This window comes from Sphaerimonospora cavernae, assembly GCF_042435035.1.
GTDB lineage: Bacteria > Actinomycetota > Actinomycetes > Streptosporangiales > Streptosporangiaceae > Sphaerimonospora > Sphaerimonospora cavernae.
In genome coordinates this window covers 1-91,368 of sequence record NZ_JBHMQT010000038.1, presented here as the reverse complement: position 1 = coordinate 91,368, position 91,368 = coordinate 1, and the positions used below count along the sequence as shown (strand labels likewise).

Here is a 91,368-nt window from a genome sequence, read left to right as displayed (position 1 = left end):
CCTACCGGTGGCTACCAGTCCCGAGTCTGCCGGATGGCGACTCTCTAACACTCATTAGGAGATATCGGGTGGCAAGGGAGAAAGAACCCCTTCCGGGCCGCTATCCGGTGACCTTCGGGGAGGTCGAGCTCCTGCGTGACCTCGATCGGCCGGATGGATGGATGCTCACCATGGACGGCGTCCCGCAGTCGTACGTGGATCTGAGCGATCCGACCTACATCGATTTTTCCTATGTCCAACTGATGGCCCACGTGATCGACTGCCTGCCCGAGGGCCCCCTCGACGCCGTCCACGTCGGCGGGGGCGCCTGCACGATCCCCCGCTACATCTCGGCGCGCCGACCGGGGTCGCGGCACCTCGTGGTGGAGCCGGACGCCGGTCTGGTGCAGCTCGTCCGCGACCAGCTCCGGCTCAAGTCGGTGCCCAGGCTGAAGGTACGCATCCTGGACGGCCGCGCCGCCGCCGCCGGGCTTCCGGACCGGTTCGCCGACCTCTTCGTGCTGGACGCCTTCTCCGGCGCGACGATGCCCGTTGAGCTCGCCACCACGCAGTACATGGCGGAGGTCGCCCGGATCCTGCGACCGGACGGCACGCTGCTGATCAACGTGGCTGACGGGAAGGGCCTGGCCTTCGCCAAGCGGGTCGTGGCCACCGTCACCGAGGCCTTCCCGCACGTCGCGCTGCTGGCCGAGCCGGGCGTCTTCCGGGGCCGGCGCTTCGGCAACCTGATCGTGGCGGCCTCGCCCGTCGAACTGCCCGTCGGGCCGCTCACGAGGAAGGCCGCCGGCGGCGCCGTACAGGCCAGGTGCGTGTCCGGCGAGGACCTGACCCGGCTGGTCGCGGGCGCGCGCCCCATCCGTGACGGTGATGCCGTGCTCACCCCCGTGCCGCCTCCCGGCCTGTTCGATTAGACCCGATCAGGTCTGGTGGTCGGCGACGATGGCGTCGATGCGTGCGGCGAGCGTGAAGTCGAGATCGGTGAGGCCCCCCGCGTCGTGAGTGGTCAGCGCCAGGTGCAGCGTGCGCCAGCGGATGTCGATGTCGGGATGGTGGTTCATCGCCTCGGCCTGCTCGGCGATGTCGTTCACGATCGCGATCGCCGTACGGAAGTCGGGGGCGACCACGGTCCTGCGGATGGTGTCGCCGTCCCGCCGCCAGTCGGAAACATCGTTCATGACTCCCACGACACCATGGACCAGGAAAACCTGCCAACCCATCAATCCCCCAACAGAAAACGGAGCGGTCGATGCCCTTGCAGATGATCGGCGCACCCGGCGATCCCGATCTGATCCGTCTCCCGTGGGATCTCCCGCTGGAGCAGTGGCCCGAGCATCACCTGGTGGCGCTGCCCCGCGGCATCTCCCGGCACGTCGTGCGCTTCGCCAGGCTGGGCGGGCGCGTCTACGCGATCAAGGAGATCAGCGAACGGTACGCCAGGCGGGAGTACCGCCTGCTGTGGGACCTGGTCCGCCACGACGCGCCGTCGGTCGAACCGGTCGCGGTGGTGACCGGGCGGACCGCGGCCGACGGCTCCGAGCTGGACTCCGCTTTGATCACCAGACACCTGCAGTTCTCCCTCCCCTACCGGGCCGTGCTGTCGGGGACGGTCCGGCCCGACACGTTGACCCGCCTGCTGGACGCGCTGGCGGTCCTGCTCGTACGGCTCCACCTGACCGGCTTCTACTGGGGCGACTGCTCGCTGTCCAACACCCTCTTCCGGCGGGACGCCGGGGCCTTCGCCGCATACCTGGTGGACGCCGAGACCGGCGAACTCCACCCGGCCATCAGCGAGGGCCTGCGGGCGCACGACATCGAAGTGGCGCACGTCAACATCTACGGCGAGATGCTGGACCTGGAGGCGGGCGGGCTGCTCCACCCGACCGTCGACCCGCTCACGTTCGCCGATCAGCTCGTCGAGCGGTACGAACGGCTGTGGACCGAGCTGACCCAGGACGAGATCATCGACGAGGTCGACTGGCACCGGGTGGACCAGCGCATCCGCCGGCTGAACTCGCTCGGCTTCGACGTCGCCGAGATGATGGTGCGCCGCAAGGCGGGCACCTCGCGCCTGATCGTGCGCCCGAAGGTGGTGGACGCGGGGCACCACCAGCGACGCCTGCTGCGGCTGACCGGGCTCGACGTGGAGGAGAACCAGGCAAGGCGGCTGCTCAACGACCTCGACGCGTTCCGGGTGTCGAACGGCCTGCGCCACGAGGACGAGGCGATCGTGGCCCACCGGTGGCTCGCCGAGGTGTTCCAGCCGGTGATGCACGCGACCCCCGCCGAGTTGCGACGCAAGCTGGAGCCGGCCCAGCTCTTCCATGAGGTCCTCGACCACCGCTGGTTCATGTCCGAGGCGGCGGGCCACGACGTCGGCCTGGCCGCGGCCGTACGGTCCTACGTGGACAACGTCCTGGTGTTCAAACCCGACGAGAAGGCCGTCATCACCACCTCCGACCCCCTCTCGCCGTGAGGAGGTGGGCCAGGTAGGCGGCGGCGTCCGGGATGCGGTCCTCCCCGAAGACCCGGATGCCGCCGCGCTCCAGGAGCGCGGCGGTCACCCCCTGGCCGGGCGTCGTCCGGCCGCCGAAGGTGCCGTCGTAGATCCTCAGGGACCCGCACGACGGGCTGCCCTCCTTGAGGATCGCCAGCCTGGCCCCGGCCGACGTCGCGGCGGCCAGGGCCCGCCGCGCGCCCAGCAGGAAGGCGTCGGTCACGTCGTCACCGGCGGGCGTACGGATGCGAGCGGCGCCCTCCAGCACAGCCGCGCCGCCGGCGCCGCCCTCGATCTCGGCGGGAGGCCGGGGAACCGGCAGCCCGCCCTGGACCTCGGGGCAGAACGGGACGAGCCGCCCCTCCTCCCGCCACCTGGCGAGCAGTTCGTCGTCGCTGGTCTTGGCCCCTCCGTCGTACCGCACCCGGCTGCCGAGCAGGCACGCGCTGACCAGAATCCGCTCCATGTCTCCCATTCTGTACGGCTGCCGCTTCTGTACGGCTGCCGCCCACGTCCGGCCCTGGTGCCGGCCCGCGCGATCCCGGTGTCAGCAAAATATGAAGATAATTCAGGAAATATGAATTTCCATTCCCGGGATAACAATCCTCATCCTTCGTGAATAAAGGGTCTATCTCATCGCATTCTCGATCATCGGGTCACCTCCGGATACTCCTCTAATGTGGGCTGGGCTGAATCGGCGCATTTGCGAGGAGTTGCCGGTGATCCGGATCGAGGACTGCCTGTCGGAGGCCATGTCCATCCCGGGCGCCCTGCACGCGGTTCTCGTGAACCATGCCAGCGGCACGGCCGTGGCGATGGAGGGGGCGGCGGAGGGGGCTGCGGAAGGGACTCCGGACCCGGCACGGGCGGCGGCCGGGATGACGAAGGCGTTCCAGGCGATGCTCGACGGCATCGCGCTGGCGTCCGCGGGCGGGCGTGACCGGATCGAGGACGCCATCATCACGACCGAGACGAGCTACCACCTCATCCGGCCCCTGGATATGGCGGTGGACGGGCCGCTGCTGCTCTGTCTGCGCCTCGACATGGAGCGGGCCAACCTCGCCCTGGCCCGGCGGCAGCTGAGAACGCTCGCCCACGAGATGGACACCGGCCGCCAGGCGGAGACCGCCCCGGCACTCCCGCGGCGCATCCCGCGGCCGCCGCCACGCGCGGTCCCGGCTCAGATCCCTTCTGGGATCCCTGCCGGGGTCCGGGGAGAGATCCCGGGAGACCCCACCGACGTGGAACTGCTCCTCAGGCTGCGCGCCGCGCTGGAGGCGCTGCCGTGATCGTGCGCACCTGGTTGAAGCGACCCGGAAAGGCTGTCCCGATGGATCTGCGCCGCGACGTACACGAAGAGCTCGTCCTGCTCAGGAACCGTACGCCCGAGATCACCGGCGTGCTCGCCTGCACGGTGGACGGCATGCTCGTGACGACGGATCTGGCCGCCGAGACCGAACAGACGGCGGCACTCACCTCCGCGCTGCTCTCACTGAGCCGCCGGATGACCGAACTCGCCGGGGTCGGCGAGTTCGAGGAGACCCTGATCTCCGGCAGCCGAGGTCACACGGCCTGCTACGCCGCGGGCCGCAAGCTCGTCCTCACCGTCCTCGCGGGTCCGGGGGCCAACCTCGGCCTGCTCCGGATCGAGGGCCGGAAGACGGCGGCCAAACTCGCCGCCATCATCGAACCCGAATAGGAGAAGAAGAACATGGCGAACATCGACATCTCACTCAAGGACATGCTCGGCATCGACGGTGCGATCGGCGCCGCCGTGGTCGACTACGGCAGTGGCATGGCACTGGGCACGCTCGGCGGCGGCAAACACCTCGACCTCCAGATCGCGGCCGCGGCCAACACCGAGGTGGTGAAGGCAAAGCTGCGCGCGATGGAGGCGCTGAAACTCAACGAGGCGATCGAGGACATCCTCATCACGCTGAGCGGTCAGTACCACCTCATCCGCCCGATCACCGGACGGGGCGGCAAGGGGCTCTTCCTCTACCTGGCCCTCGACCGCGGCCGCTCCAACCTGGCGATGGCCCGCCACCAGCTCCGCGCGATCGAGGAGCAGCTGGAAGTCTGACCCTGGCTCACTCCGGGATCGGCGTCAAGCCGGGTAGGCGTGGGTCTCCGTCGCCTTGACGGCGACCCAGATCCGCTGACCGGGCAGCAGGTCGAGATCGGCGACGGCGGCCGCGGTCACGTCGGCCGAGACGCTGACCGGGCCGTCGAGCCCGACCCGGAACTGGTCGCCGTGCCGTTCGACTCCCGAGATGGTGGCCGACCACAGGTTCCGGGGCGTGCCGTCCGGCCTGCTGCGGAAGAGCGCCACCGCCGAGGGCGGGAACGCCACGAACACCGGTCCGGACAGCATCTCGGCCACGCTCAGCACCAGCGGCCCCGGACCGGGTTCCGGGGCGAGGCCGGGAGCGCCGATCGTGACCCGGTGCCCGTCCGCGTTTCCGCGGTAGAGGTTGAGCCCCACCAGCCGGGCGACGTAGTCCGTACGGGGATGTCGCGCGACCTCGGCGGGCGACCCCTGCTGTACGACTGAGCCGTTCTCCACGACCACGAGCCGGTCGGCCAGCACCATGGCGTCGAGCGGGTCGTGGGTGACGAGCACGGCCGCACCGTCGAACTCCGCCAGGTGGCGGCGCAACTCCGCGCGGATCTCCAGCCGGGTGTGCGCGTCCAGCGCCGCCAGCGGCTCGTCCAGGAGCAGCAGCCTGGGCCGTACGGCCAGGGCCCGCGCGAGCGCGACCCGCTGCGCCTGTCCGCCGGACAGCGCCCGGGGGCGGGCGTCGACATGATCGCCGAGCCCGACCCGTCCGAGCCACTCGCGGGCCAGGGCCCGGGCCGCGGCCTTGGCGATCCCCTGGCAGCGGGGGCCGAATGCCACGTTGTCGAGGGCCGACATGTGTGGAAAGAGCAGGTAGTCCTGGAACACCATCCCAATTGATCGCCGGTCCGGCGGCAGTTCGTGCACCGGCTGCCCGGCCAGAACGATCTCGCCGCGCGTGAGCCGTACGAGACCGGCGAGCGCGCGCAGCGCGGTGGTCTTGCCGGCGCCGTTGGGGCCGAGCAGCGCGATGACCTCACCCGCCGCGGCCGTCAGGTGGGTGTCGAGGCGAAACCGCTCCCGCTCCACCATCAGCCGGGCGCTCAGCATCTCCCCCTGCCTTGCTCCCCTCATGCCTTGATCCAGCGGTCGCGCAGGGTCGCGAGTACGGCCACGCAGACGGCCAGCAGGACCAGGCTCAACACGATCGCCGCCTCGGGATCGGTCTCCAGCGCCAGATAGACGGCGAGCGGCATGGTCTGGGTGGTGCCGGGGAAGTTCCCGGCGAACGTGATCGTCGCCCCGAACTCGCCGAGTGCCCGCGCCCAGCACAGTACGGCTCCCGCGACGATCCCCGGCCCGACGAGCGGGAGCGTGATCCGCCGGAACACCGTCCACCTGGAAGCCCCGAGCGTGGCGGCCGCCTCCTCGTAGCGCAGATCCGCGGCTCTGAGCGTGCCCTCCACGCTGATCACGAGGAACGGCATGGCCACGAACGCCTCGGCCACGACGACTCCCGCCGTGGTGAACGGCAGCGACAGCACGTCGCCGAACCATCGTCCGATCAGGCCGCCCCGGCCGAACACCAGCAGCAGCGCGACGCCGCCGACCACGGGAGGCAGGACCAGCGGCACCGTCACCAGGGCCCGGACCAGCCCGCGGCCGGGGAACTCCGCCCGCGCGAGCAGCCAGGCCAGCGGCACGCCGAGCACGAGGCACAGGGCCGTCGCCGCCGTCGCCGTCACCAGCGACAGCCGCAGCGCCTCCAGCACCCGCGGCTCGGCCAGCCGGGCGGGCAGCGTCGGCCAGGGTGCCCGGGCGAGCAGCCCGGCGAGCGGGAGGACGAGGAACAGCATCCCGGCCGCCGCGGGCACGGCCAGCCCCCACGGCAGGCCCTGCCCGAGACGCCGATCCGATTTGATCATTTCGTCAGACGAGTGTGAAGCCGGCGTCCGACAGCACCCGGCGGCCCTGGTCGGACAGGACGATGTCGATGAATTCCTTCGCAGCCACCTGCCGGCGGGTCCCCGGCACGACCGCGATCGGATAATCGTTGATCGCCTTGTCCGCCTCGGCGAACTCGATGCCCTCGACCTCGCCGCCGGCCGATCTGACGTCCGTACGGTAGACCAGCCCGGCGTCCACCTCGCCGAGCCGTACCTTGGTCAGCGCCGCCTTGACGTCCTGCTCCTGCGTGACGGGCTTGACGGTCACACCGGCGGCGGCCAGCGCGGTCGCGGCCGCGGCGCCGCAGGGCACCCGCGGAGCGCACAGCGCGACCTTCACTCCGGGCCTGGCCAGGTCACTCAGCCCGGCCACGTGGGCGGGGTTGCCCTTCGGCACCGCGATCTCCAGCCGGTTGCGGGCGAAGATCCGGAAGGTGGGAGCCTCCGACTGGCGCATCGTCTCCATGTTGGCCGCGGCGAACACGTCGGCCGGCGCGCCCTGCTTGATCTGGCGGGCCAGGGTCGCGCTGCCGCCGAAGCTGAACCTGATCTTCATGTCGGGGTGGCCCTGCTCGAAGAGCTTGCCGATGGCGGAGAACGACTCCGACAGGGACGCGGCGGCGAAGACCGTCAGCGTGTCGTCCTTCTGACCTCCACCGCAGCCCGTCACGCACAGCATCGACAAGATCGTCAGGATCGCCGACGCCGACAGCGACCGCCTGCCGATCCTCGGCCTCACCATCGTCGCTCGCTCGGGTCCTGCCGCATGCAGCAAATCTAACCGCAGTACGGGCCGCCTCCGCGTAGGGCCTATGCCAGGGTGGCCGCTGACCTCCCCGACTTGACCGGAGATCAATCCTTGATTGCGTGATAAACGCCAATAACAGGGCACTTAGCAGGGGTCCTGCATACATGTGGGGCGAAACACTCGTTAGTGCATCGCCCACCCCCAAAGTGAGGAGAGACGCCTTGGCCGCCAAGCCTTCCGCCCATACCCAGCAGCGCGGCGACAGCCAGCCGTGGCTGCACCAGCAGGGGGTCGAGATCCAGGGATTCGGGACGGTACGCGACTTTCCGGTCGGCCTGAGCCGGGAGACGAGAGACTACTCCTGCCAGCGGCTCAACCAGATCCTCGCCGACAGTCAGATCCTCTACAGCCTCTACAAGAAGCACCACTGGCTCATGCGCGGCCCGACCTTCTACCAGCTCCACCTGCTGCTCGACAAGCACGCGGGCGAACAACTCAAGATCATCGACGAGATCGCGGAACGGATCCAGACCCTCGGCGGCGTCGCCGTCGGCGATCCGCGGCAGGTGGCGGAGATGACCGTGATCCCCCGGCCGCCGGACGGCGTGGAGGAGGTGCCCGCCATGATCTCCCGGCTTCTCGAGGCCCACGAGACGATCCTGGTCGCCGCGCACGACGCCGCCGCCAGAACCGCGGAGAAGGGCGACGACGGGACCAACGACCTGCTCGTCTCCGACGTCATCCGCACCGGAGAGCTCCAGGCGTGGTTCCTCGCCGAGCACCTCGTCGAGACCCCGCTCGTGCACGCCTGAGTGGCGCGGAGCGGATCAGCGCAGTTGACATCACGGGGCCGGTCTTCACGGGCTGTAGCGCATCCTTGATGACCAGATCGCCGCTCGCGTCTGCCGCAACGGTGCCGAGGCAGACGCCGGCAGTGGGGACCGGCCTCCCCCCATCACCGCTCATGCTCATGGACTGCCAAGCCGTCGCATCCCGATCGCTAGTCCACGAGCCCGATGTAGCCGAGCAGATTCTCCTCGATCAATCCCATAACCTGGGGCGGGAGCTGCCCCAGGTAGTCACCCAGTTCCTCTTTGAGAAAAGGCTGGGCGCAGATCGTACGCGCCCAGCACTTACTGGGCAGGTTGCCAAAACCTTGAGCGATCTTGACGCAGTACTCTGTCCTCAGCGTGGTCGCCGTGGAAGTCGGCACAACGTATACAAACGGCCAGTCGGCCTGCTCGTTATTGGCATCGTTGCTTAATACGATCACAGGCCGCTTCGGATGGTAGTTGCGTTTGTCGTTGGGAGGCATGGTGAGCGACCGGTCAGAGACGTAGTACACGCCGCCCTTGCGGATGGATCCCCTCACTGCTCACCGAGTGCTCTCGAGTTGGCCCGCTGCAGGGCCTCCCGACCTTCCAAGAACTCCGATTTCAGAACTTCTCCCGCCCCCGGGTCGCCGGCTTCCGTTGGCCGTCGTGCCCGTCTGGATCTGACCCGCTCGATCAGCGCCGCGGTTTGTTTCCGGCGTCGCGCCCGATTGAGGTCGAGGAGAACCCCGCGTTCCCCCCCCACCTGCGCTTCGATCACGGGGGCCGTCGCGTACGACGATTCCTTGAGCGCCGTCGCGCTCTTCGCACCGTGCATGCGTACGACATCGCGGATGAGCATCATGCCGATCACGTCCAGCGGATCGTCGATGTCGACGTTCATTCGCAGCACGCGGGAGCCGAACTCGACGGCCGTGCTGTCATCGCGCTCCACGAGTTCGCTCTCCACCACGAACTCCTCGGCGCGCCTGATCGCGTGATCATAGGGACCATGGTGATCCCACCGCCAAGTCGCTCCGCTGAGCTGGGAAAGGCCTTCCTCGACCGCCTTCAGATCTGCGAGGTAGAGAAGTTCGGTGAGCTTCACCTTCGTAATCTCGAAGCCCATCTCCTGCGCCGTCTTGAGCACGGCCAGGACCGCACTGACCAGGAGGGTGGGTGATTCGACCATGGCGACCACCGTTCCTCCCCTGATCTCCTCTATCGTCACGGTACCCCCGATGGTCGCCCGACATTCCCACACCGCTCCCCTCTTCAGAGAGCGGACACAGAGAGCTACATCATGACATCAATGAGTCACCATGTGGTCGGCTTCCGGTTTCCCCGGATCGCGGAACTCTGAGGAGACTCGACGCTGAGGGGATTCCATCCTGCGGCGGGCCTGGGCATGGTGGGGCGGGCACCGGGTAGGGGCGGCGACATGGGTGAGGAGAAGAAGAGCCCGAAGGAACTCGCCGAGGAACTGGCGACGAACGCGCAGGACGATCCCCGGTTCAAGAACCGCACGCCCGGCATCCGGGCGACCCGCAAGGGCTCGAAGGAGAAGGCGGACGCCGACATCGCCGGCCGGGTCGGCGGGATCGGCACCACCGGCGGCGGTGGTCCCGGCGGAACGGTCGGCGAGCCGCCGACAGGCCAGGTGCCCGACGAGGTGCTCGCCGACACGACCCTTGGCAGCGAGGACGCACCATCCGACGAAACCAGTGGACTCGTCGGACGCCACGAACCGGGTGGGCCCGGCGAACCCCGGCGAGGCCAATGAGGTCCTGCCTTTCGCGTTGCCGTTTCGCTGCCGTACGCCGGGTACATCGGATGCGTGTCGACCGGAAGGAGCGATTGAGGATGTGCCTGAGCTGCGGCTGCGGTGAGCCCGACAACGACCACGGCAACCCGGCCAACATCACCCGGCAGGATCTGCGACTCGCGGCCGAGGCCGCGGAAATCAGCTCGGAGCAGGCTGTCGAGAACATCCAGACGGCGGCGGCGGAAACCGCCGTATGAGCAGGACCAGCCAGACGAACCGCGGCTGAACATAGTTGAGCAACGCCTGACGCCTTCGGCATCGTCCGTCCGAGGAGAGGTCCAGGGAGAGATCGCCATGACCGAGCATGCGCCGTACCCGGAGAACGACCCGCGCCGCCACACGGCCCGGCTGCACGACATGCTGACCGAGGTGGCCGAGCACGCCCGGGATGACGTCCTGAAGATCGACGAGCCGAAGGCGCAGGCGCTGTTCGAAACCGCGGCCGAGGTGTGCCAGGGGCTCGCCACGGCCTTCGAGCACTACGACCGGCAATCGGAGCCGGCCTGGCAGCGGTGACCCGAAAGGCGGCCCCGAAGGAACGTCTCCTGAGGGGCCGCCCCCGCGGTGACGCGGTCTATTCCCGGGGCCCTTACGGCCGGACCAGCCGGAAGGTCCGCCGCCCTTCGGCGTCGGGCTTGGCGTCGAGGACCTTGTCCCCGACGATCGCCACCGCCTCCGGTTCCACGAAAACCCGGACATCCGCCTTCTCGACGACCTCGTCTCCTGACGAGGCCGTGCTCACCAGGGAGAATTCGAGCGCGTTCGTTTCGTCCCGCTTCGCCGCGATACGCAGCCCGGCCCACTCGGGCAGGGACTCCCCCACCATCAGATCGCGAATCGCCTCCACGGCGTTCTCCGTCACCGTCAGCACGGCCAGCTCCTCGACTACTCGGACCACCCCGCAGAACCACCCCCTACCCGCACGTCGGCAAAAAGCACGCCCGGGCTGTGATGGCAGCGTCAGGCGAGCAGAAACACGCTGGGAGCACCATGCCGGGAGATCGTGAGCTCTTCGCGGGCACGGGTGGCGGCGACGAACAGCAGGCAGCGCTCCCGCTGCAGGTCCTGGTGGTGCGCGATCAGATCCACGGGCGCCGGTGTGATCGCTGAGGCCGGAGGCACCGCGTGCTCGCCGACCCCGATGACCGCGACGCAACGGAACTCCATGCCCTTCATCCGGTGCATGGTGCCTACTCCCACCGCCGTGTCGGTGTGCTTCTTCGCCAGTGCCGTGACCGGGATGCCGCCCCGCCAGAAGTCCGTGATCCGGATGCTGTGCATCCGCTTGTCCTGGGCGTTCTTCACCGGTTCCAGGTGCAGCCCGGCGTAGGTCGCCTCCTCGAACTTCGGGAACACCTCGATGACCTGGTCCTGGACCGGCTTCTCGAGCTTGAGGAAGTCGCGGAAGAAGTCCCGGTAGACGCCGAGGCGCGCCATGCCACCCTCCCGAAATTCACGGCGTTGTCGCCTCCTGACCCGCCCGACCGAGCGCAGAGACCTGATCGGCGCGGCGCAGGGCCTGCGCTTCCTGGTCCTGGACGAGCTGCACACCTATCGCGGACGCCAGGGCGCCGACGTCGCCCTGCTCGTACGGCGCCTGCGCGACGCCTGCGCCGCCCCGAACCTGCAGTGTGTGGGCACCTCGGCCACCATGGCCACCACGGAGACCTTCGCCGAGGCCCGAGATGTCATCGCGAAGGTCGCGTCCCGGCTGTTCGGCGCCGATGTCAGCCCCGACCACGTCATCGGCGAGACCCTGGTCCGGGCCACCGGCGACCGCCGGCCGACCGGGCCCGAACTGCTGGCCGCGATGGACCTGGCGGGCAGCGGCCGCGGCTACGCCGAGCTGTCGGCCGACCCCCTCGCGAGCTGGATCGAATCGGAGTTCGGCCTGAGCCGGGAATCGGGGACCGGGCACCTGATCCGGCGCAAGCCGACCAGGGTCGCCGAGGCCTCCGACCGCCTCGCCGGGTTGACCGGACGTCCGCCAGAGGACTGCGCGCAGATCATCGAGAAGATCCTTCAAGAGGGCGCGAAGGCGCAGCACCCGGAGACGGGCCGCCCGCTGTTCGCCTTCCGGCTGCACCAGTTCCTGTCCAAGGGTGACACGGTCTACGTCAGCCTCGAACCGGAGACCACCCGGCACATCACCAGCCAGTACCAGGTCAGCGTCCCTGGACAACGCGAGAAGATGCTGTTCCCGCTGGCCTTCTGCCGCGAATGCGGGCAGGAGTACCTGGTCGTCGCCCGGCGGAAGGACGGAGGTCTCGAGGCCCGGCAGGAGGCCAACGTCGCCGGCGGCGAGGTCGCCAACGGCTACCTCTACATCAGCTCCGATCACCCCTGGCCCGATGACCCTGTCGCCGAGGGCAGGCTGCCCGACTCCTGGCTGGAGCCGTCGCTCTCCGACTCCCTCTTTGAATCGGCGGCCGACGGCGGCACCCAGATCCGGGCGGCCCAGCGGGTCTACCTGCCCAGGGAGATCTGGCTCGGCCCGGGAGGCGCCGAGGTCCCGGCCGGGGCGGGCCAGCGCGCCTGGTACTTCCGCGAGCCGTTCAAGTTCTGCCTGCGTTGCCGAGTGTCGTACGAGCAGCCGCGCGCCAAGGACTTCGCCAAGCTGGCGACCTTCGCGTCGGAGGGTCGCAGCTCGGCGATGTCGCTGATCAGCACCAGCATCGTGCGGAACCTGCGGCAGCAGACCGAGCTCGACGAAAAGGCACGCAAGCTGCTGACCTTCGTCGACAACCGGCAGGACGCGAGCCTGCAGGCCGGCCACCTCAACGACTTCGTCCAGGTCACCCAGGTGCGGGGCGCGCTGTTCCGCGCCGCGGAGGCCGCCGACGAGGAGGGCCTGCGGCACGACGACATCGCCCAGCGGGTCGTCAAGTCCCTCGATCTGCCCCTGGCCGCGTTCGCGCAGAACCCGGACGTCAAGTTCGGCCAGCGGGAGCACGTGCTGAAGGCGTTGCGCGGCGCGCTCTCCTACCTGATCTATGCGGATCTGGCGCGCGGGTGGCGGATCACGATGCCGAACCTGGAGCAGACCGGCCTGCTGCGCTTCGACTACGTCGCCCTCGACGAGATCGCGGCCGACGACGAATACTGGTCCGCCGCCCATCCCGTGCTGCGCGACGACGAGCACGGGCACCGCGCCGAGCTGGCGCGCATCGTGCTGGACGAGATGCGCCGCGCCCTGACGAACCGCCGCTCCAACTCGCTGTCGGCGGACTCGCGCAGCGCGTCGACATGCTCTTCGGCGGTCCGGTGGCCGCCCGTCGGCTCGGTGGCGGACCGGGCCAGCTCCAGCAGCAGCGGCACCACGCTCAGCCGGTCGATCCCGCCGCCCACCGCCGACGAGGTCGGCGACAACACCGCCGCCGGACTGCTCCGTACGGCACTGCGGATCGGGTTCACCTCGGGTGCCGGGCCGTTCCGCTCGCTGGCGTCGATCGCGGTGGAGCCCCGGCAGTACCAGCTCGTGCCGCTGCTGCTCGCGCTGCGCATGCCGACCGTGCGGCTGCTGATCGGCGACGACGTCGGCATCGGCAAGACCGTCGAGTCCGGCCTGATCGCCAAAGAACTGCTGGAGCGCGGCGAGGCGGGCGGCCTGACCGTGCTGTGCTCCCCCGCGCTGGCCGAGCAGTGGCAGGCCGAGCTGCGCGACAAGTTCGCCATCGAGGCGACGCTCGTGCTGCCGTCCACCGCCACCCGGCTGGAGCGCGAGCTGCGGCTGGACGAGTCGATCTTCGATCGGCACCCGGTGACCGTGGTCTCGCTCGACTTCATCAAGTCCGACCGCCGCTACCAGCAGTTCGTCCGGACCTGCCCGGATCTGGTCATCGTGGACGAGGCGCACACCTGCGTGGCGGCCGGGTCGTCATCGAGCAGGCAGAGCCAGCTGCGCTACCGGCTGCTGCAGGAGTTCGCCGCCGACGCCACGCGGCACCTGCTGCTGGTCACCGCGACCCCGCACAGCGGCAAGGAGGACGCGTTCCGCGACCTCATCGGCCTGCTCGACCCCACGCTGGCGGATCTGAACCTGGAGGAGGCCAAGGGCCGGGAGGCGCTGGCCAGGCACTTCGTGCAGCGCCGCCGCCGCGACATCCGCCGTTACCTCGACCAGGACACCCCCTTCCCCAAGGACCGCCAGACCCGCGACGTCTCCTACGCGCTGACCGGCGAGTACGGCAAGCTGGCCCGCCAGGTGCTCGTTTACGCCAGGGAGACCGTACGCAAGCCGGGCAGCGGGCTGCGCCAGCGGGTCTCGTGGTGGTCGGCGCTGGCTCTGCTCCGCTCGGTGGCCTCCTCCCCGCGCGCCGCGGCGACCACGCTGGAGACCCGCTCGGCCGCCGCCGCTGCCGAGACCGAGCCGGAGGCCGACGAGCTGGGCCGCTCCAGCGTCCTCGACCTCACCGATGAGGAGGCGCTGGAGGGCATCGACGCGGCGGCCGGTGGCCGTACCGGCGAAGACGACGACGGCGACCGGCTCAGGCGGCTGGCCCGTGCTTTCCGCAAGATCGAGGGGCCGCAGGACGACGCGAAGCTCGCCGCGCTGATCGGGGAGGTCAAGGCGCTGCTGGCCGACGGCTACGACCCCATCGTTTTCTGCCGGTTCATCCCGACGGCCGAGTACGTCGCCGAGCACCTGGCCAAGGCGCTCGGCAAGAAGGCGCACGTCCGCCACGTCACCGGCCAGCTCCCGCCGGAGGCCCGCCAGCAGGCCATCGAGGACCTCGCCGGCGAGCCTGGCCGGCACGTACTGGTGGCCACCGACTGCCTGTCGGAGGGGGTCAACCTGCAGGAGAACTTCCAGGCGGTGATCCACTACGACCTGGCCTGGAACCCCACCCGGCACGAGCAGCGCGAAGGTCGCGTCGACCGGTTCGGCCAGCGCAACCGGATCGTCCGGGCGGTCACGATCTACGGCCTGGACAACGGCATCGACGGCGTCGTCCTCGACGTGCTCATCCGCAAGCACCGCACGATCGCCAAGCAGACCGGCGTGGCCGTACCGGTGCCGACCGGCGGCGACGACGTGATCAAGGCACTGATCGAGGGCCTGCTGCTGCGCGGCGACGACAACTCCGACCAGCTCGACCTGGACTTCGGCGTGACGAAGACCCGCGACCAGATGCACCGCGCCTGGGAGAGCGCCGCCGAGCGCGAGTCGAAGGCGCTCACCAAATACGCACACTCCGGCGTCAAGGTGGAGGAGGTGCGGCAGGAGGTGGATGAGATCCGCGCCGCGCTCGGCGGCTCGGCCGACGTGTCGCGGTTCACCCGGGAGGCCCTGTCCGGGTTCGGCGCGATCATCGACGCCCGCCCCGACGGCTTCCGCGCCGACACCCGGCAGCTTCCGGTGTCCGTACGGCACGCGCTCGGGCTGAGCTTCGAGGGCAGAGCAGCCGGTGCGGCCGCCGGGACATTGGACTTCCACCCCGACATCCCGGCGCCGCCCCGCTCGCACGCCCTGGTCCGCACCGACCCGATGGTCCGCACCCTGGCCAGGACCGTGCTGGACACGGCCCTGGAGGGCAGCGGCCCGGCGCGGCGCTGCGGGGTGATCCGCACCGAGGCGGTCGCCTCCCGGACCGTGCTGCTGCTGGTCCGCTTCCGCTTCCACGTCACGCTGCCGGGCCGTACGGACTCCATCGGCAACCGGACGATCATCGCCGAGGACGCGCAGGTCATCGGATATCGGGCGGGGGCCGGCGGCCGGGAGTGGCTCACCGACGACGAGGTCGCGGCGCTGCTGACCTCCCGGCCGGAGAACACGCTGCCCGAGCTGGTGCGCCGTACGGCCGAACGGGTCATCGCCGAGCTCGTCACCGACGGCACGGGCGATCTCGGTAAGCGGGAGCTGGCCCCGGAGTTCGCGGCGGCACTGAAGGAGCGCGGCGACGCGCTGACCGCCCGGCTCGCCGAGTCGCACCAGCGGGTCCGCGGCGCGATCGGCGCCGGGATCCGCGGGCTGAAGGTGACCGCCAACCACCCCGCCGACGTGCTCGGCGTCTACGTCTACCTGCCCGCCGGCGGCGGGCGCTGATCCCCGCTTTCGCTGAACCCCCGCTTTCGCTGAACCTGCGATGAGGAATGACTGAGGAACCGATGAGGAACGTGGGGAACGCCTACCTCGCCGTCGACGTCCAGGGCAGCCTGCTGCCGCAGGACGTGCTCTCCCGGATCGCCGCCGCCGACCGGGAGCTGCCCGGCATGCGGCCGGAGGATTATCACCTGGCGGCGGCCGAACGGCTCGGCGACGCCGCCAGCCGCCGCTGGGACTACCTGCTCGGCGCCTATCGCGCGTTCCGGGACCGGCTGGCCAAGCTCCCGGAGGGGGACGCGGCCACCACGCTCACCCGTGACCGCTGGCTGCTGGTGCTGCTGAACGAGTTCGGCTTCGGGCGGGTGCCGTACCAGCGGGGCGGCCTGCAGCTGGCCGGGAAGGACTTCCCGGTCTCGCATCTGTGGCACAGCGTGCCGATGCACCTGCTCGGCTGGCACAGCGACCTGGACCGGAGCGTCCCCGGCGTCACCAAGCGGGCGCCGCAGTCGATGCTGCAGGAGTTCCTGAACCTGTCGGACGATCACCTGTGGGGCGTGCTGTCCAACGGGCGGCGGCTGCGCATCCTGCGCGACTCGACCGCCCTGGTCGGCTCGGCGTACGTCGAGTTCGACCTCGAAGCCATCTTCGACGGCGAGCTGTACTCGGAGTTCGTGCTGCTCTACACGCTGCTGCACGCCTCACGCTTCGAGCTGATCGCGCCAGATGACGGTACGGCGACCTGCGCCGACTGCTGGCTGGAGAAGTGGCGGGCGTTCGCCGCCGAGACCGGGCTGCGCGCCCGCGACCAGCTCCGCGACGGAGTGAAGGAGGCCCTGGAGGCGCTCGGCACGGGGTTTCTCTTGGCCAACCCCAAGCTGCGGGAGCAGTTGGCCGCGGGCAGACTCGGCCGCGACGACTTCCACCACGAGCTGCTGCGGCTGGTCTACCAGCTCATCTTCATCTTCGTGGCCGAGGACCGCGGCGCACTGCTCGACCCGGCCGCCCCGCAGGACGTGCGCGACCGGTACGCAACGTGGTTCTCCAGCCGGCGGCTGCGCCGCCTTGCCGTACGGCGAAGCGGGGACCGGCACGGCGACCTGTGGAAGACCATCGTCATGGTCATCAAGGCACTCGGCGCGGACGACGGCCTGCCCGAGCTGGGCCTGCCCGGCCTCGGCGGCCTGTTCTACCGTACGGCCGGCAGCCCGCAGGGGCTCACCGACGAGCCACGTCCCGACCAGCTGCTCTGGTGCGACCTGCCCAACGAGGCGCTGCTCACCGCGATCCGCAAGATGTCCACGGTGCGAGCAAAGGACGGGCGGCCGCGTGATGTGGACTTCCAGCATCTGGGGGCCGAGGAGCTGGGCAGCATCTACGAGTCGCTGCTTGAGCTCGTGCCGTACGCGGAGACCAACGGCGTCGGGCCGAAGTTCGAGCTGAAGGAGAAGGTCTCCGGCAACGACCGCAAGCTGACCGGGTCGTACTACACACCCAGCTCACTGATCGAGTCGCTGCTCGACACGGCCCTCGACCCGGTGATCGAGGCGCACGCCAAGTCTCCCGAGGAGCTGCTGACGATCACGGTCTGCGACCCGGCCTGTGGGTCCGGGCACTTCCTGGTCGCGGCAGCCCGGCGGATCGCCAAGCGGCACGCGGCGATGCTGACCGGCGAGGACGAGCCGGTGCCGTCGGCCGTACGCGAGGCCATGCGCAAGGTCGTGGCGCGGTGTATTTATGGCGTGGACATCAACCCGCTCGCCGCCGAGCTGGCCAAGGTGTCGCTGTGGATCGAGTCGCTGGAGCCCGGCAAGCCGCTGGCCTTCCTCGACGCCCACATCAAGGTCGGCAACGCCCTGCTCGGGACCACCCCGAGGCTGATCGCCGCCGGAATCCCCGATGGCGCGTTCAAGCCGATCGAGGGTGACGACAGGAGCTACGCGAGCGCCCTGAAGAAGCAGAACACCCGCGAGGTGCAGCGCGTCTCGCGGGAGACCGGCCAGACCCGGCGCGGGGAACAGGAGACGCTGTTCGACGATGCCGAGCTGCCGGGCAACCAGAAGCTCGCCGAGCAGGCTCGCACCCTGGCCGCCATACCGGTCTCCGGCGTGGCCGACGTTCGCGAGCAGGAACGGCGCTTCCACGAACTGGAGACCTCTGACGAGCTCAAGCAGAAGCGCTTGGTCGCCGACGCGTGGTGTGCCGCGTTCGTCTGGCGCAAGCACGCCGAGGCCCCCGAGGCCATCACCACCGCCACCATCCGCGGCCTGGAAACCGGTGTCACGCTGGCATCGGAGCGGGCCGAGGAACTGAGGCGACTGATCGAGCAGTACCGCTTCTTCCACTGGCACCTGGAGTTCCCCGAAGTCTTCCCCGCAGGCGACCCCGGCCCCGACCTCAACCCCGCCGCGGGTTGGTCCGGTGGCTTCACGTGTGTGCTGGGCAACCCCCCATGGGAGCGGGTGAAGATCCAGGAGAAGGAGTTCTTCGCCGGCCGAAACGAAGCTGTCGCGAACGCGAAGAACGCGGCAGCGCGGAAGAAGGCCATCGCTGCGCTGGCCACCAGCAGGGACGAGGTCGACCGACTGCTCTTCGCCGAGTTCACGAACGAACTGCGCCAGGCAGACGGCTGGGCACTGCTGCTGCGTGACTCCGGCCGTTATCCGTTGACCGGCCGTGGCGACATCAACACCTACGCCGTCTTCGCCGAGACCGGCCGAACGATCACGGCCGGACAGGGCCGGGTCGGCATGGTGCTTCCCACCGGGATCGCGACCGATGCGACGACGCAGTTCTTCTTCAAGGACATGGTGACGACGAAGACGCTCGCCTCGCTGTACGACTTCGAGAACGAAGATAAAGTCTTCGCTAGCGTCCATAATCAGTTCCGCTTCTGCCTATGGACCGGGACAGGGAGGCGATCTCCCCAAGAGCGACGCTGCCGACCGACCCGGCGACCTCCGACCGGCCTACGCCGCAGCTGTCGAAGTTGCGGGAGCTGCCGCCCGGCTCGCCGCTGGACGCCATCCGGGCGGCCGTGGAAGAGGACTACGCCCACGGGTCGTTCAACGAGAAGCTGAAGAAGACCAACGAGTTCTACGCGTTCCTCACCCGGATGCACGACGGCGACCTGGTGCTCTGCAACGACGGCGGGAAGATCTATAACGGCCGTCTCCGCGGTGAGCCTGCCTTCCGGGCCAGCGTGGAGAACCGGGCGAACCTGCAGCGGCCGGTCAGCTGGCTGAACGGCGACTCGCCGCTCGACTTCGACGACCTACCGGACGAGATGTCGGCCAAGCTGGCCACCCAGCACGACGTGCTCGACCTCACCGAGTTCATCGACGACCTGGAGCGGCTCGTCGGGCCGCAGCCGGCGCCGACCAGGGAGTTCACGCTTCCGGACGTCATGCCGGAGCTGGCCGACGAGCTGCTGGTCGACCAGGAGTGGCTGCAGGAGTGCGTTGACCTGCTCCGGGATCGGCTACGGCGACGGCATCGACGTGGCCGAGCGGTACGGACTGGAGACGCTGCGGCGAGCGCTCTCATGACATCCCCGGTCCCCGTCGTCGCGCTTGTCGAGGGCGCTCCGCCGCGTGAGTTCGCGCTCACGGCCGAACAGGCGGCCGCCCTTGCCGCGGCGAAGGCCGTACAGGTGGTGCCCGGGCCGCGCGCCGGGCTGTGGCGGATCCGCGACAACGGCTACGTAGGGGCCGCGGCGATCGGCGGCGTCCAGGTCAGCATCAGGCCGAAGACGCCGATCGACCGGCTGCTCTTCCTCCTCGGCTACAGCCGGTCCCTGCGGGGCTGGCGGCAGGAGGAGGTCCACGCCGGTGAACATCGGGACCTGCTGCCCGCGCTCGCGCATGCCTTCGCCCGGGGCGCCCGACGCGCACTGGACCGGGGCGTGCTGCAGGGGTACCGCGAGATCGAGGAGTCGGCCCAGGTGGTCCGGGGGCGGATCCGGGAGGCCGAACAGATCAGGCGCAGGTACGGCCTGCCGTTGCCGATGGAGGTCCGCTATGACGAGTTCACCGTGGACATCGCGGAGAACCGGCTGCTCCTGGCGGCCACGACCCGGCTGCTGTGCCTGCCAGGGCTCGCCGAACCCACCCGGAAGACGCTGCGGCACGTGCTGGCGCGTCTGGTGGGCGTCTCGCCCCTGGTGCGCGGAGCGCCGCTCCCGACCTGGCACGCGAACCGGCTGAACGCCCGCGACCACACGGCGCTGCGGCTCGCCGAGCTCGTGCTGCGCGGGCGCTCGTACGAACTGGACGACGGCACGGCGGTGCGGGTGGACGGCCTGCTCTTCGAGATGTGGCGGGTCTTCGAGGACTTCGTCACCGTGGCGCTGTCGGAGGCCTTCCAGCCGTACGGCGGGCGGAGCAGCCCGCAGGACCGGCTCCACCACCTCGACGAGGATCGGCGGGTGGCGCTGCGGCCCGATCTGGTCCGCTATGCGGTCGGACCCGGCGGGATCGAACAGCCCGCCGCTGTTGTCGACGCCAAGTACAAGATTTCTGCCGGCCCGGACGGACACAACGGCGATCTCTACCAGATGCTCGCCTACTGCACCGTGCTCGGCCTCTCGTGCGGCCACCTCGTGTACGCCAAGGGCGACGCCGAGCCGTACCGGCACGTGGTGCGCCGGGCCGGTATCGAGATCAGGCAGCATGCCCTCGACCTGACCCTGCCCCCGACTGAGCTGCTCGCCGCCGTAGCGGAGCTGGCGGCGGGCATCACCCGGCACGATGCCGAGCTTGCGGCCGCTCGCTCTCAGTGAGCGCAGTAGCTCAGAAGTCCCCGGCTCTCAGGGGTGCGCGTCGGATAGGTGAACCGGCGTGTATCACCTTTGAAGCGATAGGAGAAGGTGAACGCCCCGATCCTGTTCCGGGCTCGCGCCTTCGATCCGCGATTAGGTTCCCAACCAGGCGATTTGTCCTTCCGAAGAGGAGGCATCACAGACTGCCACCCCAGGAACCCTCCGCTGCTGTGTACGAAGCTCTGGCGAGGTTGATCAAGTGCGGGCACAATTGCCGGTGTGAAGGCATACGTCGGGGTGACTGACGCAGGCTGGTACCGATTTCTGGCCGCGCGCCCGGATCTCACCGAGGTGAACTTCTGGCGGCCCTCCAGCGGCCGGGAGTTCCGGGCGATCGACCACGGCGAGCCGTTCTTCTTCAAGACCCATCATCCGCACAACCGCGTGGTCGGCGGCGGCTTCTTCAGCGGCTTCGCGCCCCTCCCCCTGTCTGAGGCGTGGGAGCTCTTCGGCCAGGGCAACGGCGCCGCAAGCCTGGTCGCAATGCGGCAACAGGTGGGAAAATACCGCACGCAGCCAATGGCTCTCAGAGAGGATCCGGTCATCGGCTGCGTCATCATCCGCGATGTCTTCTTCTTTCCGGACGACCGAATCGCCGGGCCGCCGCCGGACTTCGCGCCCAACATCGTGCAGGGCAAGAGCTACGACCTGGCCAGCCACCCGGCCGCCGGCTACTTCCACGATCTGCTCGGCCGGATCGGAATCGGCGTGGAACTCGATCTGTCCGAGCCGTGGCACCGGGACGGACCTGTCTTCGGCGATCCCCGGCTGGCCCCGCGCAGGCTCGGCCAGCAGGCGTTCCAGGCCGTGGTCCTGCATGCCTACGAGCGGCGTTGCGCGATCACGGGCGACCGGATCCGGCCCGTCCTGCAGGCGGCCCACATCCGCCCGGTCGCGGATGGCGGCGAGCACCGCCTGGACAACGGTCTGCTGCTCCGCTCTGATGTGCACACGTTATTCGACCGCGGCTACCTGGCCGTCGACCCCAGGCATCGGTTGGTGGTCAGCCCACGGCTGCGCGAGGAGTTCGGCAACGGCGAGGAGTTCTACCGCCGGGCCGGACAGGAGATCAACGTTCCGGACCGACCACGCGACCGGCCCGATCGTGAGGCCCTCGCATGGCATCTCGATGAGGTGTTCCTCCGGAGTTAACCGGGGAAGCGGATGAAGCCCGCGGGGACGTGGTCCACCAGCCAGACGCCGTTGGCGCTGACCCGGAACTCGTACCCGGCCGCGTGCATCGCACCGGCGTCCACGACAAGCACGATCGGCTTTCCCCTGCGCGCTCCCACTCTGGTGGCGGTCTCCCGCTCCGGGGACAAGTGGACGTGATGGCGCGACATCGGCCGCAGCCCTTCACGGCGGATCGCCGCCACGCTGCGAGCGACCGTCCCGTGGTAGAGGCACGAAGGTGGCTCGACGACCGGTAGGTCGAGGTCGACCGGCACCGTGTGCCCCTGGCTGGCCCTGATCCGGTCTCCTTCGATCACATACCGCCGCTTGTCGTTGCCGGCGACCACCAGCTCCAGCTCCGGCCGGGAAATCGGAAACCCGTGGGAGGCCGCCGCCGCGAGCAGCACGTCGACCTTCACCCAGCCGTGCGCGTCCAATTCGATGCCGATGCGCCCGGGCTCGTGCCGCAGATGCTTGGCGAGATACTTCGAAATCTTCACCAGCCGCCGTTCGTCCATCACGCTCCCCTGCGGACCGACATCAACCAGTGCCACCGTAACGATCGGCGCCGACTATTCGCGTTGTGCGGCGTCATCGAGCTTCTTACGGTGGGGAGATGACCACACCTTCGATCGATCCGTCGCTTCCGCCGATGCTGGCCCTCACAGGTGGCGAGCGTGAGGTGCTGGAGGCGTTTCTCGACTTCCACCGTGCCATGGTCACCCGCAAGGCGCTGGGCCTGTCCGACCAGGACATACGCCGCAGGCACGTGCCGTCCCTGACCACACTGGGCGGGCTGCTCAAACACCTGACGATCGTGGAACGGAACTGGTTCCGCCGGGTGCTCGCCCAAGATCCCACCATGGGCCCGCCCACCCAGGAGGACGCCGACGGCAGTTTCATGCTCGACGCCGAGGACACGCTCGACACGCTGGTCGCGGCGTACGGCGAGGCCTGCGCGGAATCGCGCCGGATCGCCGCCGAGTTCCCCCTCGACCATGTCGTACCGCACGCGGAGCTGGGTCAGGTCTCGCTGTGCTGGATCTACGTCCACATGATCGAGGAGACGGCCCGCCACGCGGGGCATGCGGACATCCTCCGCGAGCTGACCGACGGCGTGACCGGGGCCGTCGTTTGATCCCAGGGCAGAGCCGAGGGTGCGATATGCGGTGCGGCATCCGATAACGTGCCGATCGTGAGTGCGTACCTGCTGATCCTCGGTGAGCGTGAGGCCGTCGCGTGGGTGCTGCGGGAGTCGCGGATGGCGTTCCCGCCCACCAGCCGGAGTGAGGTGAACCGGCTCAAGGTCGGGGACGAGCTGTTCGTCCTCACCACCCGGGGCTGCTGGCACAACCCCACCCGGGACCGCACCCGCGTGATCGGCCTGGCGACCGTCACCTCGCCGGTCGTCCCGTACGACGAGCCGGTCACCATCGCGGGCCGTGACTTCACCCGCGGCTGTGACATCCGGCCGCACACGCTCACGCCGTACCTCACGGGGGTCGAACTGGCCCCGCTCGTGCCGCGGCTGGTCGCCTTTCCCGACAAGAACGCCTGGTCGATCCGCCTGCGCCGCCCGCTCCTCGAACTCGGCGAGTCCGACGCCGGCCTGCTCACCGGCGAACTCGACGGCGTCGCCCTTGACCCGGCCGAGCTGATCCCGGGCTACCTGTCCGCCATCCGTCCGGTACGGCAGACCGACGCCCGCGATTGATCGAGCTTGAGTAATATCGCGTTATCGGTGATCATGTCTTGACGGGCGATTCGAACAGCCGGAGGACGGATGTCATCGATGGCGGGTCTTGTGCTGGTGCTCGCGACGGTAGCGACGGGTCTGATCGCGGGGCTGTTCTACGCGTACTCCTGCTCGGTCATGCTCGCGCTGCGCCGGGTCGACGACCGGACCTTCATCGAGGTGATGCGGCGGATCAACGCGGCGATCCAGAACGGCTGGTTCGCCCTCGGCTTCGTCGGCGGGCCGCTGCTGACCGCGATCGCCCTGGTGCTGAACCTCGACGGCGGCCCGGTCATGCCGCTGATCGTGGCCGGGCTCGTGCTCCACGTGCTGACGCTGGTCATCACCTTCGCGGTGAACATCCCGCTGAACAACCGGCTCGACGCCGCCGGCGATCCCGCCCAGCTCGCCGATCCAGCCCTGGTGCGCCGGAGTTTCGAGGCGCCCTGGGTGCGCTGGAACCTCGCCCGCACGCTCGCCTCCATCGCCGCCTTCGGCTGCCTGTGCTGGGCCCTGACCTTTTGAGTCGGAGCGGGGCGTCCGGGATCAGGAGGCCACTTAGGTGATCTTTGTTCGTACGTCCAGGACGGCCTGATCGGCGGCGGCCCGGCCGGAGAGCCAGCCCTCGCGGTTGTTGATCGAACCCGCGCCGACCATGTTCAGGTCGGGGAACATCTTCTCGACCTTCTCCTCGACCACCCGGTCCCTGGCCGCCAGCACCGGCAGCAGATCCTTGCCGGTCTCGGCCGCCGCCTGCCGCACCGCCTCTCCGGCGACCTCGCTGAGCCGTTCCCCGATCCTCTGCGCGTAGGCGGCCAGGAACGACTGCCGAAACGAGCGTGTCCTGGACCTGCCCAGGACGTCCCGGCGGGAGCCGGCCAGCCGCATCGCCGTGGTGGCCTGCACCAGCAGGGAGGTGAACAGCACCTCCACCGCGGCGAGGTCGGCCGGGAAGCCCAGCACCGTGGCGAACCCGAGGCGCCTGCTCCAGACCGACCGGCAGTGGTTGGCCTTGGCGATCACGTCCAGCAGCACCGCCTTGGGCGCCTCGTAGGGCGCGTCGATCCCCAACCTGCGTCCCTCCGGCCCGTCGGCCGCCGACCGGTCCTCCGTTTCGGCGGCGAGCAGCGCGGCGTCGATGCTGTACCTGCTCATCAACGACTGGGCGGCGGCCGTGAACGTCTCAGCCTCGGCCTCGAACTCCGTCGACTCGGCCTTCGCCAGCAGTGCCCGCACCCGGGCCAGCATCCGCTCATCGACCGCGCGGCCCGCGGGCCTGGCCGTACGGCGGGCCGTGCCGGGCAGCGGGCACAGCCGCTCCAGCCGGGGCAGGCCGGCCAGCAGGGAGATGACCTGCAGGGCGCAGGTGACCATCCCCAGGCGGTCTCCGTCCTCTCGCAGGTATTCGTCGTCTCGCTGCCACCAGACCTTCGCGTCCAACGCGGCCAACTGGTCCAGCCAGCGCTCGTCCACGGTCGCCGGAGCATAGGCGCACATCTCCGAGGCGATGGCGTCGGTCGCCAGACGCACGTGCCGAGCTCCGAGCTCCCGCCCCACAAGTCTGATCACATCGGTGGGTTGCCAGCCGTTGCGCCAGGCGAATGTCACGTTCTGGTTCAGCACGCCGAGCAGCATCCGGTCGACGGCCGGTCGCAGTTCGGCCGGGGTTTCGGCCAGTGCCGCCGCATACCGCGAGAACTGCCCGTCGTCCCCGTCGAGCCGAGCGTCCAGCGCGGCGGACAGCAATCCGGCGACGATCTCCTCGGCCGAAGGCTGGGGCCGCCACCCGGGAAATCCCCAAGCATCCCCGGTCTGATCGCTCGGACCCTGCCGCCGGCGCTTGCGCTCCTTCTCCTTGGCCCTGCGCCGCTCCCGGTTCGCCTTGCCCATCAGGTTCGCTCCTCGTAAATCACTCGTAACGGGCGACCACCGCCGGGAAGGCTCCACGGCGCCTCATGGGTGTATGGCAGCACGGACGGGGGGCCGTTGGTCATGGGAGCGATTCTTTCAGCGAGACGACCGCCGAGATGACGTTATCCACAGGCCCCGAGCCGTACTGACACAATGACCGTTCACCGGTCGGCGACATGCCAGGGGGCCTGGGCCCACGTGGCGCGGGCGTCGGCCTCCACCCGCACCGCATAGGCGGGGCGATCGCAGCCGGGAACGGGGCCGAGGTAGGCATGGCCGGTCAGGTGACACCAGGCGGGCAGGTCGATCGGCGCGGCCGGGTCGGTGGCGACCAGGTGCACCACGGTGCCCGGTGACAGGTCGTCGACCAGGCGGCGCAGCTCGATGAGCAGTTGGACACAGCGGCGGTCGCCACCGTCCAGCACCACCGGACCTCCCACCTCGCTCATCAGACCCAGCTCCCTTCTCGGCAATCCATTCAATCGATCTCGGTACGACTCAGCCGGCGGCGAGATAGCGCAGCCCGCCGTGAACCAGCGTGGAACTCCACCGGCTCGTGCCGAAGGCGAGGTCGTGCTTCTCGACGAAGACGACGGGCAGGCCTCGGGACGGGCGTCCAACGCGGCCCCCGTCCCGGTCACACCACCACCGATGACCAGGGGGTCGACCCGTGGCGCGCCGCTGAGGTGATCGAGGTCGCTCGCACGGCGTCGCGCGTTCAGGGAGGTGGACTTGGCACCGTAGGTCACGTTGGCCAGGGTAGTACCTCACTTATGTGACACCTTGTCCAGAGGGATCCTTCACCGCCCTGCTCAACCCAGCGCGCTGAAACTGATCGCACCCCGTTGAAAGAGGCTCACCCCGGCCGCCTACGAAGCCCTGAAGGCTTTCACTTCTCGTCCGCTCCGCTGGTGGGGCTCCCCTTCTCGGAGGCAGAAGCGGCATCAGCGGGCGAAGAGGTCAGCAGCCAGTCGGCCACCGCTTCGGGGGCGAAGATCTGGTGGAGATGCTCGCCGGGGATCCGGTGCGTCGGCCAGCCTCCGACCGAAGGACTGTGCAGCAACACGAAAACAGGCTCCATGCCCTCATCATCGGTTGCGGTTCAGGTATGCGGCCAGCAGGACGGCGCCCAGGATCGCTTGGACCGCCAGCGAGAGCGGGGTCATGCCGAACAGCAGGGGCGCGTTGCCGAGAGCGGCGATGTCCACCCCCGCGATCGCCCAGAACAAGGGACCGGTGGGGATCCCTCCGAGACCGAGATCGATGACCGGCATCGCGTGATTCACGGGGCCACGCCGGGCCATGCGCAGAGCTCCCGCCGTCAACCCGGGAGCCGCCGAGAGGCCATACAGAATGCACCAGATAGGGGTAAAACCGGCAAGAGACAGGATCGCGAAGGCCGTACCCACCCAGAGGGCCGCGAGAGCGGCGGGCGCAACGGCTCTGGGGGACAGCCCGCGCATGGCGAGCATGCGGGGAAGCTCGGGGTTCTGCGCGTCCCACCGCGCCCCGGCGGCCGTCGCGGTCGCCGCCGAGAGCCCGCCGGCGAGGAGTACGGCCACGGCGATGCCCAGGGTTCCCCCGGCGAGGCAGACGAAGGCGGGCAGTGCGGTCAGGGCGGCCAGAACGGTGAGCCTGCCGGGGCGGCGGCTCAGCATCCGCAGGTCCGATCGCACGATCAGCCATCGGCCCTCGCGCGGCCACCTTCGGGACCGCAGCCGCCTGTGCCGCCAGTAGCGCTCTTCGGCTACGGAGGTCAGCAGAGCAGGTTCGAGGCCGAGGGATGCCGCGGCCGCCGTGACCATACGTGCGGAGGCGTTCACCAGCACACGCGCCGGGAAGCTCGCCAGAGCCCGCCAGGCGGTGCGCATCAGGAGCCCGGCGGCGATCAGGGCCACACCCGCGATCTGCGCGATCGGCAGACTGGGGAGTTCAGGACGCAGCCAGATCAGCGCACCCGCCACCGCGACCAGGAAGATCGCGGCGAGGCGGACCCAGTCGAACTCGGCCTCGGCCTCCTGCAGGAGAACGGCGGCCGAGCCGGCGGCGACCATGACGGCGATGCCGAGCAGCACGGCGAAGAGCAGTTCCTCAGGCCGTCCGAACACAGCCGTGCCGAGGACGCCCAGGATCGCTCCCGCCGCGGTCAGCAGCATCAGCAGAATGAGGGCGCTACGGGTGAGAGTACGGCGGCGATTCAACGGGGAAAGGACCAGCCACCATGCGTCGGCGGGCGAAACCATGATCGGTCCGGCCCAGGAGACGAGCATCACGACACCAGCGAAGATGGCGAGCAGCAGGGCAAGCCCCAGGGCATGGCTTCCGATGCCGGATCCCTCGAAGAGCCAGGAGGTGAGTCGGGCGATCTGGGGACCGCCGATCGCCACGGTGAGACCCGCGGCCACCAGCCGGTAATAGGCGCGCTGCCAGCCCGACTCCCGGGTGTGGCCACGACGCCGCGTCATCTGCGCGGTCGTGGTCATGCGGGTGCACCGGCCTCGAGAGCGATCACGCGGGCCCCGGTCGCCATGGCCAGTTCCTTGTCGTGCGTGGCCATGATGAGGGTGCCGCCGTCACCCGCGTAGTTCCCCAGCATCACGGCGAGTCGTTCGCGGAAGTCCGCGTCGAGCCCCTGCTCGGGTTCGTCCAGCAGGAGGAGACGGCTGGGCCGGGCCAGCACGCTCGCGAGGGACAGGCGCTGCCGCTGGCCAGTCGAGAGGGTCGCCGGCGCGGCATCGGCCCGCTCCGTCAGCCCGAACGCCTCAAGCAACGCGTCGGGCTCCATGCGCGGGTCGTCGGCGGGCTCGTGAATCTTTCTGATCAACTCCAGATGTTCCCGAACCGTGAGCCACGGGTACCACGCCTGATCGTCGGTGACCAGGCCGACATCACGCCAGAACGTGGCATCACCGCTCGGCGGAGCGCCGAAGACCAGGATCTCGCCCTCCGTCGTCCGCTGGAGTCCGGCGAGGCAGCGGATCAAGGTGGATTTCCCGATCCCGTTCTCGCCCATCAGCGCGACGGCTTCGCCCTGGGTCACGTCGAGGTCAGCGTGATCCAGCACCGTTGTCGCGCCCAATACAACGCGGACGCCCTTGGCTACGGCTATCGACACCCCGTCACGATATCCACCGCTATCTCACTCCGGCGGCCATGGTGATCGTGCATCCACGTGAGCGCTGCCGTCACGCCGAAACGCGCAGGCCGAGGACGACCGTGCCCGCGGCGATGGCCAAGACACATCTCAGTTTCTGTAAGGGCGGGTCAGCGCCAGGTGAGGTCGGCGGCTATCACTCGGGCGGCCTCGGCGTCGGTGGCGTCACGGACCGTCAGGAGATCGTCCTCCTCATCCAGGACGGTGACCAGTCCCGAGAGCTCCCTTACCCGGCCGCTCAGTCCGGGAGCGGCTCGCCACGGCGCGTCGAACTCCTCCCTGCGGATCGTGAAGGTGGGAACTCCGCCGGGGTTGAGCTCCGCGGCGATGCGCGCCCGCACCCTGCGCTCGGCCTTCTCCCGCCATCGGTACGGGTCGTCGGCCACGGAAGACCGCCCATCCTCGTTCTCCTCCCGGCTATGCCTCTCGCTTCCAAAGTGTGATCCGGCCAGTGAACGATGCAGGACCGGCCAATCGGTCGAGGGGCGATAAGGCCCCGGTTCGGATGGGACTTCTCCGCTCCACGAATCAGGCCGAGCATGCGGGATCGGGTCGAACGCATCCCTGATCGGCCAGAAGCGCAGCAGAACATTCGCTACCCGTGGATCCTCCCAGAACTCATGGCCTTCCCCCCATGCCGGTGGGACCCGGTAAGCGCGGACGCCGTACAGGAAGAACGACGGCCCCAGCACAAGGCGGTCGGTGGGCCGGCCCCCGTCGGTGTCGTACAGTTCGACGATCCCCGAGCCGCTCAGGTAGGCACGCTTCCCGACCTCGGCCCACGGGGCGTCGGCGACGGGCGGCTCGGCGTCCCAGGACTCCATCCACACGTTGGCCGAGCCGTGATTCACGTGGCAGCGGACGCGGATCCAGCCGGGACCGATCGTCTCCAGGCATTCATCGTCCAGCTCTTCACCCTGTAGGTCCAATCCGGAGTCGGCCAGCTCGAAGCTCCCGTACTCCACGCTGATCGATTCCTTGATCTTCCGCAGCAGCTCAGCCATCCGCGGTCCTTTCCACAGGTTGGGGAGAGGACCGACGATAGACACCGCGGCCGACAAAAAGCCCAGGCCATGGTGGCCTGGGCTTTTGGGTGGTGCGCCGCCAGGGACTCGAACCCCGGACCCGCTGATTAAGAGTCAGCTGCTCTAACCAACTGAGCTAGCGGCGCAGAGCTATTAGAGATTATCGCATCGCCCAGACCACTCAAAATCGGATCAGCGAGCATCCGGACTCGATCCGGTCACGACATGCGGCGGAGGATGCGGGCCGCCGTACGCGCCAGCAGCTCGATCTGCTCCTCCGTCAGCTCGGCGTCGTGCTGCGACCGAATCCAGCGCGCGATCCGGCGCGGATGGGCGACGGTCAGGCCCTCACCCGTGATCGTGCCGCCGCGTCCCCAGATCGCACCATCCCGCGCGATCTTGCCGCTGTGCACGGCGAGCACGGGCGCGATCGTCACGTCGATGCCGGTCTCCCTGTTCAGCAGCGCCGCCATCGACGACGCGGCGTCGATGAGCCCTTTCGCGACCGAGGTGCCGAACTTCTCGTCGAAGAACAGCCGCTCGCCGTATCGCGCGATGATGGTGTCCGGCGACCAGGCCTCGTTGTCCACGATCCACAGGCCGCCCGGACCGATGACGAGGTGGTCGATCGACGCCGCGCCCGGTACGGCCCGGCCGTCCATGACGCGGTAGCCGTACCTGCGCAGACCTCTGCGCAGCAGTCGGCCGGCGCGCACCTCACCCCGGCGCTTGCCGCGCCACACGGCCGTGCGCTCGTACGACCGCCAGGCGATGAGGAAGTCGATGAGGGCCGCAGCGGCGGCGAGCACCAGGCCGGTGGCGAACGCGTCGAGCCCGAACCGGGCGGCCAGCAGGTTCCCCGCGACGAACCCGGCCACGGCGATGGCGGCACGGATGCGCAGCCTGTTCTTGCGTCCGGCATACCAGAAGGTCACATAGAGGTTCTGCGGTGAGGCACCGGTGAACTTCTCGTCTTGCGGGACATAGATCGACCCACTGGGCATGCGAACTCCCCCCACTCGTCGCCGCCGGCGGTGACGCCCGGCCCCGGCGGCGGTTTCTCCAGGGATACCCGATCGGGAATCCCAGCTCTCCTAAGGTGATGGAAGTAGCGCATTTCCGCCAGTCGACACTGTCCTGACCGAACAGTCGGTACGCGGCCGGCCCGTCTCTCCACCGGCCAGGTGGTCCCCGTGGATCACTTCGAAGTGGCCATACGGCGGTGCCGTACGCGTCAGATAACGTCGGGCGCATGACTGCCAAGATGCCGGAACCCGTTGTTCTCGAGGGCCGGGTCGTACGGCTCACGCCGCTGACCCTCGACCACGCGCCCGACCTGTTCACCGCGCTGGGAGGGGACGAGGAGGTGTGGCGGTGGCGGCCCGCCCCCGCTCCCGCCTCGGAGGAGGGCATGCGGCGTCACGTCGCCGCGCTCCTGGCCCGGCCGGCGACCACGCAGTTCGCCGTGGTCTTCAAGGAGACGGGGCGGGCCGTCGGCTCCACCGGCTACTGGGACGTTTCCGGCTTCGACGAGAGCGTGGAGATCGGCTCGACCTGGTACGGCAGGGCCTACTGGCGAAGCGCGGTGAACACCGAGTGCAAGATCCTGCTGCTCGACCACGCCTTCGGCACGCTGGGCCTCACCCGTGTTCTGTTCAAGACCGACATCCTCAACCTGAGATCGCAGGCCGCCATCGAGCGGATCGGGGGCGTCCGGGAGGGCGTGCTCAGGCGGCAGTATCGGCGGCCCGACGGCACCTGGCGCGACAGCCCCTGCTACTCCATCCTGGACGACGAGTGGCCGCCCCACCGGGCCCGCCTCCTCAACCGCCCGGTTCCCGATCTAGAGTAGGCGCGTTCCGTCCGAGAGGCAGGGAGCACGGCATGTCGCACGCTGTGGTGATCGGGGCGGGCATCGGCGGGTTGACGTCGGCGGTGGCCCTTTCGCAGGAGGGCTGGAGGGTGACCGTCCTGGAGCAGGCCGCCGCCATCGATCCCATCGGCTCGGGGCTGGCCATCGCCCCGAACGCGCTGCGGGCGCTCGACACGACGGGGATCGGCGACGAGGTCCGGAAGCTGTCCGCGATCCAGGGCGAGGGCGGCATCCGCCGCCCGGACGGCCGCTGGCTCTCCCGCTCCGACACCGACGCCATGATGGCCCGGTACGGCGACCCGATCGTGCTGCTCCTACGTGCGACGCTCGTCGACCTGCTGGCCGTACGGCTGCCCGCCGGCGCGCTGCACCTGAACCGCCGGGTCGAGTCGGTCGATCCGGAGGCGGGCCGGGTCGTCACGAACGAGGGGACCATCGAGGCCGACCTGATCGTCGCCGCGGACGGCATCCGGTCGGCGACCAGGAGAACGCTGTTCCCCGGGCATCCGGAGCCACGCTACGCGGGCGTGACGAGCTGGCGCGTCGTCGGCCCGGGATCGGACTCGCCGAGAGCCTCCGAGACGTGGGGGGCCGGCACCGTCTTCGGCGTGATGCCGCTGGCCGGAGGCCAGGTGTACTGCTACGCCACCGCGACGGTGTCGCCGGGCCTGCGCGCGTCGAGTGAGAAGGACGAGCTGATCCGGCTGTTCGGGGACTGGCACGCCCCCATCCCCGCACTGCTGGCCGCGGCCGATCCCGGCGCGGTGCTCCGCCATGACGTCTACAGCCTCGACACGCCGCTGCCCGCCTTCCATCGGGGCAGGACCGCGCTGGTCGGCGACGCCGCGCATCCGATGACGCCGAATCTCGGCCAGGGCGCCTGCCAGGCCATCGAGGACGCCGTCGTGCTGGCCCGGGAGGCGGGCGCGGCCGTCAGGGCAGGCACCGCCGTCGATCTGGCCGCCTACAGCCGGGCGAGGGTGGCGCGGACCACCCGGATCGTCCGCAGGGCGCGGACGATCTGCCGCCTCACCCGATGGCGCCGCGGGCCGGCCGTGGCCGTACGCGACGCGATGCTGCTGGGCATCGGCGCGCTCGGCACGAATGTGGCCTTCCGCCAGTTCGACGGCGTCTTCAACTGGCCGGCAGACCCCGACCACTGACCGTGAGGGATCGGAGCGGAAGGCAGGCCCCGGTCACTTCGGTCACTTCGGTCACTTCGGTCACTTGGCCAACTCGGCCGCCGCGCCAGGCGGCGGAGCACTCCGGTACAGCACCACGTATCCCTCGCGCTCGAACAGGGCCTCGTAGCCCATCGTCTTCAGTTCCTCCACCCGCTCCCGCTGCCGGTCCACCGACCCCCACGGGTAGGCTCCCCTGGCCGTGTCCGCCACGATCCACTGGGCGACCGGCGGACGGTCGTTCCACAGCAGCACGGTCGTCCGGGCGGACAGGTGCGGTCCCACGTGGTTGACCGCCTCGACGGCCACACCGCTGGGCACCATCCTGACCGCCTGCCCGACTCAGACTCGGCCCGCGCCCAGCGCGCCGCCGACAGAGCCGTCCACCTGGCCGTCCACCTGGCCGTCCACCTGGCTGCCGACAGGCACCGGCGGCTCATCGGTCGGGCTCGGGGCGGCACGGGTGTGATCGGGGGTCAGGCGGCCCAGCGTGATCGTGCCGCCGATCAGCACGCCGGCGGCCAGCAGCGCCGGGATCACATTGCCCGCGCCGGTCGGCAGCGACTCTCCCAGCAGTACGGCTCCCGCGGCGACCGACGTGATGGGATCGATCACCTGGACCCCCGCGTAGGCGATGCCGAAGTAGCCCACGGCGTACGACTTCTGCAGCAGCACGACGGCGAAGACCAGCAGCGCCGGGATCACCAGCGTGAACCAGTGCAGCAGACGGCTCAGGTCCCCGTTGAGACCGCCGCCGACGACCCGGACGAACGTGGACACGGTCGCGGTGACCGAACCCGCGCCGATCGCCATGAACAGCGCCTTGAGCGGACCGTGGAGCCATCGTGCCACCAGGAACGTGACGGCGACCACCAGGCCCACGAACCCGATCAGTCCCAGGGCGGACCCGTCCGACAGCACGGGGGTCGTGTCGTGCGCGGGGACCAGCAGCATCAGGCCGAGCAGCCCGGCGGCCACCGCCACCGACCCGATGATCTCGGGCCGCCGGGGCCGTCTGCCATGCAGCAGCGCGGCGAACGGCACCGCGAAGACGAGCGTCGTGACGCTCACCGGTTGCACGACGACGAGCGGCGCCAGGCTCAGCGCCACAGCGTGCAGGCACGCCCCGGCGAAGCCGATGCAGCCGCCTATCCACCAGCGCGGCCGCTTCATCAGCGTGAGCGTGGCGCCGTCTCTTACGGCCTCGAACTGCTGGACGGCGGCGCCCAGCGCGTACCCCAGCGCCCCGACGAGGGCGATCAGCACTCCCGCCCACATCATGGGCGCCGACCGGTTTCTGCGGAAGAAGTCACCGACCAAGACTAGGTCCCCAGCCGATCCTCACAGCCGTAGGCCGGGGACCGGCGGCGATCAGGAACCCTCGGGGCAGACGCAGAAGAGGTGTCCCTCGGGATCCGCGAGGACGATCCAGCCCTGGCCTGGCTGGAACTCCGGCTTGGTCGCCCCGAGTTCGAGGTACTCCTCCACCGCCTTCTCCACGTCGGGCACCCGGAAGTCCAGGTGGAACTGCTTGTCCGGGCCGGGCCAGGCGGCCGGCTTCCGGTCCGGCACCCGTCCGAAGTAGATGCTGACGGTGCCGTCGCCGATGCCGGCGTACTCATCCTCGGCATACTGCACCTCGAACCCGGTGATCTTCGAGTAGAACTCGGCGAGCTTCTTCGGCTCGGCGCAGTCGATGGTCACGGCGAGGAACTTCGCGATCGTTGTCATGCCCGCCATGCTGCCCGCCGTACCTGTCAGAGCGTGTCAGGTACGGCGGGCGCGGCGTGAGCAGTCACGGGCTGATGGCACCATGAACCGGGCAGATTGCACTCTGGCCAACGGAACTCGGGCAGACGGAACCAGTCCGGCGGCCCGGACGTTGAAGCGAGTGCCCTGCCCAGTCCATGTCGACCGGCTCATGTCGACCGGCTCAGGGTGACCGGCGGAAGCGACTGGCGGAAGCGACGGGCGGAAGCGACGGGCGAAGATTGGCGAGAGGGCGTGGGCATGGCGCGGGTGACCGGTTGGATCAAGCGCCTCCTCGACAAGCCGGGGAGCGTCGATCTGGCGCCGTTCCAGCGGATCGTGGCGGAGGCCGGAGAACTTGAGGCCGGTCTGCGCGACCGGGCCGAGATCATGCCGAGCGATGCGGATCGGAACGGCGCGGACCGGAACGGCGCGGATCGGATCGGCGCGGATCGGATCGGCAGCGCCGAGTTCTGCGCGGTCGTACGCGAGGCGGCCCGCCGCGCGCTCGGCGAGCGCCCCTTCGACGTGCAGCTCACCGGCATGCTCGCCATGCTTGACGGCCACGTCGTTCAGATGGCCACCGGCGAGGGCAAGACGCTGGTGGGGGCGTTGACCGCAGCCGGGTTCGCACTGCGCGGCAGGCGGGTGCACGTGGTCTCGGTGAACGACTACCTCGCCCGGCGGGACGCCGAGTGGATGGCGCCGCTGTACGGCGCACTGGGCCTGACCGTCGGCTGGATCGCCGAGAACTCGACACCCGAGGAGCGCCGGGCCGCCTACGTCAGTGACGTCACCTACGCGGCGGTGAGCGAACTCGGCTTCGACGTGTTACGCGATCGGGTATGCACCGAACCTGCCGACCTGGTCGTACCGGCCCCGCAGGTCGCGATCGTGGACGAGGCCGACTCCGTGCTGGTGGACGAGGCGCGGGTGCCGCTGGTGCTGGCGGGTTCGGCCGATCAGGGGGTGGCCCTGCCGGAGATGGCAGCGCTGGTCCGGCGGATGTCGAGGGGATACCACTACACGATCGACGAAGAGGGCCGCAGTGTCTTCCTGACGCCCAAGGGCACCGACACCGTGGAGAAGGCGCTCGGCGTCGACCTCTACGCCGACCCCGGCGTCGTCACCCAGGTCAACCTCGCCCTGCACGCCCATGCCCTGCTGGCCCGGGACGTGGACTACATCGTCAGGGACGGACGGGTGCACCTCATCAACGCCTCACGCGGCCGGGTCGCGATGCTGCAGCGATGGCCGGACGGCCTGCAGGCCGCGGTGGAGGCCAAGGAGATGCTCGCCCCTTCGGAGACCGGGGAGATCCTCGACTCGCTCACGGTCCAATCCCTGATCCGGCGTTATCCCGAAATATGCGGCATGACTGGTACGGCGCTCGCGGTCGCCGACCAGCTCCGCGAGTTCTACGACCTGCGGGTCGCCGTCATCCCACCGAACAAGCCATGCGTGCGAGTCGACGAGCCCGACCGGATCTTCGCCACGGCGGAGGACAAGGAGCAGGCGCTGCTGGAGGAGATCGCCGAGCGGCACGCCACCGGCAGGCCCGTCCTCGTCGGCACTCTCGACATCGCCGAGTCCGAGCGCCTCGCCGAGGCCCTGCGCGCCAAGGGGCTGGATCCCGTGGTGCTCAATGCCAAGAACGACGCGGAGGAAGCCGAGGTCGTCGCCCGCGCCGGGGCCCGCGGCGCGATCACCGTCTCCACCCAGATGGCCGGCCGCGGTACGGACATCCGTCTTGGCGGCGGCCGGGCGGAGGAACGCGAGCGGGAGGTGGCCGCGCTCGGTGGACTCTACGTCATCGGGACCGGCCGGCACGAGAGCAGCCGGCTCGACGACCAGCTCCGCGGGCGGGCCGGACGGCAGGGTGACCCCGGAGGTTCGGTGTTCTTCATGAGCGGGCAGGACGCGCTGCTCGCCGCCTACATCGCGGACGAGTCTCTGCCTGCGGCCGACGCGGACGGCGTGGTGCGCGACAGGCACGCCGCCTATCTCATCTCACACGCCCAGCGTGTGGCCGAGGGAGTCAACCTCGAGATCCATCGCAACACCTGGCGGTACACCCGCCTGCTCGAGCGGCAGCGCGGGGAACTCATGGAACGCCGGGACAAGGTCCTGCACGGAGACACGGCGGCCCGGGCGATGCTGGCCGCCTGCCCGGAGCGCTACCGGGAGCTCACCGAGGCGGTGGGGGAAGACGCGGTCCAACGGGCCGCCCGGCAGATCGTGCTGTTCCATCTGGACCGGTGCTGGACCGAGCATCTCGGCTTCCTGTCCGACCTCCGCGAGGGCATCCACCTGCGGGCACTCGGCCGGCTGAACCCGCTCGACGAGTTCAACAAGGAGTCGGTCCCCGCCTACCGCGCCATGCTCGACGAGATCGAACGACGGTCGATCGAGACCTTCGAGAAGGCCGACCTCACGCGTGATCTCGACGAACAGGGCCTGCGGCGGCCCAGCGCGACCTGGACCTACCTCGTCCAGGACAACCCGTTCGGCTCTGAGTGGGACCGGATCCTCAGCCGGGTCGCCGGCACCCTGAAGCGCCGCAAACGCTGAGCCCCTCCTCGCTCAACACACCCAACACCTTTCCCGTGATCTTGCAGTTTCTCGCAAGCCGCCCTCCTGACCTGCCCAAATCAACTCCGTAAAATCCCTGCTCACGGCTCGACGTGCGAGTATTCGCAAGATCACGGGGCAGGTTCTGGGTCGCGGACCTAGGCTCTGCTGTTTCTCAGGAGGTCGCTCACCATGGCGAGCGGCCGGGGACGGCGGCGGAACAGCGCCTTCACCCCGACTGCGGCGAGCGCGCCCACGAACACCGCGGCGGAGATCTCCGGGGTGGCCGTGGGAGTGGGGCACGGCGGCGGCGTGTCGTCCACCACGCGGTAGGCCCCGCTTGAGAACGGTTGCGGGGCACCCTTCTTGCCCGGGCCCGCCCCCCACTCGGTGATGACGTACTCGACGGGGATGTGACCGATGCCGCCGACACCGTCGACGGAGTACGAAGAGGTGTTCCACTCGCCGCCCGTCAGTTCGGCGAACGTCTTGCCGTCCAGATCGAGCATGATGCCGTTGCTCGACGGCACTCCCGGCCCTCGGTCTCCGACGAAGAACTCGGCCTTCTTCCCCTGGTAGGTGACGTAACCCTTGGTGCCCATCGGCCAACTCGGGCTGGCCGCGAGCCCTTTCTGCATCGGCAGGCCAGACGCGGGGGCGCCCGTGTCACCGTTGATGCCGGAGCCGTCGTCCCAGAAGTACGAGGCCGTCGTGCTGCCCTTGTACAGCACCTGCGCACCGCTCTCGACGGGGCAGGTGACGTCGTTGCTGGAAATGGGGGTCTCCTGACGTGGTCACGAATGGGTAATCGGACACTAAGTCAGGATCATGCACTTCAACTACGTTTGGCGACGAAATTTTACCTTTCGCCCACATCTCCATGATCTAGCTTAAATAGGACATCAGGCGCGAAAGGCGGACATCGACCGGTGCCGCCCGGATGGTACGGACTCCGTGGCAGCCGTCTCGTCTTCAGGCGCGCTTCGGCTCGTAGTGCAGCGCGACGACCCCACACTCGAACGGGTGAGCGGCGACAAGGCGGAGCCGCCGGTAGGCGCCGTTCGCGAACACCGGCATTCCGGCGCCGATCGCGATCGGGCTGACGAACAGGTGAAGCTCGTCGAGCAGCTCATTGGCGATCAGGCTCGACACGAGCGTGCCGCCGCCGTACGCGATCAGGTCCCCGCCCGGCTGGGCCTTGAGCTTGTTCACGATCTCGACGAGGTCACCGCCGGCGACGACGGCGTTCTTCCAGGGTGACTCGGTGAGCGTGTTGGAGACCACGACCTTGGGCGTGTTGTTCATCCAGTCGATGGTCTCCTCGGGCTCGCCCTCCGGCCTGGACTCCCATGCGGGGATGAACCCCTCGGCGAGCTTTCGGCCCAGCACGATGTGGTCGACCGGCGCCATCAGGCCCTTGATGTAGGTGCCGATGTCGTCGGTCCACGCGCCCGTAATCCAGTCCATCTCGCCGTTCGGGCCGGCCATGTAGCCGTCGACGCTGACCTGGGTCTGGAGCTTGAACTTGCGCATGAGCTGCTTCCTTTCCACGGCCTCCGACTTGGAGGAATGCGCGTTCGGAGCGCCTCCTCGGCGGAACGGTCTCCATCATGGCATCCGACGATTTTTTTTGTCAAGACATAAATATTCGTCGGCTAGAGATGCGGAGCCAGATGGGTCGGCGAAGTGTGAATGACCTGCTTGGGGCGGGTCATAGGTACTCAGAAGCACCGGAAGGACAACCGCCCGCATCGCTGCGGAGACCGTGATCGGCCCGGCTGGAACACGCCCTGGGACCGGCACGGAACGAACGGATGATCAGAGGAAAGCGATGGGTGTCGAGACCATGATCGCGGCAGACGTGATGAGCCGGACACTCGTCACGGTCGAGCCGGACGAATCACCACTGATGGCATGGGAGCTCATGCGGCGGGCGGGTGTGCACCACCTGCCGGTCGTGGACGACGAGTCCAGGATCGTCGGCGTGCTGGGGCGGGAGGACCTGTCCTCTCATTGGTCGGGAGGTCCGGCGGAACAGTCCCGGGTGCGGGTGAGGGAGCTCCTGCCCGACAGGCCTGGACCACAGGCGGCGCCGACCTCGCCGCTCGATGAGGTGGTCGCCCAGATGATCGATTCGGCGGCGGGCGCCGTTCCGGTGGTCAGCTCCCGGGGCACCCTGGAGGGATTGATCACCGCGAGGGACGTGCTGCTGGCGGTCGCCGGACGCGTTCCGCACCGCGAGGACGCCGACGTCAAGGGCGGGCTGTTCCGCCTGCAGCCGGTGCTGCCGCCACATTCGTGATCAGTACGACGGCGCCGTCCACCCGGTCGGCGGCCAGATCGGCCGGCGTGCCCAGGTCGTGTTCTAGCCGCGGGTGATCCTGCGCCCGGTGATCTCGACGGGCGCGATCCTGATGAACAGCTCCCGCTCGCCGCCCGCCCACGTCTCCAGGCCGGTGGCGGCGGCCTGCGCGCACTCCTCCTCGCCGGTGACGTGGTGGGCGCCGCCCCGTACGAGCACGCTCCACCCCTCCCGGCGCGCCTCGTCTATCCGGTCGACCTCGAAGGCGACCTTGAACTCGGCGCCCTCGACCCCGGTGCGGAGATCGGTGTCGAGGGGTCCGCCGAGCGCGGTACGGAACAGGATCGTGCCCGCGTCCATCATGTAGTTGACCGGCAGGATCACCGGTCCGGTCTGGCTGTTGAACGCCACCCGGCCCACGCCGCCCGAGGCGACGAGTTCCAGGCATTCGTCCTTGTCGAGCCATTCCAGCCGGGTCCGGCCGGAGTCGGCGCCCTCTGCCATGGGTACCTCCCGGTGATCGCCGCCGTTTCGGGACTTTCCGGCTTCTTCCTTCATCCGCATGCCCGATCCGGGCACGATCATCACACATTGTTCGTGAGGAGGCCGAACGGAATGGAAGTGCTCAGCAGCCGGATACTCCTGCGCCCGGCCGATCCGGACGCCAGCCGAAGGTTCTACCGGGATTTGCTCGGGCTGGCGGTGTACCGCGAGTTCGGACCGGCCGACGACCCCGGGGTGGTGTTCTTCCTCGGGCAGGGCTTTCTCGAGGTCTCCCCGGCCCCTGAGACCAACACGGTCTCGGAAGGCTCGCGCGGGGCCCACCTCCGGATCTGGCTCCAGGTCCGGGACGTCCGGGCGGAGCACGACCGGCTGGCGGCCGCGGGGGTGCCCGTACTGCGCCCGCCTCTCACGGAGCCCTGGGGGCTGATCGAGATGTGGATCGAGGACCCGGACGGCACGCCCATAGTGCTCGTCCAGATCCCCGAAAGCCACCCACTCCGCCGGGACCGCCGGTCCATCGACCTATGATCGTGCGAACCCGGGCCCGCCCCGCACAAAGTCAACCTGCGCGTAGGGTCATAATCCTCAGATGACCCAACACCCGAGGGAGTCGCCGAGATGAGGCGGACCAGGCGGGCGTCGGCCGTTCTCAGCGGATTCCAACATCCGGCCAAGATGATCGTGACGGCCTTCGGCCTCGCCGTACTGCTCGGCACCGCCGCGCTGGCCCTGCCGTTCGCGACCGAGTCGGGCGAGTCGGCAGGCTGGCTCACCGCCCTGTTCACCGCCACGTCGTCGGTGTGCGTGACCGGCCTGGCGGTCGTGGACCTCTCGACGCACTGGTCGATGTTCGGCGAGGTGGTGATCGCCGTACTGATCCAGATCGGGGGGTTGGGCATCATGACCCTGGCTTCCCTGTTCACCGTGCTCGTATCCGGCCGGCTGGGCCTGCGCGCCCGGCTGCTCGCCCAGGAGGAGCGGAAGGCCTTCGGCATGGCGGACGTACGGCACCTGCTGTCGCGCGTCGTGCTGTTCAGCCTGGCCTCCGAGACGGTCGTGGCGGTCATCCTCACGCTGCGGTTCGCCGGCGGGTACGGCGAACCGCTCGGCCGGGCGGCCTACCTCGGGATCTTCCACGCGGTCTCCTCGTTCAACAACGCCGGGGTCACCCTGTGGCCGGACAGCCTCACGCGGTTCGTGACCGACCCGTGGATCTGCCTGACGATCGCGGCCGCGGTGATCGTGGGCGGGCTCGGATTCCCGGTGGTGTTCGAACTGTTCCGCTGCTGGCGCCGTCCGAGCAGGTGGTCGCTGCTGACCAGGATCACGCTGACGGTCACCGCCGTCCTGCTACCGCTGGGCACGCTGCTCTTCCTCGGCACCGAGTGGAGCAATCCCCACACGTTGGGAGCGCTGGACGAGTCCGACCGGATGCTGGCCGGGTTCTTCGCCGCCGCGATGCCGCGTTCCGCCGGCTTCAACAGCCTGGACATCTCGCAGATGTATCCGTCGAGCTGGCTCACCACCGACCTGCTGATGTTCATCGGCGGCGGCAGCGCGGGCACTGCGGGTGGCATCAAGGTCACCACGTTCGGCCTGCTGGCGTTCGTCATCTGGTCCGAACTGCGCGGGGAGACCCATGTCAACATCGGCCACCGGCGGCTGCCCGAGTCGGCGCAGCGCCAGGCCGTCACGATCGCCGTGATCAGCGTGACCGTGATCATGATTGCCACCTACATCCTGCTCGTGCTGACGCCGCACAGCCTGGACCGGGTAATGTTCGAGGTCGTCTCGGCGTTCACCACGTGCGGCCTGTCCACCGGCATCACCTCCGACATCAGCCCGGCCGGGCACGCGCTGCTCGTCCTGCTCATGTTCGTGGGCAGGATCGGGCCGCTGACCTTCGGTTCCGCGCTCGCCCTGAAGGAGCGCACCAGGCGTTACGAGCTACCCGAGGAGCGGATCATCGTTGGCTGACAGGACAAGCGAGCCGGTCGTCGTGGTCGGGCTCGGCCGCTTCGGCACGTCCCTCGCGCTGGAGCTCACCCGGCGCGGCACCGAGGTGCTCGCCATCGACCGCCGGCCCAAGGTCGTGCAGAGCCTGGCCGGGCACATCACCCACGTCGTCACGGCCGACTCCACCGACATCGAGGCGCTGCGTCAACTCGGCGTGCCCGACTTCTACCGGGCCGTGGTGGCCATCGGCGGCGACCTGGAGGCGAGCATCCTGACCGCCTCGCTGATGGTGGAGCTGGAGATCGACGACATCTGGGCGAAGGCGATCAGCCGCCAGCACGGCCGGATCCTCAGCAGGATCGGCGTTCAGCACGTGGTCTTTCCCGAACACGACATGGGCGAGCGCGTCGCGCACATGGTCAGCGGCAGGATGCTCGACTACGTCGAGGTCGACGAGAACTTCGCCCTCGTCAAGACCCGCCCACCCAAGGAGTACGTGGGTGTCCCGCTGGGAGAGTCGAACCTGCGCCGCAAGCACGGGGTGACGGTCGTGGCGGTCAAAAGCCCGGGTGAGGAGTTCACGTACGCCACGGCCGACACCGAACTCGGCTACGGCGACGTCATCATCGTCTCCGGCCGGACCGAGCAGGTCGAACGCTTCGCCGAGCTGCCCTGAGCCTGAGCCTGAATCCGACGGTCCGTCGCTCTCACCGGTAGACGGCCACCGCGGCCTCGCCGAGGAGCAGGTCGACGGTCGCGACGATCTCCTGAACCGACCGGGAGTACTCGCCCGCGATGGTGCGCAGGCGCCCGATGAGCTGGCTCGACGGCTGATCGATGTAGAGCACCGACTCCAGGTGCAGCACACCGACCAGCCCGCACAGCGCGGCGCAGTGGGCGTCGGGTTCCTCCCTGCGGTCGGCGGCCGCACGCACCCCGGCGCGCGCGCGTACGGCCGCAGTGGTGTTGACCGGCTGGTAACGGGTCTGCGCGAGCATGCCCAGGCGGCGTTTGTTCACCTTGGTGAGCACGCCGGCGGCGATCAGGCTTCCGCAGGTGCGGTCGTAGATGTCCTCGGCGATCTGTTTGATCCAGATCTTGAGGTCGCGGTTGGCCCGATCGTTCAGGATCGCGGGGATGAGGCTGTCGGCGACCGTGTCGCCGATAGGGGTGCGATCGTAGACGGCGAGCTGTCCCTGGGTGACGCTGAGTCGGCCGCTCAGCGTGAGATCGAGCAGCACCGCCCCGGCGAGTCCGAGGCGCAGAGACGGCTGTTGGATCAACGCCTTGCCATCGTCGTCGTGGGCGATGAGGTACAGCTCCTGATGGAGCGGCAGCCGGTTCATGACGTCGGGGTGCTCCCTTGCTGCGCGAAGCCGGACAGGTCGGGGCGCCGGCCCATGGCGTACAGAACGACCAAGATCACTGCGCCGATGCCCAGCCAGATCAGTCCCAGCCACTGGGCCAGGATGCTGGCATTGATCACGACGTAGATGAGGATCGCCATCCCGATCAGGGGCATGACCAGGTGGGACCACAGATCGGTCGAGCGCTGCCGGCCCACGTAATGGACGATAACGGACACATGCAGGACTATGAAGGCGATCAGCGCGCCCATGCTGATGAGGCTGACGAGCAGGTTCGCGCCGTCCTCGATGTTGGCCATCCACACGCCCAGCACGACGGACAACGCCGCGACGAACAGGGTGGCGTTGGCCGGCACTGAGTGCTTGACCGAGATCTTCGCGAGGAAGGCCGGCAGCTGCCGGTCGCGTGCCATCGCATAGAGCAGACGGGACACGCCGACCTGCGCGACCAACGTGTTGGCCAGCCCCCAGGAGACCGCGGTCGCGACCGATGTGAGGTTCGAAAGCCAGTCGCCGCCCGCGATGGCGGCGATGTCGTAGAACGCCGTGCCGTTGTCTTCGCCGCTCAGCAGGGCGGCCGGATCCGGCACCAGCAGGGCGGCGACCCACACCTGGGTGATGAACAGCACACCGGCCAGCATGAGGGCCAGGCGCATCGCCTTGGCCACCTGGGCCGAGCCGCCCTTGGACTCCTCGGCGAGCATGCTGATGCCGTCGAAGCCGAGGAAGGAGAGCACCGCGAAGGAGACCGCGCCGAAAACCAGCGACAAGGAGAACGCGTCGGAGTTGAACAGCGGATCGAGGCTGAACCCGTGTCCCTTTCCCTGTGTGATCGCCCACACGCCGACCGCGATGAACAAGGCCAGGACGACCAGCTCAACGATGATCATCATCTTGGTGAGCGAGACGGTCATCCGGATGCCGCGCAGGTTGATCACCGTGTTCACGATCACGAATATGATCAGCCATATCCATACCGGGACCGCCGGCACGGTGGCGTTCATCGCGATCGACGCCATCAGGTACAGCAGTGTGGGAGCGAGGATGTAGTCCAGCAGGATGGCCCATCCGGTCATGAACCCGACCGGGGGCGCGATGCCGCGCCCCGCGTAGCTGTAGACGGAACCGGACAGCGGGAAGGCCCTGACCATCTGGGCATAGGACGCCGCGGTGAACAGCAGCGCGACCATCCCGATCAGGTACGCCAGCGCTGGCATGCCCTTCGAGACACGGTAGACCTCGCCGAAGATCGCGAATGGCGCGATCGGCACCATGAAGATCAGGCCGTAGAACACCATGTCGGCCAGGCCGATACCGCGCCGTAATTCCTGGCGGTATCCGAACCGCTCGATAGTCTCCTGTGGCTGCACCGCAGCCTCCTATATTCCGTTGTTTCGCAAGTTGCAAAGTTCGTCCTGCCCGCAAGCCGATGGCACGGGAATGCACTCCATCGACCGGGTCATAGGGGACGATCCTCCTCTAGGGAACGTCCTGCCGCAAGCCACGGGATAGGCCAACAGACACGACCTGGAACGGCCCGCCCCCGGCGCCGGTCACCGAGGAGACACGGTGAAGAGAGTAGAAAACTTCGACAGGCGGCCGATGCGACCGAAACTATTCTTCCCGGCGGAGAAACACGCCGTTGAGCGGACGAGCGACAAACGTCTCCGGAAGGACGCGAAAAACCCCGGGTGCTCTACGGCCCGGGGTCTCTCCTTCGGTGCGCCGCCAGGGACTCGAACCCCGGACCCGCTGATTAAGAGTCAGCTGCTCTGACCAACTGAGCTAGCGGCGCGTCCCCTCAAGACTAGCGGCACCTCGAGGTGCTCTGCGCCAGAGGGCCTCGGCCGTACGGCACGGGCGGACGGGAGAAGACCCGTGGAAGGCAATCAGAGCCTGTCCTGACCCTTACGTGTCCTGGATGTTGCCCCCTGTCGCCCCGGGTACGGATCCCGATGACGAAGGGAGATAGATCATGACACCGGACCTTTGGTCTTATCCCGCCAGCATCCAGGAGACCGGACAGGGCCTCGACATCGCCGGATACGCCGTAGAGGCCACGGACGGCAAGATCGGGTCCGTCGACGAGGCGAGCAACGAGGCCGGCCAGAGCTTCATCGTCGTGGACACCGGCCCCTGGATCTTCGGAAAGAAGGTCATGCTGCCGGCCAGCGTGGTGACCCAGATCGACATGCGCGAGCGCAAGGTCTTCGTCGGCCGCACCAAGCAGGAGATCAAGAGTGCGCCGGAGTTCGACTCGGCGGCGTACCGGGAGGCGGGCTACCGCGAGCGCGTGGCGGACTACTACGGGCGCTTCCAGGGCCCCGGCGGCATGCAGGGCGGCATGGGCATGTAGCGACTTACCGGGCCGCACGGTCCGGACCCGCCGCCACCGGCCGATCCCCATCCAAAATCCAAAGCAGCAGACAGACGTCCACCAAGGGCCGTGCCGTACGGCGCGGCCCTTTTACCGCTTTACCGGCCTCCCGGCTCGCTCACGGCCAGTGGACCGGCGATGTCGGCGAGGTCGGCGCGATGACGCGCAGCCGCTCGAGCAGCGTGACGAACGTCGACGCGTACGGCGACGGCGCCACGATGGCGGCGACCCGGTCCCAGTCCACCTGCTCCCGCATGGCCCGGACCATCGGCAGCAGCGATCCGTAGTCGCAGCTGTGCTCCGACAGCGGCAGGATCCAGGAGACCACCAGGTCGGTGGCCTCGAGCACGGGAAGGCTGATCGCCGCGGTGGTGATCGACTGTGCCCGTGCGATCAGCTCCTCGGTGACCGGCCGCTCGGCGATCGAGAAGATCATGTCGACGAGCACGCCCTCGTCGTACGCCTTGACCAGCCAGTCCTCCGGCGGTTTCGCGGTCCGGAAGCCCAGACTGTCCAGCGTCTTGAGCGCGAGTGGGACGTCCTCCTCCATGAGTGCGAAGTCGACGTCGTGAAGCGAGGGCGCGGCGCCTCTGGCGTACCCGGCACAGCCTCCGGCCAGGGCGAACCGGACCCCGGCCTCCTTGAGACCGGCGCCGGCACGCTTCAGCGTCTCCAGGATGGCGTCGGTGACCGCATGACCGTGACTGCCCACTCATCTCGCTTGCCCGCACATGTTCGCCGCAAACAATCCCGGGTAGAGCGCGGGCATGACCGAGACCCTCAAGGACATCCAGCATGCCTACGAAGGTGAAGCAGAGCGCCCGCTCGAGTCGTACACCCGGGTCCTCGCGGCGTACGGCGGTGCCGTCTCCGTGTTACTGGCGGCGGCCCGGCTCTGTCGGCGTCACGCTCCGGAGAAGATCAGCGTGATGGACATCGCGCTGATGGGCCTGTTCACGCACCGGCTCTCCCGGACCCTGGCCAAGGACACCGTCACCAGCCCGATCCGGGCGCCGTTCACCAAATATGAAGGCGTCTCCGGCCCTTCCGAGCTGAAGGAGGGGGTCCGCGGGTCGGGGCTGCGTCACGCCCTCGGCGAGCTGCTCACCTGCCCGTTCTGTCTGTCCCAGTGGGTGGCCACCGGATACGCGGCCGGGCTGGTGTTCGCCCCCCGGGTGACCCGTATGGCGGGCGCGACGATGGCGGCCGTGGCGGCCTCCGACTGGCTGCAGCTCGCCTACAGCCGCTTCATGAAGGCCGCGAACGAGTGACGCCACCCTCACGGTCAGAGCCGCGACTTGACGATGTTACGGGGCGGACTGTCAGGGCAGCTGACGGATATGGCTACGCTACTGTGGATCATCGCCGTCGTACTCGTCATCTCCGGAATCTACGTCATCCTGGCCCGCCGGGACATCCTGTGGGGGATCGTCCTCATCGTCCTCGGTTTCCTCATCGGCCCCGGCGGCGTCAGCATCTTCAATCCCTAGCTTCCCGACAGATGATCATGCTTATGACGAAGGTGCGGCCCGGCTGTTCGGTTCGGGGCCGCACTGTCGTCATGGCGTCGTGAGGGAGACCCGCCGGGCCTACAGGCCTTCACCGTCCAGGCAGTACACGGCGTAGGCGTGCTTGATGACCGGGAGTGCCACGTTCCGCACGCGGACCCCGCCGGGGGTCACGCCTTGTTCCATACCGGCGTGGGCATGGCCGTGAATGAACAGGTCAGCGCCTTCCGCATCCGCCGCTTCGGCCAGAAGGTAGCTGCCGAGGAACGGGTAGATCTCCGGCGGCTCGCCCATGAGGGTCTCCTTGACGGGCGAATAGTGGCTCAACACGATCTTGCGGTCGGCGTCGAGGTCTTTCATCGCCCGGCGCCAGCGGTCGGCGATCTCCCGGGTGTGGCGGACGAACGCCTTGGTCTCCGGCTCGCCGAACTCGCTGGCGCACTTGCCGGCGAAGCCTCCGCCGAAGCCCTTGCCGCCGGCTATGCCGAGCCGCACTCCGTTGACCGTGATCGTCATGGCGTCGTCGTCGAGCACGGTGATCCCAGCGTCCCGCAGGGTCTGAATGATCTTTCGGTCGGCGTCCGAGTGGTAGTCGTGGTTGCCGAGCACGGCGATGACGGGGATGGGGAGACCGTGCAACTCGTCGGCGACGATCCTGCCCTCGGTGGCCGTGCCGTGCCTGGTCAGGTCACCCCCCACCAGCAGCACGTCGGCCCGGTGCTCGATGTCCTCGAGCCGCTTGCGGTACTGGCCGCTCAGGTCCGATCCGAGATGGATGTCGGCGACGGCGGCGATCCGCAGATCCGTCACAAGTGCTCCTCCTCCCCCGGTTCTCTCACCTCGACGAGTGTGATCTCGTTGTGCACCCGCAGGCCGGGGGTCGCCTCACGAGCGACCTCCTCGATCACACGCCGCCGCTTCTCAGAGGGCACCTGCCCACGGAGAAACACGTGCTCCCCCCGTACATCCACCCGGATACCCAGTTCTGTGGTCCTGTCGTCCTCCGCGAGCACCCGCTGCACGCGGGCCGCGACATAATGCGGAGTCTCCATGGCGTCCCCCTGGTCTCCTCCCGGTTTCCATTTGGCACCGGTCTGCTCCAGTTCGTACGGCAGGGTCCCGTACGGCTACCGCTGCCCGCCGCCTCCCCGGCGAAACACCGCCCGAACGCCCCAGCCGTGACTTGAGCCGTACGGAAAGAGTCAGCCGCTCCGCAGGAGTGCGATGACGGCCTGCTCCACCGGACCGTGAGTGGCCGGGCTCCCCCGGTCGGTGTCCGCACCGAGGCCCAGCAGCGTGATCGTCCTGCCCCTCTCGTAGAGCTCGATCAGCCGGGGATCCACGTACGACGCGCGGGCGACGGCCGGAGTGTTGCCGAGGTATTCGGAGACCTCCTTCATGACCCTGGCCACCGCCCGCCTGCGTCCGACCGTGCGGCGGGCCGGGCGGGAGACGGCCAGCCCGACCGCCGCCAGCGCGGTGGCGTGCCAGGTGCGGAAGTCCTTGGCGGAGACCTCGGTGCCGAACGCCTCCCTCAGATAGGCGTTGATGTCGGCGCTGCGCACGTCCGCCCATCCACCGTCGTCGGAGCGGTAGCGCAGCAACTCCCCCCGGTTCCGTCTGGTCAGCTCGCCCAGGACCGCGCACACGTCGGCGTCGGTCAGCACGTGTTCGCGCTCCCTGCGTCCCTTGGCCGGATAGCGGCAGACGACCTCACCGTCACCGCGTCTGATGTGGGAGGCCCTCAGCGTGGCCAGGCCGTACGAGTCGGTGTACTCCTCGCCGCCGACCCGGAAGAACCCGATGTCGAGCATGCGGGCCGCGGTCGCGAGCACCCGCTCGCGGGTCAGCCCCTCACCCCGCAGATCCTCGGCCACCCGTTCGCGGAACCGGGGCAGCCGCTCGGCCACGTCCAGGACGTGATCGAACTTGGCCCGGTCCTGCCGCGCCCGCCACAGGTCGTGGTACCGATACTGGCGGCGCCCCGCCGAGTCCGTGCCGACCGCCTGCAGATGCCCGTCGGGGGTCGCGCAGATCCACACGTCGGTCCAGGCGGGCGGGATGGCCAGGGCCCTGATCCGGCGCAGCGCGACATGGTCCCGTACGGCCCGGCCGGTCGGCCAGGTGTAGCCGAACCCCCGCCCTCGACGGCGCCGCCCGATCCCCGGCTCGTTCGGATCGCTCTGCCGCAGGCTCACCGGCTCGGCCTTCAGCGCGGCCGCCGCCGCCCGACGGCTCATCTCCGGGATCCCCGTACCTGCGCGAACACGTCTATGCGGATTACCCGGCACATTCCTTCGCAAACCAGGGCTTCGAGGACATGAGATTATATCTGAAACTATATATGATCCCTCCTGTTTCCAGCTTGACCAGCGGGCCGACATGGCCAAGGTGTTCACCCGTCCGCTGGGGCGCGACGGCTTCGAGATTCCCGCACTCGCCCTCGGGTCCTGGCACACGTGGGATCGCACGACGTTCGAGGAGACCGTCAACGTCATCCGTGCCGCGGTGGACGCCGGGGCGGCGTACTTCGACGTCGGCGTCTACCGCGCCATGCACCCCGGCCAGTTCGACTCCCCCACCGACGTCATCTTCGGCCGGGCGATCCAGGCCGCCGGGGTCGCGCGTGACGACTACGTGCTGCAGGTGAAGAGCTGGGTGGGGCCCAGCGGCACCGTCGGCGACATCGTGGCGCGGTTCGACCAGGCCGCGTTCCGGATCGGCACGGACCGCGCGGAGATCGTCGTCTTCGGCGACCTGGTCGGCGAGCACGTGCCGTACGAGGTGATCGCCGAAGGCGCGGCGGCACTCGTGAGCAGCGGACGGGTGCGCCACTGGGGCGTGAACAACTGGTCGGCCGCCGAGATCCGGCGGGTCGCGGCGGCGGCCGACAGGGCGGGCGTCGCCCCGCCGGCGCTCGCACAGCTGAAGTACGGCCTGGTGCGCCGCTCGATCGCCGAGGGCGAGCCGTACCGCGGCGTCATCGCCGACCTCGGGCTGAAGGTGCAGGCATCCGACGCCCTCGACGGCGGCTTCCTGCTCGGCAAGCGCGGGCAGCGAATGACCGGCAACGACCCGGGCGACATCCACGGCCTCGTCGACGAGGCACGGCCGAGGCTGCGAGCGCTCGCCGACGAGCTGGGCTGCACGCTCGCGCAGCTGTGCCTGTCTTACGTGCTCACCAACGACGACCTGTGCTCACTGGTCGTCGGGGCGCGCACGAGCGAGCAGATCAACGACGACCTGGGCGCGTTCGACCTGCTGGCACGGGTCGGCGCCGACCGGCTGCGTGAGCTGCTGGCGCCGTACTGGCTCGACCGGGGCCGGGTCGACCCGGCGAGCTCCTGGTCGTCGGTGCCGGACGACGATCCCGCCAGGTACGCGGTGATCCCCACCGACTGATCCGAGCCGACTTGATCCGAGCCGACTGATCCGGGCCGACTGATCCGGGACATCCCCTGACAAGGGAGCCTTGCCAGGAGAGGCGGTTGGGCGTGTCTGGACACACGCCCTGTGGGGAATCTCCGCGTCAGACGACCCCGCGTTGCTACCGTGGGCGCATGACCGCAGAGGTACGGTGTGAAGCGATGAGTGACTCTCCGCGACTGCCCGACTGGGTGTTCCCGCCCCCGGAAGGGTTCACCGCGGCGGACCTCGATCACATTCCGGATCTGCCTGCGCACACAGAGTTGATTGATGGAAGCTTGGTGTTCGTGAGTCCCCAAGCTTCCTTCCACATGAGAGCGGTCGATCTCCTCACCGACGGCCTGCGGCGTCACATCGCACGCGATTTGCGCGTCCGGCGGGAAATGAGCCTCATTCTCGGCCTCCGTCAGCGCCCGGAGCCCGACCTGAGCGTCATCCGCGCCGAGGCCGAGCGCAATCCGGACCAGACCTCCTATGAGGCGCAGGACGTGCTGCTGGTCGTGGAGGTGGTCTCACCGGACTCCGAGGAGCGCGACCGCAAGCGCAAGCCGCAACTCTACGCCGAGGCGGGCATTCCGCACTTCTGGCGGGTGGAGAACAACGCCGGGCGACCCACGGTCTACGTGTACGAACTCGACCCCGCCACCAAGGCGTACGCCCTCACCGGCATCCACCACGACCGACTCAAGCTCGCCCTCCCCTTCGACATCGACATCGATCTCACCGAAATCGACACCCTCTGAACTCACCGCCGGCACATCGCACGGCATCGACCCGTCAATTCGCACTGGCCCGCGCTATCGCGACGACAAGAACTTCAGGCTGTACGGCCTTCGCCCGCGCATTCTCGGCGACCTTCAAGACCTCCTGCTCGCCGAACGCGCCCCGGGCGACGAAGAAGTCCAGCGGAACCAGCGAGACAGACACGTCCCACTCTGATGACTCCAGATCGACTTGGCTGGGGGAAGTGCCGCCTTCCACCTTCCAACCCTTCCCCTGAAGCGCATCGGCCGCCTTGTCGAGAGCGTCTTGCCGCTTGGCCGCACCCGGGTCGAAGATCACATACTCCGTCGCGATGGCGACGTCCGAAATCTTGTATACCGTCCTGACATTGGCGACCACCTCCCCCGTTTCGCGCACCTGGCGAAGAGCAGCGGTCTCCACCTCCACCGACCTGCCCTCCCACCACCACCCGGCGAACCACAGCACGCCGTAGAAGAGAAGGCCGAGCACCAAGAGGATTGAAAGAACAAACCCGATGGCCCTCACCCGGATGATTATTCCATCCGAGGCAGGCAACGGGAAGGATGACCCGGGAGACCTTCCGATCCGCATACCGACCTCACCGACACGCACTATACGACGACAGCGTCACCATGACTCTATTCAGCGATCCCCTCTACCATATTCCTTAAATGTTCTACTAAGCCCTCCATTAGGAAAAAGAGGACAGCGAACAGTTCCAGACAGCAGGCCGACAAGAAAATCCAGGAGAGGACCAGGAAAATTCCACCATATATCACCCCTGGTTATATATACAATCCAATTACCAGGGTCTTGATCAGTAAGCCAAAGACAATAATCCCCGTTATTTGTTGACCCCCACAGATAGAGCCCGCCAACCTCTGGATATATAGAAAGAATCGGCCCGGTATAGCAATTTCCTCTTTCGTCAATATAGGTAAGCTCATCCTCATCATCGAATATAAGGTCCTCCAGAACGCTTAGCGCGTTTTCGCGCTGAGAGCGCTCCGAATACAGCCCAGGATGAGGGATCCGAAGGCCGAGAAAGTCATCTATAACCATCTCCGAGTACCGAGACATCAACTCCTTATAGTCGGCAGGGAACACTAAGCCCACCTCCGACTCCAGCGATTTCCAATCGACTATTGGCGGCTGCTTAGTGGGTGGCCCGATCAGTGCAGAGAAGTCGTCAACAGACGCCATCAGTCATCCTTCCACTCAGATCATTTTGAACACATACGCTATCCGCAATGGGTGCGACTCCGCTGGAGTGACGTGACATTTCCTCTATATTTTCCGATATATGACATGTCCGAAAATCGACAAGGTCACGGCGCCGGAACCACGGCGAAGCCGGGAAGCCCAGGGCAGCGCTGTTGATCGGGTCAGACCGGACAGAGGGGATGTCACGGGCTGTTTCTTGACTGCTTCTCGGGGTAACGGCCCGACATGACGGACTTCAGGGCGGAAGAGACGCTGGACAGGTTCGGCGACGTCACCGCTGTCGTCGTCGGGGACGTCATGCTCGACTCATGGCTGCGCGGCCACAGCAGCCGGATGGCCCAGGAGGCCCCGGTGCCGGTGGTCTCGGTGGAGGAGATCGAGGAGCAGCCGGGCGGCGCGGCCAACGCCGCCGCCAACCTGGCCGCCCTCGGCGCCCGGGTCCACATGGTGGGGGTGACGGGGGCCGACCCGGCCGGGGCGACGCTCGGCGCGATCCTCGGCGGCCTCGGCGTGGACGGTCTGGTGGTCGTCGGGAGCCGGCGCACCTCGGTCAAGCGCCGCGTGTTAACCGACGGCCAGATCGTGGCGAGGTACGACGAGGAGGACTGCTCGCCGATCCCCGAGTCGGCCGAGCGTGAGCTCATCGAACGGATCACCCGGCTGGCCGCGAACGCCGATGTCGTCGTGGCCTGCGACTACGGCGGCGGCGTGTGCACCCCGGCGGTACGGCAGGCCCTGCGTGAATCGGCATCGCGTGAATCGGCGGCAGGTGGGCGGGTGCTCGTCGTGGACGCGCACGACGTGGCCAGTTGGCGAGACAGCCGTCCCAGCGTGGTGCTGCCCAACTACCGGGAGGTGCAGCGCCTCCTCGGCGAAAACGGGGACGGCGACCGGCCGGCCTTCCTGTCGTCCCGTTCGGATCGGCTGCTGGCGGCCACCGGCGCCGAGCTCGTGGTCACCACGCTCGACGGCGAGGGGACGCTGCTGCACCGGCGGGGGCGTGAGCCGTACCGGACCTTTGCGACGCCGGCGCCGGACACGATGAGCATCGGCGCCGGTGACACGTTCACCGCGGCCTTCGCCCTGGGTCTGGCGGCGGGCGCGGCCCCGGAGGCGGCGGCCGACATCGCGCAGGCGGCGGCGAGCGTCGTGGTCCGGCGGGCGGGTACGGCGGTCTGCGGGCACGACGATCTGAGGCGTGCCCTCCGCCCCGACGCCGCGCTGCCGCCCGATCGCCTCGTCGCCTGCCTGGCGCGCGAGCGAGAGCAGGGCCGGCGGATCGTCTTCACCAACGGCTGCTTCGACGTGCTGCACCGGGGCCATGTGGCGTACCTGGAGGAGGCGGCCCGCCTCGGCGACGTGCTCGTCGTCGCGGTGAACGGCGATGCCGGGGTGGCCCGGCTGAAGGGACGGAGCCGGCCGATCAACCATTGCGAGGACCGGGTGGCCGTGCTGGCGGCGCTGGGCTGCGTCGACTACATCACCGTCTTCGAGGAGGACAGCCCCGCCGAGCTGCTCACGCTCGTCCGTCCGGATCTCTACGTCAAGGGCGGCGACTACCACCCCGACCTGCTGCCGGAGGCGGAGCTGGTCAGGCGGCTGGGCGGCGAGGTCCGCGTGCTGAGCTACGTGCCGGAACGCTCGACGACCGCGATAGTGAACCGGATTCGGGGGTAGGGGGCGCATATGGGTGAGGAACCAACGCGTAGGGGTGAGGAACCGAGCTGGGGTGAAGAACAGGTGTCGCCCACCGGGAAGGCCATGGTGCAGGCGACGCCGATGGACGTGATCCGCATCCGGATCGCGTCGTTCGTCCTACTCTTCTGCGTCGCGGTGGGGATCTTGTCGGCCGCCAGCCGTGAGTTCTGGCTGACCGGGGTCGTGGCGGTGATCGCCCTGGGCGTCGTCATCAGCATCGCGTTCGCCGTACGCAAGCAGCGGAAACTGGGCGGCGGTCCCGAGTCGAGAGGCTGACAAGCCGATGAAACCGGAAGGGAGAATGCCGGGGTGAGCCTGCACGGCAAGGTCGTGGTGGTGACCGGAGCGAGCGGCGGTGTCGGCCGGGCGGTGGCCCGCCGGCTGGGCGCCGAGGGGGCGAAGGTCGCGCTCATCGCCCGCGGCGAGGCCGGGCTCGCCGGCGCGTCGGTGGACGTCGGCGTGGAGGGCGGCGTCGCCAAGGTGTACGAGGTCGACGTCGCGGACTACGACCGTGTACGGCAGGCCGCCCAGCAGATCGAGGCCGAGCTGGGCCCGATCGACGTGTGGATCAATGTCGCGTTCACGACAGTGTTCGCGCCGTTCATGAAGATCTCCCCGGAGGAGTTCGAACGCGTCACCCGGGTGACCTATCTGGGTTACGTGTGGGGCACCCGGGCGGCGCTGGAGTTGATGCGGCCGCGCGACCGCGGCGTGATCGTGCAGGCGGGATCGGCGCTGGCCCACCGGTCGATCCCGCTGCAGTCGGCGTACTGCGGGGCCAAGCACGCGATCAAGGGGTTCACCGAGGCGCTGCGGACCGAACTGCTGGCCGACGACTCCGGCGTGAGGATAACCATGGTGCAGCTGCCCGCGCTGAACACTCCGCAGTTCGACTGGGGGCTGACCCGGATGCGGCGTCACGCGCAGCCCGTACCACCGATCTACCAGCCGGAGGTGGCCGCCGAGGCGCTGGTCTTCGCGGCCGAGCATCCCGAGCGCAAGGAGTACTGGGTCGGCGGCAGCACGGCGGCCACGATCCTGGGGCAGCGGATCGCCCCCGCCCTGCTCGACCGCTATCTGGCCAGGACCGGTGTACGATCCCAGCTCGTCGACAGCAAGCCGCCCTCGGGGGTGTCGAACCTCTGGGAGCCGGCGGACACCGACCGCGACTACGGCGCCCACGGCGGCTTCGACGAACGCTCCCACCCGCGCAGCGTCCAGACGTGGCTGTCGCGGCACCGCCGCCTGGTCACCACGGGAGCGGCGGGCCTCGCCACCGCCGCGGCCCTCGCCCTCTGGTCCGCCGCGAAGCGGCTGCCGTGAAATGACCTGACAGGGATGGTACAGCTCGCCGATGCGGGGTAGTTGACGGCGATGGACGAGCGTGACTACCGCTTTCTGTGTGACCTCGCAGCCCAGCTTCGGGTGGACTCGGTGCGCGCGTCGGCTGCCGCCGACTCCGGACATCCGACGTCCTCGATGTCGGCGGCCGAGCTCATGGCCGTGCTGCTCGCCCGCCATCTCCGCCTGGACCCGCGAGATCCGGCGAATCCGGCGAACGACCATCTGATCTTCTCCAAGGGACATGCCTCACCGCTGCTCTACTCGATGGTGAAGGCGGCGGGCGTCGTCACCGATGACGAGCTCCTGACATTCCGCCGGCACGGCAGCAGGCTGGAGGGTCATCCCACGCCCCGCCTGCCGTTCGTCGACGTGGCCACCGGCTCGCTCGGCTTCGGGCTGCCGGTCGGTGTCGGGCTGGCCTTGACGGGCCGCAAGCTCGACCGCCTGCCCTACCACGTCTGGGTGCTGTGCGGCGACAGCGAACTGGCCGAGGGATCGATCTGGGAGGCGTTCGAGCACGCGGGGCACGAGGGACTCACCAACCTCACCGTGATCGTCGACGTGAACCGGCTCGGGCAGCGCGGGCCGACCCGGCATGGCTGGGACCTGTCGGCCTACGCGCGGCGGATATCCGCGTTCGGCTGGCACACGATCGAGATCGACGGCCACGATCCCGGTGAGATCGACTACGCCCTGGCCGACGCGCGCGGCGCCCGCCGCCGTCCCACCGCCGTCCTCGCCCGCACCAGTAAGGGCTACGGCGTGTCGGAGGTCGAGGACAGGGAGGGCAAGCACGGCAAACCGATCAAGGACCCCGAGCAGGCGATCATCGAGCTGGGCGGGCCACGCGACCTGACCGTCGACGTGCGCCCGCCGACCGGCCCGCGTGATCCGTACGACTTCGTCGCCACCGGAACGCTCGACCTGCCGGCCTACGAGATGGGCGAGAAGGTCGCCACCCGCCAGGCGTTCGGCGAGGCGCTCGCCGCCCTGGGCGCGGCCTGCGGCGACGTCGTCGCGCTCGACGGCGAGGTCGCCGACTCCACCAAGCTCGATGCCTTCGCGAAGGCCCACCCCGAGCGGTTCTTCGAGTGCTACATCGCCGAGCAGCAGATGGTGGCCGCCGCGATCGGCATGCAGGCGCGCGGCTGGCGGCCGTACGCCGCGACCTTCGCCGCCTTCCTCACCCGGGCGTACGACTTCGTCCGCATGGCGGCGATCAGCCGGGCCGACCTGTGCCTGGTCGGCTCGCACGCGGGCGTGTCGATCGGTGAGGACGGACCGTCGCAGATGGGGCTGGAGGACCTGGCCGCGTTCCGGGCCGTCCACGGCAGCACGGTCCTCTACCCGTGCGACGCCAACCAGACGGCGCGGCTCGTCGCGGACATGGCCGGGCTGGGCGGGATCCGGTACCTGCGCACCACGAGGGGCGGCACGCCGGTCGTCTACGGCGCCGACGAGCGATTTCCGATCGGCGGCAGCAAGGTCCTGCGGACCGGCGGGCAGGCGACGATCGTGGCCGCCGGGATCACCGTCCACGAGGCCCTCGCCGCCGCCGACGACCTGCTCGATGAGGACGGCATCGCCGTGACCGTGATCGACGCCTACTCGGTCAAGCCGATCGACGTCGAGCGGCTGCGGATCGCGGCCGCCGACACCGGCGGGATCGTCACCGTGGAGGACCACTGGCCGGAGGGCGGTCTCGGCGACGCCGTGCTCGCGGCGCTGGCGACCTCACCGGTGCCGGTGGTGAAGCTGGCCGTCTCGGCGCTGCCGGGATCGGCCACCCCTCAGGAGCAGCTCGAGGACGCGGGCATCGACCGGCACGCGATCCGCCTGGCCGTACAGGACCTGGTGAAGCGCGCCACCGGCTGAGGGGCGTCCCCCTACTCGCGGGCCTTGGCGGTGGCCTGGCGGTTGGCCTTCTTGATGGCGTCGACGAGCTCGTCCTTGCTCATCTTCGACCTGCCCTCGATGTCGAGGCGGGCGGCGACATCGTAGAGGTGCTGCTTGGACGCGTTCGCGTCCACGCCCTCGGCGGTCTCTCCGGGCCTGGGCGTGCCCTTCTTCGCCTGCTCATCGGAGGGGCCGCGACCGCCCTTCTCCTCCCAGTGGTCGCCGACCTTCTCGAACGAGTGCTTCAGCGCGGCGAACGCCGTACGGTGGGCCCGCTGGCCCTCGCCGTACGTCTCGACGGCCGAGTCATGCGCCTTGATCCACGTCTCCTGGGCCTTCTTCGGCGAGCGCGCCAGGGTCGACGGGAGTTCCTCACGTGCCGGCATGGCCGGTTCCCCCCTTCAGGGCTCCTCCTTTCTGCTCTTTCCTCCCCGCGCGTCTCAAACGTCCACCCCCACCTGACGAGCTCACGACGGATGAGCGAACGCGCGGCGGCCACGCTGGTACCGACCGCAGGCAGGGCTTCACCCCCTCCTCCCCCCGTGATCTTGCAAATTCTCGCAGGGAAACCCCCTGGGCTGCACAAACCCATTCCGTGATCTTGCAATTACTCGCAGGCATTCCTTCTGACGTGCACTTATGTGTTGCCTGATCTTGCACTGGACGTGGAGTGCAAGATCACGGACACCGTTTAGCCCGCTCAGAGGGTAGGTCTGCGAGAAACTACAAGATCACGCATGCGAAATGCCCTGCTCCTGGCCCCTGCATGCGAGTATTCGCAAGATCACGGCCAGGAGGTGAGGGGGTGGGCGGCCAGTCGTTCCTGGGCGGCGAGCAACTCGCGGAGCTCGTCCGCGTCCTCGCCGGACGCCGTCATGATCATCCCTCGATCCATCTCCGCACGGGACAGGGACCTTGTCAGCCTGGTCGCATACCAGCGCCCGGCATCGCTCCGCCAGATCGACCAGCGGCCCGCGTATTCCCCGCGCAGTTGTCTCCAGGCTGCGTCCTCGGCTGAGACTCGCACTTCGTCACCACCTCCAGGCTTCGACGGCCGGGAACGAGAGCAATCGCCCGGACACGAACGGTAGTGAGAGACGGTGTCCCCCGCCCGGCGCCCGGCCCACCGTCCGCCAGGTGAAGATCTCCCGCTCGATGTGATCACTTCGTCGGGCTTTGATCCCGCGGGCACCCCCCGCTCCGGCCCATGTCGCCCCCTTTGAACACCGTGATCTCCTCTTGGTCCGCGCTTCGCGCGGCGAAGCGTCACAGTCCACGACCGGCCGAGGAGATCATGAGGTTGACGGCATCAGGACGGTGGTGAGCGTCCTTCTCACCCGTCCTTCCGCCGGGCCCCGGCTCATCCATGTCTCGAACACGCCCCGAAGATCGTTCATGAACTCGGTCAGTTCGTCATCCGAGAGCCAGAACGCGGCCTGGCGATATCCGACGCCGTCGCGGCGCAGGTCGATATCACCCCGGTCGGCGTAACAGTCGAAGTCGGCCAGCAGCCCCGCCACAAAGGCCATGAAGGCCTTTCGGTGGTCGTCCGGCGACATCGCGGCGAGGTCCTCCTCCTTGACCTGCGCGGCCGGCAGACGCAGCGCGTATGTGCGCTCCATCGCGCCCCGCACCCGCTGCTCGTCGACCACCTCCAGCACACCGGCGTTCGCGAGCACGGCCACGTGGCGATAGAGCGTGGCCGGGGAGACGTCGGAAAGTTCCTCCGCCATGGCTGCGGTGGTCATCCGGCGGTCGCCCAGCAGGGACTGGACGACGCGCAGGCGCACCGGGTGCAGGAGCAGGTCGACTGACGTGGTTTTCGTGGTCGTCTTCGAGATCCCCATGATCCAACCTTCTCACAGTTGACATCAATCTCAAAGATGAGAATACTCATTTCTGCACGAAGTGGAAAGGACGACGCATCATGGCGACGATCAAGGTGACCGGGAGCGAGCTGACCCTGGAGCTCAGCCGGGGCGAGAAGTTCGCGGGGCTGCACGGCGACATCCGGGTGCCGCTCTCGGCGGTCCAGGACGTCTCCGTCGTGGCGGACGGCGTGGCGAACACCCGCGGGTTACGCGCCCCCGGCCTGGCCGTACCGACCCGAACCAAGATCGGAACCTGGCGGAGGCCCGGTGGACCGGCGTTCGTGGTCGTACGCCGCGGGACGCCTGCCGTGAGGGTGAGGCTGACCGACGGCGCCGACTTCGACGAGTTGCTCGTCAGCGACCCGGAGGCGCCGAAGGTCGCCGCCCGCATCCGGGAGGCGGCCGGCCTGCCGGCACAGGTGGCCGAGGAGCGCGTCACGTTCCGCTCCGGTGACCTGACCCTCGGCGGCACACTGGCGTTCCCCGACGGGCCGGGGCCGCACCCCACCGCGATGATCATCACCGGCTCCGGCGAACTCGACCGGGACGCGAACCACCCCAAACTGCCCATCGGGGTCAGCCGTGACCTCGCGCACGCCCTGGCCCGTGCCGGAGTGGCGTCCTTCCGCTACGACAAGCGCGGCGTCGGGGAGTCGCAGGGCACCTTCCTCGCCACCGGGCTGTACGACAACGTCGACGACGCGCGGGCCGCGCTCGCCTGGTTGCGGTCTCGTACGGACGTCGATCCGAAGGCGGTGTTCGTCATCGGCCACAGCGAGGGCGCCTGCGTCGCGACGGCGCTCTTGGGCGACGAGGCGGCGCCCGAGCCCGCCGGGGTCGTGCTGTTGTCCGGCATGGCGAAGACCGGCGAGGAGACGTTGACGTGGCAGACCTGGCAGATCGCCGCGAGCCTGCCCGGGCCGGTCCGCGCTCTCCTGCGCCTCCTCCGCGTCGACGTGATCAAGAAGCAGGCGCAGGCCGTCACCCGGCTCAAGGCCACGACGACGGATGTCGCGCGGATGCAGGGCCGGAAGGTCAACGCCAAGTGGCACCGGGAGTTCATCGCCTTCGACCCCAAGCCGTTCCTGCGCGCGTCACACGTGCCGCTGCTGGCGCTCACCGGCGCGAAGGACCTGCAGACCGACCCCGCCGACCTGGACGAGATCGCCGCCGTTGCCGGAGGCCCGGTACGAACGGCCCTCGTGCCCGACCTGACTCACCTGCTCCGCCGCGACCCGGCCGCCCCCAGCCTGAAGGCCTACAAGAAGCTGGTGCGCATGCCCACCGACCCCGAAGTCCTCGCCACAGTCAGCCGCTGGATCATCCATCACCTCCCCAATCGAAACGTGTAGGCATCGCGATCATCGCGCCCGGCGGGCGCGCAGCGCCGCCCGGAAGGCCGCGCCCGGAGAAATGGTCGCGCCCGTGGCGGGCCACCAACGGTCCCGCCACAGCGTGAACGGGTACCACCGGCCGTCGGCACCATGCCTGACCTGTACCTTCGCGGCGAGGTCGGTGACCACGCCTGGCTCGGCGGCAAGACCCGCCAAGCCCCGCCGCGCTCGGATCTCCCGGACCGCCTCTTCCGGATCGACCGGAGCAGGCGCGAGCGCGGTGAGCACCCCGGTGGAACCGCCGTGCCGGTGGGCGAGCACCAGCCGCCGCAGTTCATCTTCCGGCAGTCCGGTCTGCCGTGCGGCTTCCGCGACGAACTCGTGCCCGCCGGGGCCGGCCAGGATGCGGACCGCGTCGGCGAGCGGGTCGTCGCTCACCGGCTCCGGTTCCCCGCGCAGCAGCGCGGCTGCCCGGGCCGCCGCGTCGTCCAGCAACAGGGTCAGTCGCGGCACGCCGGGAACTTCCGGAGGTGGCGTCTCCTCCAACCACCACTGCGTGGTCATGTCATGCCTCCGCTCAGTTCGACGAGGGCGGTCAGCTCGGCGTCGTCCAGCTCCGTGAACGCGGTCTCGCCGCCGGAGAGCACCGCCTCGGTCAATTCGCGTTTGCGGGCGAGGAGTTCGGCTATCCGGTCCTCCACCGTGCCCTCCGCGATCAGGTGGTGGACCTGCACCGTGGCATGCTGCCCGATCCGGTGCGCCCGGTCGGTGGCCTGGTCCTCCACGGCCGGGTTCCACGGCCGGTCGAAGTGGATCACGTGCCGGGCGCGGGTGAGGTTGAGCCCGAACCCGGCGGCCCGCACCGACAGCACCAGCACCGGGTTCTCCCCGGCCTGGAATCGGTCCACCAGCTCCTGCCGCCGCGTCACCGGCACGCCGCCGTGAAGGAAGTCGGCGGCGACGCCACGGGCCGCCAGATGGCCCATGATCAGATGGCCCATGGAGACGTACCCGGTGAACACCAGGGCCGCGTCTCCGGCGGCGAGCGCCGTCTCCAGCAGTTCCTCCAGCGCCTGCAGTTTCCCCGAACGCGCGGACTCGGCATCGGGGTCCCAGCCGGTGGGCGGCTGCCGCAGGTACTGAGCGGGTGAGTTGCAGATCTGCCGGAGCGCCTGCAGCAGCCGGAGCACATGGCCGCGGCGCGCCATCCCGGTGCTCGCCTTCACCTGGTCGAGCGTCTGACGGGTGACCGCCCGATACAGTGCGGCCTGCTCGTCGGTGAGCGTCACGAACCGGTCGCTGACCACCTTCTCCGGCAGCTCCGGCGCCACCCCTGGATCGGACTTGGCACGCCGCAGCATGAACGGCCCGATCAGCCGGGCCAGGGACGCGGCCGCCTCCCCGCCGGGGTTGTGCTCGGCTCTGCCGTACCGCTCGCGGAACGCGGTGAGGGTGCCGAACAGGCCGGGATTGGTCCAGTCGAGGATCGCCCACAGCTCACTGAGCGTGTTCTCCACCGGGGTGCCGGTGACCGCGATCCTGGTCGACGCGGGCAGCGTGCGCAGCGCCCGCGCCGCCTGCGATCGATGATTCTTGATCTGCTGGGCCTCGTCGGCGACCACCAGCTCCCATTGCATGGCGGCCAGCCGATCGGAGTCCCGGGTCATCGTTCCGTAGCTGGTCACCACCACCTCGCCGGGTGACAGGCCCTCCAGGTCGCGGGCGAGGCCGTGGTAGCGCCGCACCGTGACCCCGGGGGCGAACTTGGCGAACTCCCGCTCCCAGTTGGCCAGCAGCGAGGCCGGACAGACCACCAGTGTGGGCTGCTCACCACCGCGATGCAGGTGATAGGCGATCACGGTCAGGGTCTTCCCCAGCCCCATCTCGTCGGCCAGCAGCGCTCCGAAGCCCGCCCCGGTGACCCTGGCCAGCCAGTCGAGCGCCCGCCGCTGATAGTCACGGAGCACCGCGGTCAGGCCCGCCGGGACGCCGGTCGTGCCGTCCGTATCCTGCCGCAGCCGCATGACCAGGTCGCGCAGCTCGCCGCCTGCGACGCAGGGCACCGGCCGGCCCTCCAGCGTGAGCTGCCCCGTCAGGGCCGCCGCCAGCGCCTGCCCACCGGTGACCTCACGCGGTCTGGGGCGACGGAGCAGATCCGGGTCCGCCACCACCCAGGCACCGCGCAGCCGTACCATCCCTTCGGCGGCCGCGACCGCCGCCTGCTCCTCCTCGGTGAGCGGCTCACCGTCGAGGAACAGCCGCCAGTCGACGTGAGCGGCGGACGCCGAGGAATAGGCGCCGCTGGTCCGCAGGACGGTCCCGACGGTGAGCCGCCGCGCCACCTCGATCGGCCACTCCACGGTGATGCCCGGCAGTTCGGCGGCGAGGAGGGCGATCAGCTCGGCGCCGTTGATCGCCGTCTCACCACGCCTGATCCGCTCGAGCGGCGGCCACTGCCTGGCCGCGCGCCGCAGCCGGCGCAGCTCCGGTTCGCCCAGTTCCTCAGGGTGGATCTCGGCGTGCGGGGTGGTCCCGGGGTGGACCCGGATGATGATCGGCTTCGGCGGCTCAGGATTGGCGATCTCGGCGCAGCGGTCCGCCCAGTCGGCCGCGTGGTCGCCAAGCGTTCTCGGTGCCGAGGCGTACGGCACGGCCCCCAGGATCAGCCGGGCACCGGGGGGCCGGAGCAGCAGGTCGGCGACGTCTCCGGCGAACCCGGCCGGCACCTCTTCGGGGAGGGGCGCATCGGGCAGCGGCAGCCAACGGTCGCGCCCGTCGGCATCCACCGACGGGTAGACCCGCCGTTCCGCCACGGCCGCCAAGATCGATCGCGCGGCCTGTCCCCAGGGCCCGGGCGCGGTGACGAGTCCGGGGAGCGCCTGTTCCAGGGATGCCGTCCATCCATCGAGCGGCTCGGGCAGCGGACCGAGCTCCAACCACCCCTGCCGATAGCCGAAATCGCATCCGGCCCGTAGCAGCTTGCCGGTGATGCCGACGGGCCCGCGGGCCTCAGCCACCGGCCGCGTCGTGCCGTCTCGCTCTGCCTTGTCGCCGTCTTCGAGCTGTTCGAGCAGCGCCGCCGCCGCGGCGGCCTTCGCCTCCGCCTTGCCGCGCCCGCCCGCGGCGGCCGACACGCGCATCGCGTTGTGGACGCAGGACGCCCTGCAGGTGAAGAACGGCTGATGAGGCGGGCCGGTGACGGACACCTCGTACGTCAGATCACCGATCGTGCCGACCTGCGCACGCTCGTTCAGTTCGCCGACCGGGTTACCCGTCCCGGCCCGCTGCTCCGGCTGGGCGGCCGGCGGCGGGATCAGCTCCGCGATCAGGGCAAGGGCGGCCCCGGCTCTGGCGCCCTTCCAGGTGACCGCCGTCGCGGGCTCCCCCAGCACCGGCCCCCGATCGTCCTCGGTGACGGCCATCGCGGTGGTGTTCGCGAACTCCAGGTATCGCACCGACGGCCGGCGCTCGGCCTGCGTCCGCAGCGTCAACACCCCGCCCGCTTGCAGCGGGTTGCCGCGCAGTTGCTCCCAGGCGATGGCGCGGGCCTCGGCCCAGCCTCGCGGGTCCGCCTCGAACAGCAGCAGGTACAGCATGCGCACGGTCAGCCGCCTGGCCTTCAGCGCCCCGATCAGCATCGGATCCGGGTGGTCGCGTGCCACCTCGGAGTCGAGCCACTCCTCCATCTCGCGATCCCCGTATTGGGGCGGCTTGGAGGCGGCCACCGCCTCCCTCGGCCCAGGGGCCCCCACGGTAGGGTCCGGGAACCCGCTCAGGATGGCCAGCAGGGACAGCGCCGCAGCCCGCCGGGCGGTCTTCTTGCTGGCACCGCGTGCCACCTGCCCTGCGGCGGGAGCGTCCCCGATGCTCGCCTGCGCGGTGAACCCCCCTTCTTCCGCCATTCCCTCGACCATGCCGAGTGAGCCGCCCAGACGCTGCGCCTCCAGGTTGAGGATGGTCACCGCGTGTTCCGGCGCCGCCGAGACCGCCGCCCACACGGCTTCGCGCGCGGCGGCCCACTTCCCGTGGTCGCCTGCCAGCAGCACCTGGTGGAGCTCGCGGGGCCCCAGTGTGCCCTGGGTCGCCCTCCGGGAGACCTCGGCGATCAGCCCGTCGGAGTGCGGTGCGCCCTGACACGCCTCCTTCAGCAGGACGAAGAACTCATTGGGGTCCTCCGGGATCGCTGAACGCCGCGTCTTGGCCAGGATGGCGGGAGTAGGGGGGCTGGTCTTCGGCACCGGTCAATTATCGGCGATCAACCGGCACTCTGCCCGTCCGTTGGACCAAGCCCATGACCCTGAGGTACTCCGTTCCTCTCACCTGGTGAGCAGATCGAAGTGCAGGCGGAAGCGGGTGCCGGAGGCGTGCCGGTGTACGCGCACCAGATCGGCGAGCTCGTTGACGACGAGCAGGCCTCTGCCGTGGGTGGCGCCGTCGGGCGGCGGCACCCGCCCCGCAAGCGGATCGGTGATCTGGCCCGGATCGTCCAGATGGCACACCAGGCTGCCGTTCTCCGCCCAGACCGTCAGCGTGCCGGGCCCCCGGGTGTACTCGGTGGTGTTCGTCGCGAGCTCGTTGACCGCGATGAGCAGTTCGGTCGCCCGGTGGCCCCGGAGCCCGGACGTCTCGACCTGCTTCGCGAGGAAGGCCCGCACCCGCGGCAGCTCGCCGACATCGCGGAAGACACAGGTGGGGGCGCCCCGCGGCGGTGCCGGAAGTGGCAGGTCGAACGCCGCCGCGGTCTCCAACGGGTCGGCGTAGGCGGGGCTGGCCCGGATGCCCTTGCCGTCCTGTATCAGGGGGTGTGTCCGATGCGCGTCGGCGACGACCGCCGGTTCCAGCCGGGAGACGTCGTACGGACACAGGATCGTCGCCCGGCGTCCGGCGAAGACGGCGTTGATCAATGCTTCGTGGGTGACGCAGGCCGGATACTCGACGCTGCTGCGGCCGGACCAGATCGGCTCCCCGGTTATCCATACGTGGCGGCCCCGATGCGCGGCGGCGAAGGCCAGCAGGACGCCGGGGATGATCCGGCCCGGGTTGCGCCCGGCAACGGCCATGTCCTTGAACGAGACCCCCGCCGCCTTCGGCCCGAGACACTCCCGGATCAGATCACCGCCCCGGCCGGGCAGGACGACCAGGGCCGGGTCTCCGCGTGCCAGCGCCTCCTCGACCAGGGCGGCACACACCGTCGCATACTCGTCGTCGTCGCGGTAGAGCAGAGCGATGTGCCGGAACACGTCGGCCGCCTCGGTGGTAGCCGGGTGCTTCAGCGTGCTCATGTCAGGAGTCCAGCTCCCGGTGTCCGATGGTCCGCCTGGTCCGCCGCGTGTCGTCTCTTCCCTCAGCGTACGCTTGAGCAGCCCTGATACCACTCCAGAGCCATAACGATTGCCTGGGAACAGTCCGGGCAGGAGAGATCCTTGCGCTGCCAGCCCGAGCGGGTATCCGCCCAGTGACCCCAGCCACTCGTAGGCGCTCACCCGCGACAGCCTGTCTCCCGGTACATGTTCCTGAAGCGTGGTCTCCCACATGGTGTTGGAGACCATGAGGCTGATGCCGGCCAGCACGGCCGCCGCGGCCACCACGTGGCGGGCCCCTCAGGGAGGAATGGGGGCTGTCCCGTCCCAGGCGTCTCCCGGCAGTGAGAAGCCGACCGGACCGCCACGACTCGGCCGTCGGGGATGAGGCGGGGACAGAACCGCCACCGGGGCGGTTACCCTGACGATGTGATCGATACGTGGGAGCCCACGGCGGCGGGCGTGCTGCGACTGCCCTCGGGGCGACTCGTCCGCGGACGGGGACTGAGACGCCCGCTCCCCCGGGGGCCTCGGCCCGCGTTCGCGCTCTACCTGCTGGACCGCAGGCCGCCCCCCGTCGAATGGGAGCAGCGCTGGGTTCGCTGGCCGGATTTCCGGCTGCCGTCCGACCGCGCCGCCGCGGCCACAGCGTTGCGCGAGGCATGGGAACGGGCTGAGACCGAGCGCGTCGAGGTGGCCTGCGGCGGCGGATACGGCCGCACCGGCACCGCGCTGGCCTGTCTGGCCGTGCTCGACGGAGTGCCGGGCGAGGAGGCGGTCGCATACGTCCGGCGACACTACGCGTCACGTGCCGTCGAGACGCCCTGGCAACGCCGTTTCGTCGCCCGATTCAGCGAGTTCGGATGAACCGGGGACTTCGGATGACGTCAAAAGCCCAGGTCGGAGATAACCGACCTGGGCTTCTGTTTGTGCGCCGCCAGGGACTCGAACCCCGGACCCGCTGATTAAGAGTCAGCTGCTCTAACCAACTGAGCTAGCGGCGCAGGCGACGTGCGTAACCTTAGCAGTCCTGAGGTCCGCACGCACACCAGAACATGGTCTCGGAAGTCCCTGACCGGGGACCCCGAACAGGGATCAGCCTTGCCAGGCACCCGACGAGAAGGGGAGGGGCTCACCCGGGGTGCCGGGGCCGTCGCCCCACTTGGTCACGACGTAGTCCACCTGGATGTGGCCCTCGTCGCCGGTGACGGTCAGCGAGTCTTCGTTCCAGCTCTCACCGATGAGCTCGGCGAAGGTCTTGCCGTCGATGTCGAGCATGACGCCGCTCTCCGAGGGGACGCCCGGACCGCGGTCGCCGATGAAGAACGGGGCCTTCTTGCCCTTGTAGACGATGTAGCCCTCGGTGCCGAGCGGCCAGCTCGGGCTGGCGAACATCCCCTTCTGCATCGGCAGGCCGATGGCGGGCAGGCCCGTGTCGCCTTGCCGGCCGGAGGCGTCGTCCCAGAAGTACGAGCCGAGGGTGGTGCCGCGGAGCAGGACTTCCTCCTGCACAGGGGCGGTGTTGTCGGATGCCGTAACCGTCTGGTTGACCGGCTTGACAACCGGTGCGACCGGGGCGGGGGCGGCGGCCACGAGGGAAGCGCCGACGGCGACGGTGCACGCGAGGGCGCTCAGCTTCGAGACGCTTCGGTTATTACGCAGGTCAAACAGAGTCTTGAACACGAGAATCGGGAACTTTCGTGAGACGGCAGGAGCAGGCCAGGAGTCATTGGGCCGACCCGCTAAGCTCGGGGGCCGCTAACAAGGGGCGTTCAACAGGGCGATAAGAGTCAGGCGCCCGTGCCACGCGCTGCTGGCGCTGGGGTTAGGACCGTGCGACTGGAGTGTCGCAGTCGATCAGACGTGTGATCCGTTATGGCTCGGATCAGCGGATGGTGTCCCCCACGTAGATCTCCTCTCCGAGGAACAACCCGGCCATCGGTTGATGACAATTAGGACGTTACCGGACAGGTCAGGACAGAGCAAAACGAAACACCCATAATTCCAAGAAGATCTACCCGGTTACCCCAAGACCAGGTCAGGAACCCCCCTGGACCGTCACGAACCACCCCAGTTGCCCCAACCATGGCTTTCCCGCCACCCCACGCGTACCGGATTGCCGAGGCATTACATAAGCTTCCTATGTAAAATCGCCCAGTGATCGGGATGACCATGGAAATCGCCCACACCGACGGCGGACCATCCGACCTCGAGTCGGTCGCGGTCGGCGAGCATGTCGCCGTGGTGCTGGAGGAGCTCGCCACCCTCGCCGTACGCCAGGTCTCGACGCCTCGCGACATCAGCCTCACCGCCGTGTCGACACTGGCTCACCTGGACCGGAACGGCCCCACCCGGCTCACCGCCCTGGCGGTCGAGCAGGCGGTGAGCCAGCCGTCCATGACCCAGCTCGTGCAACGTCTCGAACGGGAGGGGCTGGTGTGCCGGCAGACCGATCGACGGGACGCCCGGGCCACCCGGATCGCCCTCAGCGAGGCCGGACGGAAGCTGCTCGGCGATCGGCGAAGCCGACGCAGAGAACGGCTGGCAATGCTGCTCGACGAGATGTCGCCGGAGGAGCGTCGCGCTCTCGTCCATGCGGCCGAAACGTTCCTTCCCCTGCTGCACCGCCTCCTGGCCGGCTCCCCGGCCCCATAGCCGTGGTTTCGGCCCCTGCCCGGACACACCGCGCCCGCCCCGGTGCCCACCCGAAACACGGTGCCCCCGGTAACCCCGGAAACCTCGCTATCAGTAGAGGAGACTCCGTGAGCTCTGCTCATGCCCCCGCTTCGAACCCCTTCAAGCAGCCCAAGGCGGTCTGGGCGGTCGCCTTCGCCTGCGTCATCTCGTTCATGGGGATCGGCCTGGTCGACCCGATCCTCCCCGCCCTCAGCACGCAGTTGCACGCCACCCCGAGCCAGGTCTCACTGCTGTTCACCAGCTACCTGGTCGTCACCGCGGTGGCCATGCTGATCACCGGGTTCGTCTCCAGCCGGATCGGCGCCAAGCGCACGCTCATCGCCGGCCTGATTCTCATCGTGGTGTTCGCCGCGCTGGCCGGTCTCTCGGACGGCATCGGCGGGATCGTCGGCTTCCGCGCCGGCTGGGGTCTCGGCAACGCACTGTTCATCGCCACATCGCTCGCCGTCATCGTCGCCTCCAGCAGCGGCGGCTTCGCCGGGGCGATCATTCTGTACGAGACCGCTCTCGGCATCGGCATCGCCGTCGGCCCCCTGCTCGGCGGCGAACTGGGCAGCATCAGCTGGCGCGGCCCGTTCTTCGGCGTGTCCGTACTGATGGCGATCGCTCTCGTCGCCACCGTCGTCCTGGTCCAGCCGACCCCTCGGCCCCGGCGGACGGTCACGCTGCTCGACCCGATCAAGGCGCTGCGGCACCGCGGTCTGCTCGCCATGGGCCTGACCGCGCTCTGCTACAACTGGGGATTCTTCACCGTGCTGGGCTACGCCCCGTTCCCGATGGGACTCGACGAACACCACCTCGGTTACGTCTTCACCTGCTGGGGCGTCCTGGTCGCCATCTTCTCGATCTTCGCCGCACCCCGGCTGCAGGCCCGCTTCGGCATCGCCCGCACGCTGTACGTGAACCTCGCGCTGTTCAGCGTCGACATCCTGGTCATCGCGGCCTTCACCGAGTCCAGGCCCATCCTCATCGGTGCGGTGATCACCACCGGAATCTTCATCGGTGTCAACAACACGATCACTACCCAGGCGGTCATGACTATCGCACCGGTGGAGCGTCCGGTCGCCTCCGCCTCGTACGGTTTCATCCGTTTTATCGGAGGGGGATTGGCCCCCTTCGCCGCCGGAAAGCTCGCCGAGCACACGAACGTGCATGTGCCGTTCTACGTGGGCGCCGTCTCCGTGCTCATCGGCATCGCCGTACTGGCCGGCGCCCACAACCTGCTCAGCGAGGCCGAACAGGCACAGGCCCGGCTTGCCCGGGAAAAGGACACCGAGGAATCGCGACAGCAGACTCTCACCGAAGACCTCGGACCGGCGTGATCTCTCGCGGGTGACCTTGCGGGGATGTCGAGAGGGGACGCCGGGACCGGAGCGCACCGGGGCAAGAAACGCCGGAGCCGGGCAGTCCCCCAACTACCCGGCTCCGGATCAAAGCGGTTCCGCCAGACATACCCTCCCCAAAGGCACCGGCGGGCCCCCGCTTTCTCGGACGCGTTCCCCCATCCGCGTCCTCTCTTCATGAAAGTCTGTTCTGATCCCTCCTCAGAGGATCTGCTTCAAGCCTACAAGCGGGGTTGTCATGAAGTCGTCATACGCAGGTGGATTTTCGGCCTGCATCCGGACCTTGTCAGGCGTCCGGATGCCTCGACAAATACTCGACGTAGACCGGGCGCAGCGCGTCGCCGAGATGTCCCTCCCCGGCCGCCATCGCGTCGCTGAGCAGCGCTGAGACCCGAGTCAGGTCGTTGGCCGTCTCATCGGCCTTCCCGCTGGCGGCCTCGGCCGCCGGGATCACCTTCAGCAGGTCCCACAGAAACCCGAAGTCGCCATGCCGTACGGCATAGCGAACGGCGCGGTCGTGCAGTTCCCGGGCCGACAGCGACTCGATCTCTTGCTCGTCCATCCGGCCTCACCCCCAAACGGGGGGACTTCCCCCGGGCCTGCCATTTATGCCCTACTCAGGAGGCAGGAGGAGGCTTCACCGCGCGCACCCGCGCGTTCTTTGCCAGCACATGGAAGTATTCTTCCTGTGAAGGTCATACTCAAGATCCTGGTGGTCGCCGCAGCCCTCTGGGGGGCCACGGAACTGGTGCCCGGCATCACGCTCTCCGCCGGCACCACGACCGAGAAAATCGTCACCCTGCTCGCGGTCGCGCTGATCTTCGGCGTCGTGAACGCCGTGCTCAAGCCGATCATCAAGACCGTGGGGTGCGCGTTCTACGTGCTCACCCTGGGCCTGTTCGCCCTCGTGGTCAACGCCGGCCTGCTGCTGCTGACAAGCTGGCTGGCCGAGAAGCTCGATCTCCCGTTCCAGGTCAGCGGATTCTGGGCGGCGTTCTGGGGGGCGATCGTCGTCGGCCTGATCAGCTGGCTCCTCAACATGATCCTCGGAGACGACTGAGTTCGGTCCGCTCGCCGTATGGCCCGGGTCTCAGACCCGGGCAGGCACCGGTCTGGCGGCGAGCGCGCCGAATGCCAGTTGAAACACGCACACGCCGATCCCGGCGAGCAGGGGCACCCGCCAGCCGCCGGAGAGCTGGTGGAGCAGTCCGAAGGCCACGGGCCCCATGGCCGCCAGCACGTAGCCGCTCGACTGCGCGACCGCCGACAGCGCGGTCACGGAGGCCGGGTCCGGCGCGCGCAACGCGATGAGCAGCAGCGCGAGCGCGATCGAGGCGCCCTGCCCCAGTCCCAGGACGATCATCCAGAGCCACGGCGTCGTCGTCGGCGCGAGCATGACCCCGCCATAGCCGATGATCGTGAGGATCGCGGCAATCGTCACATGCGGGACTTGGGACCGGGCCGATCCGGCGTGGACCGGCACAGTGAGAGTGGCCGCGATCTGGGCCGCGTTCGCCAGCCCCAGCAGATATCCGGCCTTGTCGGCGGCGACACCCGCCGACTGGAAGATCGACGGCAGCCAGGCCAGCGTGACGTAGAAGGTCAGCGACTGCAACCCCATGAACGCCGTGACCAGCCAGGTCGTCCTGTTGCGCAGCAGGGCCCGGTACGGCCGGTGCCCCGAGGAGCGGCCACCGTGTCGCGGCGACGTACGAAGCGCCTGCGGCGCCCAGATCAGAGCGGCCAGCAGCGCGAGCAGCGCCGCCGATCCGGCGGCCGACCGCCAGCCGACCACCCCGGCGAGCGGGACCATCGCAGCCGAGGCGACAGCCGCTCCGGCGACCAGAGACGAGACGTAGACGCCGGTGACCGGCCCGATCCGAGTGGGAAAGTGCTGCTTGGCCAGGGCGGGCATGGTGACGTTCATGATTGCGATGGCCGCGCCCGCCAGGGCGGCCCCGCCGTACAGGGCGATGACGCCGTCCGTGCTGCGCACGAGAACGCCGGCGGCCAGGAGGAGCAGGCCGACGAGCAATGTGCGGTCGAGCCCGACCCGGCCGGCGAGGACGGGGGCCAGCGGGCCGAGCAGCCCGAGGCAGACCACCATGACCGTGGTGATCGCCCCACCCTGCGCCGCGGTGAGTCCCAGATCTCCCATGATGTCGGGCAGCAGCGGCGACACTCCGGCCAGCGCGGGCCGGAGGTTCCATGCAGCCAGCACAAAACCGGCCAAAAGCAACAAACGGCTATGAGTCACCGCAGAACGGTTCATCATCCCCCAAACTTACAAGGGTGATCAGGGTCGGAACTCGGCGTCCGGCATGACGGCGATGTCCAGGAGCAGCGGCTCGGTGCGCGATGCGAGCGTGGGGACGACCTCGTCGAGTGTCGCGAGGAGATCGCCGTGGGAGTCCAGCCGGATCGCCGGACAGCCGAAGGAGCGCGCCATCGCGGAGAGACTGACCTCGGTGAACGCGGGCCAGGGGGCCTTACCCGCGCCGTTCTTCTCCGCCAGCCGGTCCATGACCGCATAGCGGCCGTTGGCCAGCACGACGAACAGCGCGCCCACCCCATAGTGCGCCGCACTCCACAGCGCCTGGATGCCGTAGATCGCCGACCCGTCCCCGACGACCCCGACCACCGGCCGGTACGGCAGGGCCATGCGGAGGCCGACGGCCGCCGGAAGCGCGAAGCCGAGCCCGCCCATGGCGGCGGAGACGAAGCCCAGCGGCCGCCTGGCCGGCAGCAGCCGGTGCAGATCCGGCCGGGACGACGGGGTCTCCTCCACCACGATCGCCTCCGGCGGAAGCCGTACGGCGAGCTCGTGCAGGACATGAGCGGCGCGCAACGGCCCATCGGAGCGAGCCGGCGGCGGAGGGCTCGCCGTACGCAGGGCCTGCGGGGCGGCGGGCCGCTCGGGAAGCATGTCCGCCAGTCGCGCGCAGGCCGCCGCGGGATCGGCCAGCACAGCCAGCACGGCCGGGCTGCGGTGCACCTCGGCGGGGTCGTCGCTCACGACGGCGATCCGGGTGCCGGTCTCGACGAGCGGCCCGGATTCGTAGGGGTACTGCCGGAACGCCGCCGCTCCGACCACCAGGACGAGATCGTGCCCCGTCAGCGCGCCCCGCAGTCCCGAACGATCGGCGGGGAGGAACCCGGCGAACCGCGGATGGTCCTGCGGGAAGCCGGCCCGGGCGCCGAACGACTCCTGCCAGACCGGGCAGCCGAGCCGATCGGCGAGCGCGACCAGACCGGCCCAGGCTTCGGCCGAGTCCGCGCCGGCGCCGACCACCAGCGCGGGCGCGTCCGCTTCCGTGATCAGCGAGGCGAGCGGGGCGAGATCGCGGTCGCCGACCGCGGCGGGCCGCACCACCGCGGTCGGCGCGGCCTCGACGGTGCCGTCCCACTCCGCCGACCAGTCGTCCATCGGCACGATCACGAGCGCGGGACCGCGACCGGTGACGGCCTCGTGCCGGGCACGGGCGATGGCTCCCGGAACGTCCTGGGCGCGGACGGGCTGTTCGGTCCAGACGGGATAATCTCCGGCCAGACCATGCAGCCGACCGGCGAGGAACGGCTCCAGCGCCAGGTGCCGCCGGTCCTGCTGGCCGACGACGACCACGACGGGGGCTCGGTTGGCCCGGGCCGTGGCGATGGCCGATACCGCGTTGCCGAGCCCGGCCGTGGTGTGGAGCAGCGCGACGGCAGGCTCGCCGTGGGCGATGGCCCATCCCGTCGCCATCCCGACGACCGAACCCTCGTGCAGCGCGAGTATGAACTCCAGATCATCCGGCATCCCCGCCAGCAGCGGAACCTCCGTCGACCCGGGGTTGCTGAAGATCGTCGTCATGCCGGTACGGCGGAGCACCTCGAAAGTGGCGTCCCTGACGGTGCTCATCGGGCCCGTGCTCATCTGCTCTCCTTCGCTCGCTGGATCTGGGCGTAGACCTCCCCGCGCAATTCGGCGAATCGGGGGAGCGCCCGGGTGACAAGCTGATCCCGTCCGGCCGGCAGGTCGATCTTGAGGTCCTCGAGCACCACGGTGGGCGAGGCGGACAGCACGATCACGCGCCCGCCCAGGTAGACGGCCTCGTCGATGTCGTGGGTGACGAACAGGATCGTCATCCCGAGACGCTGCCAGATCCGGAGGATGAGATCCTCCAGCTCGGCTCGGGTCTGGGCGTCCACGGCCGCGAACGGCTCGTCCATGAGCAGCACCTGCGGCTCGTAGGCGATGGCCCGCGCGATCGCCACCCGCTGCTGCATGCCGCCGGAAAGCTGCCAGGGGTGGGCGTCCGGCACGTCGGCGAGCCCGACCGCCTCCAGCGACTCGGCGACGAGGTCCGCGCGCCGGTCCCGAGGCACCTTCTTCTCCTTGAGCGGCAGCTCCACGTTCTGCCGGACCGTCATCCAGGGGAACAGGCTCCTGCCGTACTCCTGGAAGACCAGCGCCATACCGCGCGGCGGCCCGGTGACCTGCACTCCCCCGAGCTTCACGCTGCCGCCGGTACGGGCCAGCAGCCCGGCGACGCACCGCAGCAGCGTGGTCTTCCCGCATCCGGACGGCCCGACGACGCAGACCAGTTCGCCCTCGCCCACGTCGAACGTGAGATCGCGAACGGCCTCCACGCCGCGCCCCTCATAGACCTTGCGCAGGCCACGAACCTCAAGCACTGTGCACCTCGAACACGGGGAACCTCAAACACGGGGAATCTCAAACACGGGGAATCTCAAACACGGGGAATCTCGAACACGTCAACCACGATGGCTCCAATGCCAGAACAGGACCCGGCGCTCGATCCTCCGGAATACGACGGACAGGGCTAAGCCCAGGAGGCCGAGCAGGAGGATGCCGCTCCACATCTCAGGGATCTCGAACCCGCGCTGGAACAACACGATCGTGAAGCCGAGCCCGCTGCTGCTGGCGAACATCTCACTGATCACCATGAGGATGATCCCGACGGAGAGCGCCTGCCTGAGCCCGGCCATGATCTGCGGGCTCGCCCCGCGCAGGACCAGGTGGCGCAGCCGGCTCACCCGGCCGACGCCGTACATGTGGCAGGTGTCGGCGAGCACCTGGTCCAGGGCACGCACCCCCTCCACCGTGTTGAGCAGGATGGGCCAGACGCAGCCGGACACGATCACCAGGACCTTCATCGTGGTGTCGATGCCGGCCAGCAGCATGATCAGCGGGACCAGGACGGGCGGCGGGATCGCCCGGAAGAACTCCAGCACCGGCTCGGCCACGGCCCGCAGGCGCGGGACCAACCCGATCGGCACGCCGAGGCCGACTCCGAGCAGGGTGGCCACGGCGTAACCGGCGAGCAGCCGCCCGACGCTGGGCAGCGCGTCGTCGAGCAGCCGGGGGCCGAGCCAGGTCTCCGCGAAAGCCCGCCCCACCTCGCTGGGCCGAGGCAGATAGAAACTCTCCGAGGCGGCGCTGATCCCCCACCAGGCGAGCACGAGCAGCATGGGCAGCCCGAACAGTCTGAGCAGTCTGAGCGCGAACCCGGGCCACCCGGGCCACCCGGGCCGTCGGGGCCGCTCAGGCAGGCCGCGCGGGCCGGCGCCGCGCGCCGTCCGCCCCTCCCTGTCTCGCACGTCTGCCCTGTCGTCGGCGGTCACGCGGGCACCTCTCCTCGCACGGAGGGGTGCCAGGCCAGGACACGGCGTTCCAGCAGGCGGACCCCGGCGTTGACCGCGATGCCGACCAGCCCGGCCAGCACGACCAGCGCGTACACCGCGGTGACCGCCCCGCTGCTCTGCGCGACCTGGATCTCCAGCCCGAGCCCCGGGCTGCCGATGACGAGTTCGGCGGTGACCGCCAGGATGAACGCCACCGCCGCGGCGAGCCGCAGTCCCGTCATCACGTACGGCAGGGCCGTCGGCCAGATGAGGTGCCGCAGGCGGGCCGGCCAGCCCAGGCCGTAGGCTCGGGCGGTGTCGGCGGCGACGTCGTCCACGTCGGCGACGCCGTACAGGACCTGGATGAGCACCTGCCAGAACGCGGCGTAGATCACAAGCAGCAGGGTGGAGCCGAGGGACGCGCCGAACAGCAGGGTCGCCAACGGGATCAGGGCCACCGAGGGGATCGGCCGCAGGAACTCGACGGTGGAGTGTGTGGCGGCCCGCAACCCCGGGATCAACCCGATGACCAGGCCGGTCACGACCGCTGCGCAGAACGCGATGGCGAGGCCGATTCCCCAGCCGCGCAACGTCTCGCCCATCGCGGTCCACAGCTGGGCCGTGGTGAGTTGCGCGCCCAGCTCACCGAAGATCTGGGAGGCGGGCGGCAGGAAGCGGGGGTCCACCAGGCCCAGCCTGGGCACGGCCTCCATCAGGGCCACGAGCCCGGCCAGTCCGGCGATGCCGTACCAGAACCGGTTCACGACCGCCTCCTGCCGCCGCCTGACCAGATCACGAGAGCAGCGCCGCCACGTCGACCTTGGACTTCAGCACGCCGTCGGCGAGTGCGTCGTCCGCGATCGTCTGGATCGAGTCCCGGTCGACCGTGGTCGGCCACTTCGGAAGCGTGATCTTGGCGATCAGGTCGGCGTCGATCTTGGTGTAGGTCTTGAGGATGTCCCGCGACTCGTCGGGGTGCTGCTGCGCGTATTCCAGCGACTCGTTCATCGCGGCGGTGAAGCGCTTGACCAGGTCGGGGTCGGTCTTGCCCGAGGTGAAGTACATCGCCACGGTCAGGTTGGGCGCGGCGTCGGCGAAGTTCCAGGCGACGGGGCGGGCGCCCTGCGAGATCGCCTGGGTGACGAACGGCTCCACCACCCAGATCGCGTCGACCCGGCCGTTCTGAAGGGCCGCGGGGGCATCGGGGAAGGGCAGCTCCACGAACTTCAACTGGGACGGGTCTCCGCCGGCCTTGCGCACCGAGGCGCGGATCGTGGTGTCGCCGATGTTCTTCAACTGGTTGACCGACACCGTCTTGCCCGCCAGGTCGGCGGCCGTCTTGATCGGGCTGTCGGGCTTGACGAGCACGGCGCTGAAATCCTTGCCCTGCTCCCCGGTGGAGGAGTTGCCGTTGGCCACGACCTTCAGGTCGAGCCCCTGGTCGCGGGCGGCCAGCAGGGACGTGATGTTGGCGAAGGCGAACTGGAACTGCCCGCTGACGACGCCGGACACGCTGGCCGCCCCGCCCTGGACGGGGGTGATGGTCAGGTCGATGTTCTGCTTGTCGAAGAAGCCTTTGGCCTTGCCGAGGTGGATGGGCGCGGTGTCCACGATGGAGATCACGCCGGCGTCGACCTTGTCCTTACCCGAGCCATCCTTGCCCGAGGCGTCCGTCCCGGTGGACCCGCACGCGGCCGCGACCAGAAGGAGGACGGCTGCCAGCAGGGACGTGCGCAAGGAGGTGCTTAAGGAGGTGCTTGAGGAACGATGCATTGGGCACTCCGATGGGCGTTCGCTATACGAACAATCGTTCTCGAATGGCACGTATTGTGTGGAAACTACGCCACCCTTACAAGGCCCGTCAATAGTGAACACCCCCTCTTCCACCGCTGTCCGACCGATATGAGAATCTCCGTACGGATGTCGAACGACCGGGGTATCAATCCGGCAGGAGGTGGGTGGCCGATGGCGGATGAGTATGTGCAGTCACTGGCACGTGGCCTGGCGGTGATCCGGGCATTCGACGCCACGGAGCCCGAACTGACGCTGAGCGAGGTCGCCCGCAAGACCGGGCTGACCCGCGCCACGGCCCGCCGGTTCCTGCTGACGTTGACCGATCTGGGCTACGTGCGTACCGACGGACGGCTGTTCTCCCTCTCGCCACGCGTTCTGGAGCTCGGATACGCCTACCTGTCGAGCCTGTCACTGCCCGAGGTCGCCCTGCCGCATCTGGAACGGCTGGTCACCGAGGTGCACGAGTCGGCGTCGGTCTGCGTACTCGACGACACCGACATCGTTTACGTGGCCCGCGTCCCGACCGCGCGGATCATGCGGGTGACGATCGCGATCGGCACGCGCTTCCCCGCGTACTGCACCTCGATGGGCCGGGTGCTGCTGGCGTGGCTCCCCCCGGGTGAACTCGAAGCGCACCTCACCCGCGCGCCGCTGGGCCGTCTGACCTCGCACACGACCACCTCACCCGTGACGCTCCGGGCGGAACTGGAGCGGGTACGGGCGCAGGGCTGGGCGCTGGTCGACCAGGAACTGGAGGAGGGGCTGCGCTCGATCGCGGCTCCGATCAGAGACCGCACCGGGAGAGTGGCGGCGGCCGTCAACGTGTCGTCGCATGTCGGCCGGACCACGCTCGAGTCCGCGCGGCGCGACCTGCTCCCCCCGCTGCTCGCCACCGCGGCCAGGATCGAAGCCGACCTCCACGCAACCGCTTGACAACGTTGTCAGACGGGCCCCGGATGCGCGATGATCCGAGCGTAGGAGAGAAGCGATCCGGCCGGCCGACCATGAACGACGTGGCCGCATGCGAGAAACCGCGAGATCACGGTTGATGGGGGGTTCGGGTCTCCGCGGCGATCCAGCCGAGGTAGGCGGCGAGTCCGCCCTCGATCGGCAGTGCGACGATCTCGGGAGTGTCGTACGGATGCTCGGCGCGGATGTGCTCGGTCAGCCGATCGACCGACTCGCCGGTGGTCTTCAGCAGCAGCAGGAACTCCTCCGCGGTCTCGATCCGGCCCTCCCACCAGTACGTGCTGGTGATGGGACCGACGAGCTGGGCGCACGCCGCGAGCCGGGCCCCGACGGCGGATCGGGCGAGCGAGGCGGCCCTGTCCCGGTCGTCGACGGCCACCTGAACCTGCACGTACTCCCCCATCTTGCCCCTCCATCTCTCAGACGTACGGATGCCGCCGGCTAGGCGAGGTGGGCGGACAGGTAGCGGCGGACCAGGCGCTTGCACTCGGCGATCAGCTCGGGGTCGCCCTCGGGATCGGCACGGAAGGCGAGCTTGAGCACGGCGTCGGCGGCCTCCACGGCGACCAGGAACGCCCGGCCCAGCGTTTCGTTCCGCGACATTCCGAGCAGCTCGACCGTGAGCGTGCGCAGCCGGTCCGCCACCACCGCACTGTTGTCCAGCGCGGCGTCGAGCGTCCGCCTGGTTCCGGGCAGCGCGGGACCGCCGGGTGCGGCCAGCACCTCGCCGAAGTCCACCACGGCGAATCCGGGGGTGGACCGCTTCATCTGGACGAACTCGTCGATGGCGACGTCCACGACATCGGTCCAGTCGGAGACCCGCTCGGCGGCGAACCGCGTGGCCAGCCGGTCGAGGAACGCGTCGAGGTTGCGCAGCGCGAGAGCGCGGACGAGCGCCTGCTTGTCTCTGAAGAACTGGTAGAAGGTGCCGATCGGCACCTCGGCCCTGCGGGCCACCTCCTTGGTCGTCAGACCGTCGTAGCCGAGTTCGTCGAGCAGCCGAGCGCACTCGTCCAGCATCCGCTCGACCCGCTCCTGGCTGCGACGCTGGGCGGGACGGCGGCGCAGGGTTCCCCCCGGGTCTCCTCCCGCCGTGGCCGTTCCGCCGGAGACTTCGCCCGAGACCTTCGTCATTCCGACATTGTCTCCCCACTTCCTTGCACAACGGTTAACATGACTTCCACTCATGTTATCGGCCACGTCGCCCATGGAAGGGCCGCCGAATGTTCCTCTGGGGTACGGCAACCGCCTCCTACCAGATCGAGGGAGCGGTCGACGAGGACGGCCGCGAGCCGTCCATCTGGGACACGTTCTCACACGAGCCGGGCCGGATCCGCGACGGTCACACCGGGGACGTGGCCTGCGACCACTACCATCGCTGGCCGGAGGACGTGGCGCTCATAGGCCGAGGCCGGCCTGAACGCCTACCGCTTCTCCGTCGCCTGGCCGCGCGTCCTGCCGTCCGGCACGGTCAACCCCGCGGGGCTCGGTTTCTACGACCGACTTGTGGACGCCCTCTGCGAGAGGGGCATCGTCCCGGTTCCGACGCTCTTCCACTGGGATCTGCCGCAGGCACTGGAGGACGAGGGCGGCTGGCTCAACCGCGACACTTCCCGTCGTTTCGCGGATTACGTCGCCGTCGTGGCCGAGCGGCTCTCCGACCGGGTCAAGACGTGGATCACGCTCAACGAACCGTTCGTCCACATGGTGTACGGGTACGGCCTCGGCATGCACGCGCCCGGCAGAACGCTCTTCCTCGACGCGCTGCCGGTGGCCCATCACCAACTGCTCGGGCACGGCCTGGCCGTACAGGCCCTGCGGGCGAGCGGCGCCGAACGCGTGATGATCAGCAACAACTGCACCCCGGTGTGGCCGGCCTCGGACTCACCGGAGGACCTCGCCGCCGCCGAGGCCTACGACACGCTGCACAACCGGCTGTTCAACGACCCCATCCTCATCGGCGCGTATCCCGATCTCACCGTGTACGGCAGGCCGGAACCCGACTTCGTCCGTACGGGTGATCTGGAGACCATCTCCCAGCCCCTCGACGGCCTGGGGATCAACTACTACAACCCCACCCGGATCGCCCGGCCGGGGGCCGAACCCGGCGGCCTGCCGTTCCAGTTCGCCGCCGTCACCGGCTATCCGACCACCGCCTTCGGCTGGCCGGTCGTCCCGGACGGTCTGCGCGAGCTGTTGGAGTCCCTCAGTGCGAGGTACGGCACGGCGCTGCCGCCGATCTACATCACGGAGAACGGCTGCTCCTACGACGGGATCGACGACCAGGAGCGGATCGCCTACCTGGACGGCCATATCGCGGCGGTGCGCGCGGCCGAGGGCGTGGACGTCCGGGGCTATTTCGTCTGGTCGCTGCTGGACAACTTCGAATGGGCGGAGGGGTACCACCAGCGTTTCGGTCTGGTGCACGTCGACTTCGAAACCCAGAAGCGCACGCCCAAGGCGTCCTATCACTGGCTCAGAAACCTGATCGCGAAGCAGGGCCCGGAGATTCAGAGCACCGAGGTTCAGAGCCCGGAGGTTCAGAGCACCGAAACGTGAACGTGATCATAGTGGTTGGCGGTGACCCCGCCGCGGTCTGACATCATCCGCCAGCCGGCGCCGGTGCGCATGTCGTAGAACTTCTGCTGCCAGATGATGTACATGATCCCGTACTCTCTGGCGTGATCGATGCACCACTGCGCCAGGGCGTCGCCACGCGCCTTGGCGACGGCGTCCGGCATGCGTCCGCCGCCGCTCATCATGAAGTCGCAGGCCCGTCCCTTGCCATGCTCGCCCGGGTCTCCGCCGCGCAGGCAGCCGACGCCGAACGGCATCGGGAACTCGCGCATGACCGCATTGCGCACCGTCACCAGCCTCTGGGTGAGGCCGGTGCTGGCTCCGGGCGTCTGGAAGCCGTACTTGGCCAGGCTCCGCTCGACCTCACGCTGTCTGGCCTTGAGCTCCTTGATGTGCGCCTGCAGCTTGTCGATCTCGGCGTCGGCCTCGCGCGACGCTTTACGCTGCTGGTCGATCAGCGACTTGATGCTGTTCAGCCGCTCGGTCTTGGCCCGGGACAGATAGGTCATGGTCGAGATGGAGGACAGGTCGGTCCCCGCGCCGAAAAGCTGCGTCCCGTCGAACCCGCCGCCCATGTAGCTGGTCTGGGCCATCTCGGCGACCTCCCGCTGGGCGGTGCGCAGCCGCACCTTGAGCGTCTTGACCTTCCTGGACGACTTCCTGACCGCGATCTGCGCGTCGTCCAGGCTGATGATCTCTCCGCGGTACGCCTTCGCGAGGGCGGCGGCCTCCTTGGTCAGCTTGCGGATCTTGGCCTGCTGGTCCGGCTCGGCCGCCGCGCCGGGAAATCCGCTGAGCACGCCCAGGATCGCGACTGACATCACCGAGAACCCGACCCGGCGTCTCGACCGCACGCGACCCTCCACTCAAGATCCGGTCCGAACCATAGGAGACGATCCTCGCCTCCGTGACCGGAACAGGAGAAACTCCACCACCAAAAGCAACCTATCTCACACTTTTCCTCGACTTGACGAGCACACCATCGACCAATTCGAGACCAAGACGATACGAATTCGAGTCCTGATGCTCTCTATCCGATCCCTGGCGGCCAGAGAGGGGAGTGATCAGTCGACCGCCTCGCCCCGCTCGCTCAGGCGCTCTTGCCAAGGCCGTACAGAACATGATTCGGTCGGCATGTGCGTGGGACGGCACGCACATCAGGAGGCCCCAATCAGGAGGCACGGGACATGCTGCAGCACGACAGGCTGTTCATCGGGGGCGACTGGGTGGCCCCGGCGGGTACCGGAACGATCGAGGTCATCTCACCGCATTCCGAAGAGGTGGTGGCCCGCGTACCCGAGGGCACCCCTGCGGACATGGACCGGGCGGTGGCCGCGGCCCGGGACGCGTTCGACAACGGGCCCTGGCCCCGGATGACCATGGCCGAGCGTGCCGCCGTCGTCGGCAGGCTGGCCGACATCTACGACTCCCGCCAGGGCGAGATGGCCGAGACCATCACGCTGGAGATGGGTTCTCCGATCACGTTCTCGCAGCTCGCGCAGGCCCCGCAGCCGCTCGGCATGCTGCGCTACTTCGCGGAGCTCGGCCGGACCTTCCCGGTCGAGGAGGAACGACCCGGTCTGTTCGGGCCGGTGCTCGTCCGCCGTGAGCCGGTCGGGGTGGTCGCGGCGATCGTGCCGTGGAACGTGCCGCAGTTCGTCATCATGAGCAAGCTCGCCCCGGCGCTCGTCGCCGGCTGCACCGTCGTGATCAAGCCGGCTCCCGAGACGCCGCTCGACTCCTACCTGCTCGCCGAAATGATCAAGGAGGCCGGGATCCCGGCCGGTGTCGTCAACATCGTCGCGGCGGGCCGCGAGGCCGGCGAGCACCTGGTCTCCCACCCGGACGTCGACAAGGTCGCGTTCACCGGCTCGACCGCGGCGGGCCGCCGCATCGGCGGGATCTGCGGGGAGCAGCTCAAGCGCTGCACGCTGGAGCTGGGCGGCAAATCGGCCGCCATCATCCTGGACGACTGCGACCTGCCGTCCGCCATGGGCTTCCTGTCCATGGCCTCGCTGCTCAACAACGGCCAGGCGTGCGTCGCCCAGACCCGCATCCTCGCCTCACGCGGCCGGTACGACGAGGTGGTCCAGGCGATCGCCGACATGGTGTCCGGCCAGCAGGTCGGCGACCCGAGCGACCCCGCCACCGGCATCGGCCCGCTGGTGGCCGAGCGGCAGCGGGAGCGCGTCGAGGGCTACATCCGGTCCGGGATCGAGGAGGGCGCCAAGCCGGTCGTCGGCGGCCTCGACCGGCCGTTCGACCGGGGCTGGTACGTCGCGCCGACCGTGTTCGCCGGCGTCGACAACGACATGCGCATCGCCAGGGAGGAGATCTTCGGCCCGGTCCTGACCGTGATCGCCTACCAGGACGAGGCCGACGCGATCCGGATCGCCAACGACAGCGACTACGGGCTGTCCGGCTCGGTGTGGACGGCCGACCCCGATCACGGCGTGGCGGTCGCCCGACAGGTCCGCACCGGGACCTACGGGGTCAACATGATGAACACCATGGACCCGAACACGCCCTTCGGCGGCTTCAAGGCCAGCGGGATCGGCCGCGAACTCGGCCCCGAGGGCCTGTCGGCCTACCTGGAGTACAAGTCGATCGCCCGCCTGGGCTGACCCTTCCCTGTGAACGACCCAGTCCTGTACGGCTTCGCGCGGCTCGCGCGGCGGGTGCCGTACAGGACCGGGAGTCCCCGCCCAGCGCGCCCCCGCGACGCTGGGCCCACACCGTTCGCCCCACCCCTGAACGGCGTGCGCCGATCCCCTTATCGGCGGTGCGAAACCCCTCATGGGGGTTGCCCACATTCCTAAAGACGACCCTTAACCCGAAATAGTTCGCGCGATCCACCCGGCAATCTTCCGGATCAGCTCTGGGGTGGCCGCCGCCTCGGCATGGCCGTACCCCGGCTCGACCCACAGCTCCCTGGGCTCCCTCGCGTTGTCGTAGAGCCGATAGGCGTGCTCGAGAGGGAAGAACGGGTCGGCGTCGCCGTGCACGACCAGCAGCGGCGTCGGCGAGATCATCGACACGGCCTCGTACGGCGGGAGCGGGATGGGGTCCCACCCACCGGTGGCGACCCTCGTCCGCTTGACCACGCGGGCCGCGAGCCGTCCGTGCCAGCGCTCGATCGCCCAATGGACCTGTCGCATGGGCCGGGTGCCCCGGTACCACCACCACCCCGGGCCGCTCACCGCCGCGACGGCGTCCACTCCCGGATGCAGGGCGGCCTGCCGTACGGCCACCGCCGCGCCCATCGAGAAGCCGACGGTGGCCACGCGCCGGTATCCGATGGAGCGGGCGTGCTTGACCGCGGCGTCGAGGTCGAGGACCTCCAGATCGCCGACCGTGGACCGGCCGGCCGAGCGCCCGTGCCCGCGGAAGTCGAACGAGACCACGCCGCCGAAGCGGGACAGGACGTGCACGATGCGTCTCGTCGGCGGCTCCCGCCAGGAGCCGGTGAAGCCGTGGGCGACCACGATGCCGAGATCAAGCGAACCATTCGGCGTGTGCGCCGCGTCGAGGCGCACACCGTCCGCCGTGCGCAGCATCGCACCGAAGGCAGGAGCCAGATCCATGGTCACGACGATATTCGTACCGAGGAGCCGCACTCAGAGGAAACCGCGGCTTCACGGCGGGTGGCGCTGGCTACGCCAGGCGGCGGCGAACCTCGTACAGCGACCTCTCCTTGACTGGCTCACCGATGAAACACTCACGCGTGAGACCATCACCGGTGAGAGTCTCATCGATGAGCGTATTCGTCGGCCTGTGTTGCGGGGTGCGGTGCATCCCGTGGGATCGACTAAAATCGGTAGGCCGTACCTGTTATCGCGGCGACAGCGCGTCTCGTCCGTAGTCCGGTTGAGACGCGGGACGGACACCCCGACGAACCCAGAGTGAGACTCGACATGCCTTTGCAAAGCCGCGACGACCTGCGGAACATCGCGATCATCGCGCACGTCGACCACGGCAAGACCACGCTGGTGGACGCCATGCTGTGGCAGTCCGGGGCGTTCCGCGCCAACCAGGACGTCGACGAGCGGGTGATGGACTCCGGCGACCTGGAACGCGAGAAGGGCATCACCATTCTCGCCAAGAACACCGCCGTCAGGCACGGCGAGATGACGCTGAACATCATCGACACACCCGGCCACGCCGACTTCGGCGGCGAGGTCGAACGCGGCCTTTCCATGGTCGACGGCGTCGTCCTGCTGGTCGACGCCTCCGAGGGCCCGCTGCCGCAGACCCGTTTCGTGCTGCGCAAGGCCCTGACCGCCAAGCTGCCGGTGATCCTGTGCATCAACAAGGTGGACCGGCCGGACGCCCGGATCGCCGAGGTGGTCGACGAGGTCTACGAGCTCTTCCTCGACCTCGACGCGACCGAGGACCAGATCGACTTCCCGATCGTCTACGCCTCGGGCAAGGCGGGCCGGGCCTCGCTGACCCGGCCGCAGGACGGTGAGATGCCGGACTCGCCGGACCTCGAGCCGCTGTTCGAGACGATCACGACGACGATCCCGGCGCCCGTCTACGACCCGACCGCGCCGCTGCAGGCGCACGTCACCAACCTCGACGCCTCCAGCTACCTCGGCAGGCTCGCACTCTGCCGGGTCCGCCAGGGGACGATCAAGAAGGGCCAGCAGGTGGCCTGGTGCCGTACCGACGGCACCGTCCAGCGCGTGAAGATCTCCGAGCTGCTCATGACCGAGGCGCTGGAGCGCAAGCCCGCGGCGGAGGCCGGGCCCGGCGACATCATCGCCATCGCCGGCATCCCGGAGATCATGATCGGGGAGACGCTGGCCGACGCCGACGACCCCCGCCCGCTGCCGCTGATCACCGTGGACGAACCGGCGATCTCCATGACCATCGGGACCAACACCAGCCCGCTGGTCGGCAAAGTGAAGGGCGCGAAGGTCACCGCCCGCCTCGTGAAGGACCGCCTGGACAAGGAGCTCGTCGGCAACGTGTCGCTGCGCGTGCTGCCGACCGACAGCCCCGACTCCTGGGAGGTCCAGGGCCGCGGCGAGCTGGCCCTGGCCATCCTCGTCGAGCAGATGCGCCGCGAAGGCTACGAGCTGACCGTCGGCAAGCCGCAGGTCGTCACCAGGACGGTCGACGGAAAGGTGCACGAGCCGGTCGAGCGGCTCACGGTCGACTGCCCGGAGGAGTACCTGGGCGCGGTGACCCAGCTCCTCGCGGTGCGCAAGGGCCGCATGGAGCACATGACCAATCACGGCACCGGCTGGATCCGGATGGAGTTCCTGGTCCCGGCCCGCGGCCTGATCGGGTTCCGTACGGAGTTCCTCACCGAGACCCGGGGCACCGGCCTGGTGCATCACGTGTTCGAGGGCTACGAGCCGTGGTTCGGCGAGCTGCGCACGCGCAACAACGGTTCGCTGGTGGCCGACCGGTCCGGGCAGGTGACCGCGTTCGCCATGCTGAACCTGCAGGAGCGCGGCACGCTGTTCGTCTCCGCGGGCACCGAGGTCTACGAGGGCATGATCATCGGTGAGAACTCCCGCTCCGACGACATGGACGTGAACATCACCAAGGAGAAGAAGCTCACGAACATGCGCTCGTCGACGAGCGAGGAGACGGAGAAGGTGATCCCGCCGCGCGTGCTGTCGCTCGAGCAGGCGCTGGAGTTCATCCGCGACGACGAGTGCGTGGAGATCACCCCGGAGACCGTGCGCATCCGCAAGACCGTGCTCGACGCCGCCAACCGGGGCCGGGCCGCGGCCCGCGCCAAGCGCGCCGGCGGCTGAGCCGACCCGAGCCCCGGTACGAGCCCCGGGGCTCATTCCGGTACGGCAACACCGGGGCAAACTACCTCCCACGAGCGGCGTTTCCCAATCCCCGGGCGGAGCGGGGGCATGCTCTCCTGTGCGCAGAGAGAACGCATCCGGAGGAGCCCTTCATGCTCGGTAAGACCCGTATCGTTTCGGCCGTCAACGCTCTCCTCATCACCGGCGTCGTCGGTGTCTCCGGCGCCGGAGCGGGTGCCGCGAACGCGAACGCCGTGCCGGCGGCCGACGCGGCCAACCGTCAGCCCGACTCGGCGGTCGCCCTGATCAAGGATGTGCACGGAAAGGTGCTCGGCACCTTCCAGATCGGGCATTTCGACCGCAAGAAGCTGTGGGTCACGGTGAACGTCCGGGGGCTCACCCCGGGATTCCACGGCATGCACATCCACACCGCCGGCGTGTGCGACCCGAAGTCCGTCGACAAGGCCACCGGGACCCCGTTCGCCAGTGCGGGCGGCCACCTCGACGTCGGTCACAAGACGCACAACTCCATGGCGGGCGATCTGCCCTCGCTGCTGGCCGCCGCGGACGGCACCGCCATGGCGTCCTTCGCCACCGACCGGTTCAGGCTGAACCAACTCGCGGACAAGAACGGCAGCTCTGTGATCATCCACGCCCTGCCCGACAACCACGCCCACATCCCCGACCGGTACACCCGCCCGAAGGACTCCACCGGCACCGCCGGGCCGGACGCCACCACCCTCAAGACCGGCGACGCCGGCCGCCGCCTCGGCTGCGGCGTATTCGACTACACCTGAGCCCCGACCTCTCTACGCCAGCCCGCTCGGGCACGCCCTGATCGACACCGAACTGTACCTGCAGCGCAAGTACGTCGACCAACCGGCGACGCGGGAACCAGTCTGGCCAGGCCGATCACGTGCTCACCGTCGAAGGTGGCATGCGTCTTACTGGGGGCGTGAAACAATCGCATGTGAGAGGTTTCCTATCGGGCGGGCTGTTGGAAGCGTGAAGAACTCCCACCGTCCCAACTCGGAGGGCACCTCTCACGCATTCAGGAACTAGTCAGATTCCGGCCCATGGATCCAGGCTGAGTCAGATTAAACGATTCGTCCCGTCTCAAAGAGATGCTCGACGAAAAGTTCATGCAGCGCCCCGCTAACAGCCTCACCAGCTTCATCCACGATGAAGACACGTCCAATCTCGGCACTTTGGGTCGCACCATCGAATACCGACAGCGCGCTATGCATAAGCCCGCGCATTACTTCAAATATTGCTGCATTTACTTCCTCGGCATGCTCCGAATCGACCAGCAGTCCTCGAATTGCGCCTACCGCCCTCTGGTTATCGGCCCAAGCGATGTCAGCCTCTGGGTCAGTGAGTACCTCGCTGGCGGTGGAGGCCCACCAGTCAACCGCTCCAGCCAGGTCCTCTAGGACTGCCCTCTGAAGATTCTCGTCCACCAAATCTCCCACTCTCTACTTGTAGAAATACTGACCGTATTTGTGATCAATATATCTAGCGAAGCGGATGATCTCACTTGCTGTTGGCTTATGGCCTAGCTTTCTCTCCCAGCGACGCCATTCGGTCGTGATTTTGGAGTGAATTCCAGGATCGACCCCACGCAGGAACTGATTTTCATGAATATTCACACCGGCTTCCCACATAGTCTCCTCATATTTCTGGGGTAGCGAGTGGTGGACCTGATAATTTTTCGGCATGCCAGGATTTGCTTTTAGGAAACTATTACGATAATTCCCTGCATGCGCACATGGACTTGTATTGTGAACGAGAACTGCCTGGTTGCCCGCAAGGACATGGTACGCATGGATACCACCGATAGTCAGGTTATAGACTCGCTGGCCATCTTGATGGTAGGAGTTAAGATCTAAAATTTCTAGCGTGTCACCGCCAAGAGTACTCAACCGCATCCCCGGTTGCAGGTCCTTGGCGTTGAACCAATGACCTTGGTCCTCTGACCAGAAGGGGTGCTGGTCTGTGGCGATGACGGTGCCAGTCTTGTCCCCGCGCGGGCCGTCGGTGTCGACCGTGATCTGGACGAGGTTCTTTTCACCCTGTCCCGTGATGAGCGCGACCACCGGCCGAGGCTCTGTCTTGCCCGTGACAGGGTCGGTAGCCAAAACTTCGTCGCCGACTTCAACTTTCTCAATGGCCTTATGGCTGCCATCACTCAGCAATACTTCAGTTCCTGGCACGAAGCTATTACAGTCAGGCTTTCGCGATTTAGCCAAAGGCTTTTCGATCTTGGAAAACTTTGGGCCCATCTTAGCCAAGAAGAATGAACCCACCTTGGAACCGACAGTCCCGAGAACCATTGCGGCAACATCTTCGACCCCAAATCCTGCTATCAACAGGCCGGTGGCCACGATGCCTAGCGCCTCACCCCAGTCAAACTCCGCGCTACCCCCCTTGCCAACTTGATTAATGCAGTACAGCATCGCCGCAAACTCCCCCGAAGCACAGAATCGACCCTCTTCGATCCCGCCTTCAATGGCGTAAGCTTTTGCAAGTTCACGAAGACGCTGCTGCGCCCCTTTCTTGGCTTGATTCTGGCACCATTTCTTACTGTGCTGGGCTACGCACGCGTTCCACTTCTCCTGCGCTAATATTTGCTGACACTGAGGCGAACTTTGGGCACGATTAGCCTCTTCGCTGCAATCGCCGTTGAGCGGAGCAAGGCCGCTGGGGTCGGACATGCCGATGGGGTTGTTACCTGCGTAGCCGTAGGGGTTGGCCCATTGGGGTTTGCGTAGGTCGAGGAGGGGGTCGGTGGAGATGAATTTGGCGACGGCGGGGTCGTAGTAGCGGGCGGACAGGTAGGTCAGGCCGGTGGAATCGTCTTCGACCTTGCCGAGGAAGCCCAGGTCGGTGAAGGGCAGGTCGTCGGTGCCGCGGCGCTGGCCGAAGGGCAGGTAGCGTTCGCGGGAGACGGTGCCGGTGTGGTCGTTGACGGCGAGCTGGGTCGAGCCGTGCAGGCCGGCCATGAGCCAGGTGACACCGTCACCGCCGATCCGCATGGCGACCATGGCGCCGTCAAGGGAGGTGTAGTAGCGCTTTCCGGTGATGGCGTGTCCGTTGACCTCGATCTCCATCGAACCGAGATACAGGGTGGCCTTGCCGCCCGGATCGCGCCGGATCAGGCGCTCGCCGTCGGCGTCGTAGACCATCGTGGTGTCCTGGCCGTCGATGGTGGCCTTGTCCAGCTGGCCGAGCTCGTTCCAGGTGAGGGTGCCGTTCTTGCTTGCGACGGTGCGGGAGGTCAGCTGGCCGGCCGCGTCGTAGGCGTAGGTGTCGGTGCCGGTGGGGTGGGTGATGGAGGTGACCGCGTTCGGGCGTACCGCCGACGCCCCGGCCTGGGGGTAGGTATAGGCGGCGGTCTGCCCGCCATCGGTCAGGCCGGTGATGTTGCCGACGCCGTCGTAGGCGAAGGACTGGGCGTAGGGGTCGATGCCCTGGTTGTCGGTCGAGCCGGTGCCCGTCCCGCAGGTGGTGGCGGTGGTGGTCCAGGCCTGGGACAGGCGGTGCAGCCCGTCGTAGGTGAAGCACTCCGACTGCCCGGGGCTGGCTCCGCTGGCGGTGGCGGCGTCCAGGATGCGGGTGATCTCGCCGGAGATGTCGTAGGTGTAGCGGTCGTCCTGGGTGATCACCGGGTTGAGGGTGTCGGCCTTGGTCGAGGTGGTGACCCCCCTGAGCCATCCGGTCGACTCGTCCCACTCCAACGCGCGTTTGATCTTCCCGCCCGCGCCGTAGGCGCGTTCGGTCAGCCGTCCGGTGGGTGAGTAGGCGGTGGCGTTCACGTAGGTGAACCCACCGCCGACGTCGGAGGTCATCCCATGGGGGAGGTCGAGGTCGGTGTAGGTGGAGGTGACCGTCTCGGCCGGGAGGCCGCCGGCGGCGGGCATGGTGTACGTGGCGATCTGCCCGGTGAGGGTGTAGCTGGTCGCGAAGGCATACGTCCCGGCCAGCAATCCTTCCGAGGAGGGGACGGTCAGGGTGGAGCCGGTGGGGCGGCCCATGTTGTCGTAGCCGGTGACCGTGTCCGTGTAGGCGTTGCCGCCGGTGTAGCGGGTGGCGGAGGTCAGCTTGCCCTTGGCGAGCGTGTCGTAGGTCCATTCGGCGAGCTTGGTCCCGGAGTCGGGTTCCCCGGACCACGTGGCGGTCTTCCGGCCGAGGTCGTCGTAGGTGTGGGAGACCTTCTGTCCCTTGCCGTCGGTGGACCACAGCAGGTGCCCGGCGTCGTCGTAGGCCTGCTGGGAGTCGCCGGCGTCGGGGTCGTGGCCGCCGGTGCGGCGGCCGAGCAGGTCGTAGGTGAAGGTGCGGACGTTGCCGTTCGCGTCGACCTGCTTGACCATCCGGCCGTTGCGGTCGTAGGCGTAGGTGGTGGTGTGGAAGTCGGGGATGGTGACGGTGACCGTCTGCCAGGGCGTCCAGTCGGAGCGGAGGGCGCCCTTGACGGCGCGGGCGCGCCAGCGGATCTTCCAGCCGTCGCTGAGTGTTCCGGCGGGGATGGTGACGGTCGCATCGGCCCCGGAGGTCACATTGGCGGCGGTGCCGGTCCAGATGCTCCCGGTGCCGTGGGCGGTGTCGGCCGGGTCGTGCTCGACC

Annotated in this window: 91 protein-coding genes, 3 tRNA genes and 2 pseudogenes; 42 read left to right on the top strand and 54 right to left on the bottom strand. The window is 68.8% G+C overall.

The features are described from left to right. Nucleotides 1-68 precede the first annotated feature (68 nt). A complete protein-coding gene (locus tag ACFHYQ_RS18500; protein ID WP_394302405.1) occupies nt 69-911 on the top strand; it encodes a spermidine synthase in 843 nt (280 codons plus the stop codon). Between the two features lie 6 nt (nt 912-917). Here the strand turns inward: ACFHYQ_RS18500 and ACFHYQ_RS18495 are convergent, their stop codons facing one another. Further along, the gene (locus ACFHYQ_RS18495) at nt 918-1,175 is read right to left on the bottom strand and encodes a 4a-hydroxytetrahydrobiopterin dehydratase (protein WP_394302404.1); all 258 of its coding nucleotides are present in this window, start codon (nt 1,173-1,175) and stop codon (nt 918-920) included. A gap of 71 nt (nt 1,176-1,246) precedes the next feature. Here ACFHYQ_RS18495 and ACFHYQ_RS18490 point away from each other — a divergent pair, with 71 nt between their 5' ends. Then, a complete protein-coding gene (locus ACFHYQ_RS18490) occupies nt 1,247-2,473 on the top strand; it encodes a DUF4032 domain-containing protein (protein ID WP_394302403.1) in 1,227 nt (408 codons plus the stop codon). On the opposite strand, the gene ACFHYQ_RS18485 is transcribed toward ACFHYQ_RS18490, so the two are convergent. Continuing rightward, nucleotides 2,445-2,960, bottom strand: a complete 516-nt coding sequence (locus tag ACFHYQ_RS18485) for a 2-thiouracil desulfurase family protein (protein ID WP_394302402.1) — start codon at nt 2,958-2,960, stop codon at nt 2,445-2,447. The two genes, ACFHYQ_RS18490 and ACFHYQ_RS18485, sit on opposite strands and share 29 nt — an antisense overlap. Before the next feature lie 253 nt (nt 2,961-3,213). On the opposite strand from ACFHYQ_RS18485, the gene ACFHYQ_RS18480 reads away from it, so the two are divergent. The 3 genes from ACFHYQ_RS18480 to ACFHYQ_RS18470 are packed head-to-tail and all read left to right on the top strand — an operon-like array spanning nt 3,214 to nt 4,577. Next, nucleotides 3,214-3,783, top strand: a complete 570-nt coding sequence (locus tag ACFHYQ_RS18480; protein WP_394302401.1) for a hypothetical protein — start codon at nt 3,214-3,216, stop codon at nt 3,781-3,783. A 41-nt stretch (nt 3,784-3,824) separates the two neighbouring features. Then, complete coding sequence (locus tag ACFHYQ_RS18475; RefSeq protein WP_204014860.1) at nt 3,825-4,193, top strand: roadblock/LC7 domain-containing protein; 369 nt, start codon at nt 3,825-3,827, stop codon at nt 4,191-4,193. Between the two features lie 12 nt (nt 4,194-4,205). Beyond that, nucleotides 4,206-4,577, top strand: coding sequence for a hypothetical protein (locus ACFHYQ_RS18470; RefSeq protein ID WP_394302400.1), 372 nt, complete (start codon nt 4,206-4,208; stop codon nt 4,575-4,577). A gap of 24 nt (nt 4,578-4,601) precedes the next feature. Here ACFHYQ_RS18470 and ACFHYQ_RS18465 read toward each other — a convergent pair whose 3' ends face one another. The 3 genes from ACFHYQ_RS18465 to modA are packed head-to-tail and all read right to left on the bottom strand — an operon-like array spanning nt 4,602 to nt 7,241. Then, on the bottom strand, nt 4,602-5,687 hold the full coding sequence (locus tag ACFHYQ_RS18465) for an ABC transporter ATP-binding protein (RefSeq protein ID WP_394302399.1): 1,086 nt from the start codon (nt 5,685-5,687) through the stop codon (nt 4,602-4,604). Beyond that, nucleotides 5,684-6,478, bottom strand: coding sequence for an ABC transporter permease (locus ACFHYQ_RS18460; protein ID WP_394302398.1), 795 nt, complete (start codon nt 6,476-6,478; stop codon nt 5,684-5,686). The genes ACFHYQ_RS18465 and ACFHYQ_RS18460 overlap by 4 nt, the downstream gene beginning before the upstream one ends. A gap of 4 nt (nt 6,479-6,482) precedes the next feature. Next, nucleotides 6,483-7,241 carry a molybdate ABC transporter substrate-binding protein gene (modA, locus tag ACFHYQ_RS18455; RefSeq protein WP_394302397.1) on the bottom strand — a complete coding sequence of 253 codons (759 nt, stop codon included), beginning with the start codon at nt 7,239-7,241 and terminating at the stop codon, nt 6,483-6,485. A gap of 227 nt (nt 7,242-7,468) precedes the next feature. Between modA and ACFHYQ_RS18450 the strand changes: the two genes are divergently transcribed. Next, a complete protein-coding gene (locus ACFHYQ_RS18450; protein WP_204014881.1) occupies nt 7,469-8,059 on the top strand; it encodes a Dps family protein in 591 nt (196 codons plus the stop codon). A gap of 188 nt (nt 8,060-8,247) precedes the next feature. Here the strand turns inward: ACFHYQ_RS18450 and ACFHYQ_RS18445 are convergent, their stop codons facing one another. Together ACFHYQ_RS18445 and ACFHYQ_RS18440 are read right to left on the bottom strand one after the other, a co-directional pair. Beyond that, nucleotides 8,248-8,619 (bottom strand): type II toxin-antitoxin system PemK/MazF family toxin, encoded by a 372-nt coding sequence (locus tag ACFHYQ_RS18445; RefSeq protein WP_394302396.1) that lies wholly within the window; start codon nt 8,617-8,619, stop codon nt 8,248-8,250. Beyond that, nucleotides 8,616-9,290, bottom strand: coding sequence for a hypothetical protein (locus ACFHYQ_RS18440; RefSeq protein ID WP_394302395.1), 675 nt, complete (start codon nt 9,288-9,290; stop codon nt 8,616-8,618). Before ACFHYQ_RS18440 ends, ACFHYQ_RS18445 begins: the two co-directional genes overlap by 4 nt. A gap of 210 nt (nt 9,291-9,500) precedes the next feature. On the opposite strand from ACFHYQ_RS18440, the gene ACFHYQ_RS18435 reads away from it, so the two are divergent. The 3 genes from ACFHYQ_RS18435 (at nt 9,501) to ACFHYQ_RS18425 (ending at nt 10,400) form a co-directional block, all read left to right on the top strand. Next, on the top strand, nt 9,501-9,842 hold the full coding sequence (locus ACFHYQ_RS18435) for a hypothetical protein (RefSeq protein WP_394302394.1): 342 nt from the start codon (nt 9,501-9,503) through the stop codon (nt 9,840-9,842). An 80-nt stretch (nt 9,843-9,922) separates the two neighbouring features. Beyond that, nucleotides 9,923-10,081 carry a hypothetical protein gene (locus ACFHYQ_RS18430; protein WP_394302393.1) on the top strand — a complete coding sequence of 53 codons (159 nt, stop codon included), beginning with the start codon at nt 9,923-9,925 and terminating at the stop codon, nt 10,079-10,081. A 97-nt stretch (nt 10,082-10,178) separates the two neighbouring features. After that, nucleotides 10,179-10,400, top strand: a complete 222-nt coding sequence (locus ACFHYQ_RS18425; RefSeq protein WP_394302392.1) for a hypothetical protein — start codon at nt 10,179-10,181, stop codon at nt 10,398-10,400. Between the two features lie 73 nt (nt 10,401-10,473). On the opposite strand, the gene ACFHYQ_RS18420 is transcribed toward ACFHYQ_RS18425, so the two are convergent. Together ACFHYQ_RS18420 and ACFHYQ_RS18415 are read right to left on the bottom strand one after the other, a co-directional pair. Beyond that, nucleotides 10,474-10,782 carry a hypothetical protein gene (locus tag ACFHYQ_RS18420; protein ID WP_394302391.1) on the bottom strand — a complete coding sequence of 103 codons (309 nt, stop codon included), beginning with the start codon at nt 10,780-10,782 and terminating at the stop codon, nt 10,474-10,476. A 62-nt stretch (nt 10,783-10,844) separates the two neighbouring features. Continuing rightward, complete coding sequence (locus tag ACFHYQ_RS18415; protein WP_394302390.1) at nt 10,845-11,321, bottom strand: 3'-5' exonuclease; 477 nt, start codon at nt 11,319-11,321, stop codon at nt 10,845-10,847. On the opposite strand from ACFHYQ_RS18415, the gene ACFHYQ_RS18410 reads away from it, so the two are divergent. From ACFHYQ_RS18410 to ACFHYQ_RS18395, 4 genes are all read left to right on the top strand, one after another. Continuing rightward, nucleotides 11,320-15,930: a DUF8741 domain-containing protein gene (locus ACFHYQ_RS18410; protein WP_394302389.1), complete on the top strand. Its 4,611-nt coding sequence runs from the start codon at nt 11,320-11,322 to the stop codon at nt 15,928-15,930. The two genes, ACFHYQ_RS18415 and ACFHYQ_RS18410, sit on opposite strands and share 2 nt — an antisense overlap. A 47-nt stretch (nt 15,931-15,977) precedes the next feature. Beyond that, a complete protein-coding gene (locus ACFHYQ_RS18405) occupies nt 15,978-19,007 on the top strand; it encodes an Eco57I restriction-modification methylase domain-containing protein (protein WP_394302388.1) in 3,030 nt (1,009 codons plus the stop codon). Next, entirely contained in the window at nt 18,917-20,707 is a 1,791-nt protein-coding gene (locus tag ACFHYQ_RS18400; RefSeq protein ID WP_394302387.1) for a 5-methylcytosine restriction system specificity protein McrC, read from the top strand. Before ACFHYQ_RS18405 ends, ACFHYQ_RS18400 begins: the two co-directional genes overlap by 91 nt. Before the next feature lie 258 nt (nt 20,708-20,965). Then, a complete protein-coding gene (locus tag ACFHYQ_RS18395) occupies nt 20,966-21,898 on the top strand; it encodes an HNH endonuclease (RefSeq protein WP_394302386.1) in 933 nt (310 codons plus the stop codon). Here the strand turns inward: ACFHYQ_RS18395 and ACFHYQ_RS18390 are convergent. After that, entirely contained in the window at nt 21,895-22,473 is a 579-nt protein-coding gene (locus ACFHYQ_RS18390) for an RNA 2'-phosphotransferase (protein WP_394302385.1), read from the bottom strand. The genes ACFHYQ_RS18395 and ACFHYQ_RS18390 overlap by 4 nt on opposite strands. 62 nt (nt 22,474-22,535) lie before the next feature. Between ACFHYQ_RS18390 and ACFHYQ_RS18385 the strand changes: the two genes are divergently transcribed. From ACFHYQ_RS18385 to ACFHYQ_RS18375, 3 genes are all read left to right on the top strand, one after another. After that, nucleotides 22,536-23,057: a DinB family protein gene (locus ACFHYQ_RS18385; RefSeq protein WP_394302384.1), complete on the top strand. Its 522-nt coding sequence runs from the start codon at nt 22,536-22,538 to the stop codon at nt 23,055-23,057. A gap of 57 nt (nt 23,058-23,114) precedes the next feature. Continuing rightward, nucleotides 23,115-23,633 carry a hypothetical protein gene (locus ACFHYQ_RS18380; protein WP_394302383.1) on the top strand — a complete coding sequence of 173 codons (519 nt, stop codon included), beginning with the start codon at nt 23,115-23,117 and terminating at the stop codon, nt 23,631-23,633. Nucleotides 23,634-23,711: 78 nt separating this feature from the next. Beyond that, a complete protein-coding gene (locus ACFHYQ_RS18375; RefSeq protein ID WP_394302382.1) occupies nt 23,712-24,179 on the top strand; it encodes an anthrone oxygenase family protein in 468 nt (155 codons plus the stop codon). A gap of 33 nt (nt 24,180-24,212) precedes the next feature. Here the strand turns inward: ACFHYQ_RS18375 and ACFHYQ_RS18370 are convergent, their stop codons facing one another. The 9 genes and pseudogenes from ACFHYQ_RS18370 to ACFHYQ_RS18330 all read right to left on the bottom strand — a co-directional run bounded on the left by ACFHYQ_RS18370 (nt 24,213) and on the right by ACFHYQ_RS18330 (nt 30,748). After that, on the bottom strand, nt 24,213-25,544 hold the full coding sequence (locus ACFHYQ_RS18370) for a DUF2786 domain-containing protein (RefSeq protein ID WP_394302381.1): 1,332 nt from the start codon (nt 25,542-25,544) through the stop codon (nt 24,213-24,215). Between the two features lie 182 nt (nt 25,545-25,726). Further along, complete coding sequence (locus ACFHYQ_RS18365; protein ID WP_394302380.1) at nt 25,727-26,014, bottom strand: sulfurtransferase TusA family protein; 288 nt, start codon at nt 26,012-26,014, stop codon at nt 25,727-25,729. A 52-nt stretch (nt 26,015-26,066) separates the two neighbouring features. After that, a pseudogene (locus tag ACFHYQ_RS18360) lies at nt 26,067-26,314 on the bottom strand (FAD-dependent oxidoreductase); the annotation flags it as partial. 140 nt (nt 26,315-26,454) lie between these two features. Next, complete coding sequence (locus ACFHYQ_RS18355; RefSeq protein ID WP_394302379.1) at nt 26,455-26,646, bottom strand: hypothetical protein; 192 nt, start codon at nt 26,644-26,646, stop codon at nt 26,455-26,457. Nucleotides 26,647-26,653: 7 nt separating this feature from the next. Further along, on the bottom strand, nt 26,654-28,048 hold the full coding sequence (locus tag ACFHYQ_RS18350) for a DUF6297 family protein (protein WP_394302378.1): 1,395 nt from the start codon (nt 28,046-28,048) through the stop codon (nt 26,654-26,656). Beyond that, a complete protein-coding gene (locus ACFHYQ_RS18345; RefSeq protein WP_394302377.1) occupies nt 28,045-28,680 on the bottom strand; it encodes an ABC transporter ATP-binding protein in 636 nt (211 codons plus the stop codon). Before ACFHYQ_RS18345 ends, ACFHYQ_RS18350 begins: the two co-directional genes overlap by 4 nt. Before the next feature lie 149 nt (nt 28,681-28,829). Beyond that, on the bottom strand, nt 28,830-29,723 hold the full coding sequence (locus tag ACFHYQ_RS18340) for a hypothetical protein (RefSeq protein ID WP_394302376.1): 894 nt from the start codon (nt 29,721-29,723) through the stop codon (nt 28,830-28,832). Nucleotides 29,724-29,813: 90 nt separating this feature from the next. Beyond that, nucleotides 29,814-29,890, bottom strand: a tRNA-Lys gene (locus tag ACFHYQ_RS18335). A 72-nt stretch (nt 29,891-29,962) separates the two neighbouring features. Then, a complete protein-coding gene (locus ACFHYQ_RS18330) occupies nt 29,963-30,748 on the bottom strand; it encodes an NERD domain-containing protein (protein WP_394302375.1) in 786 nt (261 codons plus the stop codon). A 248-nt stretch (nt 30,749-30,996) separates the two neighbouring features. Here ACFHYQ_RS18330 and ACFHYQ_RS18325 point away from each other — a divergent pair, with 248 nt between their 5' ends. Both ACFHYQ_RS18325 and ACFHYQ_RS18320 read left to right on the top strand, forming a co-directional pair. Continuing rightward, on the top strand, nt 30,997-31,596 hold the full coding sequence (locus ACFHYQ_RS18325; RefSeq protein WP_394302374.1) for a GNAT family N-acetyltransferase: 600 nt from the start codon (nt 30,997-30,999) through the stop codon (nt 31,594-31,596). A gap of 32 nt (nt 31,597-31,628) precedes the next feature. Further along, nucleotides 31,629-32,780 (top strand): FAD-dependent monooxygenase, encoded by a 1,152-nt coding sequence (locus ACFHYQ_RS18320; RefSeq protein WP_394302373.1) that lies wholly within the window; start codon nt 31,629-31,631, stop codon nt 32,778-32,780. A gap of 60 nt (nt 32,781-32,840) precedes the next feature. On the opposite strand, the gene ACFHYQ_RS18315 is transcribed toward ACFHYQ_RS18320, so the two are convergent. The 3 genes from ACFHYQ_RS18315 to ACFHYQ_RS18305 are packed head-to-tail and all read right to left on the bottom strand — an operon-like array spanning nt 32,841 to nt 34,529. Then, entirely contained in the window at nt 32,841-33,122 is a 282-nt protein-coding gene (locus tag ACFHYQ_RS18315; RefSeq protein WP_394302372.1) for a hypothetical protein, read from the bottom strand. An 18-nt stretch (nt 33,123-33,140) separates the two neighbouring features. Then, complete coding sequence (locus ACFHYQ_RS18310) at nt 33,141-34,118, bottom strand: DMT family transporter (RefSeq protein ID WP_394302371.1); 978 nt, start codon at nt 34,116-34,118, stop codon at nt 33,141-33,143. Between the two features lie 51 nt (nt 34,119-34,169). After that, on the bottom strand, nt 34,170-34,529 hold the full coding sequence (locus tag ACFHYQ_RS18305) for a VOC family protein (RefSeq protein ID WP_394302370.1): 360 nt from the start codon (nt 34,527-34,529) through the stop codon (nt 34,170-34,172). Between the two features lie 279 nt (nt 34,530-34,808). On the opposite strand from ACFHYQ_RS18305, the gene secA2 reads away from it, so the two are divergent. Then, entirely contained in the window at nt 34,809-37,118 is a 2,310-nt protein-coding gene (gene secA2, locus ACFHYQ_RS18300; protein WP_394302369.1) for an accessory Sec system translocase SecA2, read from the top strand. A 158-nt stretch (nt 37,119-37,276) separates the two neighbouring features. Here secA2 and ACFHYQ_RS18295 read toward each other — a convergent pair whose 3' ends face one another. Together ACFHYQ_RS18295 and ACFHYQ_RS18290 are read right to left on the bottom strand one after the other, a co-directional pair. Then, the gene (locus ACFHYQ_RS18295) at nt 37,277-37,849 is read right to left on the bottom strand and encodes a hypothetical protein (RefSeq protein WP_394302368.1); all 573 of its coding nucleotides are present in this window, start codon (nt 37,847-37,849) and stop codon (nt 37,277-37,279) included. Nucleotides 37,850-38,090: 241 nt separating this feature from the next. Then, nucleotides 38,091-38,651 carry a dihydrofolate reductase family protein gene (locus tag ACFHYQ_RS18290; RefSeq protein ID WP_394302367.1) on the bottom strand — a complete coding sequence of 187 codons (561 nt, stop codon included), beginning with the start codon at nt 38,649-38,651 and terminating at the stop codon, nt 38,091-38,093. Nucleotides 38,652-38,949: 298 nt separating this feature from the next. Here ACFHYQ_RS18290 and ACFHYQ_RS18285 point away from each other — a divergent pair, with 298 nt between their 5' ends. After that, the gene (locus tag ACFHYQ_RS18285; protein ID WP_394302366.1) at nt 38,950-39,420 is read left to right on the top strand and encodes a CBS domain-containing protein; all 471 of its coding nucleotides are present in this window, start codon (nt 38,950-38,952) and stop codon (nt 39,418-39,420) included. Nucleotides 39,421-39,483: 63 nt separating this feature from the next. On the opposite strand, the gene ACFHYQ_RS18280 is transcribed toward ACFHYQ_RS18285, so the two are convergent. Beyond that, the gene (locus tag ACFHYQ_RS18280) at nt 39,484-39,924 is read right to left on the bottom strand and encodes a pyridoxamine 5'-phosphate oxidase family protein (RefSeq protein ID WP_394302365.1); all 441 of its coding nucleotides are present in this window, start codon (nt 39,922-39,924) and stop codon (nt 39,484-39,486) included. A 111-nt stretch (nt 39,925-40,035) separates the two neighbouring features. On the opposite strand from ACFHYQ_RS18280, the gene ACFHYQ_RS18275 reads away from it, so the two are divergent. The 3 genes from ACFHYQ_RS18275 to ACFHYQ_RS18265 all read left to right on the top strand — a co-directional run bounded on the left by ACFHYQ_RS18275 (nt 40,036) and on the right by ACFHYQ_RS18265 (nt 42,556). Beyond that, nucleotides 40,036-40,452: a VOC family protein gene (locus tag ACFHYQ_RS18275; RefSeq protein ID WP_394302364.1), complete on the top strand. Its 417-nt coding sequence runs from the start codon at nt 40,036-40,038 to the stop codon at nt 40,450-40,452. Nucleotides 40,453-40,542: 90 nt separating this feature from the next. After that, a complete protein-coding gene (locus ACFHYQ_RS18270; RefSeq protein WP_394302363.1) occupies nt 40,543-41,901 on the top strand; it encodes a TrkH family potassium uptake protein in 1,359 nt (452 codons plus the stop codon). Further along, nucleotides 41,894-42,556 carry a potassium channel family protein gene (locus tag ACFHYQ_RS18265; RefSeq protein WP_394302362.1) on the top strand — a complete coding sequence of 221 codons (663 nt, stop codon included), beginning with the start codon at nt 41,894-41,896 and terminating at the stop codon, nt 42,554-42,556. The genes ACFHYQ_RS18270 and ACFHYQ_RS18265 overlap by 8 nt, the downstream gene beginning before the upstream one ends. A 31-nt stretch (nt 42,557-42,587) precedes the next feature. On the opposite strand, the gene ACFHYQ_RS18260 is transcribed toward ACFHYQ_RS18265, so the two are convergent. From ACFHYQ_RS18260 to ACFHYQ_RS18250, 3 genes are all read right to left on the bottom strand, one after another. Next, on the bottom strand, nt 42,588-43,226 hold the full coding sequence (locus ACFHYQ_RS18260) for a GOLPH3/VPS74 family protein (protein ID WP_394302361.1): 639 nt from the start codon (nt 43,224-43,226) through the stop codon (nt 42,588-42,590). Then, a complete protein-coding gene (locus tag ACFHYQ_RS18255; protein WP_394302360.1) occupies nt 43,223-44,617 on the bottom strand; it encodes an APC family permease in 1,395 nt (464 codons plus the stop codon). Before ACFHYQ_RS18255 ends, ACFHYQ_RS18260 begins: the two co-directional genes overlap by 4 nt. A 351-nt stretch (nt 44,618-44,968) precedes the next feature. Beyond that, nucleotides 44,969-45,042 (bottom strand) — tRNA-Lys (locus ACFHYQ_RS18250). 180 nt (nt 45,043-45,222) lie between these two features. Between ACFHYQ_RS18250 and ACFHYQ_RS18245 the strand changes: the two genes are divergently transcribed. Continuing rightward, nucleotides 45,223-45,603, top strand: a complete 381-nt coding sequence (locus tag ACFHYQ_RS18245) for a PRC-barrel domain containing protein (protein ID WP_204015032.1) — start codon at nt 45,223-45,225, stop codon at nt 45,601-45,603. 139 nt (nt 45,604-45,742) lie between these two features. Here ACFHYQ_RS18245 and ACFHYQ_RS18240 read toward each other — a convergent pair whose 3' ends face one another. Then, on the bottom strand, nt 45,743-46,336 hold the full coding sequence (locus tag ACFHYQ_RS18240; RefSeq protein WP_394302359.1) for a nucleotidyltransferase: 594 nt from the start codon (nt 46,334-46,336) through the stop codon (nt 45,743-45,745). A 55-nt stretch (nt 46,337-46,391) separates the two neighbouring features. On the opposite strand from ACFHYQ_RS18240, the gene ACFHYQ_RS18235 reads away from it, so the two are divergent. Both ACFHYQ_RS18235 and ACFHYQ_RS18230 read left to right on the top strand, forming a co-directional pair. Next, entirely contained in the window at nt 46,392-46,895 is a 504-nt protein-coding gene (locus ACFHYQ_RS18235; RefSeq protein ID WP_394302358.1) for a DUF1360 domain-containing protein, read from the top strand. A gap of 69 nt (nt 46,896-46,964) precedes the next feature. After that, nucleotides 46,965-47,114 carry a GPGG-motif small membrane protein gene (locus ACFHYQ_RS18230; RefSeq protein ID WP_204015040.1) on the top strand — a complete coding sequence of 50 codons (150 nt, stop codon included), beginning with the start codon at nt 46,965-46,967 and terminating at the stop codon, nt 47,112-47,114. 99 nt (nt 47,115-47,213) lie between these two features. Here the strand turns inward: ACFHYQ_RS18230 and ACFHYQ_RS18225 are convergent, their stop codons facing one another. From ACFHYQ_RS18225 to ACFHYQ_RS18215, 3 genes are all read right to left on the bottom strand, one after another. Next, nucleotides 47,214-47,942 (bottom strand): metallophosphoesterase family protein, encoded by a 729-nt coding sequence (locus ACFHYQ_RS18225; protein WP_394302357.1) that lies wholly within the window; start codon nt 47,940-47,942, stop codon nt 47,214-47,216. Then, on the bottom strand, nt 47,939-48,184 hold the full coding sequence (locus ACFHYQ_RS18220; RefSeq protein ID WP_204015047.1) for a BON domain-containing protein: 246 nt from the start codon (nt 48,182-48,184) through the stop codon (nt 47,939-47,941). The genes ACFHYQ_RS18225 and ACFHYQ_RS18220 overlap by 4 nt, the downstream gene beginning before the upstream one ends. A gap of 150 nt (nt 48,185-48,334) precedes the next feature. Further along, nucleotides 48,335-49,372, bottom strand: coding sequence for a DNA topoisomerase IB (locus tag ACFHYQ_RS18215; RefSeq protein ID WP_394302356.1), 1,038 nt, complete (start codon nt 49,370-49,372; stop codon nt 48,335-48,337). A gap of 142 nt (nt 49,373-49,514) precedes the next feature. On the opposite strand from ACFHYQ_RS18215, the gene ACFHYQ_RS18210 reads away from it, so the two are divergent. Together ACFHYQ_RS18210 and ACFHYQ_RS18205 are read left to right on the top strand one after the other, a co-directional pair. Then, a complete protein-coding gene (locus ACFHYQ_RS18210) occupies nt 49,515-50,534 on the top strand; it encodes an aldo/keto reductase (RefSeq protein WP_394302355.1) in 1,020 nt (339 codons plus the stop codon). A 185-nt stretch (nt 50,535-50,719) separates the two neighbouring features. Next, the gene (locus tag ACFHYQ_RS18205) at nt 50,720-51,301 is read left to right on the top strand and encodes a Uma2 family endonuclease (RefSeq protein WP_394302354.1); all 582 of its coding nucleotides are present in this window, start codon (nt 50,720-50,722) and stop codon (nt 51,299-51,301) included. Between the two features lie 34 nt (nt 51,302-51,335). Here the strand turns inward: ACFHYQ_RS18205 and ACFHYQ_RS18200 are convergent, their stop codons facing one another. Next, nucleotides 51,336-51,827 (bottom strand): hypothetical protein, encoded by a 492-nt coding sequence (locus ACFHYQ_RS18200; RefSeq protein WP_394302353.1) that lies wholly within the window; start codon nt 51,825-51,827, stop codon nt 51,336-51,338. A gap of 117 nt (nt 51,828-51,944) precedes the next feature. Further along, on the bottom strand, nt 51,945-52,505 hold the full coding sequence (locus ACFHYQ_RS18195) for an SMI1/KNR4 family protein (RefSeq protein ID WP_394302352.1): 561 nt from the start codon (nt 52,503-52,505) through the stop codon (nt 51,945-51,947). A 246-nt stretch (nt 52,506-52,751) separates the two neighbouring features. On the opposite strand from ACFHYQ_RS18195, the gene rfaE2 reads away from it, so the two are divergent. Genes rfaE2 through ACFHYQ_RS18175 form a run of 4 tightly spaced genes read left to right on the top strand, consistent with a single transcriptional unit; the run spans nt 52,752 to nt 57,443 of the window. Then, complete coding sequence (gene rfaE2 / locus ACFHYQ_RS18190) at nt 52,752-54,203, top strand: D-glycero-beta-D-manno-heptose 1-phosphate adenylyltransferase (protein WP_394302351.1); 1,452 nt, start codon at nt 52,752-52,754, stop codon at nt 54,201-54,203. A gap of 9 nt (nt 54,204-54,212) precedes the next feature. Then, nucleotides 54,213-54,500, top strand: coding sequence for a hypothetical protein (locus ACFHYQ_RS18185; RefSeq protein WP_204015062.1), 288 nt, complete (start codon nt 54,213-54,215; stop codon nt 54,498-54,500). Between the two features lie 39 nt (nt 54,501-54,539). Then, complete coding sequence (locus tag ACFHYQ_RS18180) at nt 54,540-55,547, top strand: SDR family oxidoreductase (RefSeq protein ID WP_394302409.1); 1,008 nt, start codon at nt 54,540-54,542, stop codon at nt 55,545-55,547. Between the two features lie 51 nt (nt 55,548-55,598). Next, complete coding sequence (locus ACFHYQ_RS18175) at nt 55,599-57,443, top strand: transketolase (protein ID WP_394302350.1); 1,845 nt, start codon at nt 55,599-55,601, stop codon at nt 57,441-57,443. A gap of 11 nt (nt 57,444-57,454) precedes the next feature. Here the strand turns inward: ACFHYQ_RS18175 and ACFHYQ_RS18170 are convergent, their stop codons facing one another. Then, the gene (locus ACFHYQ_RS18170) at nt 57,455-57,850 is read right to left on the bottom strand and encodes a ChaB family protein (RefSeq protein WP_394302349.1); all 396 of its coding nucleotides are present in this window, start codon (nt 57,848-57,850) and stop codon (nt 57,455-57,457) included. Nucleotides 57,851-58,756: 906 nt separating this feature from the next. Then, nucleotides 58,757-59,311: a helix-turn-helix domain-containing protein gene (locus ACFHYQ_RS18165; RefSeq protein ID WP_394302348.1), complete on the bottom strand. Its 555-nt coding sequence runs from the start codon at nt 59,309-59,311 to the stop codon at nt 58,757-58,759. A gap of 80 nt (nt 59,312-59,391) precedes the next feature. Between ACFHYQ_RS18165 and ACFHYQ_RS18160 the strand changes: the two genes are divergently transcribed. Continuing rightward, a complete protein-coding gene (locus tag ACFHYQ_RS18160; protein WP_394302347.1) occupies nt 59,392-60,687 on the top strand; it encodes an alpha/beta hydrolase family protein in 1,296 nt (431 codons plus the stop codon). 9 nt (nt 60,688-60,696) lie between these two features. On the opposite strand, the gene ACFHYQ_RS18155 is transcribed toward ACFHYQ_RS18160, so the two are convergent. The 3 genes from ACFHYQ_RS18155 to ACFHYQ_RS18145 all read right to left on the bottom strand — a co-directional run bounded on the left by ACFHYQ_RS18155 (nt 60,697) and on the right by ACFHYQ_RS18145 (nt 65,951). Then, nucleotides 60,697-61,233, bottom strand: coding sequence for a hypothetical protein (locus ACFHYQ_RS18155; protein WP_394302346.1), 537 nt, complete (start codon nt 61,231-61,233; stop codon nt 60,697-60,699). Then, nucleotides 61,230-64,907, bottom strand: a complete 3,678-nt coding sequence (locus ACFHYQ_RS18150) for a DEAD/DEAH box helicase (RefSeq protein ID WP_394302345.1) — start codon at nt 64,905-64,907, stop codon at nt 61,230-61,232. The genes ACFHYQ_RS18155 and ACFHYQ_RS18150 overlap by 4 nt, the downstream gene beginning before the upstream one ends. A 78-nt stretch (nt 64,908-64,985) precedes the next feature. Beyond that, nucleotides 64,986-65,951, bottom strand: a complete 966-nt coding sequence (locus ACFHYQ_RS18145; protein WP_394302344.1) for an anti-sigma factor RsbA family regulatory protein — start codon at nt 65,949-65,951, stop codon at nt 64,986-64,988. Nucleotides 65,952-66,398: 447 nt separating this feature from the next. On the opposite strand from ACFHYQ_RS18145, the gene ACFHYQ_RS18140 reads away from it, so the two are divergent. Further along, entirely contained in the window at nt 66,399-66,836 is a 438-nt protein-coding gene (locus ACFHYQ_RS18140; protein ID WP_394302343.1) for a protein-tyrosine phosphatase family protein, read from the top strand. A gap of 63 nt (nt 66,837-66,899) precedes the next feature. Here ACFHYQ_RS18140 and ACFHYQ_RS18135 read toward each other — a convergent pair. Further along, nucleotides 66,900-66,973, bottom strand: a tRNA-Lys gene (locus ACFHYQ_RS18135). A 91-nt stretch (nt 66,974-67,064) separates the two neighbouring features. Continuing rightward, nucleotides 67,065-67,652 carry a hypothetical protein gene (locus tag ACFHYQ_RS18130; protein ID WP_394302342.1) on the bottom strand — a complete coding sequence of 196 codons (588 nt, stop codon included), beginning with the start codon at nt 67,650-67,652 and terminating at the stop codon, nt 67,065-67,067. 483 nt (nt 67,653-68,135) lie between these two features. On the opposite strand from ACFHYQ_RS18130, the gene ACFHYQ_RS18125 reads away from it, so the two are divergent. Then, nucleotides 68,136-68,624, top strand: a complete 489-nt coding sequence (locus ACFHYQ_RS18125; protein WP_394302408.1) for a MarR family winged helix-turn-helix transcriptional regulator — start codon at nt 68,136-68,138, stop codon at nt 68,622-68,624. 107 nt (nt 68,625-68,731) lie between these two features. Then, a complete protein-coding gene (locus ACFHYQ_RS18120) occupies nt 68,732-69,988 on the top strand; it encodes an MFS transporter (RefSeq protein ID WP_394302341.1) in 1,257 nt (418 codons plus the stop codon). Nucleotides 69,989-70,295: 307 nt separating this feature from the next. Here ACFHYQ_RS18120 and ACFHYQ_RS18115 read toward each other — a convergent pair whose 3' ends face one another. Beyond that, nucleotides 70,296-70,571, bottom strand: coding sequence for a hypothetical protein (locus tag ACFHYQ_RS18115; RefSeq protein WP_204015084.1), 276 nt, complete (start codon nt 70,569-70,571; stop codon nt 70,296-70,298). Nucleotides 70,572-70,697: 126 nt separating this feature from the next. Between ACFHYQ_RS18115 and ACFHYQ_RS18110 the strand changes: the two genes are divergently transcribed. Then, nucleotides 70,698-71,069 carry a phage holin family protein gene (locus tag ACFHYQ_RS18110; RefSeq protein ID WP_394302340.1) on the top strand — a complete coding sequence of 124 codons (372 nt, stop codon included), beginning with the start codon at nt 70,698-70,700 and terminating at the stop codon, nt 71,067-71,069. Nucleotides 71,070-71,099: 30 nt separating this feature from the next. Here the strand turns inward: ACFHYQ_RS18110 and ACFHYQ_RS18105 are convergent, their stop codons facing one another. The 6 genes from ACFHYQ_RS18105 to ACFHYQ_RS18080 form a co-directional block, all read right to left on the bottom strand. Then, nucleotides 71,100-72,230 (bottom strand): MFS transporter, encoded by a 1,131-nt coding sequence (locus tag ACFHYQ_RS18105; RefSeq protein ID WP_394302339.1) that lies wholly within the window; start codon nt 72,228-72,230, stop codon nt 71,100-71,102. A gap of 75 nt (nt 72,231-72,305) precedes the next feature. Continuing rightward, nucleotides 72,306-73,922 carry a thiamine pyrophosphate-dependent enzyme gene (locus tag ACFHYQ_RS18100; RefSeq protein WP_394302338.1) on the bottom strand — a complete coding sequence of 539 codons (1,617 nt, stop codon included), beginning with the start codon at nt 73,920-73,922 and terminating at the stop codon, nt 72,306-72,308. Beyond that, nucleotides 73,919-74,683: an ABC transporter ATP-binding protein gene (locus ACFHYQ_RS18095; RefSeq protein ID WP_394302337.1), complete on the bottom strand. Its 765-nt coding sequence runs from the start codon at nt 74,681-74,683 to the stop codon at nt 73,919-73,921. The genes ACFHYQ_RS18100 and ACFHYQ_RS18095 overlap by 4 nt, the downstream gene beginning before the upstream one ends. 81 nt (nt 74,684-74,764) lie before the next feature. Beyond that, nucleotides 74,765-75,481: an ABC transporter permease gene (locus tag ACFHYQ_RS18090; RefSeq protein ID WP_394302407.1), complete on the bottom strand. Its 717-nt coding sequence runs from the start codon at nt 75,479-75,481 to the stop codon at nt 74,765-74,767. A gap of 149 nt (nt 75,482-75,630) precedes the next feature. Next, the gene (locus ACFHYQ_RS18085; protein WP_394302406.1) at nt 75,631-76,347 is read right to left on the bottom strand and encodes an ABC transporter permease; all 717 of its coding nucleotides are present in this window, start codon (nt 76,345-76,347) and stop codon (nt 75,631-75,633) included. Between the two features lie 79 nt (nt 76,348-76,426). Continuing rightward, nucleotides 76,427-77,407: an ABC transporter substrate-binding protein gene (locus tag ACFHYQ_RS18080; RefSeq protein WP_394302336.1), complete on the bottom strand. Its 981-nt coding sequence runs from the start codon at nt 77,405-77,407 to the stop codon at nt 76,427-76,429. A gap of 192 nt (nt 77,408-77,599) precedes the next feature. On the opposite strand from ACFHYQ_RS18080, the gene ACFHYQ_RS18075 reads away from it, so the two are divergent. After that, nucleotides 77,600-78,361 carry an IclR family transcriptional regulator domain-containing protein gene (locus ACFHYQ_RS18075; RefSeq protein WP_394302335.1) on the top strand — a complete coding sequence of 254 codons (762 nt, stop codon included), beginning with the start codon at nt 77,600-77,602 and terminating at the stop codon, nt 78,359-78,361. Between the two features lie 106 nt (nt 78,362-78,467). Here ACFHYQ_RS18075 and cutA read toward each other — a convergent pair whose 3' ends face one another. Next, the gene (cutA, locus tag ACFHYQ_RS18070; protein ID WP_394302334.1) at nt 78,468-78,800 is read right to left on the bottom strand and encodes a divalent-cation tolerance protein CutA; all 333 of its coding nucleotides are present in this window, start codon (nt 78,798-78,800) and stop codon (nt 78,468-78,470) included. Between the two features lie 38 nt (nt 78,801-78,838). Continuing rightward, complete coding sequence (locus tag ACFHYQ_RS18065; protein WP_394302333.1) at nt 78,839-79,531, bottom strand: TetR/AcrR family transcriptional regulator; 693 nt, start codon at nt 79,529-79,531, stop codon at nt 78,839-78,841. Nucleotides 79,532-79,620: 89 nt separating this feature from the next. Here ACFHYQ_RS18065 and ACFHYQ_RS18060 point away from each other — a divergent pair. Next, nucleotides 79,621-80,956, top strand: a pseudogene (locus tag ACFHYQ_RS18060) (GH1 family beta-glucosidase). On the opposite strand, the gene ACFHYQ_RS18055 reads toward ACFHYQ_RS18060, so the two are convergent. Next, entirely contained in the window at nt 80,938-81,828 is an 891-nt protein-coding gene (locus ACFHYQ_RS18055; protein ID WP_394302332.1) for a coiled-coil domain-containing protein, read from the bottom strand. The pseudogene ACFHYQ_RS18060 and the gene ACFHYQ_RS18055 overlap by 19 nt on opposite strands. 333 nt (nt 81,829-82,161) lie before the next feature. On the opposite strand from ACFHYQ_RS18055, the gene ACFHYQ_RS18050 reads away from it, so the two are divergent. Then, on the top strand, nt 82,162-83,598 hold the full coding sequence (locus ACFHYQ_RS18050; RefSeq protein ID WP_394302331.1) for an aldehyde dehydrogenase: 1,437 nt from the start codon (nt 82,162-82,164) through the stop codon (nt 83,596-83,598). Nucleotides 83,599-83,802: 204 nt separating this feature from the next. Here the strand turns inward: ACFHYQ_RS18050 and ACFHYQ_RS18045 are convergent, their stop codons facing one another. After that, entirely contained in the window at nt 83,803-84,558 is a 756-nt protein-coding gene (locus tag ACFHYQ_RS18045; RefSeq protein ID WP_394302330.1) for an alpha/beta hydrolase, read from the bottom strand. Between the two features lie 330 nt (nt 84,559-84,888). Here ACFHYQ_RS18045 and typA point away from each other — a divergent pair, with 330 nt between their 5' ends. After that, the gene (gene typA / locus ACFHYQ_RS18040; RefSeq protein WP_394302329.1) at nt 84,889-86,745 is read left to right on the top strand and encodes a translational GTPase TypA; all 1,857 of its coding nucleotides are present in this window, start codon (nt 84,889-84,891) and stop codon (nt 86,743-86,745) included. A gap of 152 nt (nt 86,746-86,897) precedes the next feature. Then, the gene (locus ACFHYQ_RS18035) at nt 86,898-87,542 is read left to right on the top strand and encodes a superoxide dismutase family protein (RefSeq protein WP_394302328.1); all 645 of its coding nucleotides are present in this window, start codon (nt 86,898-86,900) and stop codon (nt 87,540-87,542) included. Nucleotides 87,543-87,842: 300 nt separating this feature from the next. On the opposite strand, the gene ACFHYQ_RS18030 is transcribed toward ACFHYQ_RS18035, so the two are convergent. After that, a complete protein-coding gene (locus ACFHYQ_RS18030) occupies nt 87,843-88,205 on the bottom strand; it encodes a hypothetical protein (RefSeq protein ID WP_394302327.1) in 363 nt (120 codons plus the stop codon). Between the two features lie 15 nt (nt 88,206-88,220). Then, a partial coding sequence (locus tag ACFHYQ_RS18025; protein ID WP_394302326.1) for a polymorphic toxin-type HINT domain-containing protein occupies nt 88,221-91,368 on the bottom strand: 3,148 nt, incomplete at its 5' end.

What these genes read in the sequence shown, in the direction of transcription:
- ACFHYQ_RS18495 (WP_394302404.1), bottom strand. Translation starts at nt 1,175, where the DNA reads ATGAACGATGTTTCCGACTGGCGGCGGGACGGCGACACCATCCGCAGG.
- ACFHYQ_RS18490 (WP_394302403.1), top strand. Translation starts at nt 1,247, where the DNA reads ATGCCCTTGCAGATGATCGGCGCACCCGGCGATCCCGATCTGATCCGT.
- ACFHYQ_RS18485 (WP_394302402.1), bottom strand. Translation starts at nt 2,960, where the DNA reads ATGGAGCGGATTCTGGTCAGCGCGTGCCTGCTCGGCAGCCGGGTGCGG.
- ACFHYQ_RS18475 (WP_204014860.1), top strand. Translation starts at nt 3,825, where the DNA reads ATGGATCTGCGCCGCGACGTACACGAAGAGCTCGTCCTGCTCAGGAAC.
- ACFHYQ_RS18470 (WP_394302400.1), top strand. Translation starts at nt 4,206, where the DNA reads ATGGCGAACATCGACATCTCACTCAAGGACATGCTCGGCATCGACGGT.
- ACFHYQ_RS18465 (WP_394302399.1), bottom strand. Translation starts at nt 5,687, where the DNA reads ATGAGGGGAGCAAGGCAGGGGGAGATGCTGAGCGCCCGGCTGATGGTG.
- ACFHYQ_RS18460 (WP_394302398.1), bottom strand. Translation starts at nt 6,478, where the DNA reads ATGATCAAATCGGATCGGCGTCTCGGGCAGGGCCTGCCGTGGGGGCTG.
- modA (WP_394302397.1), bottom strand. Translation starts at nt 7,241, where the DNA reads ATGGTGAGGCCGAGGATCGGCAGGCGGTCGCTGTCGGCGTCGGCGATC.
- ACFHYQ_RS18435 (WP_394302394.1), top strand. Translation starts at nt 9,501, where the DNA reads ATGGGTGAGGAGAAGAAGAGCCCGAAGGAACTCGCCGAGGAACTGGCG.
- ACFHYQ_RS18430 (WP_394302393.1), top strand. Translation starts at nt 9,923, where the DNA reads ATGTGCCTGAGCTGCGGCTGCGGTGAGCCCGACAACGACCACGGCAAC.
- ACFHYQ_RS18425 (WP_394302392.1), top strand. Translation starts at nt 10,179, where the DNA reads ATGACCGAGCATGCGCCGTACCCGGAGAACGACCCGCGCCGCCACACG.
- ACFHYQ_RS18410 (WP_394302389.1), top strand. Translation starts at nt 11,320, where the DNA reads ATGCCACCCTCCCGAAATTCACGGCGTTGTCGCCTCCTGACCCGCCCG.
- ACFHYQ_RS18415 (WP_394302390.1), bottom strand. Translation starts at nt 11,321, where the DNA reads ATGGCGCGCCTCGGCGTCTACCGGGACTTCTTCCGCGACTTCCTCAAG.
- ACFHYQ_RS18405 (WP_394302388.1), top strand. Translation starts at nt 15,978, where the DNA reads ATGACTGAGGAACCGATGAGGAACGTGGGGAACGCCTACCTCGCCGTC.
- ACFHYQ_RS18385 (WP_394302384.1), top strand. Translation starts at nt 22,536, where the DNA reads ATGACCACACCTTCGATCGATCCGTCGCTTCCGCCGATGCTGGCCCTC.
- ACFHYQ_RS18375 (WP_394302382.1), top strand. Translation starts at nt 23,712, where the DNA reads ATGGCGGGTCTTGTGCTGGTGCTCGCGACGGTAGCGACGGGTCTGATC.
- ACFHYQ_RS18370 (WP_394302381.1), bottom strand. Translation starts at nt 25,544, where the DNA reads ATGGGCAAGGCGAACCGGGAGCGGCGCAGGGCCAAGGAGAAGGAGCGC.
- ACFHYQ_RS18365 (WP_394302380.1), bottom strand. Translation starts at nt 26,014, where the DNA reads ATGAGCGAGGTGGGAGGTCCGGTGGTGCTGGACGGTGGCGACCGCCGC.
- ACFHYQ_RS18355 (WP_394302379.1), bottom strand. Translation starts at nt 26,646, where the DNA reads ATGGAGCCTGTTTTCGTGTTGCTGCACAGTCCTTCGGTCGGAGGCTGG.
- ACFHYQ_RS18350 (WP_394302378.1), bottom strand. Translation starts at nt 28,048, where the DNA reads ATGACCACGACCGCGCAGATGACGCGGCGTCGTGGCCACACCCGGGAG.
- ACFHYQ_RS18340 (WP_394302376.1), bottom strand. Translation starts at nt 29,723, where the DNA reads ATGGCTGAGCTGCTGCGGAAGATCAAGGAATCGATCAGCGTGGAGTAC.
- ACFHYQ_RS18330 (WP_394302375.1), bottom strand. Translation starts at nt 30,748, where the DNA reads ATGCCCAGTGGGTCGATCTATGTCCCGCAAGACGAGAAGTTCACCGGT.
- ACFHYQ_RS18325 (WP_394302374.1), top strand. Translation starts at nt 30,997, where the DNA reads ATGACTGCCAAGATGCCGGAACCCGTTGTTCTCGAGGGCCGGGTCGTA.
- ACFHYQ_RS18320 (WP_394302373.1), top strand. Translation starts at nt 31,629, where the DNA reads ATGTCGCACGCTGTGGTGATCGGGGCGGGCATCGGCGGGTTGACGTCG.
- ACFHYQ_RS18315 (WP_394302372.1), bottom strand. Translation starts at nt 33,122, where the DNA reads ATGGTGCCCAGCGGTGTGGCCGTCGAGGCGGTCAACCACGTGGGACCG.
- ACFHYQ_RS18305 (WP_394302370.1), bottom strand. Translation starts at nt 34,529, where the DNA reads ATGACAACGATCGCGAAGTTCCTCGCCGTGACCATCGACTGCGCCGAG.
- secA2 (WP_394302369.1), top strand. Translation starts at nt 34,809, where the DNA reads ATGGCGCGGGTGACCGGTTGGATCAAGCGCCTCCTCGACAAGCCGGGG.
- ACFHYQ_RS18290 (WP_394302367.1), bottom strand. Translation starts at nt 38,651, where the DNA reads ATGCGCAAGTTCAAGCTCCAGACCCAGGTCAGCGTCGACGGCTACATG.
- ACFHYQ_RS18285 (WP_394302366.1), top strand. Translation starts at nt 38,950, where the DNA reads ATGGGTGTCGAGACCATGATCGCGGCAGACGTGATGAGCCGGACACTC.
- ACFHYQ_RS18280 (WP_394302365.1), bottom strand. Translation starts at nt 39,924, where the DNA reads ATGGCAGAGGGCGCCGACTCCGGCCGGACCCGGCTGGAATGGCTCGAC.
- ACFHYQ_RS18275 (WP_394302364.1), top strand. Translation starts at nt 40,036, where the DNA reads ATGGAAGTGCTCAGCAGCCGGATACTCCTGCGCCCGGCCGATCCGGAC.
- ACFHYQ_RS18270 (WP_394302363.1), top strand. Translation starts at nt 40,543, where the DNA reads ATGAGGCGGACCAGGCGGGCGTCGGCCGTTCTCAGCGGATTCCAACAT.
- ACFHYQ_RS18260 (WP_394302361.1), bottom strand. Translation starts at nt 43,226, where the DNA reads ATGAACCGGCTGCCGCTCCATCAGGAGCTGTACCTCATCGCCCACGAC.
- ACFHYQ_RS18245 (WP_204015032.1), top strand. Translation starts at nt 45,223, where the DNA reads ATGACACCGGACCTTTGGTCTTATCCCGCCAGCATCCAGGAGACCGGA.
- ACFHYQ_RS18235 (WP_394302358.1), top strand. Translation starts at nt 46,392, where the DNA reads ATGACCGAGACCCTCAAGGACATCCAGCATGCCTACGAAGGTGAAGCA.
- ACFHYQ_RS18230 (WP_204015040.1), top strand. Translation starts at nt 46,965, where the DNA reads ATGGCTACGCTACTGTGGATCATCGCCGTCGTACTCGTCATCTCCGGA.
- ACFHYQ_RS18220 (WP_204015047.1), bottom strand. Translation starts at nt 48,184, where the DNA reads ATGGAGACTCCGCATTATGTCGCGGCCCGCGTGCAGCGGGTGCTCGCG.
- ACFHYQ_RS18215 (WP_394302356.1), bottom strand. Translation starts at nt 49,372, where the DNA reads ATGAGCCGTCGGGCGGCGGCGGCCGCGCTGAAGGCCGAGCCGGTGAGC.
- ACFHYQ_RS18210 (WP_394302355.1), top strand. Translation starts at nt 49,515, where the DNA reads ATGGCCAAGGTGTTCACCCGTCCGCTGGGGCGCGACGGCTTCGAGATT.
- ACFHYQ_RS18205 (WP_394302354.1), top strand. Translation starts at nt 50,720, where the DNA reads ATGAGTGACTCTCCGCGACTGCCCGACTGGGTGTTCCCGCCCCCGGAA.
- ACFHYQ_RS18195 (WP_394302352.1), bottom strand. Translation starts at nt 52,505, where the DNA reads ATGGCGTCTGTTGACGACTTCTCTGCACTGATCGGGCCACCCACTAAG.
- rfaE2 (WP_394302351.1), top strand. Translation starts at nt 52,752, where the DNA reads ATGACGGACTTCAGGGCGGAAGAGACGCTGGACAGGTTCGGCGACGTC.
- ACFHYQ_RS18185 (WP_204015062.1), top strand. Translation starts at nt 54,213, where the DNA reads ATGGGTGAGGAACCAACGCGTAGGGGTGAGGAACCGAGCTGGGGTGAA.
- ACFHYQ_RS18175 (WP_394302350.1), top strand. Translation starts at nt 55,599, where the DNA reads ATGGACGAGCGTGACTACCGCTTTCTGTGTGACCTCGCAGCCCAGCTT.
- ACFHYQ_RS18170 (WP_394302349.1), bottom strand. Translation starts at nt 57,850, where the DNA reads ATGCCGGCACGTGAGGAACTCCCGTCGACCCTGGCGCGCTCGCCGAAG.
- ACFHYQ_RS18165 (WP_394302348.1), bottom strand. Translation starts at nt 59,311, where the DNA reads ATGGGGATCTCGAAGACGACCACGAAAACCACGTCAGTCGACCTGCTC.
- ACFHYQ_RS18160 (WP_394302347.1), top strand. Translation starts at nt 59,392, where the DNA reads ATGGCGACGATCAAGGTGACCGGGAGCGAGCTGACCCTGGAGCTCAGC.
- ACFHYQ_RS18155 (WP_394302346.1), bottom strand. Translation starts at nt 61,233, where the DNA reads ATGACCACGCAGTGGTGGTTGGAGGAGACGCCACCTCCGGAAGTTCCC.
- ACFHYQ_RS18145 (WP_394302344.1), bottom strand. Translation starts at nt 65,951, where the DNA reads ATGAGCACGCTGAAGCACCCGGCTACCACCGAGGCGGCCGACGTGTTC.
- ACFHYQ_RS18125 (WP_394302408.1), top strand. Translation starts at nt 68,136, where the DNA reads ATGACCATGGAAATCGCCCACACCGACGGCGGACCATCCGACCTCGAG.
- ACFHYQ_RS18115 (WP_204015084.1), bottom strand. Translation starts at nt 70,571, where the DNA reads ATGGACGAGCAAGAGATCGAGTCGCTGTCGGCCCGGGAACTGCACGAC.
- ACFHYQ_RS18100 (WP_394302338.1), bottom strand. Translation starts at nt 73,922, where the DNA reads ATGAGCACGGGCCCGATGAGCACCGTCAGGGACGCCACTTTCGAGGTG.
- ACFHYQ_RS18090 (WP_394302407.1), bottom strand. Translation starts at nt 75,481, where the DNA reads ATGCTGCTCGTGCTCGCCTGGTGGGGGATCAGCGCCGCCTCGGAGAGT.
- ACFHYQ_RS18085 (WP_394302406.1), bottom strand. Translation starts at nt 76,347, where the DNA reads ATGGAGGCCGTGCCCAGGCTGGGCCTGGTGGACCCCCGCTTCCTGCCG.
- ACFHYQ_RS18080 (WP_394302336.1), bottom strand. Translation starts at nt 77,407, where the DNA reads ATGCATCGTTCCTCAAGCACCTCCTTAAGCACCTCCTTGCGCACGTCC.
- ACFHYQ_RS18075 (WP_394302335.1), top strand. Translation starts at nt 77,600, where the DNA reads ATGGCGGATGAGTATGTGCAGTCACTGGCACGTGGCCTGGCGGTGATC.
- cutA (WP_394302334.1), bottom strand. Translation starts at nt 78,800, where the DNA reads ATGGGGGAGTACGTGCAGGTTCAGGTGGCCGTCGACGACCGGGACAGG.
- ACFHYQ_RS18065 (WP_394302333.1), bottom strand. Translation starts at nt 79,531, where the DNA reads ATGACGAAGGTCTCGGGCGAAGTCTCCGGCGGAACGGCCACGGCGGGA.
- ACFHYQ_RS18050 (WP_394302331.1), top strand. Translation starts at nt 82,162, where the DNA reads ATGCTGCAGCACGACAGGCTGTTCATCGGGGGCGACTGGGTGGCCCCG.
- ACFHYQ_RS18045 (WP_394302330.1), bottom strand. Translation starts at nt 84,558, where the DNA reads ATGGATCTGGCTCCTGCCTTCGGTGCGATGCTGCGCACGGCGGACGGT.
- typA (WP_394302329.1), top strand. Translation starts at nt 84,889, where the DNA reads ATGCCTTTGCAAAGCCGCGACGACCTGCGGAACATCGCGATCATCGCG.
- ACFHYQ_RS18035 (WP_394302328.1), top strand. Translation starts at nt 86,898, where the DNA reads ATGCTCGGTAAGACCCGTATCGTTTCGGCCGTCAACGCTCTCCTCATC.